We start from the raw sequence: 108,885 nt of genomic DNA on the forward strand, positions 1-108,885 counted from the left end.
GGTTTCCTTGAAGTTCCCTTTTATTAATCAGTACCTTTTTAGGGGTACAGATCATCCCCTGGTTTTTTTATTATTAACTCATTTGCACAAGCTCTGCTCTAGGCAGAGCTCTTCTTTTTAGCTTCTTCTTCCGCCTGAATTTCTTCGTCAGTTTTGTACACCAACATCGGCTGAGCCCCATCATTGATCACATTTTCGTCGATCACAACTTCCTTCACATTTGCTTTAGAAGGAATGTCGTACATGATATCCAACATCGCCGTTTCAAGAACTCCGCGAAGACCCCGGGCTCCCGTCTTCCGTTTCAAAGCCATCTGTGCCACCGCACGCAAAGCTTTGTCCGTAAACTTCAGCTCCACACCCTCAAAGCTGAAAAGCTTTTGGTATTGCTTGGTGATGGCGTTTTTGGGTCTCACCAAAATGTCCATCAAAGCTTCTTCATCTAATTGACCCAATACCGCAATCGCCGGTAAACGACCGATAAACTCAGGGATCAAACCGAACTTAGACAAATCATCCGGCTCTACCTTAGCAAGGAGGTTCGAGCTCTTCTCGACCTCTTCCGCCGTACGAATATCTGCGGCGATACCCATCGTTTTATTCGAAGTTCTGTTTTCGATGATCTTATCAAGACCCACGAAAGCTCCACCCACGATGAACAAAATATTTGTTGTATCTACTTGGATGAACTCTTGCTGTGGATGCTTACGTCCCCCTTTTGGAGGAAGATTCGCCACAGTTCCCTCAAGGATCTTCAAAAGAGCCTGCTGAACACCCTCACCACTCACGTCACGCGTGATGGAAGGATTTTCAGATTTACGAGAGATCTTGTCGATCTCGTCCACGTAAATCACACCTCTTTGGGCCTTTTCAACGTCGTAGTCCGCTGCCTGCAACAAGTTCAACACAACATTCTCGACGTCTTCACCGACATAACCGGCTTCCGTCAAAGTCGTCGCATCCGCCATCGCAAAAGGCACATTCAAAATTTTAGCAATCGTCTGAGCCAACAAAGTTTTTCCTGATCCCGTAGGACCGATCAACAAGATGTTCGACTTTTGCATTTCAACATCGGCTGCCTTTTTCCCTTGAGACAAGGCATTCACACGCTTGTAGTGATTGTGAACAGCAACAGCCAAAGTTTTCTTCGCCTGCACTTGTCCGATCACATAGTCATCAAGATACGTTTTAATGTCCGAGGGTTTGGGAACTTTGAAAGTCCCTTTGACCGCCGTCTCGCGCTCTTTTTCCTCGTCGATAATATCATTACAAAGATCAATACACTCATCACAGATGTAAACGCCGGGCCCTGCAATCAGCTTTTTAACTTCTTTTTGGCCTTTGCCGCAAAAGCTGCATCTCAATGCGCCGTTAGTGTCTTTCGTTGTCATCGCTTATTATCCTTTTTTTGCTTTTCGAGATTCTACAACGTGGTCAAGCAATCCGAATTCCTTGGCTTGGTAAGGGTCCATAAAGTTATCCCTTTCCATCTGCTCTCTCAAGAAATCATACGGTTTGCCTGTGTGCGTTTCATAAATGCGAGTGAGTTTTTCTTTTGTTCTGAGCAACTCTCTAGCATGAATTTCAATATCCGTTACTTGTCCTGACAATCCGCCTCCAGAAAGGAGCGGCTGATGGATCATAATACGAGTGTTAGGAAGACTGTAACGCTTTCCCTGTGTTCCCGCCGTCAACAGCAAAGAACCCATACTTGCTGCCATCCCCATGCAATATGTTGCCACGTCGCACTTTACAAATTGCATAATATCGTAGATCGCAAGACCTGCAGAGACACTTCCGCCGGGAGAGTTGATGTAGAGGTGGATGTCCTTGTCTGGATTATCAACTTCCAAGAAAAGAAACTGTGCGATAATCGCGTTGGCAACCTCATCTGTCACCGCAGATCCTAGGATCACGATGCGGTCTTTTAAAAGGCGGGAGTAGATGTCGTATGATCTTTCACCCTTTGAGGTCTGCTCTATGACGTATGGAATGAGTGCCACTGCTGTCTCCTGTGGTTGTGATTGAGGTGTCATTCTTTGCTACCTATCGGAATACTTACGCAGGACTTTATCAAAAAGCCTTGGACCCGTTCAACTGCTGTGCTACATCTATTGAAGTTTGACAAAACTGAATCATTTTAAGGGGTTCTTATGGCATTCAATTTACTTAACAAAGACATCGAAACACTCACATGCCCGGCTTTGGTCGTGTTTTCCAAATCATCTTCTCAAAAAGATAAACCTGGAAAAGTGACTCATTCTGAGCTCAACAAAAGACTTGCGGGATCTTTGGAGGACAAGGCCATCACTGGTAAGCACCAAGAAACGGTGACTTTCCGTGAACTCAACTACAAAGGCTTCCGTCACGTGATCGTTGTCGGCCTCGGTAAAGAGAATGAAATTGACCATGAAAGCGTTCGTCAGTCTGTGGCGGCGGCTTTTGAAGCCATCAAAGCTTCCGGAGTCAAAGAAGCGGCTTTGCACTTCGATGGTATCACCACCAGCAAAAAAGACGCGGCGGACTTCGCCAAAGCCACAGCTGAAGGATTGATCCTGACGTCTTATGTTTTCAACGAATTAATGTCTTCTAAAAAAGAAGAAAAAGAGATCGACGTTCACGTCGTCACTAAGCTTGCGACCGACAAAGCGGTTAAAGCCGGCTTCAGTGAAGGCGTGATCCTTGGTACTTGCACAAACTTCTCTCGCCGCCTCGGTGATATGCCTGCAAACTATATGACTCCCACAATCCTTGCCAACACGGCAGTTGATGCTGCCAAAGGCACCGGCATTAAAGTCACTGTGTGGGACAAGGCGCGTATTAAAAAAGAAAAAATGGGTGGTCTTTTGGGTGTCTCCAACGGATCTGCTCAAGAGCCTCGTTTTATTATCATGGAATACAAAGGCGCTGCGGCCTCTAAGAAGCCTGTCGTTTTTGTTGGTAAAGGTCTTACTTTTGACTGCGGCGGAATCAGCATTAAGCCTTCAGCTGGCATGGAAGAAATGAAGTATGACATGTGCGGGGGCGCAAATGTTATCGGCACATTGCTTGCCATTGCGAAACTTAAACTCAAAATCAATGCTGTAGGTTTGGTTGCTTCTACTGAAAACCTTGTAGGTCCTGAAGCTACAAAACCAGGGGATGTTCACACCGCTCGCAACGGAAAGACTTTCGAAGTGAACAACACGGACGCGGAAGGCCGTTTGATCTTGGCGGATGCTCTTTCTTACGCGACAGAGTTGAATCCACAAGTCATTATCGACGCTGCCACTTTGACTGGAGCCATCGTTGTTGCCTTGGGAAATACGCACACTGGTTATTTCACACGCAACTCGGCTTTGAAAAACAAAGTTGAAAAAGCGGCTGGTGAGTCTGGCGAGTGGGTCTGGAATATGCCTCTTTGTGACTTCCACGTAAAAGACATGAAAGGCACTTATGCAGATCTTTCTAACATGTCTTACACTAAAGGTGCAGGCTCCGCGACAGCGGCGGCGTTCCTAGAACAGTTTGTTGGCGAGGGTATTCCCTGGGCCCACTTTGACATTGCAGGCACTGGATGGGCTGTCGGAAATCGTCTTCCGTATTGCCCGAAAAAAGGGGCTTCCGGCGCAATGCTTCGCACGTTCGTCGAGCTTGCAAAACAACACGCTTAATTAGCTCAAAGAGATTCCAACAAAAAACCCCTCAAGATTTGAAATCAAGAGGGGTTTTTTTATGTCTTAATTTAGAAAAATCTTTCTTCTATTTTACCAAGAAAGAACCATGGGATGCCCCAGGTGGCGCGCCACCTCGTCACTCTCAATCACCAAAGCTTCTGAGGCCTTCTCATTGAAGAGCTTCACAGATTTAAGAAGCCAGGTACGTGGCCACTCTTCGGGGAGATTTGAAAATCGAACTGTCACCGGTGCTCCTTCATTAAATTGAAACTCCCCGTCTCCAGGTCGCTCTCCCAAGATCTTTGCCACCGGCACAAACAGGGGACTTATTTTTGTCATGTCAGGAGAGTACTCACAACGGCCTTCGATCTCCATCACCGGCTTTTCGCCAGCCACTGAAACCCCTTCGGCCTCAAAGCTTAAAAAAACTTTGCCGAATTCCTGGCAAGCCAGCTTCTTTTGCCCACGATCATCCACAAAAACAAAGTGTCCCAAACCAATGCCAGTCCCCGCAGGCGTTTTGCGCAGCTCAAGGCCGGTCAAAAGACGTTGTTTGACCGCCTCATGAAGCTTTTCACCATTTAGATGAGAGAAATCAAAATTGTTTCTTACTGCCGCGGGATCGCGATTCACCTGAGCCTGGTCCGTGGTGCAATAGATAACGGAGTATCCCACCACAAAGCACAGAATAAACAAAGAAAACACACCATAGAATTTTCGCATAAGCCCGGCCCTCTTTGGTGTAGAATAACATGATCTTTTAAGAGGACCTCGGTTTTTTTAGAATTTGCTGGCCGTTAGTCCGCCTTTTAAGACTTTCCACAACCGACGGGTTGATACCCCTTAAACTCCGCCCCCATCTCTTGGGCTTCCATCGCAATAGCTAAAAGTCCCAGCTTCGCGGTCCAACCATAAACGTTTTCTTGAGGGCAGCCTGGCGTATTGATCGCAAGATCGGAAACACAAAGGCGCTTATACACAGCGCCCGGACTGTTCAGGCTTTCGGTAGAGCTTTTCTCTGCATGAGTTCTTAAAAATCCCCCCGCCAAGTCACAGCCGATCATATAAATCACCGGCTCTGCGCTGGCACCATCCGCTTGCACGATGGACGGAATTCCTTCCTGAATAATAACCTCTTCGACGTCCCGCCCACCCTTGGCCGCCTTCATCTTCTTGCGAGATTTATAAGACCATTCTTTAACTTCTGCACCTGAGCCCACTCGAATCACCGCAAGGCCGTATGTTCCGGCGTTGTTCTTCACAAAGACAAACGGCTCTTGAGTGATGCCGCGCTTTTGATAGTCTTCTCGAAGGCGCGCCAACATCGCATCCACTCTTTGTGCCAAGGCTTCTCGACTGGACTCATCCCCGATGTCGAAATTTTCAAAAAGTTCTGTTTCCACTCTCATCAAAAACGGATCGATTTGAGTGATCTGGGAAAACTCGTTCACAAGCTGATTGTAGTATTCAAAATAGGTGCTCTTTTTACGCTGATACCAACCCAACTCACGGGGAGGGTTCATCGGGAACTCGGCCACCGTCGCCGCCCAATCTTCGTAGGCCTCGGAAAAATCATTATTGCTAATGATCAAGTCGGGCTTAAAGGTCTTAAAAAGTTCTCCTGTTTTTAAGGCCGAGTGAACAGTCACTTCGTTTCCAGCAGAACTTGTTAACATCAAAGGCTCGGGAAGATCCTTGGGTATAGCGACTTTCACAACACGACCACTGGCTTCGATCAAATTACGAATGGTGTGTACGTTTTCCCAATAAAACGCATTGTTGGTGTGTTCTTCCGTAACTAACAGAATATTCTTAATGCCCGCCCCGTAGTGTTTAGTGATGTACTTATTCATCAATCCCTCTGACGTTTCCTTGTCAGTCGGACAGATGTTATTAAACCCCGCAGGAAAAATATTCGCGTCGACATTAGAGATCTTATAACCGGAATCACGAATGTCATAACTAGAATAAATCGGATAAGACAAGTTGCCGGTCTTCTGTGAGAACCAAGCACAAATGGCATCCATATTGGCGAGTGTCTGTTTGTGTAGTGTTAATTTCGCCACCGTGACTCCTTCGTTCCTCTTATAAATTCGGATCTTCTTTAGGAACAACTTTGGGAGGAAGAGGTATAGAGGACTTCTGCTCCTCTGGCAACAAAGAGTCGGCTTTGACTCGGCCCGACCGTTTAAGGCTGTTGAGCTTCTGCGATTCTTCGGTGAGACTCATGGTCTCTCCACTTCCATATAATACTTTTTCGGTTTTCTTCCTAACCTCGCTCAGGTACTGGAAGAAGCTCTGCTCATAGACATTTGGAACTTGATCCGCAAAAGGTCTATAAAGTTCCGCCTGATCGATCAAGTCAATAAGATCCCCACCCAAGCGTATTTGCAGTTCACGCTGGTCTCGCGTGGATTCAAATTGGAGATAAAGATCACGATAAATTTCCTGCAATTTGTCTTGAGCTCGCAGTGACCACGCGGGATCCTCTTGGCGCAACGACTTAATCAAATAGACTTGCACCCACTTTTGCCCCCGCACGAACTCCTCGAAGGTGTCGACAGAAAGCTGATTGGTCGAAACACTGCCCATCTGAAAATAAGTTTTTGCCAGCCACTCTTTTTGAAGAGGGGGGCCCTTGGCCGCGACCACCTTCGCAATTCCTTTGTCGGCCTCATTAAGATAAGAGATGGCCTCAGATTCTCTTCCTTGGCGCGCGTACACGGCCGCCAAACGAGCTGGAATTTCAGCCAGCGCCGTTTCGACTGGCAAGTGCTCTGCTAGCTTTTTTGCATCCAACAGTGCTGCCACCGTCTTCATATCATCCCCCAAAGCCTCATAGACAAAGGACATATGATAAAGAGATTGCGCGGCGATCGCAGGCTGATCTTTTAAAGTCTTCAAATAGATATCTCGATCCAACCTCGCGGCCTCTTGAAAGCGCCCCATGCCCTCCAAAGCTTGAGCCTCTCCCATTCGAGCCGATTGAAGAAATACGGACTGCGGATGACGCCATTGAAAATCACGAAATAAAACTCGAGCCTCTTCAAAACGCGCCAAAGCTATGAACTTTTCTGCGTTGATCAACTCGGCCTCTTCAGACTCGCGCTTAAGACGAGGAACCTCGGGGCTTTCATGCGAAGTTATTAAGGTCGAACATCCACAAAGTCCCAAAAGAAAAGTCATCAAATAGATTTTCACGTTTTCTTTTCTCCCTCAGCGATCAAGCCACTCAGTTCTTCCAGCCCACTTAGATCTGAAATATCTTTCACCAAGTCGGGGATGCGAAACACTCGAGCCTCTTTGCGAATATTTGCTTCAAACTGCTGGTAAATCAGATCCCTTTGATTGTAGTAGGACCTCATTTGCGAGTACAAGCTCACAAGATCCCCATGGCCCTTTTGCGACTTGTCCTCCGATCGGAGGTCCAGCCAATAAGGGAAAACTCGATTTAAAACCACCGTGGTCAGGTGATACCCGCCCTTTTTGATCTCCCTTGAAAAATATTCGGCCTCTTTGAGCTTGGCCTGATCAAACGAGGTCACTAGGCAAAACTGCGTCGAGGGGGCCACCAACAGACGATGGACATCGACCGTCCTTTTAAGCAACTGTTCTTGCCACTGTTCGATGTTGGTAAAGAAATCACCTAGCTCGTGAATGAACGTCGAACCCGTGAGGGTCTCTAAAATCTTGAGTACCTGGCGGGTCCCCGTTTGCAAAAGTTGACCAAAAAATCCAGATTTCTTTCCTTCGGGATCTCGGAACCACTTCGCAACGCCTTCATTAAATAAAGCCGAAAGTTTTTGAGGCGCATGCAGAAAATCAATCGCGTGCTTGGTGGGCGGCGTATCTAAAATGATCAGATCAAATTCGCCAGACTCATAACACGAGTAGAGCTTTTCCAAAGCAGTGAACTCTTGCGAACCACTCAAGTTGGTCGAAAGCTGTTGGTACAATCGGTTTTTATAGATCTTCTCTGCCGATTCCGCCCGGCGGGCCGCTCGTGCTACAAAGTCATCAAAAGTTTTTTTATGATCAATCACGGAAGCATAAAGCTCGCCGGCAAAATTTTGCCCCGGCACCTTAGTAATATCTTTACTGCCTTCTATCCCCAAGGTCTGTGCCAAACGTTTTGCCGGATCAATCGTCAGTACAAGAACGCGCTTTCCTTCTTTTGCCGCGAGCACGGCCAACGAGGCTGCCACGGTGGTCTTCCCGACTCCGCCACTGCCGACGCAAATAAGCACTTTGGTGTCCTGAAAAATTGTCGGACTCATCGCAGGACCTCAGCAATTTTTTCGACTAGGGGCCACGCATTGGTTTCAAAAAATAAGGGGATCGTCTGCAGATCAGAAGTCACCTGCTTCGCTTTTTCAAGAATCCCTTGCTGATGCTCTAGCTGATACTCGATATAGGCTGCAAACTTCCCAAGGTCCGTCGCTTCCCCTTGAGCCTCCTTGAGCGAGGCCAGAGGTATGGTCGTTGTCACCACCTTGTTCATGATCAAGTCAGCGGAAATCTCGAACTCGGCCTTCAAGCGCTGCAAAAGTTCGGTCGCCTCTTTGACGGGTAACTCTTCAGGCAAAGTCACAATATGATAGCTTGTTAAATCTTTATTGCGAATGCAGGCATCGATGCTGCGACTTTGTTCTCCCATCGGCCCAAACTGCACCGCCTGAGCCATTCCCTTGGGGGCTTCCAAAAGAGCCACGAAATGCCCTGTAGCAAAGGCATCAACGACCAGACAATCAAAAGGCAAAGCCGGACCGTGTTTACGGGGACCACTTGTCACCTTTCCCATAATGGCCAACTCTGGTAAGGCCGGGGCCACGTTGATGAAGGCCTTCATAACCGCATTTTCGAAAAACAGTTTTGCAAGACTTTCCACCTTGATGAAATGACGGGCATATTCTTGAAGACAGGCCTCCCCCGTCCAGAGCGCCAAAGAGAGATTCGGAGCAATAGAGGTTGGCTGGTAACCCACCGCTGGCAAGTCAAAGAAGTCCTTATAGAAGCTCTGATCCCCAAGTTCTACGAGGAGGACTTTTTTCCCCTCCCTGCTCTTCTTTAGGGCCAGGGCTGCGGCAACCACCGACTTTCCCACGCCCCCTTTTCCGGTCACAAAGTGAATCTCTTGCTTCATAGGTTCTTAGAGTGTCTCTGACCTGGTAAATATAGGCATTACGCGCTGCGATAGCGTTGCCTTCAGTCAGCTCCTCCTCTAATATCCATCGGTTTTATTAGGAGAACAAAAACATGAAATCGAATGTAGAAAAAGTCTCTAATTTGTCCCGAAAGTTGAATATCGAAGTTCCCGCAACTGCTGTTCAAACTGCTTTCCAAAAAATCTTCAATGGCATCCAAAAAGACGTCACCATCAAAGGATTCCGTAAAGGAAAAGCTCCTTTGACGACCATCAAAAGTCTTTACGGTGATCGCGTGAAACAAGACGTGGTTCAAGATTTGATCCAGAAACACTATGCAATGGCTTTGGACGAGCACAAGCTTGAGCCCATCAGCTATCCTGAATTTGAGTTTGCGGATCCTTCTGAGAACAAGGATTTCTCTTTCTCTGCGGCCTTTGATGTTCGCCCTGAAATCAGCCTGAAGAAATATGAAGGTCTTGAAGTTGAGAAAGAAAAGTATGAATTTGATCCAAAGAAAGTGGATCAGGTTCTTGAGAATATCCGTGCTTCTCGTGCTACTTTTGAAACGGTTTCTGAAGCTCGTGCCGCGAAATTGGGCGATGTTGCCGTGATCGATTTCGAAGGTTTCATGGGCGGAGCTCCTCTTGAAAATGGCTCTGGAAAAAATCACCACCTTGAGCTTGGTGCTAAACAATTCATCGACGGTTTCGAAGATGGCATTGTTGGCATGAAAGCCGGCGAATCCAAAACAATCTCTTTGAAATTCCCAGATCCTTATCACTCTGCAGAGCTTGCTGGTAAACCAGTCGAGTTCAAAGTCACTTTGAACGAAATCAAAGCGAAAGTTTTGCCAGAGTTGACTGAAGAGTTCTTGGCGACTTTGGGCGGACCAAAAGATCTCGCTTCTTTGAAAAAATCTATCGAAGACGATTTGGCGCAAACTGAACAAAAGCGTATCGACGACGCTTTCAAAAACCGTCTTTTGAAAAACCTTGTTAAGGAAAATCCCGTAGAAGTTCCTCCTTCATTGTTGAAAGAACAAAAAGCCTCTTTGGTGGAAGACTTCAAAAAACGTATGGCTGAACAAGGCATGGGCGAAAACGATTTCGCTTCTTATGTTGAAAAGTGGGATAGCGATTTTGCAAAAACGGCGGCTGAGATGATCCAATCTTCGTTCCTTGTTGATGCGATTGCAAAAAAACACGATCTTTTCTGCAAAAAGGAAGATCTTGACGCAAAATTCGCTGAATACACTGCTCAAACAGGTATTGAAGAACAACGCATCCGTGAATTCTACGGCCGCCCTGAACAAGCTAGCCGTCTGACTTACATGATCACCGAAGAAAAAGTGATCGCGTTCTTGAATAAGTCCGTCAAAGTTAAAGAAGTTCCAGCGGGCTCTTTGAAAGAAGAAGCTAACTAGAACTGAAACAATAAGTTTCAAATAAAAAAGGCTCACCGCAAGGTGGGCCTTTTTATTTTGTACAGCCTGGACAAAACTCAGTTAGTGACAGTTACGGTATTCTTCGAAGTATCTTTGGCAGATAGAGTATTGGGAATTACAGTCGTTGCTGTCCGTCGAGTGATAGGTCGCAGCGGGGCATTGGCGGGCCGCTCCTCTTTGAACGACGACACCAAACTCTCCCTGTGCGTAAGGGGTGTTGTTGTCAGAGAAAATCTTGTAGCGAATCGTATTTCGTCCATACTCAAGCAATGGCTTTTGAAATAGCGTTGAGATCCATAGATTGAAGGCATCTCGGCTTTTTCCGCGAGCTCCATCGTAGTTATTCACCTTAGAGCGAGAAGATCCGTCCTCATGAAAGGCCATCAGCTCAACTTTGTCCGCGCGAGCATCCTGAGGTCCCACAAAATAGTCATAGGCCTGGGGGTCCATGACCACATCACGACAAGTATATAAAGCCGTGCCTGAGCCATTAAAGCCGTTACATTGAACTTGAACTTGTCCTTGGATGGGCGTGGCGATCAGTGCATTGCCATTGGCAAAGCCCGCAGCATGAGCTTTTGCCATTAAGCAAAATGTGATGATAGAAAACAACACTTTCAACATGAAAGGCCCCCTCTGCCCGTCTACTTGAAGGCAGCCAGAGTAGGGCCTCGAAAACAGAGAATCAATAACTAGCGCGTCAAAACTTTCAGCGTATCCCACGCCTTCAAGTAGCTAAATGCTTGATATGCTTGATAATCGGACTTGAAAAGCTTTTCGCGAGGCGACAGTTTTTCTTCCTTTTTTGAACCCACGTCCTTCCACCAAGCAAGAGCGCCCTCTTCAGCACCTTGTTTTGTATCAAGTTTTTCTGCGGCCTTTTCACGATCTCCCTTAAGATGGCCTGCAATGTCCCCTTCCCGAGTGGTCGGCGACTTTAAGATCGCTTTTGAAAATGCCTCTGGATCCACATCTTCAATTTCAATATCAGGATGAATTCCCTCCGCCTGAATCGAGATGCCACTTGGAGTGTAGTAGCGAGCCACCGTCAGCTTCAAACCACTTCCATCACCCAACTTAATCACAGACTGCACCGACCCTTTACCGAATGTGCGTTGCCCGACGATCAAAGCTCGTTTGTTGTCTTGAAGAGCTCCCGAAACAATCTCGCTGGCACTGGCCGTATATTCATTCACCAAGATCACAACAGGGAAATGAGTGTAAGGCCCCTTCTTGGTTGCCACGGCCACTTCTTTGTCGTTCTTGTTGCGACCAATCGTGCTCACGATGGTTCCCTCTTTCAGGAACATATCACTCACTTTCACAGCTTGATCCAACAAGCCACCCGGATTACGGCGAAGATCGATCAAAAGACCGCTCATTTGGCCTTTGTTATCTTTCATATGTTTTTCAATCGTCTTCTGAAGATCTTTTGCCGTGTTTTCAATAAAGCTTGTGACCTTCACATACGCAAAACCCTCACCCAAGTCGGTGTACTTCACGGATTTGATCTTAACACTGCCGCGAACCACGGTGATATCCCGAGGCTTTTCTTCATTTTCTCGGACAACTCGCAAAATAATTTTGCTGCCTTTTTTTCCTCGCATAAGTTGAGAGGCTTCCACAAGACTCATGCCTTTGGTGCTGGTACCATCAACCGCAATCACCTTGTCGCCAGCTTTGATTCCCGCTTCCCAAGCAGGGGCATCTTCAATCGGAGAAATAATGGTAAGAACACCATTTTGAATGGAAATCTCAATCCCCAAACCTCCGAACTCCCCGCTGGTTTCGGTCTCAAAATCTTTAAAGATATCCGGCGGCATAAAGTTGGTATGTGGATCCAACTCACGAAGCATCCCCTTGATGGCGCCATAGACCAGCTTCTTCGTATTCACCTCTTCCACATAGTATTGCTGAATCAGATTCAGAACCTTACTGAAGTTCTGCAAATCCGCATATCTTTCTTGGGCGAAGGCTCGAACTTGGAAACCTGACTCTGCCATGATGAACAGGGTCACCAAAAGGGCAACTCCCAAGAGGTAGGTTTTCCAGTAGCGTTTAAGTGATTGCATAGTGTTAGAGTCCTTTCATCCACTGTTGCGGGTCGTAGGGTTCGGAAAAATGTCTAATTTCAAAATATAATCCAGAACTTTTCTCAGGAGGAGCCTCACCCACCTGAGCAATGACCTGAGACTGAGTGATCTCGTCCCCGACATTGACCTTCACATCTTGAGCATGGGAATAGACGCTGTAGTAGTGATCTCCATGATCCACAATCAAAGTCTTTCCAAAACCTGGAAGATCCCCCACATATGATATGCGTCCTTCAAATACTGATTTAATAGGGCTTCCCTTCGCGGCGGCGATGTAAATTCCTTTGTGTGATAAAGTATAGGGGTGATCCTCCCCTTTCATAAGTCCAAATTTTTGGGTAATTACTCCCTGCAAAGGCGGAGGCAACCCCCCTTTTTGATCTGCAAACGAGGGTTTAAACAAAAGATCGAACAGTCCAGCATCGTCGATATTGTTTTGCAGCGATTTCTCGCGGAGGCCATTGATTTTATTCATGGCAAACATCTTATTCTTACGAATACCGTCGAGGATCTTTCCCTTAAGATCTTGCTCTCGTCGAAGCTGTCTTTCCTGGGCCACAATTTTAGCTTCCACTGACTTGAGACTTTCAAGCCGTGTCGCCAAGGTTTTTCGTTTTGATTGGAGGTCGTAAAGATCTCGACGGTAGTTCTTTATCATCTCCAAATCACGGGATGCGACAATTCCTAAGATTTTAAGATTGCGTTCCAGCGATGCTGAGCTGGAAGAAGAAAAAAGAAAGCGCGCCAAAGACGGCCCTCCCAGTTTATAAATAGCTCTTAATCGTTCTGCCAAAAGAGCTTTTTGAGACCTCGATTTTTGATCTAGATCTTCCACCTTCAATGAGAGAGTTCGAATGCTCACTTCCAAGAAAGCCCGTTGCTGAGACAGGCTTCCCTTATCGGTCACAATCTTTTTAATTTTTTTATTAAGTTGATAGAGCGCCGAAAGCGTTTGCCGCTGCTTAAGCTCCGCATCTTCTAATTTCTTTTTGGTCGCCTCAAAGTCTTTAGCCAAACTATCCGCGTTCGTGGACGCCAGGGAGTTTACCCCAAGCGCCAAGGACAAGATCAAAACTAAGAGGCCACGCAAGATGCTCAATCTTTACCTCTGGCTTCCTGAAAAACCGTCATTAAGACGACGCACACAAAGATAGGACGCCAAAGAGCCCAACGCGACCCCACCGACAATAAAGACCCCAATAAGGCCCGGACTAATAAACTGTAAATGCTCACCCAAACGAAGAAAGCTGAGCTTATCCACAAGAAGGTTTTTAATGCCGATAAAGATCGTAAAACATAACAAGATCGCCAACGCCGAAGAGCTAAACCCTAAAGTGGCCCCTTCAATGAGGAAAGGTTTGCGAATCATAGAAGATGTTGCGCCGATCATTTCCAAAACGACAATCTCGTCTTTGCGGTTCTGAACTGAGGCACGAATTGCATTGGAAATAACGAACAAGGCGGCGACAACAATAACAATGCCGAGAAGGCGCAAGGTCATCTCAATGGCCGAAACCAAAGCGGCGTACTTTTCAACCCAGTCCTGACCATAACTGACCTCATCCACACCCTCCAGACCCTTCACTTCGCCAGCCAAAGACCGTAGAACTTCCATCTGTTGTGACGCGGGAATATCTGCCGCAAGACGAACCTGCAAACTGGACGGAATCAGCTTCAAAAGTTCTTCATCCTGAGTCAGATCAGGGGCGTAGCTTGCCAGCTGAGTGCGAAAGTCCCCTAAAGCCTTTTCCTGAGTGACGTAGTGAATCTCTCCCACGGATTTGGATTCTTTGATCTTGTTCTCGATGAACTCGCGACCTTTTTCAGAAAGATCTTGGGAAAGGTAAACGGTCATCTGAACGTCTTCTCCCCATAACGTCAGAATATTCTTAAAATTTTGAGCGATCAAAAGCGCCGAGCCCATAACCACGAAACACGCGGTAACAACCACCAAGGTCGAAACTTTGAGGGCCCAATTTTTTTGTGGAGGTCTCATTTCTTGTCTCCCACAATCATGCCGTCGCGAAGTTCAAGGGTTCGTTTGTTTCTTCTTTTCACCATTTCGTGATCATGTGTGGCCACAAAAACCGTCGTCCCTTGGGCACAAACTCTTTCTAAAAGATCCATGATTTCTTCACTCAAGCGAGGATCTAAATTTCCAGTTGGCTCATCGGCAATCAAAACACCGGGTTGATGGATGATGGCTCTGGCAATCGCGGTTCTTTGCTGTTCCCCTCCGGAAATAAACTCAGGATACTGATCATGTTTGTGAGCAAGACCCACTTGTTCCAAAACTTCATAGACCCGGCGTTGAATGGCGGGGGCCTTGTCACCGCGAACAATCAATGGCAGAGCCACATTCTCAAAGATCGTGCGATCTTTGAGAAGTTTGAAGTCTTGAAAGACCACGCCAATTTTTCTTCTGAACAAGGGAATTTGCGTATTCTTTATGGAAAGAAGATCGTGCCCCGCCACCTTCACGTCTCCCGAGGTCGCCGTATCGTAGGCCGAAATCATTTTGAACAAGGTTGTTTTGCCAGCCCCACTCGGACCCGTCAGAAAAACGAACTCACCTTTGTCGATTCGCAGATCGACATTTTTTAAAGCGTGAACCGGGCCTGGATAAGTCTTATAGACATGAGAGAATTCAATCATCTTTCTATCTTATGAAAGACCAAGGAAGATGAGTACTCGCCTCAAGTCGAGGTTTTCATTAGAATTGCATTTTCTAAAGGCGCCTAGGGGGTCCCACCTGCCATTAGAGTGTCGATAATCGTGGAATGTTGACGACGCAGGGCAAGCTTGATTGCTTCTTCGGTCTGACTAGATCCCATCTTGAGAACCGTTTCGTAGGGTGTCTTGATGGTTTTTAACACTGCTCCATTGCAAAAGATGCGACTTACCAAATACGGATTTTGCAAACCCCAATCTTCTGTCTGCACGTGGTACTTTTGTCCTCGCACCGTGATGTCTGAATTGAAGCCTTTTTGCACTGCCACGAACCTCTTGAAAGAAAAAAATGATCAGACGACACATTATCAGAATTTCTTCCCTGGCTCATCAAATTTTTCTTGGAGTCATGAGCAATTAAAACTAGAGTCATTATCTGTAAATTCAGGGAGATTTAATTATGAAAAAGTTGTTGTACGTTTTAGGCGCATGGACCTTTTTATTCTCTACGTCGGCGTTTTCCGCTGAGCCCCTCTCTGGCGAAGCCGAGGCCGGCGGGGTAATTGTCAGTGGCAACAACAATTCAGAAAGCTATAACGCCAAAGCCAAAACGGTCTTCACGCAGGATAAGAATGTTTACACCGCCTCGGGCCGCTATCTAAAAACAGATTCTAACGGTGTCGAAAGTGCTCGCAACTGGGAGGCCGGAGTTCGGTATGAACGCGAATTGACAGATTACTTCGGTGTCTTTGTCGGTCAAAAAGCAGAAAGTGACATCTACAATGGTTACATCCAAAGGGATTCTACGGATGCGGGTCTTAAGTACTCTCTGATTAAAAGTGACGACATGAATTGGTTCCTCGAGGCCGGTTATCGTTACCAAAAAACTTTACCGACTGTTGGTAGCACGACTCATGACAATCTAGGTCGTCTTTTCTCGGAATTTAACAAGTCTATGGATAAAACTTTGTCGTTTAAATACTGGGCAGAGTATCTTCCGAACTTCACCAACACAGACGCCTATTTGATCAACACGGAGGCCTCCTTGAATGTTATGTTGAACTCGGTCTTTTCGTTGAAGCTCGCTTATTTATTACAATATCAAAATTTGCCAGCGGCCGGCGGTAAGTACTCGACAACTACGAGTACAATGAACCTCGTCGCAAAATTCTAAGAAAGGATCACTACAATGTTCAAAGAGTTTAAAACCTTTATCATGCGTGGAAATGTTCTGGATTTGGCGGTGGGGATTATCATTGGAGCCGCCTTTGGAAAGATTGTTTCTTCCTTTGTCGGCGACATTCTGACCCCCATTCTTAGTCTTGCCCTTGGAAAAATTGATTTCTCCAATCTCTTTGTGGTTTTAAATGGTGAAGCATATCCCACTCTTGAAGCTGCCAAAAAGGCCGGCGTTGCCACTTTAAATTACGGTCTCTTCATCAATGCCGTGATCGACTTCCTCATTGTTGGTTTCGCCATTTTTCTGATTGTACGCATGGCAAATAAGCTTAAAAAAGAAGAGGCCCCGCCAGCACCCAATACCAAAGAGTGCCCCGAATGCCTCTCTTCTATTCCTTTAAAAGCACGCAAGTGCGCTCATTGCGGAAGCGCTGTTCAATAGCACCTGCTGTCTCAAAATGAGATGTAAACCTTTTGTTCATCCCTGCCGATAATTGGTACTGGTATTGCACCATCTATTATCATCGGGGAGGAACTCAAATGAATAAGATTTCAGGCAAAACCCACAAGACAGTTGTCAAAATCTTTATCAACACTCTGACGGGAGCAATCCTTTCTACTTCTCTTTCTTTGGGAATTTCTCAGCACGCCTGGGCTGAGTCTGAAACTGTGCTTCGCCTTGAAGGTGAAGAGGCAAAAAGAGCTCACGAGGAAGAACAGCGCAACCGTCGTGATCGTGAACGCCGCGAACTTTGCAGAAATGCTGAAAATGACTACAAACAAGCCGAAACTAAAATTGCCGAGTCCTGCCGCAAAGCGGGTTTGGGAGCCGACTGCGTAAGTAAAGCCAAGTCATGCGCGGCGACGTCGGGAGAAGATTCTTTTGATTCCGTTTCAGTATTTGCTACAGCCTTGGGCCTTCCTGCGGGAAGCACCGCTGGAATCAGCAGTGCTTGTCCACAACAGGGCGGGCGCGACTACTTCCAAGATAAGGATAAGATTCAAAAAGAGATCAAAGACGTCGAGCAGGATCTGGCTGACCTAAATGATGATAAAGCCAAAATCCAAGACGACTACAACAAGCAAGTTCAAGATATTCAGGAATCTTTAACTAAGGCCCAAGAGGACTATAAAAAGAAGGAACTTGAGATTGGCGAAAAAGAGCGTCAGCGCATTGCTGAGTTCAATAATAGCCAAAACCAAGCTAAAGAAGAAATCCGCAAAAGATCCGCAGAGGTTCTAAAACTTCGTGGTCAGTTAATTCAGTCCCAGCGCGATAAGGCCCTCAAGCTGATTGCGATGACCGATGCCTCTGGAAAAAGAGCCTGCATGAAGGCCGTGAGTGAAGCCAAAAAATCCTATGATAGTGTTTCTTCAGGGACCAGCGCCAACCATATCGCACAAGCCAAACAGAAAAAAACGGAGCTTATCAATATCTACAATGATTGCATGAGCGCCTTTGACCAACAACGTGTCGCCTTGAATGAATCCAAGCGCCAAGAGCAAGAAGAGATCAACCAGCAAATCAACGACGCTCAATCGAATATGGATGAGATTCAAAACAGTTTGAATTTGGCCTCCACACAGCTTGAAGAAATGAAGCAAGCTTCACAAAAAGAGAAAAGTGACGCCCTTCAAAGTGTGATCGATCTGGGAACTCGTTCTCAACAACAAATGCAGGCGGCTTATAATAAAATGCAAGAGAACCTAAAAACTCTCGCAGCAAAAAGCGCCAGCTTGCAGGCCGCACTCAATCGATCCAACCAGTCTTTGATGAGTTTAGGCCCAGCTCCAAAACGTGGTTCTGAGTACAGTCCTGCGGATGCTTCGAGTGAAATCTCAGCTCAAGTAAACATCCTTGAGAGCATTTCTAGCAACCCAGACCTTTCGGCGTGCCCACAACTGAAAGGCGTCGTAGAAAAAAAGGTCAAAGCGTACAACGGAAAAACCTCAGGTCGTCGATAGATTCTCGACCTCGTCTTCGGCCTAGTGTCCCTAGACCCTCTCCGTTCACACTGTTAGAATGGGGGCTTGTTAAAAGGAGCCCCCCACAGTGTTAAAAAAGATCCTGCTGTTTTTCTTTGCCCTCGGCCTCATTGGTATCCTCAGCGCTTACTTAATCATCAAGTCTGTCCAAGCCAGCCTTCCTCAACTTATCACCGTTAAAGACTATCAACCTCTGTTGGTCAGTCAGGTTTATGATCGAAATGGAAAAAAGATTGGTGAATTCTTTCGCGAGCGCAGAACACTCGTTCCCTACGGAAAGATTCCCAAAGACATCGTCAATGCCTTCCTGGCCGCCGAGGACGATCAGTTCTTCCAACACAAAGGAATCAACCCTCAGGCGATTTTTCGTGCAGCGCTAGCGAACTTGCGGGCCGGTCGATCTGTTCAAGGGGGATCAACCATCACACAACAGGTAGCGAAAACGTTGCTGTTGTCTTCGGAAAAAACTCTGACCAGAAAGTTGCGCGATATTCTTTTAGCTATTGAGATGGAAAAAAATCTTAGCAAAGAAGACATTCTGTATCTTTACTTAAATCAGATTTACTTCGGTCAGGGAGCCTACGGCATCGAGCAGGCCGCCCAAACCTACTATCGCAAACCAGTCGGTAAACTGACCTTGCCCGAGATGGCGATTTTAGCCGGTCTTCCGCAAGCCCCGAGTGGATACAGCCCCGTTCGCAATCCTCTCAGAGCAAAAGAACGACAAATCTATGTTCTTCGTCGCATGGCAGACGTAGGCTTCATCAGTAAAGAACAAGCTGAGGCCGCGATCAAAGAGCCCATCAAAGTTTATGTTCGTGAGAATTATGAAGAGTACGCTCCCTTCTTTCTTGAAACCGTTCGTCAGCTCCTTGTCACTCAACTGGGCGAAGACATGGTTCTTGATAAAGGTCTTCGTATTCACACCAGTCTTGATCTCAACAAACAATTAGCCGCTCAAGAGTCCGTTCTTGCCGGGCTCAAAGCGTTAGATAAACGCCAGGGCTATCGAGGGCCTCTGAAGAACCTTAGCAATGAAGAAGACATCAAGGAGTTCCTCAAAGAGGCTCAGAAGAAATTGGTTTCGGATTATACTCCTGAAAGAACCATTCTTCCTGAGGGGAAATTTGCGGATATTGTTCCGACCAAAGATGCGAAGGCAAGCAAGGAACACCCCCTTCTTCCTCCTTACATCAAACTCAATGACAGCGTTCAAGGGGTCGTACAAAAAGTCGATGACACCTTGGGGTTGGTTTACGTGGAATTGCCTGAAACCCGTGGGCTGATCGACATTGATTCCATGACGTGGGCTCGAAAGCCCGACACCGAAACGCGCTGGGATCTGGCGGTGATCAAAAAGCCCTCTGACGCCCTAAAAAAAGGCGATGTCATCCTTGTGAAGGTTGTTGGCGATAAATTCGCCTCCAATCGTTTGCAGTCCCCCTCTAAGAAAAAGCAAGTCCCTCAAAATCTTCCTGAATTTGATAAACACCTGGCTTTGGAGTTAGACCAAGAACCCCAGGTTGAGGGTGCGCTTATTTCCTTTGATCAAGACAATCAGGATGTTCTTGCCATGGTCGGAGGCTCTAACTTTGCAAAGAGTGAGTTCAACCGCGCCATCCAAGCACCTCGCCAAACTGGCTCCGCATTTAAGGCCATCGTCTATGCCTCAGCTCTTGATAAAGGCTATACGCCAGCGACTCCGATTATGGATGCTCCGATTGTGTATGAAGAGGGTGGCTCCGCAGATGACTCCGAAGGACAAGGGGATCCTAAAGTTTGGAAACCCTCGAATCACTCAAAAAGTTTTGGCGGCGATATTCTCTTCCGAAACGCCCTGGTGAAATCATTAAATATTCCCACGGTAAAAATTATTGAAGACCTTGGGGTGCCTTGGGCGATGGATTATGCAAAACGCCTTGGTATTTACAGCCCGCTCAATCCCGACTTCACGTTGGCTTTGGGATCCAGCAGTGTCACGCTTTATGAAATGACAAAAGTGTTTGCCGAATTTGGTCGTTTAGGAAAGCGTCTTTCCCCTATGCTTATTCACAAGGTTGAAGATGCCAACGGAAAGGCCCTGTTGCAAACAGTCACCTTGGACAGTCGCTTTGAAAAAGAGATTAAGGCGATCTCTGAGGACTTTGAACAGCGCCGCAAGGCCTATCTTGAAAGTCTTAATGAAACTGATAAACAGGCCGAACCCAAAAAGAACTCTAAAAATGCCAAGCCTGATGAGAACATCTTCTTCCAAGATCCTGATCAGTTGATTCGCCCTACGACCGCCTATGTGATGACAACACTCTTAAAAGGCGTTGTTGAAGATCCCGGAGGAACCGGAGGTCGAGCTCGCGCTGTTGGACGTGAAGTCGCTGGGAAAACCGGCTCAACCAACAACTACTATGACGCGTGGTTTATCGGTTACAGCCCCCAAATTGCAACCGGAGTCTGGGTGGGTTTTGACAAAGAAAAGAGTATCGGTAAAGGCGAAGTCGGAGGACGGGCAGCGTTACCTATTTGGGTAGATTACATGAAAGCGGCTCACGAAGGACTTCCTCAGATGACTTTCCCGGTGCCCGAAGGTATTGTCTTTGCTAACATTGACAGCGAAACCGGAAAGCTCGCTTCCGCTGGAACGAAGAAAATTCTTCGCCAGGCTTTTGTTGAAGGAACAGAGCCCACTCTTTCCAACGGCAACTCGGAAGATGCCACAGACTTTTACAAACAGGATCTCTCTGAATGAAAGATATTCACCTCTGGGGGGTGAAACAAAACAATCTAAAGAACATTGAGGTCAAAATTCCCGTTGGCTCTATGACGGTTATTTGTGGTCCCAGTGGTTCCGGGAAGTCGTCCCTGGCCTTCGAAACTTTGTTCGCCGAAGGACAGCGTCGCTTTATTGAAAGCATGTCCAATTATGCGCGACAGTTTTTAAATAAAGCCCCCAAGCCTGATATCGAGGGCATTAACAATATTCCACCAGCGATTTCGATCGAACAAAAAAATACCGTTAAGAGTTCTCGTTCCACCGTCGGAACCACAACCGAAATTATCGATTACCTTCGTTTGTTGTTTGAAAAGATTGGAAAATCGTATTGCCCGACACACCATTGTCCCACAGAAAAGGAAAGTGTCACTGAAGCCACGGATAAGGTCATTCAAAGTTTCGCCGGGAAACGTGGCTATATTCTAGTGGAAATCACAGAAGAAGGACGCGTCGCTCAGGGGAAGAAATTGCACTCTCTGCTTTTGCAGGACGGCTATCTTCGCATCTATCTTCCTAAAGAAAGTGAATCGAAACCCTCTGTCAAAGCGGCGACAAAAAAAGCAACCGGCAAAAAAGCCACCAAAAAAACAACTCCGGAAGTTGTCGTTGCAGCCCCGGGCGGGATTACTCAATCCGAAATGGGCACAGTCGTCGAAATCGGGGATGCTGCCGCGATCAAAAAAGGACTGCCCAAAGAAACCTTCTATCTCGTCATTGATCGCATGAGCTTTAATGAGGATGAGCGCGGACGTATCGCCGACTCTTTGACTCAAGCCTATGAAGCCAGCATCAAATACAACACCACTCTTATATCTAGAAAAGCGACAATCCTGACGACCGAAGGACAACGTCTTCAAGTCAGCGAAGAAGCTTCCTGCCCTGTTTGCGGCTACACACCGCCGCCCAGCAGCTCGAAGCTTTTTAGTTTTAATTCTCCGATAGGGGCCTGCCCCACCTGCAAAGGATTTGGAAATATTCTGGATATCGACGAAGGAAAAGTAATTCCCAACTCTAACATGAGTCTAGCGCAGGGAGCGTTAAGTCCTTTTTGGATGCCCAGCGCTGCCCATGAGAAGAAACAGCTCTTAAGCTATTGCAAAAAGAATAAGATCGACGTGCATACCCCTTGGAAAGATCTTCCCAAGGCTCATCGCGATGTGATCTGGAATGGGGATAAGGAGTTCTTCGGGGTTCGTGGTCTTTTTGAATACCTGGATCAGATTAAATACAAAATGCACGTGCGCGTATTCATTTCGCGCTTTCGCAGCCCCTTTCTGTGCCCGACTTGTAAAGGCGCACGACTGCGCACTGAAGCCAATCATGTATTGATCGCCAACTCGAATATTAATGATCTTTCGTCGGTCACCATTGAAGAACTGCACCAGTTTTTTATGAAATTGGAGCTTTCGACCCATCAGCAAGAAGTCGCCGGAGAAGTGTTAAAACAAATTCGCTCGCGTCTTGAGTTCTTGATACGCGTGGGAGTCCACTATCTTTCTTTGAATCGGGAAACTCGGACCCTGTCTGGCGGCGAATATCAACGTTTGATTCTTGCGAACCAATTAGGGATGGGACTTTCTCAAGCTCTCTACGTCTTAGATGAACCCACCGTGGGTCTTCACCCTCGCGACAATGATCGTCTCATCTCTATTTTGAAAGACCTCAAAGAACTTGGTAATACTCTGGTGATCGTAGAGCATGATCACGATGTTATTAAGTCAAGTGAGCACATCATCGAGATGGGCCCTGGTTCTGGGTATCTCGGCGGAGAAGTCGTTTACTCAGGAACCACAAAAGATTTTTACAACTACGAGAAATCCAACACCGTTCCCTACTTGAAGCCTACGAAAAACTGGAGTCCACTACGTGTCGTACGGCCCGTTGATGTTGAAAGCTACAAAGTCAAAATCGAACTCAAAGGTGCGAAGGGACACAATCTAAAAAATTTAGACGTGGTCATTCCTTTAAATAGGCTGGTCGCCGTCACCGGAGTCAGTGGGTCAGGAAAATCAACCTTGATTACGAAGACTCTCTACCCGGCCTTGGCTCGCGCTTTGGATTTAGATTACCTTCCGGCCCAGGACTACGCGGGATTAGATGGCGTAGACCATATTAAAAATGTCCTGTTGATTGATCAATCCCCGATCGGAAAATCTGCGCGCAGCTCGCCGATCACTTATCTGAAGGCCTTCGATGCCATCCGCTCCATCATGGCCACGACACTTGAGGCTCAAGCGCGCGGCTATACTCCGGGCACCTTTAGCTTGAACGTGGATGGCGGACGCTGCCCAGCCTGTAAGGGAACTGGCTTTGAAGAAATCGACATGATGTTCATGGATAACGTCGTTATTCCTTGCGATGTCTGCGATGGAAAAAAATATCGCCCCGAGATTTTAGAGATCCAATATAAGAACAAGAATATTCACGAAATTCTTTCGATGACCGTGAGTGAAGCGATGAATTTCTTTGTCGCTCACCCCAATATTCGCAAACCTTTGAGTGTCTTGAAAGAAGTCGGTTTAGATTATTTACAACTGGGCCAACCCGCCAACTCACTGAGCGGTGGGGAGTCTCAGCGTCTGAAGATCGCAAAAGAACTTTCCCAGGTTCAGCAAAAATCAACCCTCTACATTCTGGATGAGCCCACCACCGGCCTCCACTTCCGGGAGGTTGAGTTGTTGATGAAGGTTCTTAATAAATTAATTGAGACCGGAGGCAGCGTCGTGGTGGTTGAACACAACCTCGATGTGATTCGCGGCTCTGATTATGTTATTGACCTCGGACCTGAAGCGGGTAAAAAGGGCGGTAACATCGTAGCGCAAGGGTCCCCGGAAGATATCATGAAGGTCAAAAAGAGCCTGACCGGACAGTACCTCAAACGTTACCTAGAAGAGCATACCGCGACTTCAAATGGGAAATAAGAATGTTAGTTGAAATTAAAAAGCTCGTTGCAGAACTCAAGCCCCATAAAAAGACGATCATCATTATCGCCATCACGGGGGTTGCTTATGCCTTAGCCTCGGCTCGCGTCGCTTTACTGACAAAATCTCTTTTTGACGCCCTTTCGGCTTCTAACCACCAAGAAATCTTAAGACTTGTCCCTATCATGCTGGGTCTGGCCTTGGTCACGGCTCTGGGTCGCTACTATCACATCTATCTCATGAACTATATCGCAGAGTGTGTTGTACAAAGCATTCGCCAAAAGCTTCAGCAGAAGTTTATGCGTCTAAACTTAAGCTTTCACAACAACTACGCAGCGGGATCGGGCGGCTTGATCAGCCGTATTCTCAACGACATCAGAACCATTCAAGATGGTTTGCGTGTTGTGGCTGATATCTTCTTACATCCTCTTCTATTTTTACTTCTATTGGGAAATCTTTTTTATATCGATTGGAAACTGACCCTGGCGACTCTTTTAATGGTCCCGATCGTGGGCGGCATTCTGAAGTCCATCTCACGAAGCATGCGCAAGTACATCCCTCGAGAGCGCGACGCCATGGAGTACATGACTTCGACCATCAAGGAAAGTCTTGATGGAGTTCGCGTGATCCAATCCTTCAATCTAGAAAATGATATGGCCGATCGCCTTATCAAAGATTCTGATAAATACCTCGATATTCGTAAGACAGTTTATAAGCGCCAAGAGGCCGCCGGACCAGCAACTGAATTTATTGCAACAGTCATCGTTCTAGGAGTTTTGCTGTATACGAGTTATGAGGTGGCGGCAGGACGCTCGACACCCGGTACCTTCATTGGATTTATCACCTCCCTTTTAATGATCAATCAGCCCATCAAACGTTTTCAAGAGGCTTACGTCCGCATCCAAGAAGTCACTATTTCCGTACAACGAATTTTTGCGATCATCGAAGATCCTTCTGAAGTTCCCGAGAGTCCGATCAACAAACCTTTTCCCAAAGACTGGAAAAAAATCACCTATAAGAATGTCAGCTTTTCCTATGGAAAAGATCTTATTCTTAAAAATATCAACCTTGAAATTCGCCGCGGGGAAGTCGTGGCCCTGGTTGGCGCCAGTGGCAGTGGAAAATCCACGATCGTCAACCTTCTGGAGCGTTTCTTTGATGCCACCTCCGGGGAAATTCTTATTGATGATGTTAATATTCTAGACATCAATCTCAAGGAGCTGCGTCGGAACATTGCCCTGGTCACTCAAGATGTTTTCCTCTTCAGTGACACCATCGAAAAAAATATTTGGGCGGGGGACTATTCGCGCCATCGCGCTGATATCATGGCAATGGCAAAATTGGCTAACGCTCACGATTTCATTTTGAGAATGCCTCAAGGATACGAAAGCCGTGTCGGAGACCGCGGGAACCTTCTTTCCGGCGGGGAAAAACAGCGCATTAGCATTGCCCGAGCGATGTTTAAAGATGCCCCCGTCCTCATTCTGGACGAAGCCACCAGTGCGTTAGATACGGCCAGTGAAATTGAAGTCCAAAAGGGTTTGGATCATCTGATGGAAGGCCGCACCGCTTTGGTTATTGCCCACAGATTGTCGACCATCCAAAAAGCAGACAAGATCGTTGTTCTTAAAAACGGCGAGATTGCTGAAATTGGGACTCACTCGAATCTATTAAACCAACAGGGTGAATACTTCCGCTTCCACAGCCTTCAGCACACCTAGTTTACAGGTCCTTGGTCTAGGTTTGCTTGGTTTTTAGACACTCTCCTAAAGTTCGTCTACTTTCTTGACGATAAAAGTATCGACACTTTTACGTCACCGAAAGGACTTATTTATGATTAATTGGGATGAGTTTGAACATATACATGTTATCAACAAGCTCAAACATATTCTCAGCGCGTGGTGGAACATTGACGTTGTATTTACAGACGAGCGCGGAGCCCTGAGAGGATATGACTCTGATAAAGTCACCTTCAACAACCCAGCCATCAATGCTCTTGTAAAAAAAGAAGCAGGCCAAGCGAGCATCGCTGAGCTCGTTACGAAATCTTTGGATGATCTTCGCACCTCTCAAAATCGCTACAGCCTGCGCAAGTGGGACATCGTCGGTTTTGATGTTGGAATCTTTCCAATCATGATTGACAACGACTGCGTCGGAACTGTTGTGGCTATGGGATTTTTCCGCGAAGCCAACTTCACGGCACGCATGAGTGAGATCCGTGAGCGTCTTGCCGCTTTCGGCATGTCTGGAGAAGTGATTGAAAAATGTTTGGGCAAACTGAAATTCTTGGACGACCAAGAGCGCACACATTTTACAGAGTTGTGCGAACTTGTGGCTCAAGAGATCGTGACCCTTCATCTGGAAATCACGTCTCGTGAAGACCGCATCAAAGAGCTCAACAAAGAACTTGGCAATCGCTTTAAGTACGACAACATGATCGGCAAATCTAAGCCCATGCAGTCTTTGTACGCCCTTCTGGATAAAATCAAAGGCGCTGACTCGACAGTTCTTGTCCAAGGGGAAAACGGTACAGGTAAAGAGTTGATCGCAAAATCAATTCACTACAACTCACACCGTAAAGACAAACCTTTTGTGATCCAGAACTGTTCTGCATTCAATGACAACCTTTTGGAATCAGAACTTTTCGGTCACGTGAAGGGATCGTTCACCGGCGCTCTCAAAGACAAAAAAGGTCTTTTTGAAATGGCCGACAAAGGAACTTTCTTCCTCGATGAGATCGGGGATACGTCCCCACAAATGCAAGTGAAGCTTCTGCGTGTTCTGCAAGAAGGAACCTTCATGCCCGTGGGTGCAACGGAATCAAGAAAAGTAGACGTTCGTATCGTGGCGGCGACAAACCGCAATCTGAAAGAGATGGTTGAACAAGGTACCTTCCGGGAAGACTTGTACTACCGCCTGAATGTCATCAATATTCGTGTGCCACCTCTTCGTGAAAGAAAAGAAGACATCCCATTCCTTGTGGATTTCTTCTTGAATAAGATCCACGATCAACAAGGTGGGCCAAAACGTCAGATCACGAAGCGCGCTTTGGAAAAGCTTTACGACTATCCATGGCCCGGTAACGTGCGTGAGCTGCAAAATGAAATCGAAAGACTTTGTGTTCTTTCTGGCGATGAAACGAAGCTTATGGCGGAACTTCTTTCTCCAAAAGTTTTAGAAGCTGGCGAAAAGAACAAAGTTCAGGGCTCCCGTTTGCAAGGTAAGCTGAAAGACGCCTTGGAAGATCTTGAGCGCGAAATGATCCGCGAGGGTCTTCGTCGCACAGGTTGGAACAAGTCCAAGCTTGCCAAAGAGCTCGGCATCAGCCGCGCAGGTCTTATCATGAAGGTTGAAAAGTACGGCCTTGATAAGAGAAAATTGGCTCGCTAAAAACGGCACTGACCCTAAAGAAATTACCTAAATGATCGAAACTTAGAGGGCTTTGTGAGGATTCCACAAAGCCCTCTTTCTTTTTTAAAATAGGCCTAACTACCTAAAATAAGGCGTCTATTTCAAACGCCCCAGCCCCTGGCATCAGTCTTGTAATAGAGGTTCCTTGTGTAAGGGGTACGTGGTTATGCAGACAACATTGGACAGCTCATTCGTGAATCGATTGAAGCAAATTCTTAACAGCCGCTATGGGAAGGGTTTACAGATTCGTCAATTGATGGATCTCACAGAGCTTGGCTCTGAGGAAGTGTTCACGCGGGGGCGTGACCTTCACATTCCAATCCGCGTGAACGGTTCCATTTTAGGAACCGCCGTCGTGCCCTCTGCGGACGATCTCAACGAAGAGAAACGTCAGGGAGTTGCTCAGCTCGTGCGCATGGCCTTAGAGCCCGCAATGTATAAATGGTATCTCGATCAAAAAGAAGCCAATCTTGTTGAGCTCAATAAAGCGCAGCTTGATTTAGATAACGTCCGTCTATTTGGAGAAGAAACTCTGCCCTCTCTTGATGAGATCCTAAATGACTCCTCGGGAGACCTCAACGAAGGTCCTGCCAGCGAGCTCATTTCTCATCTTATTCACCTTGAAGGAAAATCTGAGAACACCAACAAAAAAGTAGCTCTGCAGCTTCATGAGCTGACCAGTCGTTGGGCTTTTGTCCCTTTTAAAGATATCAAAGGGCAACTTCACTCCTCTCAGGATATTGCTAAAATGGGCGCCATGACCATCTTCGTGGAAAATGTGGAGAACTTGAATCCCGCAGAACAAGAGCTTTTAATGGACTACATTGCAGAAGAACGCTCTTCAGAAGAGCCTCTGATTATCACTAGTTCATTGGCAAATCTGGCCGAACTTGGCAAAAGTTCTTTGGCCTCGAATCTGGTGGACGAACTCTCTGTGAACTGCTTTGAGGTCGATCGCGCACCTTTGACGACTCAGGGGCTAAAAGAAGTCCTGGAGTTATTTTTTATGAAAGATACTCCTCTCGACGCCTAAAAGTTTATTTCTTGAAAATAACATGAGTGTCTGTGAGAATTTTTCTTATGGTCACTCATGATGAATATCTAATACCTTTTTTAACCCGTTCCCTTAATTCAAACTCTTACAAAGTTTTTTCTTTGGCGGGAGATGCCTCCAACCGTCGCTATTATCGCGTCGTTTTGGATCATCAATCCTGGGTATTGATGAGATGGGAGCCTTTTCAACCTGACAACTACCCCTTTTTGAGTGTCCTAAATCATTTCGCAAAAAATGGCGTTCATGTTCCTCAGGTCATCGCCATGTCCCCGGAAGAAGGTTTGGTGCTTCTTGAGGATCTTGGCGATCTGACGCTAGAAAGAAAATTCTGGGAAAGCCAGAATCAAGATGCGGCCTTCGACTTCTATCAAATGGCGATCGACGAGATCGTAAAAATTCATCACCCAGCAACTTTGAACAAATCCGACTGCACGGCTTTTAAAATCAAGTTCGACACGGAAAAGTTTTTATGGGAAATGAACTATGGAAAGGACAATCTTCTTTCTGGAGTTCTGAAGTTTCCATTCAGCCCGACTTTAGAAAAAGAAATCTCTGACATTTTCTTGGATATCTGCTCTCGCTTGGATCAAGAGCCAAAAAGAATTGCTCATCGCGACTATCACTCACGCAATCTCATGATCAAGCTGGATCAGATGAGCGTCATCGATTTCCAAGATGCTCGCCTTGGTCCGATCCAATATGATTTGGTAAGCCTGATGAGAGATTCCTATGTGGATATGACCGATGTGATGGCCAAAAATTTGATCGACTACTATCTTGAAAGATCCAAAGAATATCTTCCCAAAGATTTCTCAAGAGACCATTTCGATCACATCTATGAACTGCAATCCATTCAGCGCTGCTTTAAGGCCTGCGGAAGTTTTGCCAGCTTCTATCATCTTCGCCAGGACCGTCGTTATCTGAAATATCTCTCTGGAACCCTTCGCCGTGTCCTCAAGGCTATTAATGAATTCCCTGAGTATAAAGTTTTTGCCGACGTTTTGATTGATTCTGGTGCTTTAGAAAGAAAGTACGAAACACTATGAACGTGATGCTTCTCGCCGCTGGTGAAGGCACCCGCCTTCGCCCCTATACGCTGACTCTTCCCAAGCCGGCGATTCCATTTTTGACAATTCCCCTGGCGGCACACTCGCTGGGTTTTTTACGCGGGATCGAAATCAGTAAGTTGGTGGTAAACACGTTTCACCTTCCTCAGAAAATCCACGAACTTTTCCACAGTCTTCCGGTGAAGTGTGAGAGTCTGCATTTTTCAGATGAAGTCGGAGAAATTTTAGGAAGCGGTGGCGGTATCGGCAAAGCGCGCGAACATTTTCTCGGCGGTGGTGACTTCGTGATGATGAACGCTGACGAAGTCATACTCCCCAAAGATCCTTCTGCTTTAAACAGGGCTCTTGAACAACATCGTAAATCCCAAGCCTTGGCCACTTTAATGGTGATGGATCATCCCGGCGTGGGAACAGAGTTTGGCGGCGTCTGGGCTGATTCAAATCAAAAAGTTTTGGGATTTGGTAAAACGGCATTCCCAGGAAGTCACAAAGGTTGGCACTTTATTGGCGTGCTCATTCTCTCGGAAAGAGTCTACAATTACATCACCCCTTCCGGCCCTTCTAACATCCTCTATGATGCGTTGACCATTGGGATTCAAAAAGGAGAGCTGGTTCAAGCCTTCCCTTTTGAATGTACTTGGTTTGAAACTGGGAATCCAAAGGACTTTATTGCCGCCACAAAACAATGCCTGACCTATCTGACTGCAGAGGCTGACTCTTTTCAAAAGAAGGTGCTGCTTCAGACTCTGAATGATTTCTCTTCTGAGCCCATAAAATTTCAGAAGACAGAGTCATCGTATTTAATGACTTCCGAGAGTGCAAAGATCGAAAGCTCCACCACTAAGGAGGGAGTCTTTGTCGCTGGCAAGGGATCTTCCGTTGGCAAGGACTGTCGTCTAAAAAATGTGATTGTGGCCTCGGGAGCTGCTGTTCCCGCAAACACCGAAGCCTCTGATTGTCTATTTCTGTAAAGCCAACTCCGCATCCGTAAAGAAGGATTCTTGGCTTTCTTTGACTTTATATCGTCGGGTCATCATCAAGAAGATACTGTCGGCAGCGACCCCAATCGGTTCGCCGTTATAGTTTTTCTGCATTCCCGCAAGACTGGATGGATCACGATCAAGGCCGACCTTGCCTAAACCAGAGCCTGCCGAAGCCAGTGACGAAGAGCTGCCGTCCTCAGAAGAAGGACCCGAGCCCATGCCAGAGCCACCACTGCCACCGCCTTCATCAAAGCCACTCGCCGTGGTTAGAGCACCCAGCTTAATCGCTTTCTCTTCAGCCTTCTTTGAAAGTTTTTTGGCATAGTCCATTGCGCTATCGATTGCACCTTGAGGAAGCCCTGCCGCAGACATTGCGCCCGTCGACGCGAAGTCAGACACTTTATATGTCTTTCCATCTGGAGTTTTGATTGTTCCATTTTTTGGATTATAGATTCCACTGCTTTCAAGCTTTTTAAGATTGCTTGTGACGGCTTTAAACTGAGGATCTTTATTCAGTGGGTTATTGGGATCATTGAGGTCATAAGGGTCTACATTTCCAGGAGTGTAACCCAAGCCATCCGTCTGAAAGCCGGTGACGCCCGCGCCACTCGCAGAACTTCCGTGCTCTTTACCTTGCGCTAAAGAAAGAAGTCCCATACCGATTTGAATCGGACCCATTATACACCCATATGTCACTGTAGGAGGAGCGCAGGCACTTGAAAGCAGCATTGTGCCAATTCCAATATGCATCGCACCCTGCAAGAACGACATCGCTTGCCCCGAAGAGTTTGAACCCTTTGATTTATCCGCGTTGTCTTTCACTGAAGGACCCGTATTGCTACTTGTTCCTCGAGTCTCAACACCTTTGGAGGTATCCGCAGCAAAACTCGCCATGGGCGCAAGACTCAAGCTTAGTACACAAAATGTTTTAATAAGATGTCTCGTCATGCGGTTCCCCTAGTTATTAAGAAGCGTATTCTTGTTGTCGCGGTAACGCTCTCTGATCTTATCCCAATTTGATTTTCCACCTTGGCCGGTCACTTCATTCTTCCAAGCCTGCTGACCCGCCAGACCCTTATTAGGATCTTTGTCTCCGCCAGGAAGGTACGAGCGGTACTGCGAGCCAGCACTGCTGCCACCAGAACCCCAGCTTCCACCGCCGCCTCCGCCGCCGCCAGCGCCACCAAGAATATTTGCATCCAAACCTTTTTTCGCAGCTTCACCTCGGTTGCCACCACTACCGGAACCCAGATTACCGCCACCACCAAGACCGGCGCTGCCGCTCCCCACAGGGGCTCCGGCCATTCCACCGCTATCAGAATTTTCAGAGCGCGAACCTTGGCCCATCTCACTACCGCCAAGATTGATGCTTGAAAGATCTCTGCTGGCTCCAAGATTTGATTTGTCCGTAAGTCCGGTGCCAATTGAGCTCGCGGAATTTTCTCCTACTTTTTGATAGCTGTTGGAGCAACCCGGAGTTCGTGGGTTGGCTTGACAGATACACTCTGGCAATGTCGCGTTAGCTGGGTCTTTACATTTGTCGGCGGTGCTGGCAGTCGTCGTGCCGGTACCATTAGATTTTTCGTCGCAATTCTGACCTTGCTTCATGGAGTTCACCAGGGAGGCGATACCACTCAAGGCAGAGGCCAGCATCTTTGTATACTCATAAGTACAAAGCTTATTTTTTCCGGCAATAGACATTTTGTCTTCGGGGTTTGCGCCTTCCTTTTGTACAACGCCACCCATTTCCGTAACTAGATGATTCACAACTTGAATATATCCTGGACAAGGATCGTAGGTAACTCCGGGATTGGGGGTACAAGTAGTTCCCTTAGCCATTTCCAATCCTTTTTTTAGCTGTTCAAGGCCCTGCTTCGAACTTGAGCACGATGCCTCACAGGCTGCACGGGCAGAGGTGCATATTGTCGTATATGCTGTCATCCCCATCTTCGCAAGATCCATGACCTTTGCAAATCCACTACAACTGTCATTGACAGAAATAGAGGACAAAGCGGAAACACCCATATTCACTGTCGCAATAGTATCTGCCAACTTAGGACTTGTATCTTCACGACAAACAAAAGCTGCCGCAGGCTGAGCTTTGGAGCAGGCCGCGTGATATTTTGCAAAAAGAGTCGCACCGCTCTGAATCTGCTCTAGGCCAGGAATTTTAACAACTGCTTGCGGCGCTGCCTCAGGCGGTACCGCCGCAAGGCTCTTTGAAGAACTCTCAACTGTTGTTGGTGATTCAGGGTAATTCTTAACCTGACTTTCTTCAGCCCCGAGAGCCGCCCCACCGCCAGCTCCTTGAGTTGGCGCGGCTGCCTGAGTCGCATCACCAGCGGCTTCCTGTGCCAAAGCGGTATCTATGGTCACAAACATAATGACGGCATATAAAAATGAAACCAATAAGTTCATTCTTTTCATAAGATTCCCCTACCTATCTCTTTTCGGACAAAGGTCTGCTAATCTTGAGAATTTATTAGACATCTCAATATGAAACAGCGAGAGGGAAATATATTAGAATTCATCGTCCGCAGGAGGCGGATTGCGAAGAGGGCCGGAGCCACCACCATCACCCCCCAGAAACAGCTCTGACGATCGAAGATATTGCGAAGAAACCATTTTCACTGAGTATCCAGTAGAACCACCCACAACACAGTTTCCAGAGGTCGGTGGCGTTGGGCTGTTGGCATCAGATCCTTTAGGCTCAACCTGACATTTTCCAAAACGATTTGTATCCAACGAATAATCCGTGAGATTTTTAGGAGCCCACGAGGTTAAAGCACTCTTCCAATCTGTGAGCATATAGGTCAACTGATCTTTATAAGGAATATTAAGACCCGTCTGTTTTAAAACCTCGAACTGATTCCTAATACTAAACTTCTCGAGCGGTTCATATCCTTTATGATAGCCAATATCTGGGCGGAACTCTTTACCAAACTTCGCAGGGCCACTTGGACTCAAATAGCCATTTTTCATTTTCAAGTAATAGTTGTGATAGAAGTCAGGTTCAATGGAATAGTAAGCAATATCAAAGGCGTCAGGAAGAACGGCCGTCAGCTCAAGATCGCGCATTCTTGAAGGCGCATTCTCTTTAGAATCCCAAGCCAAGATATCGCTGCCAGATTTAGTAAACTCAAATGGCAAGTGATCCCAATGCGCGAAGTTTGGGGATGAATCATAGCTATATCCATCAGCAAGTTCTCGTTCTGACTTTATCTGTGAACTTTGCCACTGAGGCGACAGCTCATAAATCGCTCTACCATAATACCCCAAAGCCCTATAACTCTGAAGACCAACATTATCGCCAACAAATCGGCTAAAATTCGCAGCTCTGTATCTTTGGTTCGAAGGGTCATTCATTGTTCCCAAAGACGCAAGGTCTGTCATACGAGGCGGCAAAAGCGGATCTACCTTCTCTCCTCCGCTTGAAAACTCTGCGCCAGGCGCCCACTTACTCATATACCAAGGTCCCATTCTCCCCCCGAATGGCTTATAAAAAGCTCGCGCCTTCAGTCGAATTTGACCAAAGGGAGAGAAAGGTATTTTAGGCGCAGTTTCGGCAGAAACGCCAACGTAAGCCATACACCAAGGGTTCTTTTCCACGCCTATTGAAAAATTATAGTTATCGTTTAAATTCTCACGCCAACCAACGTAGTCCTTTAATACATTGATAGCTGAGTTTAGATCAGGACTAAACTCCCTATGTTCGGGCAGATTCTGAGCCGTAAACTCCTTCTGAACAGGCTGCACAAGAGTGTTGTTGCATGTTGTATCTATGTAATTGAAGCCCGGATAGATACGAATAGGTTTTAGCCATGTTGCAGGCTGTCCCGGGCCAGCCATCGTCGAGTTGCATCCGTCCGCTCCCAGCGAATTGAAAACTTTAAATTTATCCTTAATCACTGAACTTCGGTTAGCAGAAGTTAAGTTATTCACAAAAGTATTTTCAATTCCCACCTTAGCTTCCTGACCGTCGAGGTCATAAAAGTTGTCCTTGGCAAGGCTTGTGGCACGAGATAAAGAGGCAATCAGTTCCATGCGCTCAGCTTGATCAATATTAAACGCAACAACAAACTTTCCCAGCATCAAATAGTTAAATGACCCAAATATTTTACATCTATTCATTGCATCTGTCTGCATCGCCAAGGTCGCAGCACGAATACTTCCGGAAAAAGCTTGATGGGCAGCCATAAATTTCGGAGCTTGGAATAGTTTGATCCCACTTCGCGTCGCCATATCTCTACATGTGTTTTCCCCTTTTGGCATCGGACTAAAGGGGACATAGGTAATGCAAAAGGAGGGTGCTTCTAAATAGTCGTTTAGAACGGCATCACTGCCGGAGTATGCGTCAGGTATGGGCTCCGAACGAAGCCTCCTTGTCATCTTATCATAAGGATGCCGAGTCCACTCCCCCGCGCTCCCCAACATGCGATAGCGCCACGCCAAAAGCTTCCAGCTTTGACGAATCTGATAATTGACGTGAGCAATGGCATTCATGTTTTCCGCCTGCCTCATCGCTCCGTAATAGGCAGCTAAATCCACAGAGTTTTGTAGATTCACCTTGTGATGCACCAAGAGGCCGACGTTGATAATCATCGCAAAAAACAAAAACAAGATTTGAAATATCAAAGCAACAAAAAGAGCGACTTGCCCTTTGCGGTTGTTAAGATTCTGAATAAATGTGCTTCGTTTATTGAACATCTGTGTTTAAACATTCTCTCGTAGTCTTTCCCTCGAAGCAACAACTCGACCTCGAAAACTTTGACTTGTTCTATAGTGAGATGACAGACTTTTGGACATAGTTCTATGGAGGGAACTCGACGATGGTCCAAAAATTACTCCTCATTCTGAGCCTTCTGACTCTCGCTCCCTTGGGGGCTCACGCCGACATTCTATTTGAGGGCTACTCGAAGATTCTTTCGGGCGATCAGCATATTGGATACGTGGTCAGTCGCTATGAATTCGACAACAAAAAGAAACAGTTTATATCGACCTATCTTTTAAAAACCGGAAAAGGTGCCGGGGAAGTCACCGAAAGCCTCAAAGCCACCGCCGATTCCGAATTGGCTCCCATTTCCTATGAATACACCGCCTTGGCGGGCAAAGAGAGTAAAACCATTGACGCCAAATTTAAGGGCGGCAGCTTAAGCGCGGTTGTTAAATCCGGCGGCAAAGTTCAGCGCATCGAAAAAAAGATCCCGAAGGGGACGTTCCTTTCGACATTTCTGGTTTATCTCATGCTAAAAAGTAAAGAAGGTCTTCGTTCTGAGACAAACTATGAATACCAAGCCATCGCCGAAGAAGATGCCGCGATCTACAAGGGACAAGCTCTTGTCGGTAAAGAAGAAATGTTCAATGGTTTTAAAAGTTTTAAAATTCTCAACACCTTTAAGGACATCAAGTTCTTAAGTTATGTTAATGACCGAGGCGAGATCCTGGGCACCAATGCCATGGGCCAAGGTATCACCACCGAACTTGTCGCCAACCCGACTGATGCGACGACGGGACAGTCATATAGCGCAAATATACTTAAAACCTTGTTTGGCTCTGTTCCCACTGGACAGGCAAACGTGGCCAGTCGCGCCCAGAAACTAAAAGAGCGCGAGTCTCAAGCACCATCTCCCTCAAAACAAATGGGAGTTCCGCCAGGACAGGGTATCATCATCAAAGCTCAACCGGAAAAAGCAGAGAGTAAAGGAAACTAAGCCATGAGCATGCGGCACATTGTTGGTCAGCACTTTTTTATTGGTATTTCAGGACACGCCCTCACCCCCGACGAAAAAAAATTTATTGTTGAAAACAATATCGGTGGGGTTTGTCTTTTCGGGCGCAATGTCGCAGATCCAAAACAAGTCCGCGATCTCTGCGCAGAAATTCAATCTCTTCGCCACAAGCAAGCTGACAAAGCCCCTCTTTTTATCGGCATTGATATGGAGGGTGGTCGGGTGCATCGCTTGAAGGCTCCCTTCACCATTTGGCCGCCACTCAGAAAACTTGGCGATCTTGATGCCCCCACAGTTTCCTTCCATTTCGCAAATCGTATGGGGCAAGAACTCAAGGCTGTTGGAATCAATTTAGACTTCGCCCCTTGCGTAGACGTGTTCACAAATACCGCCAACACCGTGATCGGCGATCGCTCGATCAGCTCAGATCCCGAGATGGTTGCAAAACACGCTTCAGCTTTGGTGCGAGGATATATCAAAGCGGAAGTGATCACTTGCGCAAAACACTTCCCCGGCCACGGAAATACTTTAATTGATAGTCACGAGGATCTTCCCGTTGAAAATGTCGACATGGCTCGCCTGGAATCTTGCGAGCTGATTCCCTTCAAAAGAACCTTCAAGTCACGCGTTGATATGGTGATGACCTCCCATATTAAGTTTCCAAAAATTGACCCCGAATGGCCTGTCACTCTTTCAGAGATTTTCGTCAAACAAATCATTCGCGATGAGTGCCGCTATCGTGGTCTGATTGTGACAGATGATCTTGGAATGAAAGCTATGACCAAACACTATGGCATTGATGAGGTTCCTGTACGCGCTCTAAAGGCCGGAGTCGATTTACTTCTTTATTGCAACGACCCGGAGGTTCCTCCGCAGGCCATTGAATCTGTCTTAGGGGCCCTGGCCCAAGGAAGCCTTGCCAAAGAAGATCTTGAGAACAGTCATCGCCGTATTCTTGATTTTAAAAAAATCAAAATACCTCATCCAGATCCTTTGCCCCTGTCGGAAGTGGTGAATATCGTGGGCCATCCCGATCATCTCAAAGTCGCCTCAGCCATCGCCAATGGACAAATCCCCGAGGGCCTTCTGCCAGAATAGGCTGCCAAAGGCCCGAACACCTCTGAAATAAATACCCAAACCCATTTCTCATCTCCAATAAGGACCCTTCTCGTGTGGCCCAGGAATTGATAATGCGTCTTCTGATAGCACAGGAGTTTTTATGGGTTTTAACCTCGATAGCGACAAGTCAAATAAGGAAGATCAGTTGAGCCTGTTCGACTTTAAAATGGCTCACGCCGATTTTGCGGCAGAAACTCCCAAGCAAAATGCCACGTCCCACGAAGAGGGCTCCAACGCCATTGATTTTGATACTTGGCTGCTAGCTCACCGTGAACCCGAACAAAGCAAAACCTCACGCTTCATCACTCTCTCCGCAGCGGCCCATGCCGCCGCCATTTTGATGGTTGCCGTGATGACCGTTCCTCTTGTGGAGCAGGCAAAGACTGAGACTATTACAATTGAAATTGAAGACGTTCCGGCACCACGAATGGCTCCTCAAGGCAAACCTGTTCCCCCCACACAAGGCGGAACTCCCATTGCTAAAGACACTCCGCTTGTGGAAAAGCTGGAGGATGCGGGAAGCCCTGGCGATATCGTTGTCGCAAAACCCAAAGCCTCTGCAAAAGCACAAGCCGCAAAATCATTGCCTGCCAAGGCCGTTAAATCAGCAGGCAAGTCACCGGCAAAAACGGTCCCCGTGGCCGCTCGCAGTGTGGCCCCAAAGACAACCTTTAAGGCCGTCCCTATGACGATCGACGACATTGAGGCTCCAGAGTTAGACCAAGGCGAGTTATCCAAAGTAGCTGTGGCGTCTCATCTGAATGAGGACTTTAACGACGACTTCGAAAATATCGATCAATCTCAAAAAACTAAGCTTGAGAATGAAAAACACTCCATGCAAGCCATGGCCGCTGCTCTTGAATCTGAGCAAGATGAAAACTTGAGCGCTTTGGATGAGGCGAACAAAGAGGAAGCAGATCGTTTGGCTTCTTTGCAAAACTCTCTTCGCCAAAAAAATGCCAAGGCCATTGCTTCTGCCCTCGCGTCTGAAAAAGCCGCTGCCTATGCTGCTGCAGCTCGAGACGCCGCTGCCCGTGAGGCCGCCAATAAACGCGGCGGACTGGGTGGCCAAGGAAATGGTTTTGGTACGAAACAAGGTGACGGCGCCGGCAATTCGGGCTCTCAGGGACCTGGAAACCAAATCGCAGGGATGCCTCAGGGTGTGCGCAGTTTAGATCAACTTCGCCAAATGCCCGGCAATCCCCGGCCTCAATACGATCGTGAAGAGCGCCGTCGTGGTGACCAGGGAGAAATTGCGTTCGTCGCTTACATCAGTAAAGAGGGTTACCCCACCAAGTTCCGCATGATGAAGTCGACAGGTTTCCGTAATCTCGATGCAAAGACATTGGCCGCCCTCAAAAAGTGGCGCTTCTACCCAGGACAAGAAGGATGGGTTGAACTTCCTTTCCGCTGGGACCTTAAAGGTGGAGTCCAAGAAGATGGTGGATTGCTCAGAAGAGCCCTCAGTCGCCGTTAATAGGCAGAATCTCAGAACAAAAAAAAGCCAGGAAGGCGTTTTTTTGCGTCAGCCCCGCAGGGGTTTTGGGTACAAGCCCAAAACAAAAAGCCCTTGAGGACCCCTCAAAGGCTTTCCTAAATATCTAAAATCAAAGAAAAATTAGTCTTTGAAAAGCACTTTTGCAGATTTTGTAGTGCCTTTTGTGCGAACAGCCGCTTTACGCTTTTTGCCGCTAGTCGATTTTTTCTTCTCACGAATGTATTCAGTACGTTTTGTTTTAGAAGCCATTTTAATCCTCCGAGTTCTTAACGGAACGAGTTAATTATCAAAACGGAATCTCCAAGTCAACCGAATGGCGGTAATCTCCTGAGATTTGCGGATTTCCCTGATAAGCATAGTTTAAAGCGAATCTGGGGCCTTTAAAGCCCAGACCAGCGGTTATAAGCTCCCTTTTATGGTCCGTATCGTTCTGGTAGCCCAATCGAGTAATCATAAATTTATTTATATAAGTCTCCAGCCCCCCCATATAAAGGGATTCCGAGGTGGCATCCAGGCGAAAGCGAACCGTGTTTTGATAGATATAATTAAAACCTCCGCCGACAGAGGTTTTGAGGCGAAGATTCTCGGGAACATCGTCCTTTTCGCCAAAAGCATTATAAACCACCAAAGCCCACCCAATATGCGGCTGAGGAGTGTATAGGAGCCCCAAATCTGCGTTAATTTGCCGATAGGATGCTTGGGGAAGCTTTTGTTCAAAATAGTGTCCCGTCATTCCGAAGGCCAGCTTATCTACGACAAACTCCGCCAGCGACAAGGTGATATCACTTTGTTCAAGCTGACCTTGGGTTACCTCGGTTTTTTTGTTTAAGTAACCTAAGGACGCAGGCAGAAAACTCTCTTCACTGTTATCGCTCAACGTGACAGCAAATTCGTCTTTGGCAAACGAAGAAAATAGATAATGACCTCTAAGATGAACCAAGGCACTGGGATTTAAAAATGAAGCGTCACCCGCCTCCACCGCCGCACGTCCAGTTCCGCCTGTCGCAGCCGAGATCGAAGAATTATAAACTTGGGCCGAGGCTATGTTCACGATAAGATAAACAAAAAGAAAAACAGGAAGTTTAACTACGCTCAAAGGATGGGGCATGACTTTTCACCTCGCAAGTATTGTGAGTGCGTTCTTTTTAGCACTCACATCCTATCAACCGGCCCTAGCTAGCGCCAACACTTTTACCGCAAAACCTGTTCGTCTTGGCGACAACCTTCTTTCTATTTTACGCCAACATGGTTTTTCAGAAAAAGAACGCGAACAAGTGCTTGCCGCCGACAAGGGGCTGCGCACGCTTTTTCTGACTCTGGATACAAGGTACCTTGTACGCCGCGCCTCCGGAGAAATTGAACTTCGCATGTTCGACTCGCAGACCTCGGATGCCTTTCGCATTCTAAAAAAAGGACCCTCCGTTCAAGCGCAGGCCTATAAACCAAACTATAAAATCTCTCTGACCCGAGTCGAAGGCAGAGTCTACGGTTCCCTCTTAGGAAGTGTACTGGCGAAAATCAACAGCAACTGGGTCGCCACTCGCTTCATGGACGCCTATGTTTTTGATATGGCCAGTTCCCGCGATGTCGCCCGGGGCGCTCGCTTTTGGTTCACCGTCGAAAAGAAATATGAGGCGGGACAGTTTGTAAAATACGGAGAAGTTTTGCAGACTTCCCTTGAGGTCGACGGCACTCCAGTTCAAAAAAGATTTGTTCGCTACAAGGACGGCGGGGTCTTTTTTTCCGCTCAAGATCTTTCCGATGAAAAACCTTTTTATGCTCCGGTGGAGTACATCAAGGTGGCCAGCCGCTTTAAGCCCAATCGCCTTCATCCCATCACAAAACGCCTGCAGCCGCACTTAGGAATCGACTTTGAACTTCCGGTCGGCGACCCGGTCTTTGCCCCTCGCAAGGGGATCGTGGTTCGCTATGGAAACAACCGAGCGGCGGGAAACTATATTGTTCTCCTTCACTCTAACGGAATGGAGACGTCCTACAATCATCTTCACCGCATCGACAAAAGAATTCGCCAGGGCTTAAGGGTTTCTGCGGGTGAAAAAATAGGCGAAGTGGGTTGCACCGGCTACTGCACCAGAGCTCATCTTCATTTTGCGGTAAAGAAAAAGGGCCGAATGGTCGACCCTGTGAAATATATTAAAGCTTATCCTCATCAAATGCAGGCGTTCCTCGAAGAACGAGTGGCCAGCAATTAATCGCGAGTGCAGACCGTGATGAAGTGCAAACACTTGCTGCTGGGAACTGCTCCGGCATAGCTTCCATTTGAGCGGAAGCATTCTTTCGTCAAGTCGTACTCAACCACGGGTGCTCCACCGACGGCTTCTTCTTTATAACAAGAAACTCCCCCCTTGGGGACCGCGCAGCGATTGGTGACATTGATATCCCATTGATCAGCACGCAGATGACGGCGAGCAATTTCCAGCTCAGCGCGGATGTAGGGATCTTTCAATTGATCGTAAGTGTGGCTGGGACAATAAGCTGCCGCATCTTGAGTGCGAATAACTGAAAAACGTCGGCTGCAATTCCAAAACTTCGAACCCACGCCCGGAGAAGACAAATCCGTCTCGTTGATCTGCGACAAAATGTGATTCGGGTTATTGGATGCTCCTCCTGAAACGGCATAGGGAGAGAAAGTTAAGTTGTACGCCTTCCCATAAGCCGTCTTTACCGGATAAGCATCGCTGGCTGCTCGCAATTTATAAATTTCAGTATTGCTCGCCATGTAGGTCAGCGACAAGACCCCGGAGTTCATAAAGATATTACGGAACTCTTCCGCCAGCTCTTCACTGGAGTTAAAGTTAATTCCCGCCTCCAGCACTCTTTGTTCAGGAGAAAACGGGAAGTAGTTCGCAGTAATTCCCTTTTGCGCAAAAGAGTCCATCACCAAAGAATCCGTCAGTGTCCCCACCATCGGCACAACGTCGCTCCACAGGGTGACTGATTTGTTCGTGGTGTAAACATCCGTCAAGCTGTTCTTCACACGCACAGCCATAGACGGAACGGCGCCGTTGTTGACTGGAGAGTCGGCCAGGTATTGCTTGTATTGGTTCTCGGTCAACGTCGGCTCTGGATAAATCGGTTTAAAATTCTGATCTGCATAGGCATAGAATTCATCTCTAATCTTAACTCCACCCGTCGTATACGCGCCGGCTTTAACAGAGAAAAAGGCGTTGCTGGTGCGAAGCTGAGACTCAGCACAAGAGTTATAAGTGATCGTGTCGAAAGTGGCGTCAAATGCAAAAGGAATAGCTTGAACCTTGGCGGCTGTTGACTCGCCGTATTTTGCACTGAGGGCCGCGTCTGATGAACTCGACTCAAGATTGCTATCCAGGTCGGCATCGAAGCCTGCTTTACCGCAGTTTTGAAACGACACAACAAGCAAGAAAGAGGCAGCTATACCGCTGACCGCCCGCCACGTCGTTTTGTTCAAACGTACTTTCATGGAATACTCCCCAAAAACAAGAATATCACAGTACTTTTCGGCAGATTTACAAAAAACCAAAAACCTTCTCATCTTGAAACAGCCAAGGGGCTCCCTGGATCTTTCCATAGCGGACATCGTTAACTCTTGTCTTAGAGTGAAACGTCTGAGATTTATAAGGCATGTTGAAAGTTAAAAAAGCCATCATCCCCGCCGCAGGTCTAGGTACGCGTTTTTTGCCCGCCACAAAGACGGTTCCTAAGGAAATGCTAACTATTGTTGACGCCCCCATCATTCTTTACGTCGTGGAAGAAGCCGTTCAAGCGGGCATTGAGGACATTGTGCTTATCGCAGGCCGCGGTAAACACGCTATCGAAGATTTCTTCGACACCTCCTACGAGCTTGAGGACAAACTTCTTAAAGACGGCAAAGAAAATCTTCTTGAGCGAGTCACTCGCATTCGCGAAAAGGCCAACATCATTAGCATCCGTCAAAAACAAGCTTTGGGGTTGGGTCATGCTGTTCTTTGCGGCTTGCCGATTATTGGGAAGGAGCCTTTTGCGGTTCTTTTAGGAGACGAGATCACCATGGGATTTCATGGCGAACCCAACGTGACCTCTCAACTGGTTCAGTCTTTTGAAGAAACAGGAACCTCAACGATCTCGGTTATGAAGGTGGAAGACAAAGACGTTTCCAAATATGGAATCGCTGAGGTCGAGGAAACATCTCGTGGCTTTTTTAAAGTCACATCCTTGATGGAAAAGCCCAAACCCACAGAAACAAAAAGTCGCTGGGCTCTTCCGGGTCGATATGTCTTTGACAACAGCATCATGGACATTCTTCAGTCTGCCAGACCTACTCTGAACGGAGAAATCCAACTCACAGATAGCATGAAAGTTCTTTGCCAGTCCAAAGGGTTGAATGCCATGACCTTTACTGCAGAAAGGTACGATGCCGGGGACAAGCTGGGATACCTCCAGGCCAATATTGAATTGGCTTTGCAGAATCCGACTCTGGGCTCTGAATTGAAAAACTATATTTTGCAATTAGCGCAACGCCTGAAATAAGGAGCCACCTTGAAAAAGATCCTTTTTTCCCTCATTACAGCACTGGCTTTTACTCCGGCCCTCACGATGGCCTATATTCTTCCGACGCGCACTATTTTGCAAAAAACCTCTGAAAATGCAGGCAGCGGCATTTATGCTATTGAACAAGAAGTGCAGTTTTCTAATGGTGAGGAAACCCTTTCTGTCAAAGAAACTTGGCTTATCGATAGCGATCGGACGATGCGCCTCACGGTCACCGGGGGAAAAGATCTGGCAAATAGCTTCAAGCTTCAGTTTCTTTATAACGGCGGACAAAAGTGGAGCTTGATTAACAACAACAAAAAGAGCGAAAAGGTTCCTGAAGATTTTCTCGAAAAATATCTGAACTTTCGTAATCCCGAAATTTTTGCCAGCACTCTGGCTCAGTTAAAGATGATTCCCGCGTCTGCTTTTCAAAAAAAACCTATTGGAAAAACAGGGGCGGATTTCAAGCATGAGCCCGAACCTTGGGTGCGTTACTCGCGCACTGGCGGTGTCGTTAACTATGCTCTGGGTGTCGCCACCCCTGTCGATCAAGAGCAAAACTCTCCAGGCATCTGGATTGAGCAAGATCAGTTTGTAATTCGCAAACTACGTCTTCCTAGCCAAGTCGAAATGAGCGCCAATAACTACAACCAATTCGCGCGAGGTCTGTTTTATCCTCGGGCCCGCACCATTCGTTGGGGAAATAACAGCGTCACCATTCGTTTGATCAGCGCCTCAGCCCGACCTCAAACAGCTGTTAGTCTTTTCCAGCCGTCTTCTTTAGACAGCAATCTTAAGTGGGACGGCATTAATGCTCTTCCGGCCAAAGATGTTATCACGGAGTTCTACACGAGGTTTCGATGAGTTCTGACCAGCTGTGGAGAGTCGCAGTCGATGCGCCTCTTCCAGAGGCCTTAACCTACAGCTATTCAGGCCCCTTACAGCGCGGTCAGCTTGTGAACGTTCCGCTGGGGCGCCGGAAGGTCAAGGGCCTCGTATTGGGACCAGCGACCACCGTTCCTGATTTTGAAGTCAAAAGCATTGATTCCATTGATGAGGAGTACTCTGCACTTCCCGAGCCCTTTATGAAGTGGCTGGAGTGGTTGGCTCAATATTATATTCATCCCGTGGGGCAAGTGGTCCAATCTGCCTTTCCTCCTTTGCGCAAGACGGACAAACAAAGACAGTCTAAACGACCCCCGGTCATTCCTCAGCTTGAAAGCGACTCCGCTCTTCATTTGACCGACGAACAGCAGACCTGCTTTGAAAGCATCGCTCAATACTCTAGCTTTTCGACTCACCTTGTGTTCGGCGTGACGGGCTCTGGAAAGACAGAGGTTTACCTTCGTCTGCTTGATCAGGTTCTTAAAGAAGGCAAACGAGGACTGGTTCTTGTTCCTGAGATTTCTTTGACTCCGCAACTTATTCAACGTTTTGCGCGTCGTTTTGGAGATAAAATCGCCGCCCTTCACTCGCAATTAACCGATCGGGAAAGAACCAATCAGTGGTGGGATGTTGTTGAAGGAAGAAAGTCGATCCTTATTGGTGCTCGCTCAGCTCTATTTTGTCCGATCCAAGATTTGGGACTTATCATCGTGGACGAAGAGCACGAGCCCAGCTTTAAGCAGGATGAAAAATTAAAGTACAATGGTCGTGACGCCGCCGTGATGATGGGGAAGATGATGAATTGCCCCGTGGTTCTGGGCTCTGCAACGCCCAGTCTGGAATCTTGGCGAAATGCCCAAGAAGGCAAATATCACCTCCACACCCTTCGTCGTCGCGTGGCCAATCGCTCCCTGCCAGAAATCGAGGTCATCGACCTGCGCAAGCAAAAAGCCGACGACGAAGAACAAAAGAAAATCATCGAAAAATATTCCCATCTTCCTTTTTGGTTAAGTCCTGCTCTCTATGAGCGCATGAAGGAGGTTTTAGAGAAGGGTGATCAGGCGGCCTTGTTTCTCAACCGTCGCGGTGTCGCACAGATGGTGGTATGCCCGGCTTGCGGTCATACGCGCGAGTGTCCTAACTGTGATATTTCTCTGACGTTACATGCTCACTCGCACTTGATCTGTCACTATTGCGATTATCACGAAAACTTCAAATCACGCTGCCCAGATTGCAAAGAGGGCGAATTGCAAGCGATCGGACTTGGCACCGAGCTTGTCGAAACAGATCTCACTCGGCTTTTCCCCGACAAAAAAATTGCCCGCGCCGATCGTGATGAAATTCAAAGTCGTGCAGATCTTGAGGATCTGATTGCCAATATGGAAAGTGGTGACATCGATATTTTGGTGGGCACTCAGATGATCGCCAAAGGCTTGGATTTTCCGAAGCTCAAATTGGTAGGATTAGTCCTTGCTGACGTGGGATTTAACCTTCCCGATTTTCGCGCCACCGAAAGAAGCTTTCAGTTGATCACGCAGATGAGTGGTCGCAGCGGTCGTCACGTCAAAGAAGGCGAAAGCCCGGGACTGGTTATTATTCAAACCTATAACGCCGAACACGACAGCATCACCTTTGCGCGCAACCATGACTTCGAAGGATTTGCCCAACACGAACTCAATATTCGGGGGCAACTTAACTACCCTCCGGTTGGACGTTTAGTGAGCTTTCGTATTCAAGGAACTCATCTTGGAAAGGTCGATGAGACGGCCCGACTTTTAGCGAGACGGGCGCAGGCTTTGAAAGCACAGTTTCCTCAATATGAGTCTATTGAGATTTTAGGACCTGCAGAGGCCCCCCTTTCCAAGCTACGAGGTCAATTTCGCTATCACCTCTTGATAAAAACGGCTCAGGCTTCGGCCGCCAATCCCTTTTCAAGACAGTTACTGGGCGACCAAGAGTGGGTGCCTTCTGGAATTAAAATATTAATCGATATTGATCCAATGAGTTTGCTTTAATCGCCACACTTTCCTAAAATGGGAGTTTAAGGAACTCAGAAATGATTCAATGCCCCCGATGCGGAATACAAGTCACTGAGCTTCATCCTGTAGCGCCGGAACTTATTGCAAAACTCCAGGCCGCAGGGGAAGCCAATTTACCACCTCAGGTGTGTGCGGGCTGTATTTCTGATTTACGCCGAACCTTGGCGACAAGCAGTGGTGGAATCCTTATGGCTCAGGAACGAGCCAAAGAACAGCATCGTCTGCAGCTGTGGAAGAGTCGCGTGACACTGATTAAAAAAGCACGCCTCTGCATGACTCAAAAACTTTATTCTGAAGCGGCGGTCTCTTACGAAAAATATCTTAAAATTTTAGATATTGTTTTTGAGATCAAAAAAGGCGAACGCCTCAAGCCCGAAGCTTTTAAAGACAGTGCGCGCACCACAGAGTTGACCGTTGTCGCCTCCGTGTACTGGGATCTCATGCGCATCTATGATACCCACGAAAAGTATTCAGATCGCATGATGAATGCAGCAAAACAGTTGGCTGTGTTTATACAATATACTCCCATTTATCCCGACATCGTTCGCAAGGCCGAATCTTTTCAAAAAACGGCCCGCCACCCTCACATCGTTAAGCAGTTTTTAAAACTCTCCGACAAAGAGCGACCCCGCTGTTTTATTGCGACGGCTGCCTTTGAAGACCCTCAGTCTTCAGAGGTTTTCACCTTGCGTGAGTTTCGCGATTTTACCCTGCGCAATTCACGCTGGGGGCGCAAGTTCATTGCTTTCTACTATAAAACCTCACCTTCCATCGCATGCCTACTCGATAAGCAAGCATGGCTCAAGCCCGCCGCCAGAGCCTTTCTCCGCCTTTTGATTAAATGCGTTAGCTAAGTTTTCGTCTCTTTGAGGCTTGCAAAGTTTGTCCCTTTTGAGGGAAGGTATTTGCATGGCTCATATCTATGATTATGCAATTATTGGAAGCGGTTTAACTGGTCTTAGCATCGCAGCGGCACTTAGCCGCGAAACAAAAAACATCGCCCTTATCGAAGCGGCCGATGTTCCCTGTGGAGTGAACAAGAAAGTCAACTTCCCCACCGGCCCAATAAACAACGGAATTCGTTTTGTTCCTGATTCCGTTCTTTCAGAAAAAGCCCTGCGTTTCCTTGGGAATGTTTTGAACACCCAAGTTATTGCTGATGCTTCGGAAGAGGCTCCCATCACTTACGAATCTGGTGGTTTTAAAACCTTCTTGGGTTTCGGCGACAACCCACCTCCTTTCTACGAAGAGCTTGCATATTTCACCAACAGCAAACGTTTGGATCTGACTCTTCAACCTTATGAGTGGACACAGTTGCTTTTTGAAAAATTCCAGGGCGACTTTATGCCGCGCTCTTATGTGACCAAGTTTCATCAAGAGGGTGAGCGGGTCACACACGTGACAATCAATGGCTCTAAAACTTTGCAGGCCCATAATTTTATTTTTGCGGGCACCGTGAAAGATCTTGCGCTTTTGCTTCCGGAAGAGGCCCTCTCCGTGCGTGCACGCTCTAAGCTTTCTAAAAATACGTACTGGACGGCACTCTGCCTTGATCTTTGCCACAGCAAAGCGGTGACGGAGTCAACTGCCATGCACGTTCTCAACGGGACAACTCAAGACGAAATTGGTCCTTGTGCTGGCCGTTTCTTACCTGCGGTCGAAGTGGACGGCCAAATGCTTCAGGCGTCTCAATGGATGACTTTCATTGAACAAGAGGTCACTGAAGATAGTGAGGTTGTGGGATTGGCGCTGAAGAAAATCAAACGTCAAATCAAACGCGCCTACCCTGAAGCTTTGGACGGATTGAAGCTGGAAAGAATCTTCGTGGCACCAATTATTTCTGGAAATGGAGATCTTAAACTCAGCGCGAACATGACGATTCCCGATCTAGAGAATCTTTGGATTGCTTCCTCGACAATCAACGAACAGAAAAATCTTGTAGGAGCTCTTTTGCAGGCCGAGACGATCACGGCCTCCCTGGGCTTCCGCATTGAGGCAGACGAATCCTCTTCCGTTATGAAAGAAGAATCTCCTGCTGAAATGTCTTTATAATCAAGCCTCCTCTAAAGGAAGGGAGAAGGAAAATGTTGTTCCTTCTCCCAATTTGCTTTCCACCGAAATTTCTCCGCCCATTAGCTCTACAAGATTTTTAGATATCATCAACCCTAACCCCGAGCCCCCATACATTCGCGAAATCGACGGGTCCTCTTGATAAAAACTGCGGAATAGTTTTTTGATATTATCGCAGTCAATACCCTTACCTGTATCCGAGACAGTCCAGCGATAAAGCCCCTCCGCCCCGTCTTTCTTTACCTCGATACGAATCTTCCCTCTATCAGTGAATTTCACCGCGTTCCCCACCAGATTCATCAGGATCTGACGAAGCCGGTGGGAGTCTCCCCAAGTATAGGTGGATATTTTTTCATCTAACTTGAGCTCAAGATCCACATTCTTATCTTGGCATTTAACAGAAAACATCTTGTGAATATCTTCGTGGAGTTCTTTGATATCAAAACGATGTCGATCTATTTGTAAAAGACCGTTTTCAATTTTTGAAATATCAAGAATATCGTTAATAAGGCGCAAAAGAGTTTCAGAGCAACGATAAATGGTGCCAACATAATCCTTCTGCTCCTCGTCCAGAGGGGTATCACGTAAAATATCGGAGAACCCGATGATACTACTCAAAGGTGTGCGAATCTCGTGGCTCATGTTACTTAGAAAGCTCGACTTCAGGGATGAAAAGCGCAAGGCCTCCTCACGAGCTCGCATCAATTGAAATTTCGAATGCGCCATTTGCCACAGTTCTTCACGAATGCGATGAATCCCCAAGATCAGGATCAACACTTCGATCACCACCCATCCCGCAAGCTCCAACCACCACCACTCCATCTTCAGGTTTTGTCCATAGATGGACAAAGGCAACAGAAGACCTCTAACCAGGCGATCCATGATGATCACCACGGAGGCCACCCACAAAGTGGAAATATCTTTATAAAAAGCCAAGGCGGCTAAAGAAATAAAGATATGGAAATGGGTTTCGGTCCGTCCCCCCGTCAAAAAAATGAGGAGGATTGAAAAGCACATTTGCGCCACAGCGACGACAAACCGAGTGATTCTTTGCCCCGGGAAAATCCAGGTACAATAGATAGGAGGAAGCGCAAAGAGGGCCCCAAACACCAGCCCCGCCAAGGCGTTTTCTAAACCGCCACCGTACTGCCCGACCCAGGTAGAGGGGGAATAAAGAGCCCCCAGAAGAACACAGGCAACCCACTGAATTAACATCAGAATTGCGAATGCTCGATCGACTCGAACGCAGATCTCATAAGTCTGCATCTGAAAAATTCTTTCGACCTCCGAAATGTTTCTGCCGTCTTCTAGATGTCTCATGTCCCAACTCGTCTACGTTCTGTTTTTCTGGGATAACCTCTAAATTATAGCATCTCCATCTCGCCGCGTCTAAACAAAATTTAATGTTCATTTTGAGATGCAATGTTCATGTCTCAGTGTTGGACCTCCCGAAAGACTGCTTGCGCTCCATGGCACCCTGTGATATCCCCAAACTCCAACAATAACACACTCTCAGGCATTAACTGGTCCCCCAAGTACTGAAAAAGGGGGTCTTCCGGCGATAAAAAGAAGCTGGCTCTGCCTAAGAGGAGGATTAACCAGAAAGGAAGTACTGCCATGGCACAAGTGACCATGAAAGAAATGTTAGACGCTGGCGTCCACTTCGGACATCAAACACAGCGTTGGAACCCAAAAATGAAACCTTATGTTTACACAGCTCGCGGAGGCATTCATATCATTGACCTTCAAAAGACTGTTGTACGCGCTAACAAAGCCGCTGATTTCGTAAAAGACGTCGCAGCTAACGGTGGTCGTTTGATCTTCGTTGGAACAAAAAAACAAGCGATCGAACCTATCCAAGAAGCAGCAGCAAAATGTGGCCAATACTACGTAACAAAGCGTTGGTTGGGTGGCATGATGACGAACTTCGAAACGATCAAATCTTCTATCGATCGTCTTCGCAAAATCGACACCATGAAAGAAAAAGGCGAATTCAATTACCTTACTAAGAAAGAGCGCGCGAAGCTTGAAAAAGAATACCTTCGTTTGACTGATTTCCTTAGCGGTATCCGTGAAATGAAAGAAATGCCTTCTGCAATGTTCGTTGTGGATCTTCCAAAAGAACACATCGCGGTTGCCGAAGCTAAGCGCCTTGGTATCCCTGTCGTTGCTATTGCTGATACAAACTCAGACCCTGAGTCTGTTGAGCACGCAATTCCTGGAAACGACGATGCGATCCGCTCTATCAAGTTGTTCGCAAATCTTATCGCTGATGCATACCTTGAAGGTGCAAAAGAGTGGGAAGGTAAACTTCGCACTATGACTGATAAGCAATCTGACGTTGCTAAAGAAGCTAAGGCTGAAGGCAAAGAAGAGGCTCCTAAAAAACGTGGCGGTCCAAGAGCTGGCGCGAAAGAGGCTCCTAAGAAAGCCGCTGGTCCTACAGTTGTTAAAGCAACGAAGGCTCGTAAACTTGTTGCTGCTGGTACAGCAGAAGAAGTTGAGATCCAGGCTGAGCTTGAGCAAGGCCAAAACGACGAGTCTGCAGAGTAATCTTCAGGCGTCACGAAGAAGGGTGGCCTAGCCACCCTTTCTTTTGTATCCCTCTTTGAATTTTGATCTTTTTATTTTCAAACAACTCTGGTCCGGCCAGAGTGTAAGCAAGTTGAAGGAGTCTTCCTTATGTCTATTTCCGCTACTCTTGTAAAAGAACTCAGAGAAAAAACCAGTGCAGGTATGATGGATTGCAAAAAAGCGCTTGAAGCGACTGCTGGCGACTTTAACGCCGCTGTTGAATGGTTGCGCGTAAAAGGTTTGTCTTCTGCTGCCAAAAAAGCTGACCGTATCGCTGCTGAAGGTACTGTTTTCGCACAGGTTGTTGGGAACACAGGTGTTGTTCTTGAGATCAACTCTGAAACTGACTTCGTTGCTCGTAACGAAGGTTTTAAAAATCTTGTTACTGACGTTGCTCAGCACGTTTTGAACGCTGTTAACGCTGTCGGCGATATCCTTGAGCAAGCTTTCCACAAAAATCCAACTATGAAGGTTGGCGATATGTTGAAAGAAGCTATTGCGACTATCGGTGAAAACATCGTTATCCGTCGTTTTGAGAAGTACACTGCTTCTGCAAACTCCATCGTGCACACTTATATCCATGGTGAAGGCAAAATTGGCGTGATGATCGAAGTTGCCGCTTCTAAACCAGAAGCTGCAAGCAATCCTGAGCTTAAGACTTTTGCTCAAGACGTTGCTCTTCATATCGCAGCCATGAATCCAATGGCGATTTCTTCTGAACAAATCCCTGCAGATGTTGTTGCTAAAGAAAAAGAGATTTTGACTGCTAAAAATCTTGAGTCTGGCAAAAAGCCTGAAATGATTGAAAAGATCGTTGAAGGTCAAATCCGCAAGTTCTTGGCTGAAAACTGCCTCGTTGACCAAGCTTTCGTAAAAAATCCTGATATGAAAGTCAGCGATTTGGCGAAAGAAGTTGGCAAAAAGATCGGTGCTGACGTTTCCATCAAGCGTTTCGTTCGTTTCGAACTTGGCGCGGGGATCGAAAAGAAATCCAACGATTTTGCAGCTGAAGTTGCAGCTCAAATGAAAGGACACTAGTTTGAAAGAGCCTGTCTATAAACGTATTTTGCTAAAACTAAGTGGTGAAGCTCTTGCTGGAAAGCAAGGGACTGGAATCAATACGGCGGTCATCAAACAAATCGCCGTGGATGTGGCAGAGGCATATAAGGCAGGCGTTCAGATTGGTCTGGTTATCGGTGGCGGCAATATCTATCGTGGAGTTGCCGCTTCTGCAGAGGGTATGGATCGCGCAAGTGCTGACTACATGGGAATGCTTGCAACTTGTATCAATGCCCTGGCTCTTCAAGATGCTCTGGAAAAAGAAGGCGTTCCAACGCGAGTTCAAACAGCCATTGAAATGGCCGAAATCGCAGAACCCTACATTCGTCGCAGAGCGATTCGTCACTTAGAAAAAGGTCGTCTGGTGATTTTTGGCGCAGGAACCGGAAATCCTTTCTTTACTACCGACACCGCCGCCTCCCTTCGTGCTATGGAGATCAACGCTCAAGTGATCATGAAAGCCACCAAGGTTGACGGAATTTACGATAAAGATCCTGCAAAATATCCAGATGCAAAAAAATTCGAAAAGATCAGCTACATTGACGTTCTCAACCGCGGACTTCAGGTGATGGACTCAACAGCGATCAGCATGTGTATGGATAATAAACTTCCTATTATTACTTTTGATCTCACTCAGCCCGGCAATATTTTGAAGGCCGTTCAGGGTGAAAACATCGGGACTCTGGTTCAATAATTTGCGAATTCGCAAAACGGAACCTTAAAAGGAGACAACTATGGCAATCGCAGATGTAAAAAAGAATGCTCAGACTAAAATGGAAAAGTCTTTGGCGGCCCTCGGTGAAGAACTAAAGAAGATTCGCACCGGTCGCGCTCAAGTTTCTATGTTGGACAATATCCGTGTAAATTACTACGGAACTCCATCTCCACTTTCTCAAGTCGCTTCTATCTCTACTCCTGATGCGAAATCTTTCTTGATTGCTCCTTGGGAAGTTTCCATTCTTAAAGATATCGAACAAGCGATTATCAAATCAGAACTAGGAATGGCGCCGATGAATGATGGAAAAGTCATTCGCTTGAAAGTTCCTGACCTCACAGAAGAGCGCCGTAAAGATCTTGCGAAACAAGTTAAAAAGATCGCCGAAGAAGCTCGCGTGGCTGTACGTATGGCTCGTCGTGACGCCAATGACGAAGTTAAAAAGCTTCAAAAAGACAAAGCCATCAGCGAAGACGAAGGCAAAAAGGCTGAAGCTGATATTCAGAAGGCTACTGACGATTTTATCAAGAAAGTCGATCAGGTCGCTGAAGAAAAAGAAAAATCGATTTTGACTATCTAGTTGTACAGGGACGATGACTCTACCAAAGCATATTGCAATCATTATGGATGGTAACGGTCGTTGGGCGCAGCTCAAGCGTCGTCCTCGTACTTTTGGGCACATCAAAGGAACACGCGTCGCGAAGAAGATCATCACAGACTGTTCGCGACGTGGAATCAAAAATCTGACTCTTTACGCATTCAGCACCGAAAACTGGTTCCGCCCTCAAGCCGAAGTCAGTCTTCTTATGAAGATTCTTCGCCGCTATTTGAGACGTGAAACAGAAAATCTTGTAAAAGAAAATATCCGCTTTTCAGTGATCGGCGACATGTCTCGCATCCCTTCTGACGTCGCGGAATCAATCGGAAAATCGATCGAAGCTACAGCTCAGTGCACAGGCCTTAATTTGGTCTTTGCTTTGAGCTATGGTTCTCGGCAAGAAATCACCGAGGCCGTGCGCACCATCGCCGCACGCGTTGCAAAAGGAGAACTTTCTCCTGAAGAGATTGATGAATCCGTTATCAATGCCTCTTTAAGCACTTTTCCGACGCCCGATCCGGATCTCATCATCCGTACCAGCGGAGAACAACGACTCTCTAATTTTCTACTGTGGCAAGCCGCTTACTCTGAGTTCTATTTCACAGATGTGTTGTGGCCAAACTTCACTGAGTCTCATCTTGAAGAAGCTCTCAAAGCTTTCTCCGTGAGACAGCGCCGTTTCGGCAAGGTCTCAGCAAATGACAACATGGAAAAGCTTTCTAACTAGAGCCACCTCCGCCTTGGTGGCATTAGCTCTTATCATTGGACTTTACATGGCCTGGGCCGCGAATGGCCTTAAAGTCGCCATCGTCTTTGCCGTTGTTGTCGGAACTTGGGAACTCAAGGCCCTTCTTTTTCATGGTGAAAAATCAGGCGCTCTCAAGGCCATCTTTTATGCTCTTAGCCTTTTGGTTTTTGCAGCGACCGTCTCCTCTTTGAGTCTGGGTTCCCTGGTCTATGCCATGGCTTTGATTGTCATGATCATTTCTGTCCTTTTATATTCCCATAAGGATGGACACCTTGACCGCATGATGACTTTTCAAACCAAGGCCGCTTTGGGTTTCTTTTACATGGGCCTTCTCCCCGCCTTTGCCTTTCGAATTCTTGAACAGGCTCATGGCATTTCCTGGTTTATCTTTTTGCTGGCAGCTGTTTTTGCCAGCGACACCTTGGCCTATGTTTTTGGGGTGCTGCTTGGAAAACACAAAGTCATGCCCTCCGTCTCTCCAAAAAAAACTTGGGAAGGCTCTTTGGGGGGAATCCTAGGGTCTCTCGCCGCAGGCCTGGTGTGCTGGCTTTTTCTATTTCCAGAAAGTTCGTTACTGCCTCTTTTGATCTTAGCTGCTCTTTCAGGTTTTATGGGTCAGTTCGGAGACTTTTTCGAATCTCTTTTAAAACGCGTCGCCGATGTCAAAGATTCCGGAAAGATCATGCCTGGACACGGCGGTATTTTGGATCGCATTGACGGCGTCCTATTCGCAAGTCCTGTTATCCTTTCAGGAATTCTGATTTTGTCTCATCTTTTGTCATAAGCAAAAAGTCGAGCCAATTTGCACAAACACCTTAATTTTCTAGCTCCTCTGGGGGGAGCCCTTTAGAATATTTTAATGGATATTTTTTCTTACTTACATCAAGGTCTATCGGCAATTATCCCTTTTGTAGTTTTGCTCGGAATTCTTATTTTCGTGCATGAACTGGGACACTTCTTAGTCGCCCGTTGGTGTGGCGTTCGGGTTGAAGTGTTTAGCCTTGGCTTTGGCAAAAAGATTTTTAAATTTAAAAAAGGGGACACCACATACGCCCTTTCCCTGATTCCTCTTGGCGGTTACGTCAAGATGTTCGGCGAACAAAATGGTGATGGGATTTCCGAAGAGGATAGAAAATTCTCGTTCACTCACAAGAACGTGTGGCAACGCATTGCCATCGTACTTGCGGGCCCCATCATGAACTTTCTTTTTGCGATTGTTGTCTTCTTCGCCGTGGCACTCATCGGTGAAGATGCAAAGACACCCGTTGCTGGTGACGTTCCTGCAGCCTCCCCTGCTTATGTCGCCGGATTCCGTTCGGGTGATAAAATCATTTCCATCAATCAAAAAACCATCACAACTTGGGAAGATATTCAGCGCTCGCTGAGTTTGAAAGAAAGTCACGATTTACGCCTAGACATTGTGGTCCAGCGTGAAGGCGACAGTCAGACAGCAAGCATTTCAATGACAGCGAAGGCGGAGCCCAATCCTAATGTTCTAAGCAGCTATGAGTTTGTCGCCAATGTAGAGGGCTTAAGCCCCTATTCTGCGGGAACAACTGTTGGTGTTCTAGAGAACTCTCCCCTTCAAGCACTGGGTCTTCAAACGGGTGATATGATCACCGCCGTCAATGGCCAAAAAGTTTCTTACTGGAGACAACTCGAGCCTCTGTTGGCCAAACTGAATGCCAAAGAAACTCTCACGATCGATGTTATGGGTCTTCGCGAGGGTGATAAGGTTGAAAAGCCGATCACCGTCACCTTAGCTCCACTGGAATCAATGAAGTTTTATTCTTTACAGTCCTTGGGGCTTGAAAGCTCTGAACTTTATTTAAGTAAAGTGATCGAAAACTCTCCGGCCCAAGCCGCAGGCCTTCATGCCATGGATCGCCTGCTCTCTATCAACAATGTAACTTTGCAAAAATGGGAAGATGTCATCAACAACATCAAATCGTTTGATGGCAAGAACCCCGTGGACATCACCGTTCGCCGCGAAGGGAAGCTCGTCAATCTAAAGATCACTCCAAAAATGACAACCCAGATGACTCCGGCCGGAGTTGAAGAAAAGCGTTATACGATCGGAATTGCTCCCATTGCCAACATCGCGACTCCAGAGTTGATGCTTCTGCGGACATCAAACATCGGAGCCGCTTTAATTCGCGGCACCCAAAAAACATGGGACGTCTCTGTCATGACCGTGATGAGTTTTGTCCGTCTTTTCCAAGCCAAGATTTCGCCAAAAAATATCGGCGGCGTGATCTCCATCGGACAAGCCGCCAGCGAAACATTCAAAATCGGCATCTCTCAGTTTTTACAGATGATGGCTATCATCTCCGTGAATCTTTTTGTTCTAAATCTTCTGCCTATTCCGGTTTTAGATGGCGGACATCTGGTGTTCTATGTGATCGAGTTGATCAAAGGGGCCCCTCTCAGCATGAAAAAGATGGAGGTCGCTCAACAAGTCGGTCTTGCGATTCTGATGAGTCTCATGATTTTTGCCTTGTTCAATGACTTCACTCGTTTATTAGGCCTATGAAAGTCTTAGCGATGGAGACCAGCACTCTTGTTGGGGGAGTCGCTGTTATTATTGATGGAAAAGTGGTCGCAGAGGAATCTTCTTTGCGGCAAAAATCCCATAGCGAAAATATCAGTCCCTTTATTGAACACTGCCTTCAAAAAGCCCAGTTACGATTGGAAGACATCGAACTCTTTGCCGTAGGCCAAGGTCCAGGAAGCTTCACAGGGATTCGGGTCGCTGCCAATGCGGGGAAGACTTTTTCTTATGCCTTCAGCAAACCCCTGGTCACTATTGATTCCCTGGTACTTCTCGCTCAACAAGCGCGCCCGTCAAAAATGCCGGTCCTCTCTATTATTAATGCTTACAAGAACATGGTTTACCTTGGGCTTTTTGATGTTTCTGGTGAAGAGCCGATTTATCTCAAAGGTCCAGAAGCTATTCCCGTCAAAGACCTCAAACACCATATTACACAGAACTGTGTCGTGGTCGGTGATGGCTGGGAGGCTTATCATGAGTACTTCCCCGAGGAGCTTTTTCAAAAGCTGCATCGCGACCCACAGCTTCCCGATCATCCTCTCGCCTCCACATTAGGAGTCATGGCCGACGCCCGTGGAAAAAGGGGTCACACCTTAGACTGGAAATCCTTTATTCCCCTTTATATTCGCGCCTCAGAAGCCGAAGAGACAAAAAAAGGAATTTTAATCTCTCCGCTCAAATAGAGGATGCATCCATGGAAAAAGACCTTCAGAAGGCGTACCTTGAATCTCTCGATTTTAAAACTTCCTCCGCAGGTAAAAATGCAGACACCAAATTATGGGTTGTTGCTTCTGGAAAAGGTGGCGTTGGCAAAACTTTTGTTTCCTCAAGTCTTGGCATAACACTTTCAAAGCTGGGACACTCTGTCGTAATTATCGATCTCGATCTGAGTGGTGCAAACATCCACACCTCATTGGGCCTGGCTCCTTCTCACTTGAATGTTCGACATTTCTTTGAAGGCGTTAAAGGTCTTCAAGAACTTGTGATTCCAACTCCTCATCCGCGTTTATCGTATGTTCAAGGATTCTGGGACTCTTGGACTCCGACTGATTTTTCTTACAGCCAAATTCAAAATCTTATTCCTGAGATGAAAAAACTTCGCGCTGACTATGTCATTGTCGATCTAGGGGCCGGAGCTTTAGAGGCTCATCTTGATCTCTTCAAAGCTGCCGACGAAAAGTTTTTGATCACCACTCCAGAGCCGACAAGCATTGAAAAAACCTATCGCTTTATCGAAGCGTATATGTGCCACTCCTTGCGCGAAAATTCGACGCCAGATGCCTACGGCAATATGATTTCGACTCTTCGCAATCATCGCCAACGCACATTGGAAAAGCCTTTTTCTTTCCGCTCTTACCTCAAAGAACAAACAGGCATCAATTATGATTTCTTTGAGGCACTCTCTTCAGCTCCCGTTCGATTGATTGTGAATTCTGCTCGCAGCCAATCAAACTATGATTTGGGACACTCTATGAAGAGTGTTTGTAACAAGTACTACGACTTAGGTATTGATTACCTCAGCTCTATCGACTTCGACAATGCGGTGTGGCAGTCGGTTCGTGTTCGTGAGCATGTTTTGCTTTCACAACCGTTCACTCCACTTGCAGGACAATTTTTGACTACCTGCAAACAACTTATTGATCCTGAGGAGCTTCGCGCCGTAGTATAGTAGCTACGATGCAAGCTACGTCTCGGTACAACTATTACGAAATTCTGGAACTCACCGCAAACGCTCCTCAACATGAGGTGACTGCGGCCTACGAGCGTGCCCGATCCACTTACTCGGGCGAAAACCCTGCCATCTATACAATTTTCTCTGAACAGGAAGCTCGTGAACTTTTGGTTCTCATCGAAGAAGCCTATCAAGTTCTTGGCAATAAGATTCTAAGAAACATCTATGACCAACGCCTTCTAAGTGGCAACGCCTCACTGAACGACCTTACCTATTCGTCAATCGTGGAAGCCAGTAAACAAGTGTTTCCTGAACAACGGGCCGAAAAGACAATCACCTCTTATAAGAAAAATGACTCCTTCGAAAAAGAAATTGCTGCCCAGGACAACTGGGACGGCTCTTTCCTTAAGAAAGTTCGTGAATACAAACAACTGACTTCTCAAAAAATCAGTGAAATCACTAAAATCAATTCGTACTACGTCACAGCCATCGAAAATATGGATCCGGAAAATCTCCCGGCAGTTGTTTTCGTTCGTGGCTACGTCGTACAAATCGCAAAAGCTCTAGGTCTTGACGACAAAAAGGTCGCTGATTCCTATATGAAAAATTTCAAAAGCGGTCTTGGAAAATAGCACAGCTCCTTCAAAAATAAAAATATCGGCAACCAGCGAGATGCATGGGCTTCGTCTGGATAAAGCCATCGCCTTGATTGCAGAAATCGGCACACGCTCCAGAGCAAGTCACTTGATTGAATCAAACTCTGTCTTACTCAATGGAAAGTCCGCGAAGCCCTCTGTTCTGGTAAAAGAGCACGATCTGATTGAGGTGACTTTGCCAGCACCCGTGCCCACAGATCTTCAGCCTTATGACTACAAGCTGGATGTCCTCTTTGAAGATGAGGATCTCATTGTTATCAACAAACCTTCGGGTTTGGTGGTTCATCCCGCAGCAGGACACACCCAAGACACCCTGGTCAATGCTCTGCTTGCGCACACCGATGATCTTTCAATGAAGTTCGGCGAGGAGCGCCCCGGGATTGTGCACCGCTTAGACAAAGAGACAAGCGGAGTCCTGGTCGTTGCAAAAAACGATAAATCCCACGAGGCCTTAACATCCCAGTTCAAAGAGCGATCAACTCACAGAATCTATTACGCTGTTTGCCTGGGAACCGCAAAAAATCTTCGAGGAGACATCACGAGCTTTTTGGCAAGACATCCGACGGACCGAAAACGCTACGCCTCTGTTTTGGGAGCCGACAGAAAGCCTCTTCAGGATAAAGAAAACCCTCCGTCTATTGGCAAGTGGGCCCTCACTCATTACGAAGTTTTAAGTCGTAAAAGTGGACTCAGTTATCTTAAGTTAAAACTTGAAACAGGTCGCACTCACCAGATCCGCGTCCACCTTTCTGAAAGTGGGTTGCCTATTGCTGGGGATCTTCTTTATGGGGCCGATAAAAAAATAAAGACGGTCGAAGCGCGAAGCACTCAGGACGAGATTCGTGCTCTGTCTCGCTTTCTTCTTCATGCGGCAGAACTAGCGTTTACCCATCCTCGAACCCAAGAACGAATGTCCTTTGAAAAAGATTGGCCCGAAGACATTCAAGTCCTTTTAAAAAAATGGGGACTCCGATGAACTTAGAACAAACCGATTATGGCTATGAACTCAGAACACCTTCTTTGACCATTTTTATGGGAGGAACTCAAGCACAGCTTCCGCAGCTTGTTCCTGTCTATCCCGATTATTCTTTGGTGAGACTCAAACAAATCCACAGTGACGCCGTTGTTGAAACCAAAGATGCGTCTTTAGATTATCAAGTGATCGCTGATGCGCACTACACTCGGGAAAAGAATATCGCTTTGTGCGTGATCACCGCGGACTGCGTCCCCGTCTTCTTCTACGATCACCAAACCGGTCTTGTCGCAGGAGTTCACGCGGGGTGGAGAGGGGTTGCCGCAAAAATCCTGGGTAAAACGATTCAGAAGCTCACGGAACAGGGCGCCTCTCCAGGGAATCTTAATGTCATTATTGGCCCTCACATTCAAAAACCAAGTTTCGAAGTGGGAAATGACGTGCGCGATCTGATCCTATCAAGTCTGGGTCCCTTAAGTCCGTCAGAGCGCGCATTCTACTATGATACAGTCACTGAAACAAAAGCCCTCGTCGATCTCAATCAAGTAGTAAGAACCCAGCTACAACAAGAGGGGATCAATTTTGAAAACCTTTTTGACCTTCATATCGACACAGTAACAAGTCCTCAGTTTCACTCCTATCGTCGTGATAAAGAAAAATCAGGTCGACAAATTAGCTTTATCTGTCGCACTTCATGATCCTCCCTCAAAGCTTTTATTTGGATGACACCGTCACTGTGGCCAAGTCTTTACTGGGCAAGGTTCTTCATATAAAAACTGGCAACAAAGAAAGACGAGCCCGCATCGTCGAAGTGGAGGCGTATCTTGGAGTCACAGATCCGGCTTGCCACACTTTTGAGAATCGAAGAACAAGCCGAACCCAGTCTATGTATTTGCAAGGCGGACACAGCTATGTGTATTTGATCTATGGCATGTACCACTGTCTCAATTTCGTAACTAGAACAGAAGCGCATCCAGAAGCAGTTCTTATTCGCGCTGTTCAGCCTATTGACGTCGAGCCACATCTTAAGAAAAAAGATATTAAAACAAATGGCCCCGGAAAACTTTGTCGACATTATGAGATCACTCGAGATCACGATGGACTTCGTCTTTGGAAAAAGAGTTCCGCTCTTTACGTCAGTGATGATGGATTTAAGGTTTCAACAAAGCAGATAATTTCTTGTCCGCGCATTGGTGTGGACTACGCAGGCGAAGCCGCTCAATGGCCTCTGCGCTTTTATCTAAAAGACAATGTGTTTGTTTCTCGAGTTTAAACAAGCTCGGGCTAATTTTAGATCTGAGATAATAAGAAATTTTGGGAAGTAAAAAATGGTGGCTTGAGACGGAATTGAACCGCCGACACAAGGATTTTCAGTCCTCTGCTCTACCAACTGAGCTACCAAGCCACTGGAATTCAAAGAGACCAAATGTTTATCTTTTGGCCCCTTTGATGTCAACAATTAGGCTTTATCAAAGGCAGATTTTAAATCCGCCAAAAGATCATTGAGGTCTTCAACCCCCACAGAGAGACGAATGAGGGAGTCATCAATCCCCAAAACCTTGCGGGTCTCTGCTGGAACGGAGGCGTGCGTCATAATCGCAGGGTGCTCAATCAGGCTCTCAACCCCTCCCAAGCTCTCAGCAAGGGCAAAAACATTCACATTTTCCAAAAATTTACGGGCCGAATCCATTCCACCCTTGATGTAGAACGTGATCATGCCCCCAAAACCATGCATCTGCTCTTTCGCCAGGGCGTGCTGAGGATGGCTTTCAAGGCCTGGATAGATAACTTTTTCAACTTTTGGATGGGCCTCCAGGAATTTCGCGATCGCCATCGCGTTTTCTTGATGGGCCTTCATACGAAGAGGCAGTGTTTTTAAACTTCTTAGGCACATGAACGAATCAAAAGGCCCCTGAATTGCCCCCATGCCGTTGCTCAAAAAGGCCATTTTTTCTGCAATATCATCTCGAGATGTCACCGCAACGCCGCCCACCACATCGCTATGGCCGCCAATATATTTTGTCGCTGAGTGAACCACAATATCCACACCCAGCTCTAAAGGTCTTTGGAAGTAGGGGCTCATGAACGTGTTATCCACAGCCACGATAATGCCCTTGGCTTTTGCCAATGCGGAAATCTTTTTAATGTCGACCAACTTCAGGGTTGGATTGGTCGGCGTTTCAAGCCAAACCATTTTTGTATTGGGCTTAATGGCCTTTTCAAAATTTTCAACCTTGGTCAAATCCACAAAAGAAAAATCGATACCATCATGCTTAAGAATCTTATCAAAAAGGCGGAAAGTCCCACCGTACATGTCGTCCATTGCGATCACATGGTCTCCACCCTTAAGAAGATGAAGGATCGTCGTTGTTGCCGCACATCCCGAGGCAAAAGCGAAACCGTATTTGCCACTTTCGAGGCTCGCCATACAGTTTTCATAAGCACGACGAGTGGGGTTGTGGGTGCGAGAGTATTCCCACCCCTTATGCACACCGGGTGATTCTTGTACGTAGGTCGAGGTCAAATACACCGGAGTCATGATGGCTCCTGTTGTTGGATCAGGAGATTGACCCGCATGAATTGCTCGCGTTGAAAATCCTAAGTTCGCTGTCACTTTTTTCATATCACACCTATTATTTTTTCAGATTATTAAGAGCTTCTTCCGCCGAGATCACACGATTGAAGGCGTTTTTCGCATCATCAGATTTCAAAAGACCATTTTCAATCATCCACTGATCATTAAAGGCCTTGCTCAAATACTGACGACCACTATCTGGGAAAATCACAACAATGTTCGATGGCTTTTCAAGCTGTTCAGACGCTTTTATGGCGCCGATCAGAGCTGTCGCACTTGACGGCCCTACAAGAAGCCCCTCTTCTGCAACCAGACGACGGGTCATTGCAAAGGCCTCGGGGTCTCCCACGCGCACAAATCCATCATAAATGTCCAAATGCACATTCCCTGGAAGCATGTCCTCGCCGATCCCCTCCACTTTATATGATCCTGGGGGGTCTACAATTTTCTTGTGATAATAAAGATCGTAAAGAATGCTGCCGATGGGGTCCGCACAAAACACTTTGACCTGAGGGTTTTGTTCCTTCAGGTACTTCGCACAACCGGAAAGGGTTCCGCCCGTTCCAGCTCCGCCCACCAACATATCGATCTTTCCATCCATCTGCTTCCAAATTTCTGGACCGGTGGTTTGATAGTGGCGTTGTGGATTGTCGGGATTGAAGAATTGATTCGCCAGGAAGCCACCGGGAACCTCCGCTGCGATTCGTTTTGCGACAGAGTAGTGACTCATGGGATCTTCCGGATCAACCATAGGCGTGATGACAACCTGTGCGCCATACGCACGCAAGATCGCGCGTTTTTCGTCACTCATTTTTTGCGGCATTACGAAGATGCACTTATATCCTTTGACCGCAGCCACCAAAGCCAAGCCCACACCAGTATTTCCTGAGGTCGCCTCGACAATGATTCCTCCCGGCTTCAACTCGCCCCTTTTCTCAGCCTCTTCAATCATCGCAACGGCCACGCGATCTTTAATGCTGCCGCCAGGATTGAAGTACTCCACTTTGGCAAAAAATTTATGTTTTGAGCCTTTTGTGACGTTATGAAGAGCTACCATGGGCGTATTGCCAATGGTCTCCAGGATGGAATTATAGATTTGTGACATGATTAACTATCTTTCTAAGTCTTTTCTTCTGCTGGAACGAAGATAAACTGAATTCATCGACTGCAAAACTGTATTCATTTGAGTCAGTGGGTCCACAGAATAGGCCATCCCCAGCTCTTCCGTCAGTTGCTTGACTAGCTGGCGACGAGGTTGGTCTTTCATCAACTCATCTACCAGTTTTTCAAGAGCGACTTGCTTTTTATCAAGCTGTGCCATGGTATATCCTCCAACAGGGCCACTCTATCACCCCCCTCCCAAAGAGTGAAAAAAATTTTGCAGAAGAGGTCCAAAAAGGAGCAGTAAAAAGGCGGGAAACTGAAATAATAAGAGGGGAATAAGCATTATAAACGGCAACTGCGCTATTTTATTTGTTAATTCCTCGTTACAAGCCTCTACCAATTCTTCCTCCAAACGCACAAGAACGGTATGAATGGACTCGCCGCGAAGCCCCCGTTCCAAAACTTGCAATAAAGTACGACGATGGGGTGAGGAAAGCTTTTGGACGGCTTCTCGTGGATCTTGCCCCTGCTGCAAAAGCCCCAGCCAGAGCGTCACGACGGTGACGAATTCGCCCCGTTCCTTTTTGATATAGATTAAAACTCCTTGTTTGACCGATTGTCCCTTCTCAATAGCGCGTTTGACGCAAAGAAGAAGCGCGAGCGGTGGTGCTAAACCTTCCATTTAATCCTCCGACCCACCGAAAATATCCAAACGAGCCCCGCAAAAAAGAAGATGAAGGACAAAAAGATCAGATATTGGTGGTTTTTAAATCCAAATTGCATAATTACAAAAGACAGCAGCCCCAAAAATAGAGCGGTGACAATTATCGCCTGCATCTTAATCTGCTGAGTGACCTGTCCAGACCTACGTCGAAAATTTTCCTGCATCTTCAACGTCCTTCGCAAAGCGCGAACCTGTTCTAAGCAGCGACTTTGCGAACGATCGATCTCCATAATCTCTTGCTGGAAACCCTTGAGCAGAGCGGATTTCATGGCGATGACATTTTCCGACATCGACAAAGATTCAAACAACTCCAACAACTGTCGGCGCACCCATCCGCTTTGAATTTCGATGGCCTCATGAAGCGATATGCGGAAAGATTTTCCTGATTGAACCCCCAAGATCACGCAATCAAGAAGTGGAATGAGGGCTCCGCGCAGACGTTTTATTAAGAAAAAACGCAAAATCGTCGGAAAAAACTTTAAAGTTATTAAAAGAATGCCGATGAAAAGCCAGAGTGTGATGGATGAGCCACTGCTTGCGGTGAAAAAGCAGATCACAACCAGGTTCGAGATCGAAAAAGCCCGAACCCAGTGTTGAGAGAAAGCAAATTCATGCGCCATCGACGAAAGAATTCGATGAACGAGCGCATGTCCGAGCAGCGAAATCGATAAAACGATAAGCAAAGGGCACCTCCAAGCACCCAAAGACTCGCAAAAAATATGCAAGGTAAATTTTTTGTTGACGTCGCTGGTCGAATTGTGAAGACTTAAGGTAAGTTAAGTTTTTAAGTTAGAGAAACAACAACAACGTTTGCATCCTAGGAGGAGCACATGGCAAAGAAAGCAGCAAAAAAAGCTACTAAGAAAGCAGCTAAGAAAACTACTAAAAAAGCCGCTAAGAAAACTACAAAGAAAGCTACTAAAAAAGCTTCTAAGAAGTAATTCTTACGGAACTAATTTAGTTCTAAAAGAAAACCCCAGAGGAAACTCTGGGGTTTTTTTATTTCCAGGACCCGCAATACCGCCCGGGCCCTCGTTCAAATCATGTCTGATTTTTTAATTAGAAATAGTAAATAGCTCCGATAGACCCGTTCGGAAGCAACATGGAGCGTTTTACTTCCCACATCGCCGTCAATTCCCCAAAGAATGAAAGCCCCGCAAGATCCCCGGTGAGCTGATTGTATTGAAGCCCCAAGGACGTATTCACAAAATCTGTTCCAAATTGACCCGTTTTCTTTTCGTTGGATGTCAGAACCCGATCCAAAATGTCCGAAGACCCATAGTTATTCGAACTGCCGCGCGAATTGTACCAGCGCGAATACCCCACGGATGCGTAAGGGGCCAGATAGTCCCCATCAAATGCGTGCTTCCAAGCCAACTGAACCGAATTATATCCGGGGCCCGTTCCAAATCCGGCGATAACTCCGTCAGCATCTTCAAAGTTAAGCTCCATATTAAAGCCGGCAAGACCTAAAGTTCCTCCAACAGAAAGGCCCGCCCCTACCTTTCGGTCCTCACGCATCTTCAAGGTCGAAGAATAAGAGAAGCTGTTTTGGGAATAGTAGGTGTTCGTTGCCCCAGGAATCGAGCGAATTTCGGCTGCCACAGAGCCGGGTCGAACCGCAGGCACCGTCGTCTTGGGGGTCGCTGATTTAGCTTCTTCCCCTTGTTTTTCAGCCCGCATATTGCGGCTGTACTCGGCTTCAATCGAAGAAGATTTTGCCTTAATCGTTTTGGGGTCAGACCCTAAACCTAAAGAGGCTCCTTGAGCCAAACTCAAACCCAAGAAAAAAGCTGCTCCCATAGAACAGACTGAAAGTTTAAACATAGGACCTCCCTGATCAGAGATCTAAAAAATGCGGGCTTTAACGCCTTCTTGCTGAAGAAACTTTCGAATGGCGGGACCATCCAGCGGCTCCAATCTAAAAAGGAGCTTATGAACAAGATCATAAGTCTCTTCCGCTTTCTTAGATCTCAAGTTGTTTGTCATGTATGCCACGTCATCGCTGATTTTGACCGCATTATCAAGCAGTCTCGCAACTTCCTTATTCTTGGTCGTTTTATCCAATAGAACCAAGGTTTTATTGAAGTTCGTCATCAAACGATCTAACTGTTGAATAGTGTTGGTCACTGAACCTTCATTTTTCTCAACCAACTCAATGATTTTCCCGGCCAAACCGTATCCCTGAGAAATTAACTGATCAATTCGAGGCGGATCCTCGCCACGAACATAGTCTCCTGAAGAAAATTCACCCGCAGCACTTGTGCCTGGAGAGATTTCCAGAAACTTTTCCCCAATCACGCCCGCAAGGTTGATGAAAAACTTTGAATCCTTCCGGACGCTGGTCCAGGCCTTTTTATCAATAGTGATCGTCAAACGCAGTTTGACCTCTTCACCATCCGCCATTTTGTAGCTGGGATCAAAAGTGATGGATTTAACCTTACCCACTTTGATACCCATGACTCGCACAGGCGAGCCTTCTTCGATGCCACCGGCGTAGTTGTACATCACATGAAGCTCTTTGGCGTTAGAGAAGGGAGAAATGAAACCCATGAAATAGGCAAAAACCGCAATCAACGCGATCGAGACAAGCGCCAGCAAACCCACCTTGGTTTCAACCTTCATACGTTCTCCTAATAAAGATAACTAAAAGTATAGGACAAAATAAAATCAATCACAATAATTGCGATCGAAGCCACGACCACCGTATTCGTGGTAGCTCGGCCTACGCCCTCGGCCCCTTGTTGGCATCGAAAGCCAAAATAACATGCGACCAGTGGAATCACACCACCGAAACTCGCACCCTTGATGGTCGCAAAAATAATATCTTTAAACTGCACAAATCGATGCATGGAAGTCAGAAACATCGAGGGGGTGTATCCAAGATAGGATTGGCTCACAATCATGGCCGAAAATATACAAGCCATATTGGCGATAATGGTCAGAATCATCCCGCCCACCACACAGGCTAGAAATCTGGGCACCACCAAATAGTTCACGGGATCAATCCCGAGCATGCGAAGGGCGTCGACTTGCTCAGTGATTTGCATGGATCCCACTTCCGAGGCATAACCAGCACCGACTCGGGAACACAACAAAAGAGCCGTCACCAAAGCACCCAGCTCACGAAGAATCAAAAGGGCCGCGAAACCCGGCACCATCGAGTCATTTTGAATGACCATTTTCATGTGAAATGAAGACTCAAGGATTGTGACCACCGCCGCAAAACAAACACAAAAAACAATGATCAAAAGACTTCTATTGGCCACAAAGTAGAGCTGATGAACAAATTCTTTTTGTCTAAATGGAGGAATAAAAAGACCCGCAATCGTTTCAGAAAGAAGTGTGATCATGAGCGATATCCTCTCACCATAATCAAAATGACTTCTCCAATATGGCTTGTAAACCAGTCCATAATCACAATACAAACCATCGTGGAAACCGCGGTGGCGACAACAGATCTTCCGACGCCTTTGGCTCCGCCCGTGGTGGTATAACCTTTATAAGTACAAACGGTCGCCAAAACTAAGGCGAATGCTCCGCACTTAATCAGTCCACTTAAGATGGAAACAGGGCTGACAATCATGGGAACATGGCGAAGATATTCTTCAAAATTGACTCCCGCAAAGGCTTGACCCATCAACATCCCACCGAAAACCGACATAATCAGACCGCCGCCCAAAAGAAAAAAGCTAGAGACAATAATTCCTATGAAGCGCGGTAAAATGATCTCTTGAATGGGATCCGCCCCTAAACAGCGAACGGCATCAATCTGCTCAGTGACTTTCATGGTTCCAAGCTCCGCAGACGTATAGGCTCCCACCTTTCCGCTCAACATAAAGGCAATCAAAAGAGGCCCCACTTCGCGAAAGGTTCCACTGGTCGCCAGGCCTCCTAAATATCCCAAGGCTCCGAACTCTTTCATTTGCAATGCAAACTGAACCGTCATGATGGCGCCCACAAAAAAGCCCGCCATGGCGGTGGTAAAGAAGCTGTCGTAAGTGACTTTCCAAATTTGCTCAAAGACATCGTGGGTTTTTACTTTTTTATAGAAGAATGTGCGCAAAATTTTTTGCAAGAATAGAAGCGCGCCACCGATTTCATCAAAAAGAGATATTACAAAGGTCATGCGCTAAGAACCTCAGAAAGAAAGTCTTTCACCAAAGGGTGTTCGGAGCGCTTCAGTTCATCGGGAGTCCCTTGCGCCACAATCTGTCCTTTATCCAAAACCACAATGCGATCTGCAATCGACAGCGCGCAGTTCATGTCATGACTGACCACCAGCGAGGTGGTCTTGAGCTCTCGAGAAAGATCTAAAATCAATTGGTTCACGGCCGTTGTTGTTACAGGATCTAACCCTGTTGTGGGCTCGTCAAACAACAAGATCCGAGGCTCCAAGGCTACAGTCCGAGCTAAACTCACCCGTTTTTGCATTCCATAAGAAATCTGCCCGGGGCGTTTGTTTTCGATGCCCGCAAGATGCACTAAGCGCAAAGCTTTCTCGACTTTTTCACGGATTACTTTTTCTTCCAGCTGATAGTGGCGACGCAGGCCAAAGGCGACATTTTCAAAAACCGTCAAAGAGTCAAAAAGAGCCGGATGTTGAAAGACCATTCCGCATTTTTTGCGAATTGGAAGATATTGCTCTTCAGAAAACTTAGAAACCTCTTCGTCATCAATCCAGATCTCCCCCTCATCGGGAGTGAGAAGGCCCACCAGATTTTTCAAAAGAACGGACTTTCCTGTCCCAGATGTCCCCAGAATGAATATGATTTCACCTTCGCGAATCTTAAGACTCAATCCGTTGAGTACTGTTCTTGAACCAAATCTCTTAACGAGGTTTTTAAATTCTATCACTCAACAATGTTAGAGGGCGCCGTTGTACTGGGTCAACCGACAAAAGCGTGACCTTTGCAATATTCCAGGGCCTCTTGTTGTTCCCCGCCCCCTATCTCAAGATCAAGAAATAGAGGAGGCACAATGGCTAACAATACGAATCCCGTTGTTTGGTTTGAAATTCCCGCAAAAGATATCATGCGCGCAAAACAGTTTTACGAGGGCGCATTCAATTTTTCCATGACTCTCAACGAGATGGGTTCCATGAAAATGGCATGGTTTCCCTGGATCGACAAAGCTCCCGGCACGACTGGGTCTTTGGTTGAAAGTGCCGGCTACCAACCTTCACATGCAGGTACCACGATCTACTTTTCCGTCAGTGATATTGATGGAGCTCTTCTAAAAATCGAACAAAACGGAGGCAAGACCCTGAATAAAAAAACCAGTATCGGTCAGTATGGTTTTATTGCTCACTTTGAAGATACCGAGGGAAATCGCCTTGCCCTTCATGCTATGAACTAATCGCTAGGCCATCGTGGTAAGAGGTCCCTGCAAGAGACCTCTTACAAATTGATGCACTCGCGGATCGGAGTGCTGCTTGGTTTGCTCGGGAGTTCCGGTGATCAACACTTGTTGATCAATAACCACTCCGATTCTGTCAGCCATCTGATAAGCGCGATTCATATCATTCGTGATAGCCACAACAGTGGAGCCTTTTTCTTTTTTGAGTTTTAGAATCAACTCGATAATCTTTTTTGAGGTGATCGGATCCAACCCCGCGGTTGGATCATCGTAAAAAATAATCTCTGGATCTAGAGCCAGGGCTCTAGCAATGCCCAAGCGCTTCTGCATCCCCCCGCTGATTTCGTCAGGATACAAATCACGAGCATGTGGAATTCCCACGGCATCTAAATAGAGTTCAGCTCTTTTTGTTATTTCCCAATCCGTTAACTTTGTTGTTTCACGCAACGGAAAGCAGATATTTTCGACACAAGTCAGAGAGTCAAAGAGGGCATTTTTTTGGAACAAAATTCCCATCTTTTTTAGGAGCGGAAGACGCTGTTTATTGCTTAGCGTTAGCCAGTCCTGCTGTTCAATAAAAACTTTGCCATTTTGAGGGGTTACAAGGCCCGACATGGTTTTAAGCAAGGTTGTTTTTCCCTGCCCACTGGGGCCCACAATAACGAAACATTCCCCAGGCGCAATGTCCAAGTTGATGTTCTTCAGAACCACGTGATTCTCAAAGGCGACTGTGATGTCTTTCAGGCTGATCATACTCATAGGGGGCCGTCCAGTTCTTGCTCTCTAAGGTCTCTGCGCCGAGCAGTAATGGTTGTCTCTAAATACGATTTGATATTGAATGTGTCATCGAACGCAAGTTTTAATTTTTTCCATTCATTTTGCAGCCTTAAGGAGAATGAGTCATGGCTTACAAAAGAAATAAGATTGCTGTTATCGGAGCAGGGTTCGTAGGTTCTACAACTGCTCACTGGGCAGCTCAAAAAGAAATCGGTGACGTTGTTATTTTGGACATCAACGAAGGTGCCGCTATCGGTAAATCTTTGGATCTTTTCCAATCAGCGCCGATCGAACTGTTTGATTCAAAAGTTAAAGGAACCAACAAGTACGAAGATATCGCTGACTCTGACGTTGTCATCATCACCGCGGGAATGCCTCGTAAGCCTGGTATGAGCCGCGATGAACTCGTTGGCGTTAACGCGAAAATCGTTAAAGACGTTTGTGACGGCATCAAAAAGTATGCGCCAAATTCTTTCGTTATCGTTGTTTGCAACCCTATGGACGTTATGGCGGTTTACGCAAAACAACTTCTTGGCTTCCCTCGCGAGCGCGTTCTGGGAATGGGTGGCTGCTTGGATTCAGCGCGATTCCGTGCTTTCATCGCTGAAGAACTCAACGTCTCTGTTAAAGATGTCACTGGTATCGTTATCGGCAACCACGGTGATGCGATGATGCCGCTTGTTCGTATGGCTTCTGTTTCTGGCGTGCCTTTGACAGACCTCTTGCCTGCTGAAAAAATCGCAGCCATCGTTCAGCGCACTAAAACTGCGGGTGCTGAAATCGGTGGGCACCTTAAAACGGGATCTGCTTACTACGCTCCTTCTCGTGGTGCTGTGGAAATGGCTGAAGCCATTCTTAAAGACCAAAAACGTGTGTTGCCTGTGGCCGTTGAGCTTCACGGCGAATTCGGCGTTAACGACAAGTTGATGGTTGGTGTTCTTGCGAAAATCGGCGGCAAGGGCATGGAAGGCATCATTGATCTTAAAATGAATGCTGATGAAAAGGCTGAATTCGACAAGTCCGTCGAGGCCGTTCGCACATTGGTTTCTGCTCTTAAAAACGTACAATAAGCGCTGATTGCGCAATATGTGGAAGCCCCCCGAGTGGGGGCTTTAACCGGAAGAAATTTGGAGACAATATAAAATGAATATTCATGAGTATCAGGCCAAAGAGATCCTCAGAAAATTTGGAGTTGCGACACTTAAAGGTAAAGTGGCGCATTCCCCTGAGGAGGCCGTGGCTGCGGCAAAAGAAATGGGTGGAAATATTTGGGTTGTGAAAGCTCAAATTCATGCTGGCGGTCGCGGTAAGGGCGGCGGGGTTAAGATTGCTAAGACTTTGGATGAAGTCGGTGAGCTTACCAAGAAAATGATCGGCATGACTTTGGTGACTCACCAAACGGGCCCCGAAGGTAAAGTCGTTCAAAAAGTTTTCATCGAACAGGGTTGCAACATTGCAAAAGAATACTACGTTGCCTGCCTGATCGACCGTGCAACCGGAAGAGCTGCGATGATGGCGTCTTCTGAGGGCGGTATGGATATTGAGGAAGTGGCTGAACACAATCCAAACGCGATCAAAAAGGTCGACATCGACCCCACTATTGGCTTGGCTCCATTCCAAGCTCGCGAATTGGCATTTGAAATCGGCATGGCTCCAGAAATCGTTAACAAGGCCGTGAAATTCTTCATGGGTCTTTACAACGCTTTTGTAACAACAGATTGTTCTATCGCCGAAATCAATCCTTTGGTGGTGACTAAAGAGGGTGAAGTTCTTTGTTTGGATGCAAAAATGAACTTCGATTCAAACGCTCTTTACAGACATCAAGACATCGTTGAAATGCGCGACCTTAACGAAGAAGAGCCTTCTGAAATCGAAGCCTCTAAGTATGACCTTGCGTTCATCAAACTTGATGGAAACATCGGCTGTCTTGTAAACGGTGCGGGTCTTGCGATGGCGACTTTGGACATCATCAAGTTGCACGGATCTTCTCCTGCCAACTTCTTGGATGTCGGCGGCGGCGCTAACAAAGAGAAAGTGACTGCGGCCTTCAAAATCATTTTGAAAGATCCAAACGTCAAAGGAATCCTTGTGAACATCTTCGGTGGTATCATGAAATGTGACATCATCGCAGAAGGTGTGATCGCGGCTTCTAAAGAGCTTGGCTTGAAGGTTCCACTTGTTGTGCGTCTTGAAGGTACAAATGTGGAGCTTGGTAAAAAAATGTTGAGAGAAAGCGGATTGAATATCACTCCTGCTGACGACCTCACAGATGCAGCTAAAAAGATCGTGGCTGCGGTTAAAGGATAATCGACATGGCAATTCTTATTAACAAAGACACTAAAGTTATCTGCCAAGGTTTCACTGGCGCTCAAGGTACTTTCCACTCTGAGCAGGCTTTGGCTTATGGAACAAAAATGGTGGGCGGCGTGACTCCTGGAAAAGGTGGCACAACTCACATCGGTCTTCCTGTGTTCAACACAGTAAAAGAAGCCAAAGCAGCGACTGGTTGTAATGCTTCTGTGATCTTCGTTCCTCCTCCGTTTGCGGCGGACTCTATCATGGAAGCGGTGGATGCGGATTTGGATCTGGTTATCTGTATCACTGAAGGGATTCCAGTTTTGGACATGGTGAAGGTGAAGAAATTCATGCAAGGCAAACGCACTCGTTTGATCGGTCCTAACTGCCCCGGCGTGATCACTCCTGGCGCATGTAAGATCGGCATCATGCCTGCCCACATCCACAAACCAGGCCGTATCGGTGTTCTTTCACGTTCTGGAACTTTGACTTACGAAGCCGTTGGTCAGTTGACCGCCTTGGGTCTTGGCCAATCCACTTGCGTAGGTATCGGTGGTGACCCCGTGAACGGAACGAACTTCATCGACGTTTTGAAGATGTTCAATGAGGATCCAGACACTGACGCTGTAATCATGATCGGTGAAATCGGCGGATCTGCAGAGGAAGAAGCTGCGGAATACATCAAAAAGAACTTCAAAAAACCTGTGGCGGCGTTTATTGCCGGTGCTGCGGCCCCTGCTGGAAAACGTATGGGTCACGCGGGTGCTATCATCAGTGGCGGCAAGGGAACTGCGGAGGCTAAATTCGCGGCTCTTGAGGCAGCAGGATGTAAGATTGCTCGCAGCCCAGCGGATATGGGTACAACTTTGAAGTCTATGTTGAAATAGATCTTACGAAGATATGTATAATAAAAAACCCACGGCAGAAATGTCGTGGGTTTTTTTATTTTCTAAGTTTGAATTCACCAAGAACCTATTCTACGGCTCCATCATCAATCCACTTTTTCAACATATCGCGAGCTTCTTCACTGAAGGGCATTCCTTGTGGAGGCATTGTTTTTTCTAACACAACACGAGTGTAGATCCTGTCTTTGCGGCCGCTCACAATAGAGAAAGCTCCCCAGTTGGGCATAAGATCACCGGAGTTCTCGTTGTGGCAAAGGGCACAGTACTGATCAAACACGGCTGTTTTAACTTTTGCATAAGTCAAAATTTCGCCCTCAGAAGAAGTCGGCGGCTGTTGTGGAGCCGGAGCGGGAGCGGGCTCTGATGGGGCCTCTGGAGCTGGTGCCGATGGCTGTTCCGGTTTTGCCACTTGAGTAGGAGGATTGCTCACCTCACCACCGCCTTCGGGCGCACCGAGCTTCAACCACTCTGCCACCAAAGCGCGTTCGTCGTCCGTCATAGGCATACCCAACGGCATGTCTCTTTTAATAACGACGCGATCTAAAAGACGATCTTTTTTGGCAAAACTCACTTCATAGTTATTCCAGTTAGGAATTGCAGAGCCCTCATTGTGACAAGCTGAACAGACACGTTGAAAAATAGGTTTGATGTCTCGAGCATATGTCACAGCGGCATCACCGGCACCTGCCTGAGTGTTCGCACCCGCACTTACTTTTGTGCGATCAACAACCATATGCTTGTCGCCGCAAGAAACCAAAACTAACATAGGGAGAAGAAGTAAAAGCTTTTTCATACACAAGCCTTTCTATAACCACGCGTGAAGGATAAAATAGAAACTGTCTTTATTTGCTCTAACGCTTTCTTGCGGTACTTCTTTAACAGAAGACTCCGCCTTTTCATAGCGAACTAGGATATTCGTAGTTGCTGTGAAAAAATGTTTAAAGCCCACACCATGGCGTTGAAATACATCCCCCGAAAATTTCTGATCTAAAGCTATACGATCATATCTATATTGCAAAACCCACCAAGGGTTGATTTCAAAATTGGCTTCCGCACCCATTCCCAAAGACTCACTTTTTTCAAGGGCCGCCTGCAAAGCCAAATCAGAACCAGGAATGAACTGACCCATATTGATGGCATTATACTTTTGATTGTTCCACCCTTGTGCCCACACCACTTCACCCAACACATGTAGGGGGATAAACAAGCGAGTTCTCTCTAGCGAAATCGCACTGTAAGCGCTCACCGCTTGAACATCTTTGACAATCAAAGATTGATCATTGCGATAGCTCAACCCCAAGAAGCCGGGATAAAAAGACGGACTAAAGCGAGCATTAAGAATCGCAGCACTTGTCTGTTCAGGAGTCGTCGGAGTTCCGCCAGTGAACTTACCGCCTTGGGCAAATCCTGTCGTTAAAGCGAAGTCGATGTGAGCCCGCTCAGAGAGATCCTTCGAATAAACTCCGCCCATTTCAAAGTCATAGATCGTCGACTTAGTCTGTAAACGAGTGAACGCACGATGTTCATCAGTTAGAAGTCCAAACGGCGCCAAGAAGCGACCGATCGTCCACACACTGGTCTCATCGGGAATGAATTGCAGATATGCCTCGCGAGGACCGTTGGCAGCGACCGTTCCCATGTCGTAAGCTAAAACGATTTGTGAACGAACTTTATCGCCGTCCTTTTCAATGGGAAGACTTGCTCCGGCCACGGCACTCATCAGAGCCATTCCGTTATTGGCCTCGGTCGCTCTGTTAGGATAAAGACCGTTCATGCGCAAATCGATATGCCAGTATTTCTTTTCGCCATCCCACACACCCTGACGAGCTCTCCAGCCATAGAACTTTCCATTGGGATTTCGTAAGCCCCCACCGCCGGGGTTGTAATGACAAGACTGACAGTTATTAATACCAAGACGAGCTGCATACTCGGGACGAGCCCAGGCTTGGCCGACAACTAATAATAAAATAAGAGATAAAAATATTCTGTTCATATAAGCCACTTTTCTATGACGCTCTTATAAATGAATTCTTTGTGACGCCCCATGACGCGCGTCATGTTTGTTACAAACTTTTTAGGATATCACCTCCCTACTGATTGAAATCGCGGGTAAGGAGCGACGTATGGGATTTAATAAAGTCTTAGGAATACTGGTGTTTTTGATTTCCTCTTCTGGTCATGCTGGGGTGGGCGCTCCGCCGGCCGCAGCGAACGCTTGTATCGGATGCCACGGTTCTGGTGGCGTGAGTGCAAGTCCTCTATGGCCCAACCTCGCGGGGCAGAAAGAGGGCTACATTTCAAAGCAGCTTCAGGACTTTAAAAGCGGACAAAGAAAAGACCCTTTGATGAGCCCCATCTCCCTGTCCCTTTCAGACCAAGATATTTCAGATCTGGCGAAGTATTTCTCTAGCCTCAAATAATATCCACGGCATTCGGGGCCTTCTTTGATCTGGAGAAGCCCCCAACTGTCGAAGTCTTAGACACCGTCATATAATTTTCCAAGCCATCCATTCGCCCCCCGAAGAATTCCCTCATATGATAAAAATGCTCACATGAAGAAAATGACGAGCCTCTTTGCCTCATTGTTGATTGTCGCGTGCCCTCTTTTATCGTTCGCCGATGAGGACTCGTTTTCTCGAGGTCTTATTATCGCCGTCGATACCCGAGACCACGCCGCTTGCGAATCCTCTCGAACTCGAGTGGCCGGGTTGACGTCAGCAAATATCTCAAATATCTGCGCTCAGGATGGGCGAAACCCTATCAGTGTTGTCGTCATCACCAAGTCCATTTCTGAATTTGATTACCTGGCGGACGTTGTTTCTGAAGATACAAACCAAAAACGCCAAACTCTGGCCTCTATCACTCACCCAACATTAGGGGTGATGTTTTTCCTTCCTCGCTCCGAACACAATAATCAGTACTTCAGACTCCTCAGTCAGAGAGAAAAGTCAAATATCACTATTTTTCGCCAGGCAGATTTTGGCGGCATGCAAGAGCGGCGGGACCGTGTTCTCACTGTTTCTTTTATGTTAAGAGCGGCGCCTCACCAAAACGAAGTCAAAGATGAAAAGATTGTCTCTTCTGTTGGACGCCGTCTTGTTTTTAGCAAGGGTGAGATTGAATCCCCAAGTCGTTCTCAAGCCAAAGGCATTATCAACGCAGCGGCGGGCATCGTAGACACCATCAACGGTGCTCTAGAAAAAGGCACGCAGGAAAGCACTTCGGTGACTGCCTTTCGCCCTCAATGTGCCCCGGAACCCGTCTGTGCCGAAAGCAGAGGCCTCACCCTGGGTGTGAGTTTTATCTTCCGTTTTTAAGTGGCCCGGATGAATATAGTGCACGCCATGACCCTTGGCGGCAAATTTCATTGACAGCATCCCGGGGCCAAGCGCATATGTAGGCCCATCAGGAGACCTAACATGAAGAAATTATTAGTTTTTGTACTGTTGGCCGCAAGCCCTGCCTTCGCCGGTCGTATCGATGAAATCGTGATCATGACCACCGAAAGCGTAGAAGAGACTTTGAATCTTTTAAATGGCGATCAGACTTACGAGATCACCTCCCAAGATTTTACCACGGCAGCCCCCGGAAACGAGCTGGCCGTCGAGACTCAACTGGTCGTTAGGAACATGCACACCGGACGCAACCAAGAGTGGACATGTGTCACTCAATTCGTTAAAACTCCAAAGTTCTTTGAAGTATCTGAAACAGTTTGTAAATAAAAAGGAGATTCCATGGCTATCGAACAAACTTTCTCAATCATTAAGCCCAACGCAATGAAAAAAAATGCGATCGGCGACATCATCAGCATGTTTGAAGCAAACGGCTTGAAAATCGCTGCTGCAAAAATCACTGTTCTTTCTAAATCAAAAGCAGAAGAGTTCTATGCTGAGCACAAAGAGCGCCCTTTCTTCGGCGAACTTGTTTCTTTCATGACTTCTGGACCTGTTTGTTTGATGTGCCTACAAGGTGAGAACGCTGTTTTGAAAAACCGCGAAATCATGGGTGCTACTGATCCTAAAAAAGCCAATGCAGGCACTGTTCGCGCTAAATTCGGCGACAACGTTGGTGAAAACGCTGTTCACGGTTCTGACAGCGCGGCTTCAGCTGCTCGCGAACTTGCTTTGTTCTTTGAAAAACAAGAAATCTGCAACGTTTAATTATTTTTTTGAGAGACTCTAATGTCTGCAAAAACAAGCAAGGGGGGAGCACAAGCTCCCCTTCTTGGTTCTAAGATCAAACTGCATATAGAAAAACTTGCCATTGGCGGTGCTGGAGTCGCGCGACATGAAGGCGTGGTTGTCTTCGTTCCTCAAGCAGCGCCCAATGAAGACGTCCTTGCGGAAGTGACCTTAGTCAAAAAGAACTTCGCCGAAGCAAAGCTTGTCGAAGTCCTTAAGCCAAGTCCATTTCGTCGCGAGCCTCCCTGCCCGGTGGCCTCTGTTTGCGGCGGTTGCAATTGGCAACACCTCACTGAAGCTGAACAACGAAAACAGAAGGAACAGCTTGTTCTAGAAACAATCAAGAAGTTCAATCCTTCTTTGAGTTTTGACTATTTGCCTATCAAGGAAAGCCCTCGTTCTTTAAGATATCGCAATCGCATCCAGCCCAAATTTAAACACAATCAGTTTGGGTTTTTCGCCAGAAACTCTCACGACATTGTGGAAATCACGGATTGCCTGATCACTGAAGAGGCGCTCACTCAAAAGTTTTCTGAGGTGAAAACCTGGGCTCAACAAAAGAACTCTAAAGAGCTTCAACGCCTTGAAATGTACATCTCTGAAGAAGGCTCTGTTCGTTATGGGCTGATCACCGATGAAGACGATGGCATTGGCTTTTCTCAGGTCAATCGCTTTCAGAATGAAGATCTTGTCCAAACAGCTCTCGACTGGGCCGGAGAAAACGACTATCAGAATATTTTTGATCTGTATGCCGGGGCAGGAAACTTTACCTTTCCCTTTGCCCAGAAGTTTAAAAATGCTCAAATCACAGGCGTCGAGTTGAATCCTAAGTTGGTCGAAAAGGCCAAATCTAAGATCAAAGAAAAACGCATGAAGTACTTTCTTTCAGATGTAGAGTCTTACATGCGTCGAGCCGTGATTGGTTCCCAAGATCTTGTGGTTTTAGATCCTCCCCGGGCCGGAGCCAGTGAGTATATCATGCGCGCCCTTGCCGCTGCTCGACCCAAGAGAATCATTTATATCAGTTGCCATCCCGTGTCTCTGGCGCGAGATCTTAACTGGATCTTTGCGTGGTCACAGAAACTAGGTACTCCCATGAAGCTCGCACGGGTTCAAGCCTTTGAGATGTTTCCTCAAACCGACCATGTTGAGACTATTGCAGAGCTCAGGGTTGACTCTTAGTCCTCTAATGATACCTTTTTAACATGCGTAAATGGATTATCGCTCTCTGTTCGCTTGCCATGCTGGGTTGCGCCAGTTGGGGGCAGCAGGATAAGAATAAGGCTGACCTCTACCTTCGATTGGGTACAACCCAACTCGAAAGTGGCAACTATCCCTATGCCCTTCGCGACCTTCTCAAAGCCGAAGAGCTGGATGCCAGCAATCCGGTCACCCAAAATAACCTCGGTTTAGTCTATTTTTTCCGCGAACGTTATGACCTGGCTGAAAAACATCTTCGCAAGGCTTTGAGCCTGGATTCTAAATATTCTGAAGCCCGAAATAATCTTTCTCGCGTTTTGATCGAAGAAGGAAAGTTCTCTGAAGCGGAAAAAGAACTGCAAGTCGTGATTGATGATCTCACCTATGCCAGCCCCGAAAAGGCCTATATTAATTTAGGCCTCGCGAAGTTCAATCAAAAGGACTACCTACCCGCTCGCGCAGCCTTCATAAAAGTTCTTAACACGACTCCCGATGACTGTGTGGCAAGCACTTACTTCGGCCGCACCTTCTTTGAAACAGAAGACTACACAAGGGCTGCGGAAGCTTTGGACCGCGCCATTGGATTCTGTCAAAAAAACTTGTACGATGAACCCCATTACTACAGTGCCTTGGCCTACTATCGATTGGGCGACAAATCAAAGTCAGTCGCACGATTTGAAGAGTTGATAAAGTACTATCCCACCGGGAAGTACCGAGACAAGGCCAAGGGAATGCTCAGCTTGATTCGAAAGGGACATTGATGAAAAAGACTGGCGAAATTTTAAAGAAAGCCCGCGAAGAAAAAGGCCTCTCTCTTCATGAAATTGGTCTTTCTTTAAAAATTAACAGCAAAGTTTTAAAAGCCATCGAAGAGGGAGATGATGCCCATCTTCCCGCAAAAACCTTCTTGCGCGGCTTTGTGCAAAGTTACGCTAACTTTCTTCATCTTGATTCTGAAAAAGTTCTCGCTGTTTTTTATGAAGAGATGGGCTCGACAAAACCAAAACCTTACATCCGTGTCGAAGATGAAGTTCAGCCTCAATCCGCGACAGAACAAGCCCCTGTCGGTGCCACAGAAAGCGCACCGGCTCCTTCTGAGGCTGCGACAGTCACGCCGATTCGCAAAACGCCTCCTGCCTCCGGCAAATCGGATGGACTTCAGTCTCTTCAAGAAAATAAAACAAACAAAACAATCGCAATCGCGATTGTCGGGGTTGTTCTTGTTGGTTTGATTATCTTCACCAAGAAAATGATCGACAAATATTCCAAAGAGGCCGAAGTCCCCAGCAATGAAGTGGCTCAAACTATCGAAGGGGTCACCCCCGTTGCGACGGAAACCTCTCCACTCACAGAGGTGGATACAGGCGCTGAAACCGCCGTGACGCCGGGACCTTTGAGCACTCTGACGCCCGCCCCGACACCGGCTCCAGTTTCGATGCCCTCACCCACTCCCGCGGCCTCCGTAAAGGCGACGCCAACACCTTCTGCGACACCCACTTCTTCACCTGTGGCGACACCGACACCTTCGGCAACTCCCACCCCGACCGTGGCAGCAAGTCCTACGCCGACCCCAACTCCAAAGCCCGCAGAAGCTAATAAGCCTGTCGAGTTGATCGTAGAAGCTTTAGATACCGTCGAAATCGAATATTCCGCTCCGAATGGAAAGCCACAGAAAATTAAGCTTTCCGCAGAGCAGGTTCACACCTTCAAAAGCAAGAGCGGTCTTAAAATTAATTTTTCTAACGGTGGTGCGGTCAATCTGATCCTTAACGGAAAAGAAATCGGCATTCCCGGAGACTTGGGTAAACCCATTAAGCTGAGTTATTAAAATTGAAAGATTTAAAGCGCCTTTGGGGCCTTAGCCTCCTGGTCAAACTTGTACTTGCGGCACTCATTCCCCTCAGTGCCGATGAAGCCTATTACTGGGTCTGGTCACAACGTCCCCAACTCAGTTACTTTGATCACCCGCCCATGGTGTCCTGGCTCTTTTATCTGGGGCATTTTCTAGAGCCTCTGATGAACGCCGTTCGCTGGCCCGCCGTTATGCTTGGCCACGGTGTGATCGGACTGTGGTTTTTGATTCTTAAAGATCACCTCCCCCTGGAGAAATTCAAGGTGTGGACGTATCTCGTTTTGTTCTCTCCTTTGCTCGGCTTCGGATCTTTGATCATCACGCCGGATCTTCCTGTGTTGTTTTTCTGGTCCCTCTCTATCTTGTTTGCCATTAAGGCCCTGCAGACAAAGTCCCTCGCCTCGTATGCCGCCCTTGGAGCCTCTTTGGGCCTGGGTTTTACCTCAAAGTACCATATCGTTTTGTTTGTGCCCTGCTTGGTGGTTTATCTTTTCGCTGAAAAGAAATGGAAAGAGGTTCGTTGGTCCGGCGTGGTTCTTACGATCCTTGCCGGCCTTTTGTTTTGTTCACCTGTTATTATCTGGAATGCGCAAAACGGTTTTGCATCTTTTGAGTTTCAGTTAAAACATGGATTAGAGAAAACAAGTTATAATCCCGAGTGGACCCTTTCTTATATTCTTGGTCAGATTCTAATTCTTTTTCCCTTGGTGTTCTGGGCGGCATTACGTTCAAAACCTCCCCAATCCCTTCGCTGGCTTGCCTATTTTGCGTGGGGGCCCTGGCTGTTTTTCTTGCTGACATCTTTTCGAGCCCTTGTTGAAGCCAACTGGCCCATTATTGCCTATCCAGCCGCTTTGGCGTTGGCTCTCTTCCATCCCAAAATCCAACAATGGCTGAAATACTATGTGATTTTTTGGGGCGCCGTAGTTTCAGTCGTTATCGGCACCGTTTTTATTCCGAACTTACGCCGCTTGAATGACAAAATTGAAGAGCCCTATTTATTTCAACAACTCAGCCAGGTCGCTCACGAAGTCAGCCCGCTTTATGCCAGTTCCTATCAAATGGCCTCTTCAATCTGGTATTTTAGCAAAGTTCCCACTTTTAAACTTAAAGGAATCAGTCGTTGGGATTTTTTTGACACTCTTCCTGAGGCCATCCCCCAGGGGAATCGTTTTTATTTGGTGAAGCGAGAGGCAAATGGTTTACCGGACTGGATTTATCAACAACAATGGCAAATGAAGGAAGTAAGAAAAATTGCTCCTGATTTTGTCCTGTTGGAATTCAATAGACCATGAAAGCACTGATCACGATTTCCTTTTTGCTGGTGAGCTATTTCTTGTACGGATTTTATATCAATCAGTACGAAACCTCCGTCGTTCCACCGCAAATCGCCCGCGAGCACTCTCGCAGCCTCAATGATTACAAAGGCGTACTAAACGTTCATACAGATCTCAGCAGCGGTTCAGCCTCATCCAGTTTTGTCATCGCCTCTGCGAAACTTGCCAACCTTGATTTTCTGATGTTCACCGATGTGAACGTCTTTAATATGCCGACGACATTTGAGTCCTACCATGGAAATCTTTTAGTTTTTTCTGCAGGGAAGTATAGCTATCTGGACTCGCGACTGATTTATTATTCTCTCACCCAAGAAGGAGTCGGCAACAACCTGGGTGACGCTCAAGTTAAACTCTCGGATCTTCTGTCTCAAAAAACAGGTGCTAACAAAGACTCCCTGACAATCCTGGCACACCCCTACAAGGCAGGTTACTCTTGGACGGGGGAAATCCCCAGTGGCCTTGATGGCTTTGAACTTTTGAATCTGAAAAGTTTGGTGAATCGCGCCTGGAGTGAGTCAAAAATTTCTACCATTTGGAGTTTGGCGATTTATCCGTTTAATCCTAGTTTGGCCTTTCTTCGCCTCTATACCGAACCGACTGATGAAATTGCACTTTTAGACAAACTAAGCCAACAGCGTCGTATTGTCGTTTATGCAGGAACAGAGGCTTCGGCTCGCGCAATTCCTTTGGCAAACTACTTTATTCGCTTTCCCTCCTATAAACGATCTTTTGAATTCATGAGCAATCACCTTCTTCTTAAGTCCGAGCTGACCGGAAGCTTTAATAGTGACCGCGTGAAAGTTTTTAATGCCCTTAAAAATGGAAACTTCTATATGGCGCTGGATATGTTGGGAGACCCCAAAGGATTTGTCGCGACTTTGGAAGAAGAAAATAAATCCCATTTGATGGGCTCTGAGGTGAAGCTGACTAAAAACATGTTATTGAAAATCAGTCTTCCCTCAAAACCTAAAGACTTTTTTGAGATTGTTATTTATCGCAATGGAGAAGCCATAGCTAAAATCAATGATCCCGAAGTCGTTTTTCCTATCTCGGAACCTGGCGCCTATCGCATCCAAGTCAGAGTCAGCCCCATGCTGCCGCTTCCTGATGCTAAAAAATGGATTACCTGGATCTACACCAATCCATTTTTTGTAAAGCCCTAAGGATTTCTAATTTGCACAGACAATCCCGCGATCGGGCAGGTTTGACAAGCCAAGCGCTCTTCATTGCGGAAACCCCGATCCTCGGCCATCTCTGCTTCGATTTCATTTCGTGGCTCCAGCCTCTCAAGGCCTTCCACCACTTGGACCAGGCAAGTTCCGCAGGTTCCATGGCCTCCACAGGTGTGATTAATCTCAATGCCCGCGCGCAAAGCCACATCTAAGACGGATTGATCTTTTTGACTCACTGGGACATGAGGGTGGTCGGGTAAAAAGTTTATATATATTCCAGACTTAGGATTCACGCTGAGGAACTCCTTCAAAAGGTCACTCTTTAGTTGAAACACCCTCCTGCATTTTGTATCAATATTTTTATGAGATTCATAGCATTTGACTTAGAGACCACCGGAACTGTACCAGGCGTTGACCAAATCGTTGAAATTGGAGCCGTGCGCTTCATTGATGGCCAACCTGAAGCCATTTTTGCCACGCTTGTTGATCCTCAACGTCCCATTCCTCCCGGTGCCTCTGCAGTGAACGGAATCTCCGATGACATGGTTAAAGGGAAGCCTCTTATCGAGAGCCTTCTGCCTTCTTTGGCGGAATTTTGCGGCGATGATATTTTGGTGGCCCACAATGCTCCCTTTGACGCCCAGTTTTTAACTGCTGATATCAAAAAATATGAAACAGTGGCTCCGAAGGGACTTATTCTCGATACACTTCCAATTGCACGTAAGGTTTTCCCAGGTCTTCCGAACTATAAATTGGGAACTTTGGTTCAACATTTAAAAATTCCAACAACAGACTTTCACCGCGCCGAGGAAGATGCTTCTTATTGTGGACATCTTTTCCACCAAATGGTGAAAAGAATCTCTATCGGTGGACAGGCTCCTCAAATAGGAAATCTGGTCGCACTTACCGGAAAGCCCGAACTTCGCTTTCCACAAATCGTAAGACAACCAAAACAAATGGACCTCTTTGGAGGGCTTCTCTAAGCCCCTCTATTCCTTCGCTTTGTGAGCGATGGGGTAACGTCTTCCTCGCCCAAAAGAGTGCTGTGACACCTTCACGACAGGTGGCGCTTGCCATCTTTTAAATTCAGTGCGCATCAATACGGGAAGCAACCACTTATCCGTCGCTGTCTTTGCAACCCCCGACCTTTCCACCAAATAGCTCACTGATTTATCCAAGTCTTCATAAGGTGGCAATGTGTCTTGATCTTTTTGATTCGGGCGAAGCTCTGCCGACGGGGCACGATCAATGATCTCCACAGGAATGACCTCGCCCTGTTGATTATAATAGCGAGCCAGCTCATAGACTTGCCCCTTGGTAAGATCACCAAGCGGAGCCAACCCGCCGCACATGTCTCCATACAAAGTTGAATAGCCAGCTGCATACTCGCTCTTATTACTGGTTGTAAGAAGAAGACTGTTTTCTTTATTCGAATAGGCCATCAGGGTCATGCCACGCAGACGAGCCTGAAGGTTTTCGTGAACAACTCCAAAGCCCGATAAACCCAAACCCTGTTCAAGAGATTTTAAAACTCCCTCATACATCGATTTGATGTCGACAACTTGAAAGCCTACGCCAAGATTTTTCGCCAACTCTTGCGCTAAACGGAGGCTTTGCGGAGCATTGAACGGCCCCGGCAAGCCAAAAGTCATCACCTGGCCTGGCCCCACAGCATCAACAGCCAATGCAGCAACAACAGCGGAATCAATTCCACCACTTAATCCCAAATGAATCTTTTTTAAACCCGTTTTTTTACAGAAGTCTTGAATTCCCAACACCAAGGCTCTTCGTAATTCCTCTGTGGCGGAAAGCTTGGGGGTTTTATTCCAAACTTCCCAAGTGTCTATATCAATAACGTTGATGTCCTCTTCAAACTGATGGCAGCTTAAAATCTTCTTTCCCTTTTTATCGAGAACAAAACTGCCCCCATCGAAAACGATTTCATCCTGGGCCCCAACTAAATTCACATACATGATAGGGGCCTTAAAGTATGCCGCCGTTTTCGTCGTTACGTATTCTCGTTTCGCCATTTTGCCCACGAAGTACGGCGATGCACTAAGGTTGATGACCATATCAATCTTTTGCTTTTTTACTTTCGCAAGAGGGTTCTCGGCATAAGCAGAGTGGCCTTTTTTATCTTCCCAAGCCCAGATGTCCTCACAGATGGTCAGGAAGAACTTCTTTCCCTTCCACTGAAAATAATTTTTTGAGAAGTCGCCTGGTTCTATGAAACGAGCCTCATCAAAAACATCACCTGTCGGCAAAAGCTGTTTGTGAAAGAAACGAGGCTTTTGCCCCTTAGCCAAAAAGACCGCGCTATTGAAATAAGGTCGGCCTTTTTTGTTGGGATTTTTTGTGATGAGCCCAAAGATCACCCCTAAGCCCGGAGGAATTTTTTTAATGATCTTCTTAAATTCCGCTTCTTGCTTTTCAACAAGCTTTGATCTTTCTAAAAGATCAAACGGATGGTATCCAAACAAAGCGCACTCCGGGAATACGACAAGGTCGCATTTTCGCTGTTGAGCTTGTTGAATAAAGGAAACTATTTTTTCTTGATTGAATTCAAAGTCGGCAAGAGTCGGATTAATTTGGGCTAACGCAATTCTCATTCAATTAATATACGCCCAGAAAAGCCATCTTGGTAGCCATGCCAATGATTAATTTCAACTTCGGGAAACTTCCAGCAGAAGTAACCATCACCGTTATCAAAATCGGCCATCCATAGGCCCTTCGGCTCAGCCCCTAACTTTTCAATCTTCACCTGCCAGCGATCGATGATGGCATTAATCTGCTCCTCGATGGCCGCCACGGAGGGGTGCGCTTTGTCGGAATAAGCATCGATACGATTCAGATGAGCTTTGACTTCGCGGCTTGAGTCCTCGGTCATACGATAGATCAACGGAAGGAGTTGACGCGCCTCTTGCAACGTAAAAAACTTTTTGCGATTGATCTCAACCACATTTTCCAACTGAACTTCCCCCATCCGCATGTCTGATGAGGCTGTATCTATTAAAGACTGAAGTGTTTCAAGAAATTAACGCGATGACAGACAACTTAAGAATTTCTATGAAGAATTTTTAAACGCGATGCAGATTATTTTTCAAAACTCTTAGACATTTGCAGGGCTTGACCGCCAATGAAAATCACCAAAGCGATGACCAACGCGGCAATAAATAAGTAACGTATAAAATTTCCAACCGTCAGAGGTTCGTCCTCTTTGACTTCGGCCTTGGGCTCCGGTTTCTTTACGGTTGTTTTTTTAGGTGGGGGGGTTAAGCTCTCCCCTGTAACCAGCACTCGTCCCGAGCCCTCTGCTTTTTTTTCCAGCTTTTTGCGCTCAGCATCTGTCAATCCAGAGATGGCAACCGAAGACGTCTTTCTGCCTTGGCCCAGATATCTCGCCCCGTTGCTGGCCCTAAAAAAGCCCCCATTGCCACCGTTGTCTAACGCAATCTCGACAACCTTGCCGCTCCCGGCCTGATCGCCTCCCTCAATGCCCGTCGAGGGTCGGCGACGACTCATCATGTTGCGGCCCCCACCTCGCGAAGCCGAGCCCGCATAAGAGGACGAGGAGCCTCCGCCAGAAGATCCCCCGCCAGAGTCCCCAGAACTGCTTTTTTGTGAGTTGGACTGGCCCGTGCCGTCTCCATTTTGACCGGTACTTGTCGGAGGTCGTCCGCCTGCCATGGAGGCTGGATCAAACTTCTTATCGCATTCAGAGTCTTCATCTGCGGCCGAGGGTTCACTGGAGCCTAGGGAGGGCAACTCCCCATACTCTAATAAACAGCCCACATACTTACCCATGTAATTATTTACGAATTCTCCGAAGGGTTTAAAAACTTGAGTCATCAAAGCCAAAACAAGCGAAACTGAAATAATCAGCATCAAGACGTATTCAACCATGGCCTGGCCACGATTATTCAGCCCACCCGCAGTCTCTAGTCTAGAAGTAAATTGAGTTTTCTTCACTCGCGATAGCATTTAGGTCATACTACAACATATGATGAATGGACTGAATTTCAATCGCTTCCTATTTATCCTCTTCTTGGCTTTTGTCTCATTATTGGTCACTGAGCCGGCATCGGCCCAGACTTCGGGGCAGGAAAAGGACGAGTTCTCCCTGTTCGAAGAGGAGGTTCACAACTCCACACCTGACAGCAAAAAAGCCTCAAAGCCTGCGGCCCCCGCACCGACAGCGGCCACTCCACCGTCGACGTCGACTGAGACCAGCGATGAAAAGATTGAACGTCTAAAAAAGGAAATCCGCACAGGTCCCAAGAATGTGGCGCTGATTGGGCAACTGGCCGAAGAACTCTATAAAAAAGAGCAGTACGAAAAAGTCACTTTATTGCTGTGGAAACACGTCGATAAAATTGATCGCAAAAGTCTTCTCTTGTTGGCCCGAGCTCATGAAAAACGCCAAGAGCCCAGCGAAATGATTCGTGCCTTGAATGTTATTCTGGGTAAGAACGACAAGGATTTTGAGTCCTACAGCTTGATGGGGAATGCCTATGTCCTTTTAAGAAAGAACAAGGACGCCATGGAAAATTACAAAAAGGCGGTAGAACTCAATCCGAAATATGAACCCGCCTATGATGGCCTTATCGCTCTTTATGAGAAGCGCGTTCCGCCAAACCTCTATGAATTGCGCATTCTTTTTCAAGACATGGTCCAAAACATTGGGGCGAGACCTCAATATCTAAGACGACTTTGTGAGATCAACACGATGGACGGAACTTATGAACCCGCCATTCAGATGTGCAAAGATGCGATCGCCAAAGACCCCAAAGTGGCTGATGCGTATGTCTACCTGGGTGTCTGCTATAAGGCGATCGGCGAAGATAAAACGGCTCTTAATACGTTAAAGAAGGCCTCTCAAGACTTTCCACAATCTGAATTAGCGCAATATCATTATGGAAAGCTTCTAGAGGATCAAAAGAACTATGTAGAAGCCATGAAGCTCTACAAAAAGGGAACAGAGGCCGACGCTCAAGCCGCTCGTTCTTGGTTGGGACTTGCAACTTCGTCGTTTGAGATTCGTAAATTCGAACTTTCTTTGCTGGCCTATAAAAACGCCTGCAAATACGACAAAAAAAATGCGGTGGCCTTTAGAAGAGCCACCACAATATTAAGAAATCAGAAAAATTCTCAATGGGTCGGTAAGTTCGAAGAAGCTTCCGAAACCTGTACGTTCTAATTTTCAGATACGATCTCACCCACGAGATCGTATTCCAAACTATCGGTAATGTGGACCTTAACCATATCGCCGACCTTAGCTTCGCCATCGTTGATCAAAACAACACCGTCGATGTCTGGAGCCTGACCCCAGAAACGACCTTGCAACAACAAGTCTGTTTCTTCGCTGAAGCCTTCAACGATAACTTCAATTGTTTTTCCAATAAAGTCGCGATGCTTTTCACGAGAAATATTTTGTTGAATTTCCATCACGGCATCGTGACGGTATTGTTTTGTCTCTTCATCAATCTGCGCTTCCATTTTTCCACCAGGCGTATTTTCTTCTGGAGAATATTTAAAGCAGCCCACGCGATCAAATTGTTGATCTGAGATAAATTGCAAAAGCTCTTCAAATTGTTCTGCCGTCTCGCCGGGGAATCCCACGATAAATTGAGTGCGAATCACCGCCTCGGGGATGTGCTCGCGAATGTTCATCAACGCAGTTTCAATTTCATCGCGAGTCATTTTGCGGTTCATGCTTTTTAGAACATCGTCATTGATGTGCTGCAAAGGCATGTCGAAATATTTCACGATTTTTTTACTGTTCTTAATAACCTGAACCATCTCTTGAGTGATTCCATCTGGATATAGATACATCAGACGAATCCACTGCAAACCCTCAACCTGATCGAGCGCCTTCAGAAGCTCTACAGGGCTTTCCTTGCGCGTTGGATCTTTACGACGAAGATCCCATCCGTAGTCTGTGAAGTCATGACTGATAATAATCAATTCTTTAACTCCACCGGCCACCAAAAGACGGGCTTCCGCGACGATGGCGTCAATGGAACGAGACTGTAGGTTTCCACGAATCAGAGGAATCGCGCAGAAAGCACACCTTTTCATGCACCCTTCAGAAATTTTAAGGTAAGCGCGATGTCCTGGCTGCGAGTTCACGCGTGGAGTTGCCTCTTCCTGCAAATAGGTCGGAAGATTAAAGAAAGTCTTCTTGGTGTCGCCCGCGTCTGAATTCTTCAAAATTTTTGAGATATTCTGAAACTCGCCAGATCCGACAAAGAGGTCCGCCTCGGGAAGACCTTCGACAAGCTCGTCTTTATATCGCTGAGTTAAACATCCAGCGACGACAACCTTCTTAATTTTCCCATCTTGCTTAAGGTCACTCATATCCAGAATGCGCTGGATGGATTCCTTCTTAGAGTCTTCAATAAACCCACAGGTATTGACAATGACCGTATCAGCTTCTTCCGCCTCACCGACAACCTGATAACCGTCCTTCATCAAAGTTCCGGCCATGATCTCACTGTCCACCAAATTTTTGGGACATCCCAAAGAGATAAAATGAACCTTTTTATTTTCAGTAGTCTCTTGCTTCATAGATCTGTTACCTGTGCACCTTTGGGTGGTTGATATTTAAATAAACTCTTTTTTTCTTTTTTTAGGAATTTCACATCTGAAAAAATCATCGTTGTGAGATTCCCAATGTCGTCTTTATAAGAAATCTCTTTCATCGTGTTCGCATCAGGATCCAACACCACACTCAAAGATTTCACGGAAAGATCGTCGTAAAGAGGCTCAACGTCTAACTTAAGAAGACCGCCCACAGTTCGCTCGTTGACAACCTTGAAGTTCTTCGAAAGATCGGCTCCCAAAAGAGAGGAAATCAAAACATGCGAGCGATTCTTTTTATCCACCTTGCCTTTAGCCACTTGTACAGGGCCACCAAACTCTTTGGGCGGAGTCTGTTCACTCCAGATTGTGGTGCCGTCGAAAACAAGAAGTGTCTTTTCGGGAGTTGTATTCTCCCAACGAAACTTTCCATTTCCCAGATAGATTTTGCCGCTATACTTCGTCTCTTTTCCAAGAAGCTCAGACTTCACCGACTTTTCCACGCTCATTTCCACAAGCTTGGAAGCGCGGTACTTTTTTGCAACTTTTTGAAGAGCGCTCATTTCGGCCGTGGCCGCATGAGTGCCCATCGAAAACACCACTACGAAAAACAAGATACTTAGTTTTTGAAACATCCGCGTTTTATAGCAGATCCCTGGACGCTCCGCAAGAGAGGCTCCTCTGGGCCAGAGCCCAGACCTCAAAGTGAGGAGGACTTCCAAGAGCCTGGAATGCTGCCCTTGCGGTCGCTCCCGTTGTCACGATGTCGTCAGCGAGAATCCAGCGGGTTTTCGTCGAGAAGTCCACACTCCCTGTATAATTTTCAATAGTCTCCATCTCCAGCAGAGCACGCTCCCCACGATCAGCTCCTCGCTGGTGATGAGATTGGGTTTTCTTAAGTATCGGTTCAAAATGGGCACCTAAAGAGTCTGCCAGGGCCTCACCCCACAGAAAGGCGTGGTCCTCCGTTTGAGGCCTGCTTGAAGGTGCCGGCACGATACACAGACGCTGCTTTGGCGACAGTGTTAAAGCCAGTCTCGGACTGAGTTCTCGCGCGTAGAACCTCCAGGCGTCTCGCTGATTCCCGCCCTTCAGGGCCAGAACTAAGCGCGACAGCATATCACTTTGACCTGGATGCCACCTGTATAAAGCCTGAACTGGCAGGGCGGAAACGGTCATGGGATCCGTGACTCTCAGTCGATGAAGGGTCTGAAGACAAGGGTGACACAACAGCCCCTCCCCGCTCCACAGGGATCCGCAGTTCAGACAGCATGAGCAATGTTTTGTAAATAAATTCGATATCAATTTCATAACGGAGTTTTCCTGCAAAATCTTTGACAGCCCCCAAAGGGAAGCCTAGAAATGAAGCATCGAGGGATTTATGAAGTTCTTTTTCGCGCTCATTCTTTCTTTAGGTTTTTCACTGGTCACCATGGCCTCCACCAGAGGCCTTTCGGCTCATCGTCTTTATAACGAAAGTTATGAGGCCGCTCGCGACCGCCATTTTTTTATTCATAACCTCGGCGTTCCTTTTCCGGCTCTTGGGAAAATCGAAACAGCGGGTCGTTATGTTTCTGCGGAAAGAGCCAAAAAACCCCTTAAAAACTTAGACCTGAATGAAATCCCTGATGTCGGCTCACTGGCCGATCTTGAAAATCAATTTTTCTATATTCGTGATACCCGCTTTCTTGCCACTGAGAATGCCAACTTCCCTCGTCGCATCACGTGGATGTATCCTGACGACGGCTGCTATGCCCGTGCTGAGGTTGCTAAATTCGAACTTCTAAATCACCACTTTCCGGAGCCTAAAAAGGTCTTTGTTTTTGGCAATCTCTCTGCCGCCTCTAAAAACTCTCCCACGGGGTCCGTGCAATGGTGGTATCACGTCGCCGTTTCCTATCGTGTTGGCGATGTCGCTTATGTTTTTGATCCGGCCCTTGAGCCCAAGAGACCTTTGACTATGTCGGAATGGCACAACCTTGTCGGTGGAAACCAAACCTTCGTTCAATATTCAATTTGTTCACATGGCACTTTTGATCCCGCGGCAGACTGCTATCAGCCACGAGCCATTTCCCAAGAGGACGCCGTGTGGGAGCAGAAATCTTTCTTAAAAGACGAGTGGAACCGAATTCTCGAGCTCAAACGCAATCCCGAACAGGAGCTTGGCAACAATCCGCCTTGGCTAAAAGACTAAGATCTAAATATTGTGATACGGTATTTTTTTAATGATCGTAAAGGCCCGATAGATTTGCTCTAAACTCATCGCTTGGGCCATCAGGTGATTCATCACCATGGGCGACAGAGCCACCTTTAAATCCGCGCGACGACGAACCTCTTCATTAACCCCAAAGGCGCCGCCAATAATAAAGATCGCCCGTTTTTTAGAACTTCCTAAAATATTCTCAACCTTTTTTGAAAACTGAATAGAATCAAAAGAAGAGCCGCGCTCGTCAAAGAGAACGACATAGTCATCGCTATTCAGATTTTTAAGAATGAGTTCGGACTCTTCGTTACGCTTAAAGTCGGCATCTTCGCGAGCCGACTTCTTTGCTTTTAAAGATTGGATTTCAAAGGGAACAAAAAAAGAGATTTTCTTTTTGTACAACTCGCTCACTTCATCAGCCCACGCCTCTTTCGCAGTGGCGAGATTGTACAAAATGAATTTCATGATTACTGCGCCTCAGGCTTTCCTACGTATGGGTCTTTGAAGTCTAGGTCCTTACCTTCTCTCCAAAGATTTTCAAGACTGTATTCCTGACGAACAAAATCATAGAAGATGTGAATGATCAAAGAGCCGTAGTCCACAAGAACCCAGCGACCCTCGTCGATGCCCTCTACACTTTGTGGGTGCAGATTGTATTCTTCTTTTACCGCTGTAACGATATTTTCAGCCATCGCCGCCGCATGACGGGTTGATGTTCCCGATGCAATCAAAGTGTATTCACTGGGAGCTGAGCTTGCCGTCAAATCATAAGCACGAACATTAATCCCTTTCTTAGAGAAGAGGACATTCGCACAGAACTCGGTGAACTTCTTATAGTCACCAATACGATCGCCCAAGTTTCTGTATAACTTGTGCTCTTTAATGTAGGACTCAACCGCCAGAGGAAGATATTTCTCAACCGGCTTTCCCGTGCGAAGCCACTTACGAACTTCGCTAGAAGAAATCTCGATGTCACGCAAAGTGATAAATTGAATGTTGCGACCCGTGTTCAGCTCAATAAAGTTGAAGTCAAAATCAGAAACATACGGTTTCAAATATCCCGGCATCTCTTCTAAAGACTCCGGAGTTTCATATCCAGGGCGAGTGGTCACAATGAGATTTGTTTCAGCCAGAAGCTTTTGAAAATCCTTCCATTGCGCCAGCTCTTCAAATTTGTCAGCTCCGACAACAAGATACAAATCCGAGGCCTCGTAGGTCTTGCGCAGATTCATGACCGTATCAACAGTGTAACTCATTCCGCCGCGCTTGATTTCTTGATCGTCGACAAAATACATGTCGCCATATTGCTCAAACGCCAAACGAGTTAGCTCAAGACGCTGCTCCGTTGTCGGCCCCTCAACAGGAGTTTTAAGTGGGTTTTGCGCCGCAGGCACAACGTGAACTTTTCCAAGACCGGCCTTTTTTGCAACCGTCTGAATAGCGTTAAGATGTCCCATGTGTGGAGGATTGAAGCTGCCTCCAAAAATTCCTATTTTCATTATTCTTCCTCTTTCAAAATCTGACGTGCGAGTTCTTGGATGAATTCTTTGATATTCTTACCTGTCACAGCAGAAATCGCATAGGGCTCAGAGCCCGTCACTTCTTTGAATTTGTTCTTTAGTTTAATAAGTTGGTTTTCACCTAAAGTATCGATCTTGTTGAGAACAACAAATTGAGGGCGCGTCGCCAAAGGAAAAAAGCCCTCTTTTTCTTGGTTGTTTTCATCATACATCTTCAGCTCATAGTTGAGATCATTAAAATCATCGAGAGGATCGCGACCCGACAAGCCCGAGGCATCGATAAGATGGATAAAAAGACGTGTACGCTCGATGTGCTTTAAAAATTGAATGCCCAAACCCACACCCGCATGAGCGCCCTTCACAAGACCAGGAATGTCGGCCACCACAAATGAAGTGTAGTCCCCGGCTTTAACAACACCCAAATTAGGCGTGAGAGTTGTAAAAGGATAGTCCGCAATTTTAGGTCGCGCCGCAGAGATCCGAGAGATCAGAGTCGATTTTCCCGCGTTGGGAAAACCAATGATTCCCACGTCGGCGATCAATTTAAGCTCTAATTTAACTTCGATTTCTTGGCCTTCTTCACCTGGCTGCGCATAGTCCGGAGCCTGGTTGATACTGTTCTTAAAGAACTCGTTCCCCATACCGCCACGGCCACCCTTAAGCAGAGTGTATTCGGAAACTCCTGTCATATCGACAAGGATCTCCCCTTCCAAGTTACGGAAAACCGTTCCTTGGGGAACAATCAGGATAAGATCTTCTCCGTCCTGTCCGGACTTCTGACGACCCATTCCCATTTGACCATTTTGAGCGGCATATCGTTTGTTCTGGCGAATATCGACAAGAGAATTGATGTGGCGAGAAGTGTGGATAATTACATCTCCACCTTTTCCACCATTACCGCCATCGGGCCCGCCACGAGGCAAAAGAGCTTCTCGGCGAAAGCTGACGCAACCAGGTCCGCCGCGACCAGAGGCTAAAGTGATTTTTACTTCATCGATAAACTTCATAACAGCACCGTATACGCAAGAACGCCACTATAGCATTTTTGAGCGGAAGCCCCGAAGGGGTTTAGACCATGGATGGTCTATACAACAAAAAAGGAGCCAAGAGTGGCTCCTTTTTATGTATTGAAAAAAAATCTTGGTGCTTATCGAAACTACCAATCTTTTCCAGCTGAGCCGGAAAGCAGACTAGACAGCTTTAGGATAAACACTGATTTTGAAACGCTCTTTAGAGAAACGTTCAAACTTTACAAGACCTTCGATAACAGAATAGATCGTGTAGTCACGACCCATTTTAACATTGTTACCCAAGTGGAATTTTGTTCCACGTTGACGAACAATGATTGTTCCTGGAAGAACTTTTTCTCCACCGAATCTTTTCACACCAAGTCGTTTACTCTGTGAATCACGACCGTTCTTCGTACTACCACCGGCTTTTTTACTTGCCATGACTAACCTCTCTTAAAGAATTAAAAGTTAAGCTTTCTTGGAAGTTTTCTTAGCTGCTTTTTTCTTCGCGCCAGTTTTAGTTGCTTTTTTCGCAGTCTTTTTAACTGCTTTCTTAGCAACTTTCTTTTTCGCTACTTTTTTAGCCGCTTTCTTAACAACTTCCGCAGTTCCTTTGTTCGCTGCGCGCTCTTTACGAGCGGCTACGCGAGCTTGTGCTTTTTCTGCACGAACTGCTGCAACGTCTACTACCTTTGCAGATTCGTCTGTCTTAGCCACTTTTCCATCAGGAGAAGTGATTGCTTTAACAAAAAGCTCTGTGAACTCTTGTTTGTGAGTCGCAAACTTTCTGTAACCTTGACGACGTTTCTTTTTGAAGACGATTTGTTTTCTTGTTTTAGCTTGTTTTGTAACTACAACAGTTACTTTCGCGCCTTTAACAAGAGGTTGACCAACATGAGTGGACTCACCACCAACCATCAAAATTTCGTTGATATCAAACTCAGCGCCAAGTTTCTGATCAAGCTTATCAACTTGAACTACGTCACCAGCTTGAACTTTATACTGTTTTCCGCCTGTACGAATAATCGCGTACATGTATTACCTCCAGCTACCCGAATTAAGCCCATCGTAAATGCCACCTTGCAGTAGGCTTTGTCAACCTATTACATGCTCTTTTTTTCAGCTTTTTAAGGGAGAAAGAGAGGTTAGCCTGAGCCCCCCTCAAATGCAAATCATTTTATATAAATTAGAGGAGGTCCAGCGTTTCAACTAAAGTCAGTATTTTCAACAGTTTATAGCCAAAACTCGGCAGCCACCCCGTCGTCACGGGGTGGGGGGTCCCCGTGCGTTAGTTTTCAACTTGAGTCTGATGTAAACAATGGTAGTTTAGGTCCATGCTAGAAACCATTCACATAGAAAGCGGCTCTTCCGACCAAGAGTATCAAGAGGCCTGGAGCCGACTTAAGAATGTCTTAAAGTCCACGGGGCGCATCTATTTGAATCCTCTGCCCAAACAAGAAGCTTTTTCGCCGGTAGAGGCCGACGAACGGGCCCTCGGCATCCGGGAGATCCACAACTGGTGTTCACTTATTGAAGAGTTTGTTGCTCAGGGCCTCGACACCGCGAAGACCAAAAATTTGTTCCGATATTATTTTGATAGACTTGGCCTCTATGTCGACCCCTCCTTCACGGAACTTATTCGCGATGGTGATGTCGTCGAGATCTATAGTATGGATTTCAAACGTCTCTTTTTTAACCCTGAGCTTTTTGATTATTCAAGCTATGCGCCTGACGAGATGTTTTCGGCTCCCTTTTGGAAGCTCTACCACCGCGACGAGGCCATCACTCTGAAGATACAAGAGCTTGTGCACTTGTTTATCTCAGGCGAAAAGAAGGCCCCTTTTGTTCCTGACATTCCCAGACACCTCGTCACCGAAATCAAGTCGGAGAAGCAGTATTCCTGCGAGGTGGATATAAAAGTTCTAGCTCCAGTTTACTTAGGCAGAGCCCTTGTTGGGGCTGCTGCCATAGAAAAACTCAAGCTCGTGCTTTCTTAAGCGGCCGCGGGTTTGCGAACTCGACCACTCTGATGTCTTTGATTCCACAGATTCTCTACCGCTTTAAGGGTGAAGGGATTTCCTAAAAGCTTGCATCTCTTGCGATCAAAAAGCATCAGATTGCATTTGTTATTGTACTTTTCCATAAGTGCAATCTCCTCAAAACCAATGCTGTCGCCAAGAGTGTTCACTTTTCTATCCGCACGCGCAACGCCCAAAGCCGAATCAAGCCCCAGATCAGACAGAACATGAAGGCCCAGGCGAATAACAAGTTCCGCAATCTTCACCCCAGCATATTCTTTTGATCGAAACTCCGGCGTCACTGTCAGGTACTCCATCGCCATAACCGAGTGAACGCCTCGATCTAGCATCAACGACTTCGCAACATCGGGTAGGGCCTTGAGATAGGAATGCGCCAATGAGGGCTGCTCTCTGAGATCAAACATACTGTATAGATGAAATCCAGCCACCGCGTCTCCAGATTGAAGAACAGCTAAAATTTTCGCGCGATGAAATTCATCTTTATTAAGAGTGGCGCCACGAGCTTCTACATCTTGGCTAAAAATGCCATACCAATGTTGGAAGCAGGTGTTTACAAGGTGCACCTCTTCCTCGCTGCGGTGACTTGTCATATCAATAAGGCGGTAACTGAGCTCCATTTGAATCCTCCGTAATTTCTAAACACAAACGCATTTTTCTTGATGCCCTCCCTATTCGGTGTAAAAATTATTTTTGTTTATGGAGAATTTGATGAATAAATGTGGCGATTTCTTAAGAAACTGTCGTGAAGCCCAGGGATTATCACAAAGAGACGTGGCCAACGAACTTGGCTACAACACAGCTCAGTTCATCTCCAACTGGGAGAGGGGTGTATCTCAACCTCCGATTCCGACCCTTAAAAAATTGGCTAAAATCTATAAGATTGATGCAGATGTTCTATTTAACGTGATTCTTGAGGCGCAGATTGAAATCGTACGCCAGACTTTACGCGAGAGATTTGTTGAGGAAAACAAGGCGATCTTAAATGCAGAGCGTGAGGCGACCAAAGCTTCATCTAAAAGCAGAAACTAGACTCTGCCGCCAGGGAAGAGTCTCGGGGGCGGCCTACACAAAGAAGATTTCGTATTGCTCTATGTGATAATTGGGCTCAATTTTAAACGCGACGGAACGACCCAGTTTTTTCTCAATATTCTCAAGGCTCTCCCCTTCAACCTCATAAATCCAGTCCACCACTTCGCTATGGCAGTGAACCACCACGTTGGTTTTCTTATTGATGAGCATATCGGCATCGCGCTCCAACTCGCGGAAGATTTCATTCGCCACGGTGGACTTTCGCTTGATGTATCCCTTGCCATCACAGTAAGAGCACGGCTCGCACAGTGTCTTGATAAGACTTGGGCGAATGCGCTTTCTGGTCATTTCAACCAGGCCCAGTTGCGACATGGAAACGATGTTTGTGCGCGCACGATCGCGCTGGAGTTCTTCGGCCAGGGCCTCTAAAACTTTCTCACGATGAGATTCTTTTTCCATATCGATAAAATCAATAATGATAATTCCACCACAGTTGCGAATTCGCAGTTGATGGGCGATTTCACGAACCGCTTCTAAGTTGGTTTTTAAGATCGTGTCCTCAAGATCCTTCTTGCCGACAAATTTTCCGGTGTTCACGTCTATCACCACCAAGGCTTCCGCCTCGTCGATGACAATATATCCGCCCGACTTCAGCCAAATCTTTCGCTCCATAGAGCGAGAAATTTCAATGTCGATATCGTAAAGATCAAAGAGCGGTTTTTGCTCCTCGTAAAGTACGATATTCTGTTTATACTTCGGCATGAACTGAGACACAAACTTCACTACTTTTTTGTGAATCTCAACATTATCAACCCAAACGCTCGTGACATCTTCACTCATTAGATCTCGGAGTGCGCGCAGCTCCACATCCAATTCCGTGTGAACATTGCCGGGAGTTTTTTTCTTTTCATAGTTTTTAAAGATCTCTTTGCTCAAGCGGTCGAGGTATTCGATATCCGCTTTTAACATCTCTTCAGAGGCTCCCTCACCCGCCGTGCGCACGATCACACCACCGGAAGGATTGATCTTTTGCACTAGCTTACGAAGACGCTCTCTTTCGGTATCGTCCTCAATACGACGAGAAATTCCCAGATGGCGTACCGTGGGCAGAAACACCACGAAACGGCCTGGCAGCGAAAGGTGCGTCGTCAAACGAGCTCCTTTGGTTCCCAGAGGATCTTTGGCAACTTGAACAAGAATGGACTGGCCTTCTTTTAGAAGCTCTTGAATAGGTGTTTTATTGCTTGTTGTCGGAAGTTTGTCGTCATCGCCTTCCATTTCCAAGGGCTCTTCCCGATCTACGCTAGATAAAAAATTATCGTCCACGTCTTCGCGGATATCGCCCACGTACAAGAAGGCCGCTTTATCTAGACCAATATCCACAAACGCCGCTTGCATTCCGGGCAAAACCCGAATGACTGTTCCACGATGAATAGACCCGACCAAGGTGGGGGATGTTTTTCGTTCAATTTTAAGATCGGAAAGAATCCCAGCATCAACATAGGCAACGCGAGTCTCTTGAGGTCTTACATTTATGAGAATTTCAGCTGACACAGTTTCCTCCCAGAGCCGCACGTTCACGAAACAAAGAATTTACCTTTAGTTCATTAGTCCAGAAACAAGACTCCTAGCAAATAGTATTTAATATTGAACCATATCTGACCGAAAAGATCATGGAAATAGCGCATTTAGGGGTGAACGATGGCAACAATTGATGAACTGTTTAAACTCATGGTCGAACAAGGCGCCTCCGACTTGCATATAACAAGCGGGGCTCCTCCCTATTTGCGTCTCCATGGAAACATGGTGCCATTGAACTATCGCGAGCTCACCAATCAAGATGTGCAAGGTCTGCTCTTCGAAATTCTTTCTGAAAAGCAGAAAAAAGCCTTCGTTGAAAAATGGGAGCTGGATTTTGCCTACACACTTCCTGGAGTGGGGCGCTTCCGTTGCAACATCTTTATGCAACGCAAAGGCCTCGGCGCCGTCATGCGTGTGATTCCGGAAAAAATTAAAACCGCGCAAGAGTTGGGGCTTCCTCCGGCTGTTATGGACATGATCGACTGTGATCGTGGATTGATCCTGGTGACCGGTCCGACCGGCTCTGGTAAATCAACGACTCTTGCTGCCATGATCCATCAAATTAACATGACTCGCGAAGCTCACATCATCACGGTGGAAGATCCTATCGAGTTCGTGCACCCGAACATCAAAGCCCTCGTCAACCAACGGGAAGTGGGAAGTCATACGAAGAGCTTTTCTAATGCTCTGAAGGCCGCCCTTCGTGAAGACCCAGATATCTTGCTTGTCGGTGAGTTGCGTGACCTTGAGACCATCTCTTTGGCATTAACTGCGGCAGAAACAGGACACATTGTGTTCGGCACACTTCACACCAACAGTGCGGCAAAAACGATCGATCGTATCATTGACGTTTTCCCTGCAGGACAACAACAGCAAATTCGAACGATGCTCGCGGAAAGTTTGCGTGGCGTCGTTGCTCAAACGCTCTTCTCTCGCGCCGATGGACAAGGTCGTGTGGCGGCTTATGAGATCATGAGAAACTCCAAAGCCATCTCCAACCTAATTCGTGAAGGAAAGGTGCATCAGATCACCTCGGCCATGCAAACGGGATCCAGTCAAGGTATGGTTCTTTTCGAGAAATACATCGAAGATCTGGTTCGCAAAGGAAAGGTTTCGGCAGCCGATGCCAAGACCTTCTTGGGCCAAGCCGGCGGCGGAGACACCACCGTTCAAGGAACCGTGGCGGGAGCCGCTCCGGGGGGGCGCACTAAAGTTGGCTAACTAGAAATCAAATTGAAACTGAATCATCGGAGGGGTTTTAGCCATTGAAGCTAAAACCCTTCTGCTTTTTTGGTCCTGATCAAAGGCCTGCGAATAATCATAACTTGGCGACGTAGGCCGCGAAGAGTCATAGGCAACATATCCGACACCACTCACAAAACCAACCAAAGCACCTAGGGTTATATTCTCGGTGTGCTCTTGAGGCTCCCCGTAAAAGGACAGCGTGCTTAGACCCAACACGGCACCCCCCAGGCTGGCAAAGAGGACCGTCGCAATGTTGCGCTTCACGGTTCTGTCGGTCTGCGAAAAAGAGGCTTGAGAAGTGAAAAGGACTAGTGTCGCCAATAAAATCGAGGTCCACTTCTGTGGTGTCATGATTGCCTCCTGCAATGAACTGAGATAACTTTCTTTATTTAAACATTCCGAGGTGCCCCGTGCAACTAAGTCGTTATATTGATCACACCCTTTTAAAACCCGAAGCTCAGCTTGCGCAAATTGAAAAACTTTGTGGTGAAGCTAAAGATCATAGCTTCTTCAGTGTTTGCGTGAATACGTCTTACGTGACGACCTGTGCGCAACTGCTGTCTGGATCTACGGTGAAAGTTTGTTGCGTGGTCGGCTTCCCCTTGGGAGCTATGGACTCCGCAAGCAAAGCCTTTGAAACACAGACTGCCATTAAAAACGGTGCCCAAGAAATTGATATGGTTATTCATGTCGGTGCTTTGAAGGATCGACGCCTTGATTATGTCCGTGATGATATCAAAGCCGTCGTCAAGGCGGCTCAGGGACACACGGTTAAAGTTATCATTGAAACTTCCCTTCTTACCCAAGACGAAAAGGTTCTTGCCTGCCAAGCCGCCCTCGAGGCCGGGGCTCATTTCGTTAAGACGTCCACTGGCTTTGGTGGGGGCGGCGCGACCGTCGATGATGTTAAACTTATGAAATCCATCGTGGGTTCGCAAATGGAAGTAAAAGCCTCTGGGGGAATTAAGGATCTTGCTCAAGCCCATGCGATGATTGAGGCGGGGGCGACCCGCTTGGGAACAAGCTCTGGCATCACCATCGTTCAAGGTGGCACTGTGCAAGGAGGCTATTAATGGCTTTTCTTCCTGCAGAGATTATTAAAATCAAAAGAAATGGCGGAGCTCTTTCGTTTGATGAGATCAATGAATTTATTTTGGGCTACTCTCGAGGCCATATTCCCGACTACCAAATGTCTGCCTTATTGATGGCCATTTATTTTCGAGGCATGACTTCTGAAGAAACGCTCTCTCTCACTAAGGCCATGCTTCATTCTGGTGAGGTCGTGGACTTTTCTTCTCTTCCCCAGTTTAAGGTGGATAAACACTCCACCGGCGGCGTCGGCGATAAGACCAGTTTAATTCTTGGACCTATTGTCGCGGCAGCGGGCGTGCCAGTTCCGATGATCTCGGGCCGCGGCCTGGGACATACTGGAGGCACGCTTGATAAGCTTGAAGCCATTCCTGGGTTTAATACGCAAAAGTCATTGCCAGAATTTATCGAGCTGGTTCGCAAACATCTTATTTGTTTTATCGGACAGACCAAAGAGATCTGCCCTGCGGATAAAAAAATCTATGCCCTTCGTGATGTCACAGCGACGGTTGAAAGTCTTCCCCTGATCTGTGCCTCGATTATGTCCAAGAAGTTGGCCGAAGGAATCGACGGACTGGTTCTTGATGTGAAGTATGGCTCTGGAGCTTTCATGAAAACCCCTGCACTTGCCGAAGAGCTTGCTTTGAATCTGATGTCGATTGCTCGAGGTTACGGAAAAAAAGTCACGGCGCTCTTAACCAACATGGATCAACCCCTGGGCCGCTATGCGGGGAACTCTTTGGAGGTCGAAGAATGCGTCGCGATCATGAAAAACGAAAAATTCATCGGCCCCGCTGGCTATGACCTATATCATGACACTCGCGAACTCAGCTTGCGCCTTTCTGCGCACATGTTGCTTTTAGCAGGTGTCGGGAAAAGCGAAGACGAGTCCTACAAGATTGCAAATGATATTTTGGTTTCAGGAAAAGCCCTGGCAAAATTCGAGGAGCTTTGTTCTATCCATGGCGGAGCTCTTGAAAAGCTTCCCAAACCAAAACATAACATTGTCGTAACGTCTGAGAAATCAGGCTTTATCCACGGCTTTCACACCGAGAGCATTGGCGTTGCGGGAATTCTTATCAAAGCAGGAAGAGCGCAAACCTCCGACATCATTGCGCCCACGGCGGGAATCGAATTTCATGTTAAGGTGGGGGATGAAATTCAAGCAGGAGATGCAATCTTCACACTGCATGGCGATGATAAAGATTTACTTCAATCGGCGCTTCCCTTGCTTAAATCTGCCATCAATATTTCCTTGCCAAAAATTGCAAAGCCTAGTTTGATACTCAAGACTTTGAGTTAATACTCTGGAATAAAGGAACTCACTTGGTACTCAATAAACTTCAAGAAACCGTCAGCTATATTCGCACTAAATCTTCGGCAAAACCGAAGGTGGGTGTGATATTGGGTTCGGGTCTTGGGGCTTTTGTCAAAGATGTTGAGATCGAGTGCACTCTTCCTTACAAAGAGATTCCGCACTTCTCGCCCCCCACGGTTGAGGGGCATTCGGGAAATCTTATTTTCGGCAAGGTGGACAATCAGTCCATCGCGATTTTACAAGGCCGCAATCACTACTACGAAGGTCACAGCATGGAAAGTGTTGTGTTCCCCACTCGCACACTGGCGATGCTAGGAATTGAAACCTTAATTCTTACCAACTCTGCAGGTGGTTTTGGTGAAAACATGCAGGCCGGAGATTTTATGATCATCGAGGATCATATCAATCTGATGGGCACAAATCCTCTGATGGGACCCAACATCAAAGAACTCGGACCTCGCTTTCCCGACATGACAGAGGCTTACGATAAGCGCCTGATCGAGATCATGGAAAAATTATTGCAGAAACAAGGCACTCGTTATCACAAAGGTGTTTATTGCGGCGTCAGTGGACCTACTTACGAGACTCCGTCAGAAGTTCGCTACTTGAAGTTGATCGGCGGCACGGCTGTCGGCATGAGTACGGTTCCCGAATCTATTGCCGCAAACCACTTAGGCCTTCGTGTAGCAGCCCTCAGTTGTATTACAAATTTGGCAGCGGGTATTTCATCTCAAAAGCTTTCCCACGATGAAGTCACCGAAACCGCCAAAAGAGTTGAGCTTCAGTTCAGTTCTTTTTTACGAGAGTTCATCACACAAATCTAGCTCTCATCAAAGGTCCAGTTTTAGACCTTCTAGCCTCAAAATAAGACATATAATTTCCGAAGAGCTAACCGGTCGGGCCGACTGCTTGAGTCCTATTGATGGGACCAGATGGGCCCGCACAGGGAGTGAACATGGATGTTCAAAAGATTCTCTCGGCGGTTGCTTGCATCTTCGTTTTAGCATCTTGTAGCAACAATAAGTCGAGCAGTTCTGTATTTCCGGAAAATGGCGCCTTAGATTCAAGCGCCTGCATGGGTCAAGCCATCGAAAACAAGTTTATTGTTCAATGGGAAGATGGAAAATTCACCGTCGAGTCCGCTGAAAATGCCGACGCCTTTACTAAAAACTTTATTGAGCCTCAGCTTGAAAAAATTAAGTTTGTAGAATTTGATCGCCAACTTCAAGTCGACAAGACCGATGAAGTTCGCGCCAGCGGATTCACCGACAGCTGGGGGCAAGATAAAATCTCGGCGCGCTCTGTGTGGGCTCAAGGGGTTTACGGTCAAAATATCAAAGTCGCCGTTGTTGATGCCTACGTGGATTATACCCATCCACAACTTCAACCACGTATTGCCATCAACACCCAAGAAATTCCTAACAATGGAATCGATGACGACGGAAATGGTATTGTTGATGACTACTATGGAGCAAGTTTCGTTTCTGTTCCCAGCAGCAATCCCACTCCCAGTGCTCACGGTTCCCATGTCGCCGGAATCATTGCGGCAGATCCCCGCTTTGGATCTGTCGAAGGGGTTGCCCCTCAGGCGCAAATCATCCCGGCTCAATTTATTGCCAATGATGGTGGCGGATCATTAGGGGATGCCGTTTTGGCTTTGCAGTATTCGGCCAGCCGCGGAGCTAAAGTCATCAATGCCAGTTGGGGTGGAGCCCCGTGCGTGGCCTCTTTGCGCAACACCTTTCAAGAACTACAAAATAAGGGAATCCTTGTCGTTGTCGCGGCAGGAAATGATGGCCGGGATATCGATGTCTATCCAGAGTTCCCCGCCTCTTTCAACATCGGCACACAAATCACCGTGGCCGCTTCGTCAATGAGTGACTTTATGACCTCTTGGTCAAACAGTGGTTTTGAATTTGTTCATGTTGCCGCGCCAGGAGAACATATCTTGAGTACCGTTCCGGGCAACACCACGGCTTATATGGATGGAACAAGCATGGCCGCTCCTTTTGTTAGCGGAGCTGCGGCTTTGATTTGGAGTGCTCGTCCCCAGGCGACAGCGGTGCAAGTTAAAACCGCTCTTTTGAAGTCGGTTGACGTGTCCCCAGGACACGAATTTAAAGTAAATACTCGAGGACGCATTAACGTCGAAAAGGCTCTTCAGGTCTTGAAGCAGTTAGTCCCATAAAATCAACAAGATAGGGTGTATATTGCGGGGCATAATGAGTATGCTCCGCGTCTCTAGTTTTAAGATGATTCCTTAAGCCCCCATGGTAGATTGGTTCCTTGTTTTTTAAGGGATCAGACCCTTCATATAAAAGGAATCATATGAGCACAGAAATTTCCTCTGGCATTCAAGCTCGCCTTAACGACCTTGAAAAAAGAAACGACGCCGCGATGGCCGGCGGGGGCGCTGCCCGCATTGCAAAACACAAACAAGGTGGTCGCCTGACCGCGCGCGAGCGCATCGACATTCTTGTCGATCCGGGAAGTTTTGTTGAAATGGATCGTTTCGTTACTCACCGATGCACCAACTTCGGAATGGATAAGACCGTTGTTCCCGGCGATGGCGTCATCACCGGCTATGGTCGCATCAATGGCAAATTGATCTATGTATCTTCACAGGACTTCACCGTTATTGGTGGATCCATGTCCCGGACTCAGGCCAACAAAATCTGCAAAGTGATGGATTTGGCCATGAAGAACGGAGCTCCGTTTATCTCCATCAACGACTCTGGCGGGGCCCGCATCCAAGAGGGCATCGAGTCCCTTGGCGGATATGCCGACATCTTCACTCGCAACACCATGGCGTCGGGCTTAATCCCTCAGATTACAGCCATTATGGGGCCTTGTGCGGGCGGTGCGGTTTATTCTCCGTCAATCACTGATTTTGTCTTCATGGTTAAAAATACCAGCTACATGTTCGTCACGGGTCCTGATGTTATTAAGACGGTGACTCATGAAGAAGTTACGAAGGAAGAACTTGGGGGCGCGACGACTCACTCCGCGAAATCGGGCGTGGCTCACTTTGCTGCAGAAGATGACAAACATTGTTTGTTGCTCATTCGCGAGCTGATGAACTTCCTTCCTTCAAACAACTTGGACGATGCGCCGATCTTGCCAACAAATGATCGTCCTGATCGTGTGACCGAGGCTTTGAACACTTTGATCCCAGAAAATCCAAAGAAGCCTTACGATATGTTGGGTGTGATCACCGAGTGTGTGGATGAAGGATATTTCCTTGAGACTCACAAACACTACGCTCAAAACATCATTGTCGGTTTTGCGCGTTTCAATGGTCGCCCGGTCGGAATCGTCGCCAATCAGCCCAATGTTCTTGCTGGCTGCTTGAATATCGAAGCGTCTCGCAAAGCGGCTCGTTTTATCCGCTTCTGTGATGCGTTCAATATTCCCATCGTTTCTTTTGTCGACGTGCCTGGCTTCTTGCCTGGAAAAGATCAGGAATGGAACGGCATCATCACTCACGGAGCAAAACTTCTTTATGCTTACGCTGAAGCCACGGTTCCAAAAATCACCGTGATCACCCGTAAAGCGTATGGTGGTGCTTATATCGTGATGGGCTCTAAACTTTTAAGATCCGACGTGAACCTCGCCTACCCTTCCGCGGAAATTGCCGTGATGGGTGCCGACGGTGCGGTTAGCATCATCTTCCGCGAAGAGATCAATAAAGCTAAAGACCCTGCCGCTGAAAGAGCCCGCTTGACGGCGGAGTACGAAGCGAAATTCAGCAATCCGTATGTTTCCGCTGAATTGGGATACACCGATGAGGTGATTGAGCCTGCGATGACTCGCAAGCGCATCATCGATTCTTTGGAGATGTTAAAGTACAAACGCGACATCACTCCGGCGAAGAAACACGGTAACATTCCTCTCTAGGAATGGATTAAGGAACTATTATGGCATTGTTTAAAAAAATCTTGATCGCAAACCGTGGAGAAATCGCTATTCGCATCACTCGCGCTTGTCGTGAGTTGGGAATTGCCTCCGTGGCGGTATTCTCAGATGCAGATCGCGACAGTCTTCATGTCTTTTTGGCGGATGAGGCCTACCATATCGGACCCTCACCCTCTAAAGAAAGTTATTTGAACTACAACAAAATCATCGAGGTCGCCAAACAAGCGGGCGTCGATGCGATTCACCCGGGTTACGGATTTCTTTCTGAGAACACCGTTTTCGCCAAGGCCCTCGAGGCGGCTGGGATCACCTTTATCGGGCCGACGGTCGCAAACATCGAAGCTATGGGAGACAAATTGTCTGCCAAAGCTTTGATGAAAAAAGCGGGCGTCCCCACGGTCCCTGGCAGCGATGGCGGCGTCGACACGGTCGAGCAGGCTCAAGCTGTTGCCGAGAAGATCGGTCTGCCCGTAATCATCAAGGCCTCCGCTGGTGGCGGCGGTAAAGGGATGCGTGTGGTTCGTAAAATGGACGAACTGGAAAGTGCTTTCCGCGCGTGTCGCTCTGAGGGGCAAAACTATTTTGCCGATCCTACGGTTTATATTGAAAAATTCATCAACGATCCAAAACACATTGAAATCCAAGTGTTCGGCGATAAACACGGTCACCATGTGCATTTGTTTGAACGTGAGTGTTCGGTTCAACGTCGTCATCAAAAGATCATTGAGGAGTGTCCGTCCCCGTCGGTGCCGCATGAAGTTCGTCTGCGCATGGGCGAGGCAGCCGTTCGTGCTGCGAAACAAATTAATTATGTCGGCGCAGGAACCATCGAGTTTATCTTTGATAACACAACAAAAGAGTTCTACTTCATGGAGATGAACACCCGTCTTCAGGTGGAACATCCGATCACGGAAATTGTGACCGGATATGATTTGGTAAAAGAACAAATCTATGTGGCCGCCGGAAAGCCTTTGTCCTTCAAACAAGAGGACATTAAACAAAAAGGCCACGCCATCGAGGCGCGAATCTGTGCGGAAGATCCGATTACTTACAAACCCCATCCCGGAACCATCCGCGCTTGTCGCCATCCGCAAGGACCGTTCATGCGTGTGGATTCTTATGCTTATCCTGGTTATGAAGTTCCCATCTTTTATGATCCAATGATCGCAAAAGTGATTACCTGGGGCGAAACACGGGAAGAGGCCATCGATAGAATGCAGCGCGCGCTCAGCGAATTTGTTCTAACCGGAATCAAAACCAACATCGTTTTGCATAAAACGATTTTGGACCACCCCAAATTCCGTGATGGTTCCTACACCACTCAGTTCATCGAAAAGAACTTCGAGGTGATCGAGCCTCAACTCTTTAAAGAGGTGGAAGATCCGGTGTTCCTCATTGCGGCGGCCATCACCGCTTACAATGATCGTAAATCCAAAGACGTGCGTCAGCTCAATCTGACTTCCAACTGGAAGCGCGTGGGCCGCAAACTTCAATTAAGGACGTAACTATGTACTTTGAAGCAGAACTCAAAGGTAAAAAATATAAAGTCGACGTAGCCGAACAAAAGAATTCCTGGAAGCTCTCTTTACAAGAAGAGGGCAAAGAGTGGGTTCATTACGACATCTCCAAACGCGACTACAAACAAGCCGAGCAGTACATCAGCTTTCTTTTTGAGGGAAAGTCTTATCTCATTGATGTCATTGGGCAAGACACTGAGTACACGGTGTTTACAAGAAACTCTTTCCGCGCCATCAAAGTCTTCAACGACGAAATGCTTTTGCATGAGTCTTTGAAAAAAGGCGGCGGTTTCGGCGGCGATCAAGAGCTCAAAGCCGGTATGCCAGGAAAGATCATCGAGATTTTTGCTAAAGAAGGTGAAATCGTGAAAGCCAATAAGCCGCTTTTAATTATGGAAGCGATGAAAATGGAAAACGAAATGCGCGCTTCTCGTGATGTGAAAATCAAAGAGATCAAGGTTAAGCAAGGGGACTCTGTCGAGTCTGGAGCTGTTCTAATCAAATTCGAAGAGCCATAAAAAAGGGGCTGATTCTGATCTGTACCCCAAAAAGTGGACTTTTAAATAAAAGGGAATACCCTGAGTTTA

Annotated in this window: 107 protein-coding genes and 1 tRNA gene; 60 read left to right on the forward strand and 48 right to left on the reverse strand. The window is 46.8% G+C overall.

What is annotated here, in order from left to right:
* Positions 1-98: 98 nt before the first annotated feature.
* Positions 99-1,391 (reverse strand): ATP-dependent Clp protease ATP-binding subunit ClpX, encoded by a 1,293-nt coding sequence (gene clpX, locus ACM64D_RS02760; protein ID WP_415061662.1) that lies wholly within the window; start codon positions 1,389-1,391, stop codon positions 99-101.
* A gap of 6 nt (positions 1,392-1,397) precedes the next feature.
* Positions 1,398-2,036, reverse strand: a complete 639-nt coding sequence (locus ACM64D_RS02765) for an ATP-dependent Clp protease proteolytic subunit (protein WP_415061663.1) — start codon at positions 2,034-2,036, stop codon at positions 1,398-1,400.
* A 117-nt stretch (positions 2,037-2,153) separates the two neighbouring features.
* On the opposite strand from ACM64D_RS02765, the gene ACM64D_RS02770 reads away from it, so the two are divergent.
* On the forward strand, positions 2,154-3,653 hold the full coding sequence (locus ACM64D_RS02770) for a leucyl aminopeptidase (protein ID WP_415061664.1): 1,500 nt from the start codon (positions 2,154-2,156) through the stop codon (positions 3,651-3,653).
* Positions 3,654-3,746: 93 nt separating this feature from the next.
* On the opposite strand, the gene ACM64D_RS02775 is transcribed toward ACM64D_RS02770, so the two are convergent.
* The 5 genes from ACM64D_RS02775 to ACM64D_RS02795 all read right to left on the reverse strand — a co-directional run bounded on the left by ACM64D_RS02775 (position 3,747) and on the right by ACM64D_RS02795 (position 8,799).
* A complete protein-coding gene (locus ACM64D_RS02775) occupies positions 3,747-4,379 on the reverse strand; it encodes a hypothetical protein (RefSeq protein ID WP_415061665.1) in 633 nt (210 codons plus the stop codon).
* An 86-nt stretch (positions 4,380-4,465) separates the two neighbouring features.
* Positions 4,466-5,722 (reverse strand): glutamate--cysteine ligase, encoded by a 1,257-nt coding sequence (gene gshA / locus ACM64D_RS02780; protein WP_415061666.1) that lies wholly within the window; start codon positions 5,720-5,722, stop codon positions 4,466-4,468.
* A 19-nt stretch (positions 5,723-5,741) separates the two neighbouring features.
* Positions 5,742-6,857, reverse strand: a complete 1,116-nt coding sequence (locus tag ACM64D_RS02785) for a hypothetical protein (protein ID WP_415061667.1) — start codon at positions 6,855-6,857, stop codon at positions 5,742-5,744.
* A complete protein-coding gene (locus ACM64D_RS02790; protein WP_415061668.1) occupies positions 6,854-7,933 on the reverse strand; it encodes an ArsA family ATPase in 1,080 nt (359 codons plus the stop codon). Before ACM64D_RS02790 ends, ACM64D_RS02785 begins: the two co-directional genes overlap by 4 nt.
* Complete coding sequence (locus ACM64D_RS02795; protein ID WP_415061669.1) at positions 7,930-8,799, reverse strand: ArsA family ATPase; 870 nt, start codon at positions 8,797-8,799, stop codon at positions 7,930-7,932. Before ACM64D_RS02795 ends, ACM64D_RS02790 begins: the two co-directional genes overlap by 4 nt.
* Before the next feature lie 113 nt (positions 8,800-8,912).
* Here ACM64D_RS02795 and tig point away from each other — a divergent pair, with 113 nt between their 5' ends.
* Positions 8,913-10,226 carry a trigger factor gene (gene tig / locus ACM64D_RS02800; RefSeq protein WP_415061670.1) on the forward strand — a complete coding sequence of 438 codons (1,314 nt, stop codon included), beginning with the start codon at positions 8,913-8,915 and terminating at the stop codon, positions 10,224-10,226.
* A gap of 81 nt (positions 10,227-10,307) precedes the next feature.
* Here the strand turns inward: tig and ACM64D_RS02805 are convergent, their stop codons facing one another.
* The 6 genes from ACM64D_RS02805 to ACM64D_RS02830 form a co-directional block, all read right to left on the reverse strand.
* On the reverse strand, positions 10,308-10,871 hold the full coding sequence (locus tag ACM64D_RS02805) for a hypothetical protein (protein WP_415061671.1): 564 nt from the start codon (positions 10,869-10,871) through the stop codon (positions 10,308-10,310).
* A 68-nt stretch (positions 10,872-10,939) separates the two neighbouring features.
* Positions 10,940-12,319, reverse strand: a complete 1,380-nt coding sequence (locus tag ACM64D_RS02810) for a S41 family peptidase (protein WP_415061672.1) — start codon at positions 12,317-12,319, stop codon at positions 10,940-10,942.
* Between the two features lie 4 nt (positions 12,320-12,323).
* Complete coding sequence (locus tag ACM64D_RS02815) at positions 12,324-13,439, reverse strand: murein hydrolase activator EnvC family protein (protein WP_415061673.1); 1,116 nt, start codon at positions 13,437-13,439, stop codon at positions 12,324-12,326.
* Between the two features lie 3 nt (positions 13,440-13,442).
* Positions 13,443-14,336 carry a cell division protein FtsX gene (locus tag ACM64D_RS02820; RefSeq protein ID WP_415061674.1) on the reverse strand — a complete coding sequence of 298 codons (894 nt, stop codon included), beginning with the start codon at positions 14,334-14,336 and terminating at the stop codon, positions 13,443-13,445.
* Positions 14,333-14,995, reverse strand: a complete 663-nt coding sequence (gene ftsE / locus ACM64D_RS02825; protein ID WP_415061675.1) for a cell division ATP-binding protein FtsE — start codon at positions 14,993-14,995, stop codon at positions 14,333-14,335. Before ftsE ends, ACM64D_RS02820 begins: the two co-directional genes overlap by 4 nt.
* Before the next feature lie 83 nt (positions 14,996-15,078).
* Positions 15,079-15,339 carry a hypothetical protein gene (locus ACM64D_RS02830; protein ID WP_415061676.1) on the reverse strand — a complete coding sequence of 87 codons (261 nt, stop codon included), beginning with the start codon at positions 15,337-15,339 and terminating at the stop codon, positions 15,079-15,081.
* A 131-nt stretch (positions 15,340-15,470) separates the two neighbouring features.
* On the opposite strand from ACM64D_RS02830, the gene ACM64D_RS02835 reads away from it, so the two are divergent.
* The 10 genes from ACM64D_RS02835 (at position 15,471) to ACM64D_RS02880 (ending at position 30,366) form a co-directional block, all read left to right on the forward strand.
* Entirely contained in the window at positions 15,471-16,184 is a 714-nt protein-coding gene (locus tag ACM64D_RS02835) for a DUF481 domain-containing protein (RefSeq protein ID WP_415061677.1), read from the forward strand.
* Between the two features lie 15 nt (positions 16,185-16,199).
* Positions 16,200-16,631 carry a large conductance mechanosensitive channel protein MscL gene (mscL, locus tag ACM64D_RS02840; RefSeq protein WP_415061678.1) on the forward strand — a complete coding sequence of 144 codons (432 nt, stop codon included), beginning with the start codon at positions 16,200-16,202 and terminating at the stop codon, positions 16,629-16,631.
* A 98-nt stretch (positions 16,632-16,729) separates the two neighbouring features.
* Positions 16,730-18,154 (forward strand): hypothetical protein, encoded by a 1,425-nt coding sequence (locus ACM64D_RS02845; RefSeq protein WP_415061679.1) that lies wholly within the window; start codon positions 16,730-16,732, stop codon positions 18,152-18,154.
* Positions 18,155-18,242: 88 nt separating this feature from the next.
* On the forward strand, positions 18,243-20,918 hold the full coding sequence (locus ACM64D_RS02850; RefSeq protein ID WP_415061680.1) for a penicillin-binding protein 1A: 2,676 nt from the start codon (positions 18,243-18,245) through the stop codon (positions 20,916-20,918).
* Complete coding sequence (gene uvrA, locus ACM64D_RS02855) at positions 20,915-23,863, forward strand: excinuclease ABC subunit UvrA (protein WP_415061681.1); 2,949 nt, start codon at positions 20,915-20,917, stop codon at positions 23,861-23,863. Before ACM64D_RS02850 ends, uvrA begins: the two co-directional genes overlap by 4 nt.
* Before the next feature lie 2 nt (positions 23,864-23,865).
* Positions 23,866-25,584, forward strand: coding sequence for an ABC transporter ATP-binding protein (locus tag ACM64D_RS02860; protein ID WP_415061682.1), 1,719 nt, complete (start codon positions 23,866-23,868; stop codon positions 25,582-25,584).
* Between the two features lie 112 nt (positions 25,585-25,696).
* The gene (locus tag ACM64D_RS02865; protein WP_415061683.1) at positions 25,697-27,253 is read left to right on the forward strand and encodes a sigma-54 interaction domain-containing protein; all 1,557 of its coding nucleotides are present in this window, start codon (positions 25,697-25,699) and stop codon (positions 27,251-27,253) included.
* Positions 27,254-27,440: 187 nt separating this feature from the next.
* Positions 27,441-28,307, forward strand: a complete 867-nt coding sequence (locus tag ACM64D_RS02870; protein ID WP_415061684.1) for a hypothetical protein — start codon at positions 27,441-27,443, stop codon at positions 28,305-28,307.
* Positions 28,308-28,339: 32 nt separating this feature from the next.
* The gene (locus tag ACM64D_RS02875) at positions 28,340-29,374 is read left to right on the forward strand and encodes an aminoglycoside phosphotransferase family protein (RefSeq protein WP_415061685.1); all 1,035 of its coding nucleotides are present in this window, start codon (positions 28,340-28,342) and stop codon (positions 29,372-29,374) included.
* Positions 29,371-30,366, forward strand: a complete 996-nt coding sequence (locus tag ACM64D_RS02880) for a sugar phosphate nucleotidyltransferase (protein WP_415061686.1) — start codon at positions 29,371-29,373, stop codon at positions 30,364-30,366. Before ACM64D_RS02875 ends, ACM64D_RS02880 begins: the two co-directional genes overlap by 4 nt.
* Here the strand turns inward: ACM64D_RS02880 and ACM64D_RS02885 are convergent.
* The 3 genes from ACM64D_RS02885 to ACM64D_RS02895 form a co-directional block, all read right to left on the reverse strand.
* Positions 30,355-31,326: a hypothetical protein gene (locus ACM64D_RS02885; RefSeq protein WP_415061687.1), complete on the reverse strand. Its 972-nt coding sequence runs from the start codon at positions 31,324-31,326 to the stop codon at positions 30,355-30,357. The two genes, ACM64D_RS02880 and ACM64D_RS02885, sit on opposite strands and share 12 nt — an antisense overlap.
* A 9-nt stretch (positions 31,327-31,335) precedes the next feature.
* Entirely contained in the window at positions 31,336-32,805 is a 1,470-nt protein-coding gene (locus ACM64D_RS02890) for a hypothetical protein (RefSeq protein WP_415061688.1), read from the reverse strand.
* 93 nt (positions 32,806-32,898) lie between these two features.
* Entirely contained in the window at positions 32,899-35,085 is a 2,187-nt protein-coding gene (locus ACM64D_RS02895) for a Tad domain-containing protein (RefSeq protein WP_415061689.1), read from the reverse strand.
* A gap of 122 nt (positions 35,086-35,207) precedes the next feature.
* Between ACM64D_RS02895 and ACM64D_RS02900 the strand changes: the two genes are divergently transcribed.
* From ACM64D_RS02900 to ACM64D_RS02910, 3 genes are all read left to right on the forward strand, one after another.
* On the forward strand, positions 35,208-36,089 hold the full coding sequence (locus ACM64D_RS02900) for a hypothetical protein (RefSeq protein WP_415061690.1): 882 nt from the start codon (positions 35,208-35,210) through the stop codon (positions 36,087-36,089).
* A gap of 3 nt (positions 36,090-36,092) precedes the next feature.
* Entirely contained in the window at positions 36,093-37,205 is a 1,113-nt protein-coding gene (nagZ, locus tag ACM64D_RS02905; RefSeq protein WP_415061691.1) for a beta-N-acetylhexosaminidase, read from the forward strand.
* A gap of 121 nt (positions 37,206-37,326) precedes the next feature.
* Positions 37,327-38,703, forward strand: a complete 1,377-nt coding sequence (locus tag ACM64D_RS02910; RefSeq protein ID WP_415061692.1) for an energy transducer TonB — start codon at positions 37,327-37,329, stop codon at positions 38,701-38,703.
* 141 nt (positions 38,704-38,844) lie between these two features.
* Here ACM64D_RS02910 and ACM64D_RS02915 read toward each other — a convergent pair whose 3' ends face one another.
* Positions 38,845-38,973, reverse strand: coding sequence for a hypothetical protein (locus tag ACM64D_RS02915; protein WP_284607376.1), 129 nt, complete (start codon positions 38,971-38,973; stop codon positions 38,845-38,847).
* Positions 38,974-39,010: 37 nt separating this feature from the next.
* Complete coding sequence (locus tag ACM64D_RS02920) at positions 39,011-39,820, reverse strand: hypothetical protein (RefSeq protein WP_415061693.1); 810 nt, start codon at positions 39,818-39,820, stop codon at positions 39,011-39,013.
* Between the two features lie 10 nt (positions 39,821-39,830).
* Here ACM64D_RS02920 and ACM64D_RS02925 point away from each other — a divergent pair, with 10 nt between their 5' ends.
* On the forward strand, positions 39,831-40,937 hold the full coding sequence (locus ACM64D_RS02925) for a M23 family metallopeptidase (protein ID WP_415061694.1): 1,107 nt from the start codon (positions 39,831-39,833) through the stop codon (positions 40,935-40,937).
* On the opposite strand, the gene ACM64D_RS02930 is transcribed toward ACM64D_RS02925, so the two are convergent.
* Complete coding sequence (locus ACM64D_RS02930) at positions 40,934-42,184, reverse strand: hypothetical protein (protein ID WP_415061695.1); 1,251 nt, start codon at positions 42,182-42,184, stop codon at positions 40,934-40,936. The genes ACM64D_RS02925 and ACM64D_RS02930 overlap by 4 nt on opposite strands.
* Before the next feature lie 161 nt (positions 42,185-42,345).
* On the opposite strand from ACM64D_RS02930, the gene galU reads away from it, so the two are divergent.
* From galU to ACM64D_RS02955, 5 genes are read left to right on the forward strand one after another with little or no spacing between them, the layout of a single operon-like run.
* Positions 42,346-43,230: a UTP--glucose-1-phosphate uridylyltransferase GalU gene (galU, locus tag ACM64D_RS02935; protein ID WP_415061696.1), complete on the forward strand. Its 885-nt coding sequence runs from the start codon at positions 42,346-42,348 to the stop codon at positions 43,228-43,230.
* 9 nt (positions 43,231-43,239) lie between these two features.
* Positions 43,240-44,097 carry a hypothetical protein gene (locus ACM64D_RS02940; RefSeq protein ID WP_415061697.1) on the forward strand — a complete coding sequence of 286 codons (858 nt, stop codon included), beginning with the start codon at positions 43,240-43,242 and terminating at the stop codon, positions 44,095-44,097.
* Positions 44,094-46,133, forward strand: a complete 2,040-nt coding sequence (gene priA / locus ACM64D_RS02945) for a primosomal protein N' (RefSeq protein WP_415061698.1) — start codon at positions 44,094-44,096, stop codon at positions 46,131-46,133. The genes ACM64D_RS02940 and priA overlap by 4 nt, the downstream gene beginning before the upstream one ends.
* Before the next feature lie 41 nt (positions 46,134-46,174).
* Positions 46,175-47,011 carry a CFI-box-CTERM domain-containing protein gene (locus ACM64D_RS02950; protein ID WP_415061699.1) on the forward strand — a complete coding sequence of 279 codons (837 nt, stop codon included), beginning with the start codon at positions 46,175-46,177 and terminating at the stop codon, positions 47,009-47,011.
* A 55-nt stretch (positions 47,012-47,066) separates the two neighbouring features.
* On the forward strand, positions 47,067-48,209 hold the full coding sequence (locus tag ACM64D_RS02955; protein ID WP_415061700.1) for an NAD(P)-binding protein: 1,143 nt from the start codon (positions 47,067-47,069) through the stop codon (positions 48,207-48,209).
* On the opposite strand, the gene ACM64D_RS02960 is transcribed toward ACM64D_RS02955, so the two are convergent.
* The gene (locus tag ACM64D_RS02960) at positions 48,210-49,547 is read right to left on the reverse strand and encodes a sensor histidine kinase (RefSeq protein ID WP_415061701.1); all 1,338 of its coding nucleotides are present in this window, start codon (positions 49,545-49,547) and stop codon (positions 48,210-48,212) included.
* A 297-nt stretch (positions 49,548-49,844) separates the two neighbouring features.
* Between ACM64D_RS02960 and rpsB the strand changes: the two genes are divergently transcribed.
* From rpsB to ACM64D_RS03025, 13 genes are all read left to right on the forward strand, one after another.
* Positions 49,845-50,780, forward strand: a complete 936-nt coding sequence (gene rpsB / locus ACM64D_RS02965; RefSeq protein WP_415061702.1) for a 30S ribosomal protein S2 — start codon at positions 49,845-49,847, stop codon at positions 50,778-50,780.
* Between the two features lie 129 nt (positions 50,781-50,909).
* Positions 50,910-51,839 carry a translation elongation factor Ts gene (tsf, locus tag ACM64D_RS02970; RefSeq protein ID WP_415061703.1) on the forward strand — a complete coding sequence of 310 codons (930 nt, stop codon included), beginning with the start codon at positions 50,910-50,912 and terminating at the stop codon, positions 51,837-51,839.
* A 1-nt stretch (position 51,840) separates the two neighbouring features.
* Positions 51,841-52,554: a UMP kinase gene (gene pyrH / locus ACM64D_RS02975; RefSeq protein ID WP_415061704.1), complete on the forward strand. Its 714-nt coding sequence runs from the start codon at positions 51,841-51,843 to the stop codon at positions 52,552-52,554.
* A 40-nt stretch (positions 52,555-52,594) separates the two neighbouring features.
* A complete protein-coding gene (gene frr / locus ACM64D_RS02980; RefSeq protein WP_415061705.1) occupies positions 52,595-53,155 on the forward strand; it encodes a ribosome recycling factor in 561 nt (186 codons plus the stop codon).
* A gap of 13 nt (positions 53,156-53,168) precedes the next feature.
* The gene (locus ACM64D_RS02985) at positions 53,169-53,900 is read left to right on the forward strand and encodes an isoprenyl transferase (protein ID WP_415061706.1); all 732 of its coding nucleotides are present in this window, start codon (positions 53,169-53,171) and stop codon (positions 53,898-53,900) included.
* Positions 53,872-54,705, forward strand: a complete 834-nt coding sequence (locus tag ACM64D_RS02990) for a phosphatidate cytidylyltransferase (protein WP_415061707.1) — start codon at positions 53,872-53,874, stop codon at positions 54,703-54,705. Before ACM64D_RS02985 ends, ACM64D_RS02990 begins: the two co-directional genes overlap by 29 nt.
* A 75-nt stretch (positions 54,706-54,780) precedes the next feature.
* A complete protein-coding gene (rseP, locus tag ACM64D_RS02995) occupies positions 54,781-56,454 on the forward strand; it encodes an RIP metalloprotease RseP (RefSeq protein ID WP_415061708.1) in 1,674 nt (557 codons plus the stop codon).
* Complete coding sequence (gene tsaB, locus ACM64D_RS03000; protein ID WP_415061709.1) at positions 56,451-57,155, forward strand: tRNA (adenosine(37)-N6)-threonylcarbamoyltransferase complex dimerization subunit type 1 TsaB; 705 nt, start codon at positions 56,451-56,453, stop codon at positions 57,153-57,155. The genes rseP and tsaB overlap by 4 nt, the downstream gene beginning before the upstream one ends.
* An 11-nt stretch (positions 57,156-57,166) precedes the next feature.
* Entirely contained in the window at positions 57,167-58,141 is a 975-nt protein-coding gene (locus tag ACM64D_RS03005) for a P-loop NTPase (RefSeq protein ID WP_415061710.1), read from the forward strand.
* 8 nt (positions 58,142-58,149) lie between these two features.
* Positions 58,150-58,776: a helix-turn-helix domain-containing protein gene (locus ACM64D_RS03010; RefSeq protein WP_415061711.1), complete on the forward strand. Its 627-nt coding sequence runs from the start codon at positions 58,150-58,152 to the stop codon at positions 58,774-58,776.
* Positions 58,766-59,776, forward strand: a complete 1,011-nt coding sequence (locus ACM64D_RS03015; protein ID WP_415061712.1) for an RluA family pseudouridine synthase — start codon at positions 58,766-58,768, stop codon at positions 59,774-59,776. The genes ACM64D_RS03010 and ACM64D_RS03015 overlap by 11 nt, the downstream gene beginning before the upstream one ends.
* Positions 59,773-60,471: a peptidoglycan editing factor PgeF gene (gene pgeF / locus ACM64D_RS03020; RefSeq protein WP_415061713.1), complete on the forward strand. Its 699-nt coding sequence runs from the start codon at positions 59,773-59,775 to the stop codon at positions 60,469-60,471. The genes ACM64D_RS03015 and pgeF overlap by 4 nt, the downstream gene beginning before the upstream one ends.
* Positions 60,468-61,046, forward strand: coding sequence for a DNA-3-methyladenine glycosylase (locus ACM64D_RS03025; protein ID WP_415061714.1), 579 nt, complete (start codon positions 60,468-60,470; stop codon positions 61,044-61,046). Before pgeF ends, ACM64D_RS03025 begins: the two co-directional genes overlap by 4 nt.
* Positions 61,047-61,102: 56 nt before the next feature.
* Here the strand turns inward: ACM64D_RS03025 and ACM64D_RS03030 are convergent.
* From ACM64D_RS03030 to ACM64D_RS03080, 11 genes are all read right to left on the reverse strand, one after another.
* Positions 61,103-61,178 (reverse strand) — tRNA-Phe (locus tag ACM64D_RS03030).
* 54 nt (positions 61,179-61,232) lie between these two features.
* Positions 61,233-62,396: a cystathionine gamma-synthase gene (locus ACM64D_RS03035; protein ID WP_415061715.1), complete on the reverse strand. Its 1,164-nt coding sequence runs from the start codon at positions 62,394-62,396 to the stop codon at positions 61,233-61,235.
* A 10-nt stretch (positions 62,397-62,406) separates the two neighbouring features.
* Positions 62,407-63,453: a PLP-dependent cysteine synthase family protein gene (locus ACM64D_RS03040; protein ID WP_415061716.1), complete on the reverse strand. Its 1,047-nt coding sequence runs from the start codon at positions 63,451-63,453 to the stop codon at positions 62,407-62,409.
* 6 nt (positions 63,454-63,459) lie between these two features.
* Complete coding sequence (locus ACM64D_RS03045) at positions 63,460-63,669, reverse strand: hypothetical protein (protein WP_415061717.1); 210 nt, start codon at positions 63,667-63,669, stop codon at positions 63,460-63,462.
* Positions 63,670-63,696: 27 nt separating this feature from the next.
* Positions 63,697-64,134 (reverse strand): hypothetical protein, encoded by a 438-nt coding sequence (locus ACM64D_RS03050; RefSeq protein WP_415061718.1) that lies wholly within the window; start codon positions 64,132-64,134, stop codon positions 63,697-63,699.
* Complete coding sequence (locus tag ACM64D_RS03055; protein WP_415061719.1) at positions 64,122-64,859, reverse strand: hypothetical protein; 738 nt, start codon at positions 64,857-64,859, stop codon at positions 64,122-64,124. Before ACM64D_RS03055 ends, ACM64D_RS03050 begins: the two co-directional genes overlap by 13 nt.
* 376 nt (positions 64,860-65,235) lie before the next feature.
* Positions 65,236-66,003, reverse strand: a complete 768-nt coding sequence (locus tag ACM64D_RS03060) for a hypothetical protein (protein WP_415061720.1) — start codon at positions 66,001-66,003, stop codon at positions 65,236-65,238.
* Positions 66,004-66,024: 21 nt separating this feature from the next.
* A complete protein-coding gene (locus ACM64D_RS03065; protein WP_415061721.1) occupies positions 66,025-66,801 on the reverse strand; it encodes an MlaD family protein in 777 nt (258 codons plus the stop codon).
* An 8-nt stretch (positions 66,802-66,809) separates the two neighbouring features.
* Positions 66,810-67,529: an MlaE family ABC transporter permease gene (locus ACM64D_RS03070; RefSeq protein WP_415061722.1), complete on the reverse strand. Its 720-nt coding sequence runs from the start codon at positions 67,527-67,529 to the stop codon at positions 66,810-66,812.
* Entirely contained in the window at positions 67,526-68,305 is a 780-nt protein-coding gene (locus ACM64D_RS03075; RefSeq protein WP_415061723.1) for an MlaE family ABC transporter permease, read from the reverse strand. The genes ACM64D_RS03070 and ACM64D_RS03075 overlap by 4 nt, the downstream gene beginning before the upstream one ends.
* Entirely contained in the window at positions 68,302-69,033 is a 732-nt protein-coding gene (locus tag ACM64D_RS03080; RefSeq protein ID WP_415061724.1) for an ABC transporter ATP-binding protein, read from the reverse strand. Before ACM64D_RS03080 ends, ACM64D_RS03075 begins: the two co-directional genes overlap by 4 nt.
* Positions 69,034-69,156: 123 nt before the next feature.
* Between ACM64D_RS03080 and ACM64D_RS03085 the strand changes: the two genes are divergently transcribed.
* A complete protein-coding gene (locus ACM64D_RS03085) occupies positions 69,157-69,534 on the forward strand; it encodes a VOC family protein (protein ID WP_415061725.1) in 378 nt (125 codons plus the stop codon).
* A gap of 3 nt (positions 69,535-69,537) precedes the next feature.
* Here ACM64D_RS03085 and ACM64D_RS03090 read toward each other — a convergent pair whose 3' ends face one another.
* Positions 69,538-70,293 (reverse strand): ABC transporter ATP-binding protein, encoded by a 756-nt coding sequence (locus tag ACM64D_RS03090; protein WP_415061726.1) that lies wholly within the window; start codon positions 70,291-70,293, stop codon positions 69,538-69,540.
* Between the two features lie 143 nt (positions 70,294-70,436).
* Here ACM64D_RS03090 and mdh point away from each other — a divergent pair, with 143 nt between their 5' ends.
* The 3 genes from mdh to sucD all read left to right on the forward strand — a co-directional run bounded on the left by mdh (position 70,437) and on the right by sucD (position 73,493).
* Complete coding sequence (gene mdh, locus ACM64D_RS03095) at positions 70,437-71,381, forward strand: malate dehydrogenase (protein WP_415061727.1); 945 nt, start codon at positions 70,437-70,439, stop codon at positions 71,379-71,381.
* Between the two features lie 73 nt (positions 71,382-71,454).
* Positions 71,455-72,618, forward strand: a complete 1,164-nt coding sequence (gene sucC / locus ACM64D_RS03100; RefSeq protein WP_415061728.1) for an ADP-forming succinate--CoA ligase subunit beta — start codon at positions 71,455-71,457, stop codon at positions 72,616-72,618.
* 5 nt (positions 72,619-72,623) lie between these two features.
* On the forward strand, positions 72,624-73,493 hold the full coding sequence (gene sucD / locus ACM64D_RS03105; protein ID WP_415061729.1) for a succinate--CoA ligase subunit alpha: 870 nt from the start codon (positions 72,624-72,626) through the stop codon (positions 73,491-73,493).
* An 85-nt stretch (positions 73,494-73,578) separates the two neighbouring features.
* Here the strand turns inward: sucD and ACM64D_RS03110 are convergent, their stop codons facing one another.
* Both ACM64D_RS03110 and ACM64D_RS03115 read right to left on the reverse strand, forming a co-directional pair.
* Positions 73,579-74,304 carry a c-type cytochrome gene (locus ACM64D_RS03110; RefSeq protein ID WP_415061730.1) on the reverse strand — a complete coding sequence of 242 codons (726 nt, stop codon included), beginning with the start codon at positions 74,302-74,304 and terminating at the stop codon, positions 73,579-73,581.
* Between the two features lie 12 nt (positions 74,305-74,316).
* Positions 74,317-75,504, reverse strand: coding sequence for a hypothetical protein (locus tag ACM64D_RS03115; protein ID WP_415061731.1), 1,188 nt, complete (start codon positions 75,502-75,504; stop codon positions 74,317-74,319).
* Positions 75,505-75,634: 130 nt separating this feature from the next.
* Between ACM64D_RS03115 and ACM64D_RS03120 the strand changes: the two genes are divergently transcribed.
* The 9 genes from ACM64D_RS03120 to ACM64D_RS03160 all read left to right on the forward strand — a co-directional run bounded on the left by ACM64D_RS03120 (position 75,635) and on the right by ACM64D_RS03160 (position 83,244).
* Entirely contained in the window at positions 75,635-75,931 is a 297-nt protein-coding gene (locus tag ACM64D_RS03120) for a c-type cytochrome (RefSeq protein ID WP_415061732.1), read from the forward strand.
* A gap of 132 nt (positions 75,932-76,063) precedes the next feature.
* Complete coding sequence (locus ACM64D_RS03125) at positions 76,064-76,828, forward strand: hypothetical protein (RefSeq protein ID WP_415061733.1); 765 nt, start codon at positions 76,064-76,066, stop codon at positions 76,826-76,828.
* 102 nt (positions 76,829-76,930) lie between these two features.
* Positions 76,931-77,233, forward strand: coding sequence for a hypothetical protein (locus tag ACM64D_RS03130; protein WP_415061734.1), 303 nt, complete (start codon positions 76,931-76,933; stop codon positions 77,231-77,233).
* A gap of 12 nt (positions 77,234-77,245) precedes the next feature.
* On the forward strand, positions 77,246-77,671 hold the full coding sequence (gene ndk / locus ACM64D_RS03135) for a nucleoside-diphosphate kinase (protein ID WP_415061735.1): 426 nt from the start codon (positions 77,246-77,248) through the stop codon (positions 77,669-77,671).
* A gap of 21 nt (positions 77,672-77,692) precedes the next feature.
* A complete protein-coding gene (locus tag ACM64D_RS03140) occupies positions 77,693-78,874 on the forward strand; it encodes a class I SAM-dependent RNA methyltransferase (protein WP_415061736.1) in 1,182 nt (393 codons plus the stop codon).
* A gap of 23 nt (positions 78,875-78,897) precedes the next feature.
* On the forward strand, positions 78,898-79,653 hold the full coding sequence (locus tag ACM64D_RS03145) for a tetratricopeptide repeat protein (protein ID WP_415061737.1): 756 nt from the start codon (positions 78,898-78,900) through the stop codon (positions 79,651-79,653).
* A complete protein-coding gene (locus tag ACM64D_RS03150; RefSeq protein ID WP_415061738.1) occupies positions 79,653-80,720 on the forward strand; it encodes a helix-turn-helix domain-containing protein in 1,068 nt (355 codons plus the stop codon). The genes ACM64D_RS03145 and ACM64D_RS03150 overlap by 1 nt, the downstream gene beginning before the upstream one ends.
* Before the next feature lie 2 nt (positions 80,721-80,722).
* Positions 80,723-82,039: an ArnT family glycosyltransferase gene (locus ACM64D_RS03155; protein WP_415061739.1), complete on the forward strand. Its 1,317-nt coding sequence runs from the start codon at positions 80,723-80,725 to the stop codon at positions 82,037-82,039.
* Positions 82,036-83,244: a hypothetical protein gene (locus ACM64D_RS03160; RefSeq protein ID WP_415061740.1), complete on the forward strand. Its 1,209-nt coding sequence runs from the start codon at positions 82,036-82,038 to the stop codon at positions 83,242-83,244. Before ACM64D_RS03155 ends, ACM64D_RS03160 begins: the two co-directional genes overlap by 4 nt.
* On the opposite strand, the gene ACM64D_RS03165 is transcribed toward ACM64D_RS03160, so the two are convergent.
* Entirely contained in the window at positions 83,241-83,588 is a 348-nt protein-coding gene (locus tag ACM64D_RS03165; RefSeq protein WP_415061741.1) for a 2Fe-2S iron-sulfur cluster-binding protein, read from the reverse strand. The genes ACM64D_RS03160 and ACM64D_RS03165 overlap by 4 nt on opposite strands.
* Positions 83,589-83,615: 27 nt before the next feature.
* Here ACM64D_RS03165 and ACM64D_RS03170 point away from each other — a divergent pair, with 27 nt between their 5' ends.
* Positions 83,616-84,236 (forward strand): PolC-type DNA polymerase III, encoded by a 621-nt coding sequence (locus ACM64D_RS03170; RefSeq protein WP_415061742.1) that lies wholly within the window; start codon positions 83,616-83,618, stop codon positions 84,234-84,236.
* A 6-nt stretch (positions 84,237-84,242) separates the two neighbouring features.
* Here ACM64D_RS03170 and ACM64D_RS03175 read toward each other — a convergent pair whose 3' ends face one another.
* From ACM64D_RS03175 to ACM64D_RS03185, 3 genes are all read right to left on the reverse strand, one after another.
* A complete protein-coding gene (locus tag ACM64D_RS03175; RefSeq protein WP_415061743.1) occupies positions 84,243-85,862 on the reverse strand; it encodes an NAD+ synthase in 1,620 nt (539 codons plus the stop codon).
* Entirely contained in the window at positions 85,859-86,242 is a 384-nt protein-coding gene (locus ACM64D_RS03180) for a DUF2203 domain-containing protein (RefSeq protein WP_415061744.1), read from the reverse strand. Before ACM64D_RS03180 ends, ACM64D_RS03175 begins: the two co-directional genes overlap by 4 nt.
* 104 nt (positions 86,243-86,346) lie before the next feature.
* Positions 86,347-87,156 carry a hypothetical protein gene (locus ACM64D_RS03185; protein WP_415061745.1) on the reverse strand — a complete coding sequence of 270 codons (810 nt, stop codon included), beginning with the start codon at positions 87,154-87,156 and terminating at the stop codon, positions 86,347-86,349.
* Positions 87,157-87,253: 97 nt separating this feature from the next.
* On the opposite strand from ACM64D_RS03185, the gene ACM64D_RS03190 reads away from it, so the two are divergent.
* Positions 87,254-88,450: a tetratricopeptide repeat protein gene (locus ACM64D_RS03190; protein WP_415061746.1), complete on the forward strand. Its 1,197-nt coding sequence runs from the start codon at positions 87,254-87,256 to the stop codon at positions 88,448-88,450.
* On the opposite strand, the gene rimO is transcribed toward ACM64D_RS03190, so the two are convergent.
* Positions 88,447-89,820 (reverse strand): 30S ribosomal protein S12 methylthiotransferase RimO, encoded by a 1,374-nt coding sequence (gene rimO / locus ACM64D_RS03195; protein WP_415061747.1) that lies wholly within the window; start codon positions 89,818-89,820, stop codon positions 88,447-88,449. The genes ACM64D_RS03190 and rimO overlap by 4 nt on opposite strands.
* On the reverse strand, positions 89,817-90,467 hold the full coding sequence (locus tag ACM64D_RS03200; RefSeq protein ID WP_415061748.1) for a LolA family protein: 651 nt from the start codon (positions 90,465-90,467) through the stop codon (positions 89,817-89,819). Before ACM64D_RS03200 ends, rimO begins: the two co-directional genes overlap by 4 nt.
* Before the next feature lie 746 nt (positions 90,468-91,213).
* On the opposite strand from ACM64D_RS03200, the gene ACM64D_RS03205 reads away from it, so the two are divergent.
* Entirely contained in the window at positions 91,214-92,026 is an 813-nt protein-coding gene (locus tag ACM64D_RS03205) for a protein-glutamine glutaminase family protein (protein WP_415061749.1), read from the forward strand.
* A 3-nt stretch (positions 92,027-92,029) separates the two neighbouring features.
* Here the strand turns inward: ACM64D_RS03205 and ACM64D_RS03210 are convergent, their stop codons facing one another.
* The 5 genes from ACM64D_RS03210 to rplU form a co-directional block, all read right to left on the reverse strand.
* Positions 92,030-92,500: a 23S rRNA (pseudouridine(1915)-N(3))-methyltransferase RlmH gene (locus tag ACM64D_RS03210; protein ID WP_415061750.1), complete on the reverse strand. Its 471-nt coding sequence runs from the start codon at positions 92,498-92,500 to the stop codon at positions 92,030-92,032.
* Between the two features lie 2 nt (positions 92,501-92,502).
* The gene (gene nadD / locus ACM64D_RS03215) at positions 92,503-93,534 is read right to left on the reverse strand and encodes a nicotinate (nicotinamide) nucleotide adenylyltransferase (protein ID WP_415061751.1); all 1,032 of its coding nucleotides are present in this window, start codon (positions 93,532-93,534) and stop codon (positions 92,503-92,505) included.
* Positions 93,534-94,562: a GTPase ObgE gene (gene obgE / locus ACM64D_RS03220; RefSeq protein ID WP_415061752.1), complete on the reverse strand. Its 1,029-nt coding sequence runs from the start codon at positions 94,560-94,562 to the stop codon at positions 93,534-93,536. Before obgE ends, nadD begins: the two co-directional genes overlap by 1 nt.
* A 183-nt stretch (positions 94,563-94,745) precedes the next feature.
* The gene (gene rpmA, locus ACM64D_RS03225) at positions 94,746-95,006 is read right to left on the reverse strand and encodes a 50S ribosomal protein L27 (RefSeq protein ID WP_063205653.1); all 261 of its coding nucleotides are present in this window, start codon (positions 95,004-95,006) and stop codon (positions 94,746-94,748) included.
* Between the two features lie 27 nt (positions 95,007-95,033).
* Entirely contained in the window at positions 95,034-95,600 is a 567-nt protein-coding gene (gene rplU, locus ACM64D_RS03230; protein WP_415061753.1) for a 50S ribosomal protein L21, read from the reverse strand.
* A gap of 299 nt (positions 95,601-95,899) precedes the next feature.
* On the opposite strand from rplU, the gene ACM64D_RS03235 reads away from it, so the two are divergent.
* Positions 95,900-96,562 (forward strand): hypothetical protein, encoded by a 663-nt coding sequence (locus tag ACM64D_RS03235; protein WP_415061754.1) that lies wholly within the window; start codon positions 95,900-95,902, stop codon positions 96,560-96,562.
* On the opposite strand, the gene ACM64D_RS03240 is transcribed toward ACM64D_RS03235, so the two are convergent.
* Positions 96,559-97,221 carry a hypothetical protein gene (locus ACM64D_RS03240; RefSeq protein ID WP_415061755.1) on the reverse strand — a complete coding sequence of 221 codons (663 nt, stop codon included), beginning with the start codon at positions 97,219-97,221 and terminating at the stop codon, positions 96,559-96,561. The two genes, ACM64D_RS03235 and ACM64D_RS03240, sit on opposite strands and share 4 nt — an antisense overlap.
* Positions 97,222-97,312: 91 nt before the next feature.
* Between ACM64D_RS03240 and ACM64D_RS03245 the strand changes: the two genes are divergently transcribed.
* The gene (locus ACM64D_RS03245; protein ID WP_415061756.1) at positions 97,313-97,633 is read left to right on the forward strand and encodes a helix-turn-helix domain-containing protein; all 321 of its coding nucleotides are present in this window, start codon (positions 97,313-97,315) and stop codon (positions 97,631-97,633) included.
* A gap of 33 nt (positions 97,634-97,666) precedes the next feature.
* Here ACM64D_RS03245 and ACM64D_RS03250 read toward each other — a convergent pair whose 3' ends face one another.
* A complete protein-coding gene (locus ACM64D_RS03250) occupies positions 97,667-99,187 on the reverse strand; it encodes an Rne/Rng family ribonuclease (RefSeq protein WP_415061757.1) in 1,521 nt (506 codons plus the stop codon).
* A 147-nt stretch (positions 99,188-99,334) separates the two neighbouring features.
* Here ACM64D_RS03250 and ACM64D_RS03255 point away from each other — a divergent pair, with 147 nt between their 5' ends.
* The gene (locus ACM64D_RS03255; protein WP_415061758.1) at positions 99,335-100,435 is read left to right on the forward strand and encodes a type IV pilus twitching motility protein PilT; all 1,101 of its coding nucleotides are present in this window, start codon (positions 99,335-99,337) and stop codon (positions 100,433-100,435) included.
* On the opposite strand, the gene ACM64D_RS03260 is transcribed toward ACM64D_RS03255, so the two are convergent.
* Positions 100,436-100,810: a hypothetical protein gene (locus tag ACM64D_RS03260; RefSeq protein ID WP_415061759.1), complete on the reverse strand. Its 375-nt coding sequence runs from the start codon at positions 100,808-100,810 to the stop codon at positions 100,436-100,438.
* Between the two features lie 59 nt (positions 100,811-100,869).
* Between ACM64D_RS03260 and deoC the strand changes: the two genes are divergently transcribed.
* From deoC to ACM64D_RS03295, 7 genes are all read left to right on the forward strand, one after another.
* The gene (deoC, locus tag ACM64D_RS03265; RefSeq protein WP_415061760.1) at positions 100,870-101,532 is read left to right on the forward strand and encodes a deoxyribose-phosphate aldolase; all 663 of its coding nucleotides are present in this window, start codon (positions 100,870-100,872) and stop codon (positions 101,530-101,532) included.
* Entirely contained in the window at positions 101,532-102,851 is a 1,320-nt protein-coding gene (locus ACM64D_RS03270) for a thymidine phosphorylase (protein WP_415061761.1), read from the forward strand. Before deoC ends, ACM64D_RS03270 begins: the two co-directional genes overlap by 1 nt.
* Before the next feature lie 23 nt (positions 102,852-102,874).
* Positions 102,875-103,690: a purine-nucleoside phosphorylase gene (locus ACM64D_RS03275; RefSeq protein WP_415061762.1), complete on the forward strand. Its 816-nt coding sequence runs from the start codon at positions 102,875-102,877 to the stop codon at positions 103,688-103,690.
* Positions 103,691-103,788: 98 nt separating this feature from the next.
* A complete protein-coding gene (locus tag ACM64D_RS03280) occupies positions 103,789-105,054 on the forward strand; it encodes a S8 family peptidase (RefSeq protein ID WP_415061763.1) in 1,266 nt (421 codons plus the stop codon).
* A 140-nt stretch (positions 105,055-105,194) separates the two neighbouring features.
* On the forward strand, positions 105,195-106,763 hold the full coding sequence (locus ACM64D_RS03285; RefSeq protein ID WP_415061764.1) for an acyl-CoA carboxylase subunit beta: 1,569 nt from the start codon (positions 105,195-105,197) through the stop codon (positions 106,761-106,763).
* A 20-nt stretch (positions 106,764-106,783) separates the two neighbouring features.
* A complete protein-coding gene (accC, locus tag ACM64D_RS03290; protein WP_415061765.1) occupies positions 106,784-108,286 on the forward strand; it encodes an acetyl-CoA carboxylase biotin carboxylase subunit in 1,503 nt (500 codons plus the stop codon).
* Between the two features lie 2 nt (positions 108,287-108,288).
* A complete protein-coding gene (locus ACM64D_RS03295; protein WP_415061766.1) occupies positions 108,289-108,816 on the forward strand; it encodes an acetyl-CoA carboxylase biotin carboxyl carrier protein subunit in 528 nt (175 codons plus the stop codon).
* Positions 108,817-108,885 lie beyond the last annotated feature (69 nt).

This window comes from Bdellovibrio sp. (assembly GCF_047637665.1).
In the GTDB taxonomy this organism is placed as follows: Bacteria; Bdellovibrionota; Bdellovibrionia; order Bdellovibrionales; family Bdellovibrionaceae; genus Bdellovibrio.

Excerpts from the sequence above, each read along its gene's own strand:
- nadD (WP_415061751.1), bottom strand. The coding sequence starts at position 93,534 with ATGAAAATAGGAATTTTTGGAGGCAGCTTCAATCCTCCACACATGGGA.
- ACM64D_RS03180 (WP_415061744.1), bottom strand. The coding sequence starts at position 86,242 with ATGCGGATGGGGGAAGTTCAGTTGGAAAATGTGGTTGAGATCAATCGC.
- ACM64D_RS02790 (WP_415061668.1), bottom strand. The coding sequence starts at position 7,933 with ATGAGTCCGACAATTTTTCAGGACACCAAAGTGCTTATTTGCGTCGGC.
- ACM64D_RS02765 (WP_415061663.1), bottom strand. The coding sequence starts at position 2,036 with ATGACACCTCAATCACAACCACAGGAGACAGCAGTGGCACTCATTCCA.
- ACM64D_RS02820 (WP_415061674.1), bottom strand. The coding sequence starts at position 14,336 with ATGAGACCTCCACAAAAAAATTGGGCCCTCAAAGTTTCGACCTTGGTG.
- ACM64D_RS02895 (WP_415061689.1), bottom strand. The coding sequence starts at position 35,085 with ATGTTCAATAAACGAAGCACATTTATTCAGAATCTTAACAACCGCAAA.
- ACM64D_RS03040 (WP_415061716.1), bottom strand. The coding sequence starts at position 63,453 with ATGTCACAAATCTATAATTCCATCCTGGAGACCATTGGCAATACGCCC.
- ACM64D_RS03035 (WP_415061715.1), bottom strand. The coding sequence starts at position 62,396 with ATGAAAAAAGTGACAGCGAACTTAGGATTTTCAACGCGAGCAATTCAT.
- mdh (WP_415061727.1), top strand. The coding sequence starts at position 70,437 with ATGGCTTACAAAAGAAATAAGATTGCTGTTATCGGAGCAGGGTTCGTA.
- ACM64D_RS03125 (WP_415061733.1), top strand. The coding sequence starts at position 76,064 with ATGAAGAAAATGACGAGCCTCTTTGCCTCATTGTTGATTGTCGCGTGC.
- ACM64D_RS03205 (WP_415061749.1), top strand. The coding sequence starts at position 91,214 with ATGAAGTTCTTTTTCGCGCTCATTCTTTCTTTAGGTTTTTCACTGGTC.
- ACM64D_RS02810 (WP_415061672.1), bottom strand. The coding sequence starts at position 12,319 with ATGCAATCACTTAAACGCTACTGGAAAACCTACCTCTTGGGAGTTGCC.
- tig (WP_415061670.1), top strand. The coding sequence starts at position 8,913 with ATGAAATCGAATGTAGAAAAAGTCTCTAATTTGTCCCGAAAGTTGAAT.
- ACM64D_RS02955 (WP_415061700.1), top strand. The coding sequence starts at position 47,067 with ATGGCTCATATCTATGATTATGCAATTATTGGAAGCGGTTTAACTGGT.
- ACM64D_RS02910 (WP_415061692.1), top strand. The coding sequence starts at position 37,327 with ATGGGTTTTAACCTCGATAGCGACAAGTCAAATAAGGAAGATCAGTTG.
- ACM64D_RS03255 (WP_415061758.1), top strand. The coding sequence starts at position 99,335 with ATGGCAACAATTGATGAACTGTTTAAACTCATGGTCGAACAAGGCGCC.
- tsf (WP_415061703.1), top strand. The coding sequence starts at position 50,910 with ATGTCTATTTCCGCTACTCTTGTAAAAGAACTCAGAGAAAAAACCAGT.
- ACM64D_RS02775 (WP_415061665.1), bottom strand. The coding sequence starts at position 4,379 with ATGCGAAAATTCTATGGTGTGTTTTCTTTGTTTATTCTGTGCTTTGTG.
- ACM64D_RS02990 (WP_415061707.1), top strand. The coding sequence starts at position 53,872 with ATGACAACATGGAAAAGCTTTCTAACTAGAGCCACCTCCGCCTTGGTG.
- ACM64D_RS02770 (WP_415061664.1), top strand. The coding sequence starts at position 2,154 with ATGGCATTCAATTTACTTAACAAAGACATCGAAACACTCACATGCCCG.
- ACM64D_RS02930 (WP_415061695.1), bottom strand. The coding sequence starts at position 42,184 with ATGAAAGTACGTTTGAACAAAACGACGTGGCGGGCGGTCAGCGGTATA.
- ACM64D_RS02885 (WP_415061687.1), bottom strand. The coding sequence starts at position 31,326 with ATGACGAGACATCTTATTAAAACATTTTGTGTACTAAGCTTGAGTCTT.
- ACM64D_RS03200 (WP_415061748.1), bottom strand. The coding sequence starts at position 90,467 with ATGTTTCAAAAACTAAGTATCTTGTTTTTCGTAGTGGTGTTTTCGATG.
- ACM64D_RS03060 (WP_415061720.1), bottom strand. The coding sequence starts at position 66,003 with ATGTTTAAACTTTCAGTCTGTTCTATGGGAGCAGCTTTTTTCTTGGGT.
- ACM64D_RS03240 (WP_415061755.1), bottom strand. The coding sequence starts at position 97,221 with ATGGAGCTCAGTTACCGCCTTATTGATATGACAAGTCACCGCAGCGAG.
- ACM64D_RS02795 (WP_415061669.1), bottom strand. The coding sequence starts at position 8,799 with ATGAAGCAAGAGATTCACTTTGTGACCGGAAAAGGGGGCGTGGGAAAG.
- obgE (WP_415061752.1), bottom strand. The coding sequence starts at position 94,562 with ATGAAGTTTATCGATGAAGTAAAAATCACTTTAGCCTCTGGTCGCGGC.
- ACM64D_RS03090 (WP_415061726.1), bottom strand. The coding sequence starts at position 70,293 with ATGAGTATGATCAGCCTGAAAGACATCACAGTCGCCTTTGAGAATCAC.
- ACM64D_RS02865 (WP_415061683.1), top strand. The coding sequence starts at position 25,697 with ATGATTAATTGGGATGAGTTTGAACATATACATGTTATCAACAAGCTC.
- nagZ (WP_415061691.1), top strand. The coding sequence starts at position 36,093 with ATGAGCATGCGGCACATTGTTGGTCAGCACTTTTTTATTGGTATTTCA.
- ACM64D_RS03280 (WP_415061763.1), top strand. The coding sequence starts at position 103,789 with ATGGGACCAGATGGGCCCGCACAGGGAGTGAACATGGATGTTCAAAAG.
- pgeF (WP_415061713.1), top strand. The coding sequence starts at position 59,773 with ATGAACTTAGAACAAACCGATTATGGCTATGAACTCAGAACACCTTCT.
- ACM64D_RS03010 (WP_415061711.1), top strand. The coding sequence starts at position 58,150 with ATGCAAGCTACGTCTCGGTACAACTATTACGAAATTCTGGAACTCACC.
- ACM64D_RS03130 (WP_415061734.1), top strand. The coding sequence starts at position 76,931 with ATGAAGAAATTATTAGTTTTTGTACTGTTGGCCGCAAGCCCTGCCTTC.
- rpmA (WP_063205653.1), bottom strand. The coding sequence starts at position 95,006 with ATGGCAAGTAAAAAAGCCGGTGGTAGTACGAAGAACGGTCGTGATTCA.
- ACM64D_RS03115 (WP_415061731.1), bottom strand. The coding sequence starts at position 75,504 with ATGAACAGAATATTTTTATCTCTTATTTTATTATTAGTTGTCGGCCAA.
- rplU (WP_415061753.1), bottom strand. The coding sequence starts at position 95,600 with ATGTACGCGATTATTCGTACAGGCGGAAAACAGTATAAAGTTCAAGCT.
- frr (WP_415061705.1), top strand. The coding sequence starts at position 52,595 with ATGGCAATCGCAGATGTAAAAAAGAATGCTCAGACTAAAATGGAAAAG.
- ACM64D_RS03085 (WP_415061725.1), top strand. The coding sequence starts at position 69,157 with ATGGCTAACAATACGAATCCCGTTGTTTGGTTTGAAATTCCCGCAAAA.
- ACM64D_RS03145 (WP_415061737.1), top strand. The coding sequence starts at position 78,898 with ATGCGTAAATGGATTATCGCTCTCTGTTCGCTTGCCATGCTGGGTTGC.
- ACM64D_RS03175 (WP_415061743.1), bottom strand. The coding sequence starts at position 85,862 with ATGAGAATTGCGTTAGCCCAAATTAATCCGACTCTTGCCGACTTTGAA.
- ACM64D_RS03150 (WP_415061738.1), top strand. The coding sequence starts at position 79,653 with ATGAAAAAGACTGGCGAAATTTTAAAGAAAGCCCGCGAAGAAAAAGGC.
- ACM64D_RS02925 (WP_415061694.1), top strand. The coding sequence starts at position 39,831 with ATGACTTTTCACCTCGCAAGTATTGTGAGTGCGTTCTTTTTAGCACTC.
- mscL (WP_415061678.1), top strand. The coding sequence starts at position 16,200 with ATGTTCAAAGAGTTTAAAACCTTTATCATGCGTGGAAATGTTCTGGAT.
- ACM64D_RS03025 (WP_415061714.1), top strand. The coding sequence starts at position 60,468 with ATGATCCTCCCTCAAAGCTTTTATTTGGATGACACCGTCACTGTGGCC.
- ACM64D_RS03285 (WP_415061764.1), top strand. The coding sequence starts at position 105,195 with ATGAGCACAGAAATTTCCTCTGGCATTCAAGCTCGCCTTAACGACCTT.
- ACM64D_RS02960 (WP_415061701.1), bottom strand. The coding sequence starts at position 49,547 with ATGAGACATCTAGAAGACGGCAGAAACATTTCGGAGGTCGAAAGAATT.
- ACM64D_RS02890 (WP_415061688.1), bottom strand. The coding sequence starts at position 32,805 with ATGAAAAGAATGAACTTATTGGTTTCATTTTTATATGCCGTCATTATG.
- ACM64D_RS02880 (WP_415061686.1), top strand. The coding sequence starts at position 29,371 with ATGAACGTGATGCTTCTCGCCGCTGGTGAAGGCACCCGCCTTCGCCCC.
- ACM64D_RS03270 (WP_415061761.1), top strand. The coding sequence starts at position 101,532 with ATGGCTTTTCTTCCTGCAGAGATTATTAAAATCAAAAGAAATGGCGGA.
- ACM64D_RS03045 (WP_415061717.1), bottom strand. The coding sequence starts at position 63,669 with ATGGCACAGCTTGATAAAAAGCAAGTCGCTCTTGAAAAACTGGTAGAT.
- ACM64D_RS03235 (WP_415061754.1), top strand. The coding sequence starts at position 95,900 with ATGCTAGAAACCATTCACATAGAAAGCGGCTCTTCCGACCAAGAGTAT.
- galU (WP_415061696.1), top strand. The coding sequence starts at position 42,346 with ATGTTGAAAGTTAAAAAAGCCATCATCCCCGCCGCAGGTCTAGGTACG.
- ACM64D_RS03245 (WP_415061756.1), top strand. The coding sequence starts at position 97,313 with ATGAATAAATGTGGCGATTTCTTAAGAAACTGTCGTGAAGCCCAGGGA.
- ACM64D_RS02900 (WP_415061690.1), top strand. The coding sequence starts at position 35,208 with ATGGTCCAAAAATTACTCCTCATTCTGAGCCTTCTGACTCTCGCTCCC.
- ftsE (WP_415061675.1), bottom strand. The coding sequence starts at position 14,995 with ATGATTGAATTCTCTCATGTCTATAAGACTTATCCAGGCCCGGTTCAC.
- ACM64D_RS02915 (WP_284607376.1), bottom strand. The coding sequence starts at position 38,973 with ATGGCTTCTAAAACAAAACGTACTGAATACATTCGTGAGAAGAAAAAA.
- sucC (WP_415061728.1), top strand. The coding sequence starts at position 71,455 with ATGAATATTCATGAGTATCAGGCCAAAGAGATCCTCAGAAAATTTGGA.
- ACM64D_RS03110 (WP_415061730.1), bottom strand. The coding sequence starts at position 74,304 with ATGAAAAAGCTTTTACTTCTTCTCCCTATGTTAGTTTTGGTTTCTTGC.
- uvrA (WP_415061681.1), top strand. The coding sequence starts at position 20,915 with ATGAAAGATATTCACCTCTGGGGGGTGAAACAAAACAATCTAAAGAAC.
- ACM64D_RS03120 (WP_415061732.1), top strand. The coding sequence starts at position 75,635 with ATGGGATTTAATAAAGTCTTAGGAATACTGGTGTTTTTGATTTCCTCT.
- ACM64D_RS03260 (WP_415061759.1), bottom strand. The coding sequence starts at position 100,810 with ATGACACCACAGAAGTGGACCTCGATTTTATTGGCGACACTAGTCCTT.
- ACM64D_RS02950 (WP_415061699.1), top strand. The coding sequence starts at position 46,175 with ATGATTCAATGCCCCCGATGCGGAATACAAGTCACTGAGCTTCATCCT.
- ACM64D_RS03075 (WP_415061723.1), bottom strand. The coding sequence starts at position 68,305 with ATGACCTTTGTAATATCTCTTTTTGATGAAATCGGTGGCGCGCTTCTA.
- rimO (WP_415061747.1), bottom strand. The coding sequence starts at position 89,820 with ATGAAGCAAGAGACTACTGAAAATAAAAAGGTTCATTTTATCTCTTTG.
- clpX (WP_415061662.1), bottom strand. The coding sequence starts at position 1,391 with ATGACAACGAAAGACACTAACGGCGCATTGAGATGCAGCTTTTGCGGC.
- rseP (WP_415061708.1), top strand. The coding sequence starts at position 54,781 with ATGGATATTTTTTCTTACTTACATCAAGGTCTATCGGCAATTATCCCT.
- ACM64D_RS02860 (WP_415061682.1), top strand. The coding sequence starts at position 23,866 with ATGTTAGTTGAAATTAAAAAGCTCGTTGCAGAACTCAAGCCCCATAAA.
- ACM64D_RS03070 (WP_415061722.1), bottom strand. The coding sequence starts at position 67,529 with ATGATCACACTTCTTTCTGAAACGATTGCGGGTCTTTTTATTCCTCCA.
- ACM64D_RS02870 (WP_415061684.1), top strand. The coding sequence starts at position 27,441 with ATGCAGACAACATTGGACAGCTCATTCGTGAATCGATTGAAGCAAATT.
- sucD (WP_415061729.1), top strand. The coding sequence starts at position 72,624 with ATGGCAATTCTTATTAACAAAGACACTAAAGTTATCTGCCAAGGTTTC.
- ACM64D_RS03050 (WP_415061718.1), bottom strand. The coding sequence starts at position 64,134 with ATGGAAGGTTTAGCACCACCGCTCGCGCTTCTTCTTTGCGTCAAACGC.
- priA (WP_415061698.1), top strand. The coding sequence starts at position 44,094 with ATGAGTTCTGACCAGCTGTGGAGAGTCGCAGTCGATGCGCCTCTTCCA.
- ACM64D_RS02805 (WP_415061671.1), bottom strand. The coding sequence starts at position 10,871 with ATGTTGAAAGTGTTGTTTTCTATCATCACATTTTGCTTAATGGCAAAA.
- rpsB (WP_415061702.1), top strand. The coding sequence starts at position 49,845 with ATGGCACAAGTGACCATGAAAGAAATGTTAGACGCTGGCGTCCACTTC.
- ACM64D_RS03190 (WP_415061746.1), top strand. The coding sequence starts at position 87,254 with ATGATGAATGGACTGAATTTCAATCGCTTCCTATTTATCCTCTTCTTG.
- tsaB (WP_415061709.1), top strand. The coding sequence starts at position 56,451 with ATGAAAGTCTTAGCGATGGAGACCAGCACTCTTGTTGGGGGAGTCGCT.
- ACM64D_RS03170 (WP_415061742.1), top strand. The coding sequence starts at position 83,616 with ATGAGATTCATAGCATTTGACTTAGAGACCACCGGAACTGTACCAGGC.
- ACM64D_RS02845 (WP_415061679.1), top strand. The coding sequence starts at position 16,730 with ATGAATAAGATTTCAGGCAAAACCCACAAGACAGTTGTCAAAATCTTT.
- ACM64D_RS03065 (WP_415061721.1), bottom strand. The coding sequence starts at position 66,801 with ATGAAGGTTGAAACCAAGGTGGGTTTGCTGGCGCTTGTCTCGATCGCG.
- ndk (WP_415061735.1), top strand. The coding sequence starts at position 77,246 with ATGGCTATCGAACAAACTTTCTCAATCATTAAGCCCAACGCAATGAAA.
- ACM64D_RS03160 (WP_415061740.1), top strand. The coding sequence starts at position 82,036 with ATGAAAGCACTGATCACGATTTCCTTTTTGCTGGTGAGCTATTTCTTG.
- ACM64D_RS02985 (WP_415061706.1), top strand. The coding sequence starts at position 53,169 with ATGACTCTACCAAAGCATATTGCAATCATTATGGATGGTAACGGTCGT.
- ACM64D_RS03210 (WP_415061750.1), bottom strand. The coding sequence starts at position 92,500 with ATGAAATTCATTTTGTACAATCTCGCCACTGCGAAAGAGGCGTGGGCT.
- ACM64D_RS03295 (WP_415061766.1), top strand. The coding sequence starts at position 108,289 with ATGTACTTTGAAGCAGAACTCAAAGGTAAAAAATATAAAGTCGACGTA.
- ACM64D_RS03140 (WP_415061736.1), top strand. The coding sequence starts at position 77,693 with ATGTCTGCAAAAACAAGCAAGGGGGGAGCACAAGCTCCCCTTCTTGGT.
- ACM64D_RS03185 (WP_415061745.1), bottom strand. The coding sequence starts at position 87,156 with ATGGTTGAATACGTCTTGATGCTGATTATTTCAGTTTCGCTTGTTTTG.
- ACM64D_RS02835 (WP_415061677.1), top strand. The coding sequence starts at position 15,471 with ATGAAAAAGTTGTTGTACGTTTTAGGCGCATGGACCTTTTTATTCTCT.
- accC (WP_415061765.1), top strand. The coding sequence starts at position 106,784 with ATGGCATTGTTTAAAAAAATCTTGATCGCAAACCGTGGAGAAATCGCT.
- ACM64D_RS03005 (WP_415061710.1), top strand. The coding sequence starts at position 57,167 with ATGGAAAAAGACCTTCAGAAGGCGTACCTTGAATCTCTCGATTTTAAA.